This is a genomic window from Imperialibacter sp. (genome assembly GCF_040222815.1).
Classification (GTDB): Bacteria; Bacteroidota; Bacteroidia; order Cytophagales; family Cyclobacteriaceae; genus Imperialibacter.
Genome location: NZ_JAVKCH010000053.1, coordinates 1 through 115,343 on the forward strand (window position 1 = coordinate 1; position 115,343 = coordinate 115,343).

Here is a 115,343-nt window from a genome sequence, read left to right on the forward strand (position 1 = left end):
TGATGTATCCGGTACTTACAAGATAGAGCTAACTGCCTACAGTGCAACTGGCAACAAGTCTGTGGTAGTAGAGGATGTTGTCGTTGGTGCGCAACAGTCGCCTGACATCACTTTCAGTTATGCTGATATCTGCCTTTCCTCCCCCACCACCTTCACCTCCACCAATAGCAGTGGCGACATCACCACCTACTCCTGGGACTTTGATGGCGATGGGATAGAAGACTCCACCGATCCCGATCCTACCTTTCAATACTCTTCAGCCGGAGAATATGAGGTGACACTGACAGTCCAAAACGACGGCGGCTGTTCTAACTCCGCTAGGCAAACCATCGGCATTTACGACATCAGCGAGCCTGATTTTAGCTTTACCTACAAAGGGGGCCTTTGCAGCAATAACACACTTTCTTTCAAAGACCTAACCCCTAATCTCCCTCCCGACAGCCTCGTCACCTTGACGTGGGATTTTAATGGTGAGGCCACCATCCTGGGAAAGGACACCACCTATGCATTTGCCACCGCTGGAGAAAAAATCATTACACTAACCGTTGGCATACCGGGCTGCGAAGCATCGGTGAGTAAAACAATAAACCTATTAGAGGGGCCGGTAGTGGGATTTACCGTAGGCAGCAATTGCATTAACCCTACAACACAATTCAACAACACTTCTATTGGCGAAGGTATCACCGGATACTTGTGGAATTTTGGCAACGGCTACACTAGCTCAGTGGAAAACCCTGAAACATTCTTTGAAACCATCGGCGACTATCAGGTGAGCCTCACTGTGAACAATGACTTAGGCTGCGAAACCACACTTACAGAGAAAGTGGCAATAAGTGCGATACCTGTGCCTGATTTCAAACATGATCTTGCTTGCAGCGGCGCAGCGGTGCAGTTCACTGACCAAAGCACTGCGGAAAATGCCAATATCACAGAATGGAGCTGGGATTTTGCTGGGCTTGGCACGTCCAATGAACGAAATCCGATATTTGAATTCCCAACTGCAGGAAAATATACTGTTACGCTGTCTGTTAGTTCGAACTACGGGTGTTCCGAAATACTTACCAGAGAAATTGATGTGCTGCCATCACCAACTGTCGCATTTTTAGTCAACACTGGTTGCGAGGGACAGGCCACAACATTTGTTGACCAGTCCACCAGCGACGCCGACAATCCAATTGTTGACCGCTTGTGGAGTATCAATAATCAGTTCTATAGCGCCCCAACCGTCAATGAGGTTTTCAAAAATCCTGGAAGCTACGACGTTACGCTACAGATAACAACGAAAAACCTTTGCACCATTTCATTGACAAAAACCTTGCAGGTCAATGAATTACCATCAATTGACTTTGGATTCACTTCAGCTTGTGTCAACGAACTAACGGAGTTCAACGACTTAAGCACCAGTCCTGATGACCCCATTATTAGTAGGAAATGGGATTTCGCTGGCCAGGCCTCTGCAAACGGCCCCAAGGCCTACTACCAGTTCAAACAAGCAGGGAACTATAACGTGAGCTTGTTCCTAAAGACTGAGAAAGGGTGTGAAATATCCATCAGCAAGAATGTGACAATTAATAACTCACCTGTGGCAGCCTTCAGTCATTCATTGTCTGTAGGTCAACTGCCGGTGACAGTTAATTTCACGAATGAATCAAATGGAGCGACGGCTTATTCCTGGTTCGTCGGTGACGGTGTCGCCTCTGTTAGCAACGAGCAGGACATCAGTAGGGTGTTTGATAAAGAGGGCGACTATTTGGTAAGCCTCGTCGCATTTAACGAGTTTGGATGCTCAGATACTACAACTAGCGTGGTCACTGTTGCTCTCCCAAAAATAGACCTTCAACTTCGGTCGGTTAACTACACCGACACAGAAGGGAAGCTTAGATTTATTTTGAATATCGCCAATCGAGGCAGTATAGCGCAGACGAACTTTCCCATCGAAATAGTAGTTGATGACCGGGTCACCATTTCAGAAAAATACAGTGGAACCGTGGCGCCGGGCAAGTCAGTTTCTCATTCTTTACAATTTGAGTTGGTGATTGCCAACAACCCTGTGGAAAAGGTATGCATTAAGCTTGTGCCCATTCTAAAGGATGGAGAGTTTGAATTTTCACCGCAGGACAATTCAAATTGCCTTTCATTTACTGAAGGGTTTCTTGTGAACAACCCATACCCTAACCCCGTGGATGACCGCCTTACATTTGGGCTGATTCTCCCGGAAACGGGTGATGCCGAAGTTACCGTGTTAAGCATGACGGGTCAGCCGATGTTTTCCGAAAAGTATTATGCTCTTAAGGCCGGCCTAACGTCGTTGTCACTTCAAATGGCTCACTTTAACAAGGGAATCTACCTACTTAGAGTGCAAAGCAAGGGAAACGAAGCAGTCAGGAGAGTTGTGAAAAGGTAAAGCACGGATTCTTTTTCCCTCCATAGTGGTATTCACCCTTTCAGTAGTTTAAGAAATATTATTTGGAATAGGTCAAATTGACAGAAGTTCCTTTTGGTGACAATTTATTGCAAAATTTTATACGCAATGCCAAATTCCTTTAATAAATTACTGGGAAATGACAGATATCAAGAAAATTTTAGAATAAAGTATATTATACTTAGCTTTGTAGCAAATTTTATTTGGCGACCCATATGATGAATAACCTGAACGTTAAACTGGATAAGACTGATCGAAAGATTTTGGAAATTCTTCAGTCTAATGCCAAAATTACCAACGCCCAACTCTCCAAAGAAATTGGACTTTCTCCGGCCCCCACACTCGAAAGAGTAAAAAAGCTGGAGACTTCCGGGCTTATCAAAAGCTATCACGCAAAGCTTGACACAGAAAAAATTGGTTTAGGTGTTAGCACGTTTGTGCAAGTAACTTTAAAGGGCCACAACAAGAGAAACATAGATAAGTTTCTCGATGAAATTAATCGAATCGAAGATGTGATTGAGTGCCATCACATTACTGGTAGTGGTGACTTTATTTTGAAAGTAATTGCCAAAGACATCGCCTCCTATCAAAAGCTTATGCTTGAGAAGGTAAGCGAAATTGAAGTAGTCGACAGCCTCCAGTCTATGGTAATTCTTGCTACCTTTAAGGACAGTAAAGTTCTACCAATTCCTCAGTAAAAATGCCTAAGGTTCAGCAGACGGCCACCCGCCGTAACATGATATTGGACAAGCCTCAAGTGCTCCAAAAGCTTCGAAGAATGGCTTTTGAGATTGTTGAGTTTAATCTCGACGAAAAAGAAATAGTGCTGGTCGGCATCTATGACAAAGGCTTTGAGATCGCCAAAGAATTGCTTGTGGAAATGGAGGGCATCGCAAAAATGAAGCTAAGCCTGGTCAGGCTTGATATTAATAAGGATGATCCTTCCGCAGACGAGATAAAACTCACCTGCCCGCCTGAGAGCCTCAGAAATAAATGCGTTGTCCTGGTGGACGATGTGCTCAACAGTGGACGTACCATGGCTTACGGTATGAGCGTTTTACTTAGTGCGGATATCAAAAGGCTTGAGACTGCCACGTTGGTTGATCGTAGTCACAAGCGATTTCCCATTAGTGCCAACTACAAAGGCTTCGAGCTCTCCACTACCATCGACGAGCATGTAGAGGTGGTGTTAGGCAAGGGCATGGGTGTCTACCTTTATTGAACCCTGTTTTGCTTGTCGGAATCGATTATGGAAGTAAGCTTGCTGGTACTACCAGCATTTGCTTCCAATTAGGTGGGGAGATTCACTTTTTATCCAGCCGAAAAGGACAGGACGCCGATCAAATGATTCTGAAGTTCGGCCAGCACCACAATCCACAGCTTATTTTCCTTGATGCTCCATTGTCACTTCCTGGCGTCTATCGTGATCATAGTGCTGAACATAAGGACTACTTTTACCGGGCTTGTGACAGGCAATTGAGTGCTATGTCTCCTATGTTTCTGGGTGGGCTTACCGCCAGAGCAATGAGACTGACACGGATGCTTCTTACAAACCAAACTCAGGTGTTGGAAACTTATCCAAAATGGCATGCACATCGTCTAGGGCTACCTGATTTCGGTTACAAAAGTGGAGTTGAGCACATTCAAAAATGTACTGAGGTAATTTTGTCTGAAACAGCAATAACCTTGCACCGGGAGCCTGAGTCATGGCACGAGCTAGATGCCCTTCTTGCACTGGTCACAGCACAGCGGTTCAATAAGGGAGAGCATTCGGTGGTTGGTGAGCACGAAGAGGGGTTAATTTACCTGTAGAGAAATTTTAATTCAGTAGCTCCTTCAAAATCAGTTCTTCGCAACGGTCTGTCCATTCTCTGAACTCGGTTACTATCGGCCTATGACTTGGTAGATAGTCAATGACCTTCGTGAGGTTAAACGACTCCGAACTGACACCAGCTCCCGCCTGAACCGCATCCAGGGCATTGCAAGCCTGTTCATAATGGCCCTGCACAGGCACCATCATCACGGGCTTACCAAGGTACATAGCTTCACAAATAGACTCGAAACCCGCTGTGCTCACGTATGCTTTGCACTGGCTCATGAGCTGGAGAAACATGGTGTCGCTCAATTGATGGAAAGTGAGTGTGTCGTCGACACGATGAGGATTTGGCATTCCTTTTTTGTCCCAAAACGACTGAACCTTTACCGATGGGTTGTCACTGTGCCATGACTCTATTTCTTTGCTATAGCCGTCATTTACCATATAGGTCAGAATGAAATCGCCTTCCGTTGGTTCAAGCTTCATTACCTCTTTCCTCAGCAAAGGCGGAACTACTACCACGCCACTACTCTTGTCTTCCGGATAGGTGGCAAATGACAAAGCCAGCAGCTTTTTAGCTCCCCAGGCGGTCAGCTTGTTGTTATTAAGCAACAAGTTTTTGTTGAAGCCTTGTTTATTTGGAAACGGAAAGTGATTGTGGTAGGCGAGATACTGATGGCCAATACATATATATTCGGCTTTTGGCTTATAAAGTCCATTATATAGGCCACCAAGGAAATCGTAAAAGTTAATAATTACGTCTGGCTTTGTCTCTTTAACTATGTTGTTGAGCAATTTGAGGCTTTGAACATAGTTGGAAAAATGAACCAGGTTATGAGTGATGGTCGGACCTATTTTTACCGATTTATTATTTTTGTCCGCTACAAAATTTGGGCTGGAGATGCCGGTGAGTGGGCAGGTAATTCTGTTTTGAAAGAAAGAGGGCATTTCTCGCCGAGAGCTCCTTCCAACCACAACATGCGCCACTTCCTGCCCTGCCGCCGTCAGCATTTCAAACAGTGAAATTGCCTGCGTCATATGACCACGCCCTTCACCCTGGACAATAAAAAGAAACCTTTTTGGACTGGTTGGCATTCAGGAAACGACCTAAAATTACAGATTTAGAAATCCACCCCTCAAAGAAGGATAAATGTTTAAGTATTTCAAGCCTTTTTCTTCATTTTCCAGTTCTTCATACAAAGCTCTTTGAGATTCAGTGTAGAACACATGTTTCCATTCACCGTTGGGATATTCAACCAGAGCCGATCCCGAAGAGAGCCAATCACCTGAATTCATGTAAACCACCCCATCTATGGTCTTAATAGCGGGGATGTGTAAATGTCCACAAATAATACCATCGTAGCCGCCGTTTTTGGCGAACTGACAAAGCGATTGCTCGTAAATTTCAATAAATCGATTTGCTATTGGCAATCTGCTATTCACCTTTTCGGAGAAAGGGGTGTTCCTTACACCAATTACGGCTCTTAAGTTATGTACCTGATGATGAAACCAAAAGAGCAGGCCATGAGCTTTTTTGCCAAGGCTGGCAAGCCACCTGAATTGCCCCTTATAGGTGTCGAAAATATCACCATGAATTACAAGAAATTTCTTGCCATTTGACTCATACTCCACTCTGTCAACCAGTTTCAAAGCTCCCATTTCGAGTGGGAGCAAGTTGTTCGGCAACTCGTCGCTATTGCCTTTAACAAATGTGATGGCGGTGTTATTCTCGGCTACTTTTTGAGAAAGTGCCTTTATGAACCTCCAGTGCCTTTTCTTCCAAAGCTCTGGTTTGTTATAGCTAAACCGGTCAACGATGTCGCCGTTTAAAATCAGGTTCTCACAGATGCTGTGTTTCAGAAAACTGATCACATCTTTGTGTCTGGAACCTCTGCGCCCCAGGTGAATATCAGAAAGAACAATGGTTTTATAATAATCCTTCACATTCCCACCTTTCCCCAAAGGTAGGCTTGGGCAATTACTGCACCTTTATGTGCGCTTTATCAAATCAATAATTTGAAAGCCCTTTGCAGGACTTGATCCGGCGGTTGATATAGTCAATTACCTGGCTAACGGTGGTAATTCTTGAGGCTTCTGAACTGGGAATGGTAATATCAAACTCTCTTTCCAGCTCCATTACCAGCTCCGCATAGTCCAGTGAGTCTATCCCAAGGTCTTTATAGAAAGACGCATCAGGCGTCACTTTCGACAACGGGCAGGCCAGCTTGTCAGCTAAAATAGAACGTACAGTCTCCAGTGTGCTTCCCATTTCAGTTAGGGTGATTAGTAAATCTATCCATTATGGAGCAAAAACGAAACTGAAAATGAGATTTTTGGATTAGCTAAACCTCAGCACAAACTCAGTGCCCTGGTTGATGACAGACTTCACTGAGATCGACCCCTTGTGCTGCCTCATGATCTGTTTCGACAAGCTTAACCCAATACCAGACCCACTTTTCTTCGTTGTAAAGAAGGGGATAAAAATCTTCTTCAACGCATCTTCTTCAATGCCAGGGCCATTGTCAGTGATCGAAATTGACACGCTATTATTCTCCAGGCCATTTGCTGAAATGATCAAAAGCTTTTCCTTGTCCATTTCATCATTTTCCTCCAGCGCTTGAATAGCATTTTTCACCAGGTTGATTAATACTTGCTCAATTTGCTCTTTGTCGACCAGCACCTCAAGGTTCTTGGGCTCGACTTTATAAGTGAGCTTAATTTCTCCCCGCTCTATTTCATACTTCAAAAGCATGAGTACATGGTCAAGCAGGTCACGCACCTTGGTTTGGGCTAGCTTCGGCATGGTAAGCCTTGTCAGGTTCCTAAAGTCAGAAACAAATTTTATCAAGCTGTCGCTCCTCCGGTGAATTGTTTGTACTGCCAGGTACAAGTCCTGAATTTCTTCATTGGTAATTTTATTGACCTCGGCACCATTTTTTAACTGTAGGCCAAGCTCCGACTCGACAGTGCCTGCCAGTGAGGAAATAGGTGTCACGCTGTTCATTATTTCGTGAGTCAGCACCCTTATCAGGTTCTGCCACGCCTCCATTTCCTTTTCTTCCAACTCACTTTTGATGTTCTGAAGAGAAATAAGCTTGAACTCCTCTCCCCGCATGGTCAGCTCTATGGCATAAATTGCCAACTGTACTTCCTCCCCATTGCGCTCGATTTTTATCAGGTCTCTGCCACCTGTTTTTAACATAAAAAACCCGTCAACAAGTACCTGGCTAATACTTTTCAGGTTCGAAATGTTTTTTATTTGCCCGATCTGTAGCAGGTTTTTGGCGGCGGTATTGAGCATTTGAATTTCGCCATGTTTGTCAAACGTGATGATGCCAATGCCCACGTGCTGAACGATGGTTTTGTAATAAGTGTACTGCGCTTCCTTTTCGGCTCTGATGTCCCTGAACTTCTTCATAACATTATTGAATTGCTCATAAAGCAAGTCAATGGACCCACCGGTATTTCTGTATGTATAGGTGTTGGAGAAGTCGTCGTATTGTATGGAACTGAGAAAGTTGGCAATCTCCCTGTTTGACTTGTCCAGGTAGTGGAAAAGGGCATATACCTGATAGCCAATCATTCCGATCACCAACGCTTTGGTCAGGTCATAGGAATCGTTGTAATACAAGTGTGTAAGCAGGAAGATTGAGCCAATCAGCAGCACAACCCTAATAATCAAAGCAGCTTTGAAGCTTTTAAAGGCCATGCTTCTCCATTCTTCTGTAAAGGGAAGCCCTCGTTAATCCAAGTTCTTTGGCCGCCTTGGAAATATTACCCCCGTGCCGGTTAATGGCCTTTTGAATCACCGACTTTTCTACATCGTCCAAATTGAACGTTTCAGGCTCTGCTTCTGCTTTGCTCTCGGCTTTCTGATTCAAAAAGAAAAAATCGTCGGGCGACAGCATATTGGAATCGCTCATGATAATGGCTCTTTCCAGAGCATGTTGCAGCTCCCTGATATTACCGGGCCACTGATATTTCTGTAGCTTCTTGAGTGCGATGGGCGACATTTTTTTGATTGGCTTCCTGTACTTGCCGCAGTACATCTTGATAAAATGGTCGCAAAGCAGCGGGATATCGTCCATTCTGTCCCTCAGCGAAGGAAGGTGTATTTCCACGGTATTAATCCTATAGAGCAAATCCTGACGAAAAGTACTCTCTTCTACCATTTCGTAAATAGGCATATTCGTGGCACTGATCAGGCGGATGTCAACAGGGACAGATTTGTTGGTGCCAAGCCTTACCACTTCTCTTTTTTGCAACACAGTGAGCAGCTTGCTCTGAAGTTGCATGCTGAGGTTTCCAATTTCATCCAGGAACAGAGAGCCCCCATTGGCAGCCTCAAACCTCCCGGCTCTGTCGTCTTTGGCATCGGTGAAAGCACCTTTTTTGTGGCCAAAAAGCTCACTCTCAAACAGCGTTTCCGTAATGGCGCCCATGTCAACCCCGATAAACACCTTGTCTTTTCTCAGCGACTTTTGGTGGAGTGCCCGGGCGATAAGTTCTTTGCCTGTGCCGTTTTCTCCTAAAATCAACACGTTGGCATCCGTTTGGGCTACTTTGTCAATGATATTGAATACCTGCTTGATGGCATCGCTTTCGCCGATAATGTCCTTGAAAGGCTGATTTATTCCTTCTTCGAGCGCCTGCTTGGCCTGCTTTAGCTGGGTAACTTCATTTCTTGATTTTTTCAGTTTGGCTGCTGAAGAAAGTGTAGCAATTAGTTTCTCATTTTGCCATGGCTTCAATACAAAATCAGTTGCCCCTTCCTTGAGCGCCTTCACGGCCATTTCTACGTCTCCGAAAGCAGTTATGAGTATGACCACAGCTGTTGGCTCTCGTTCAAGTATTTGTTCCAGCCAATAAAAGCCTTCTTTTCCACTGGTTATGTCCTTGCTGAAATTCATGTCCAGAAGGATTACGTCGTAGGTGTCGTTGTTGAGTAGAAAAGGTATTTTCTTTGGGTTTTTTTCTATGATAACGTTTTCTGCATGCTTCCTAAGTAGCATTTTAGCTGCAAGCAGCACATCTTCGTCGTCATCAATGATTAATATCTTTCCAAGTTCTTTATCTGATTCCATAAGTTGTAGTTATCCGCTCTGTTAAATACATCACCAGTACTGTGCCAAAGGTAAAGGCGCTGATTATTAAAATGTTATGAAGGTTTATTGAGATTTTTATGTACGAATATGAACATTTTCTGTCCATAATCATAACATTACCCGGCATAGATTTTCATCAAAACCATATTTCCATACCTTTGAATTAAATCATAAAGAATTAGCAAACAGAAAAAAGGAAGACATGTCAGTAGCAAAAAATGGACATCCGGTAAAAGTACATTATACAGGAAAGTTGGATGATGGGTCGGTGTTCGACTCTTCGGAAGGTCGTGATCCTCTTGCCTTCACTTTAGGACAGGGGCAAATGATACCAGGTTTTGAACAAGCCGTACTGGGAATGGCTTTGGGCGAAGTAAGAGAAGCAAACATCCCAAGCAAAGAAGCCTATGGTGAAAGGAGCGACGAGCTTTTGGTGGAAGTTCCAATAGCCCAGGTGCCCGCCGACATAAACCCGGAAATTGGAATGCAACTCGCCATCAACGATGGAGACAAATCACGGCCTGTGGTTGTTACTGCTGTTGAGCCAGACAAGATAGTGTTGGATGCTAACCACCCTTTGGCTGGAAAAGACCTTACTTTTCAAATAGAATTGGTCGAGATAGGCTGAGTGGCCTGTTTAACTTGAATTGTTAATATGAATGAAAGCCCTGTAGAAATGCGGGGCTTGTTTTTTATATAGTAGTCACCTTCTTGGTAAGGTTGTGCTTCTGGTTGCCCACCTCGACAACAAATAGCCTCATTTTCTCGTCAGAAAAGTTGTACTTCTTGGTAAACGAAGCGCCTGGTTTTGCTTCTTCTTCAGCTATTAGATTGCCTATGATATTATAAATCTTGATCTTAACCGGGTATTTATAGGGGTTTTCGAAGGCCAATTCGAATTCACTTCTGCCGGTAGGGGTTAGCGAAAAGTCAAGCCTTGAATCTGTAATCAGCCCCTTATGGTTGATGGCCTGCTCCACAATTTGCGAACGAACTTTATTAGAAACCCGACCAGAGTCTAAACTAGCGGCACCATTTTGATCCTGCATTGGTTGGGCCGTCACCAGGCCACCTGAATAAATAGCCAGTAGTGCCAGGACAAATCCCAGTAGTAAAATGAATCGTTTTGATATCCGTAGTTTCATATAAAGTAGTGTGCTTTCGCAATACAGTGGCAAAAATACTGCCAGTATCCTCAACAACCCTCAGTTTTTGCACCTTTTTTTAACGTAAGAGCCTCTGAGCGATTATTTGGAAGCTTTTTTGAAGAAATGTTTGCACTTGCACACCTTGTCTAGAGACCTCTTGTCAATGCCTCGCCAGCCCCTACCGTTATTTGTGGGGCAAAGGCTGTATGGGAAATGACCAAAGCCACACGACTAAAAATTCAAAATTTAGAGGGAAGGAATTTTATTTTAGAGCCGATTGTTTTATATTCGTGTGTTGTTGTGGATTAAGATTTGATTAGTCCTTTTTATTTTGAGTTTTTGACCTTGAGATTCAGGCGAATGCCTGAATCTTTTTTTTTGCCTGTTCTTCAGGTCTTTCCTTTTGCTCAATAGCGAACACCAACCGCTCCTAAGTGTACATAATCGAACTATTTCGCAAAACCAATCAAACCGTAATTGATTAATAATCAGCGGTTTGTAATTTGTGGCATTTTTGTTGGAGATACTGGCACGGACTTGAAATATCTTAGCAAATGGATCGTGTAATTAAAAAGAAAACGTTTACTCTCAAGAAAGTCGCCATTTATGGGCTTAGTGGCGCATTTGTACTTTTTGTTATATACAGTTTTGTTTTTGCAGACCGAAGCTCCAAGCTCAATGTGTCTGTTGATAAAATCAATGTAGCTGAAGTACAAAATGGTGAATTCAGGGAGTTTATCCCTGTCGATGGACAGGTCATGCCTATCAAGACTATCCGATTGGATGCGATAGAAGGCGGTATTATTGAGAAGAAATTCTACGAGGGTGGTATTCAGGTAGAAAAAGGGGACACTATTTTAAAGCTCACCAACAATAATTTGTTGCAAAGCTTCATAAGGGAGGAAACCCAGGCGTTCATCTTGATGAACCAGCTTCAAAACACGAGGTTGCAGATGCAGCAGAGTTTGTTCCAGCTACAGCGCACGCTGATTACGCTCGACTACCAGATTGCTCAGGCGAAGGATCTTTATGAAAGAAGCGAGCAGCTTTTCAAGGAGAAGGTAATTTCTGAACAAGAGTTTTTGAGAGCTAAGCTTGACTATGAAAGGCTGATTAAAACAAGGGTTGTTGAAGTAAAGTCTCAAAAGGTAGACTCTTTGAATGCTGAAAACACTATCAACAACTCTCAGGCATTGCTACAGAGAACAAACAACAACCTTAACATGATTCGCCAGAACCTGGAGAATTTGTACATAAGGGCTCCTATTTCGGGGCGTTTATCGACTGTGAACGGCGAAGTGGGTGAGTCGATTTCTCCTGGTCAAAACATTGGCCAGATTGATGACACGAATGGGTTTAAGGTAAGGGCGCAAATTGATGAGCACTACCTGGCCAGAATATACGAAGGGTTGAAGGGTACATTCGACTTTGCGGGAGGGACTTATGAGCTCACAATCATGAAGAACTACGGAGAAGTAAGAAATGGCCTGTTTGAGGTGGACATGTATTTTGAGGGAGACGTTCCGGATGGAATCAGAAGAGGTCAAACGCTTCAGATACGTCTGCAGTTGAGCGAGAATATTCAGGCGATACAGATTCCAAGGGGAAGCTTTTATCAGACTACAGGTGGCAATTGGATATTTGTAGTGGATGCGAGCGGCGATTTTGCGACACGCAGGAACATTAGATTGGGACGTCAGAACCCACGGTTTTATGAGGTGTTAGAAGGGTTGCAACCAGGAGAGAAAGTTGTTGTCTCTTCCTACGAGGGTTATCAGGATAAGGATCGATTAGTTTTTAAATAAATAAACCAATATCTAACCATATACATATGGAAAATGCTAAAACTGTCATTAAAACAGTAGGACTGAAGAAGTTCTACTACACAGATGAGATTGAAACAACTGCCTTAGCTGGAGTTAATCTTGAAGTACGTGAGAGCGAATTTGTAGCTATCATGGGGCCGTCTGGTTGCGGCAAGTCAACTTTGCTTAACATCATAGGCCTGCTTGATAACCCATCTGAGGGTGATTTCCACTTCATGGGCCAGGAGATTTCCAAGCACTCGGAACGCCAGAGAGCGGATTTGAGAAAAGCTAATATTGGATTTGTATTCCAGAGCTTTAACCTGATTGACGAACTCACAGTGTATGAAAACATTGAACTTCCACTTATCTACTTGAAGTATTCTGCGGCTGAGCGCAAGAAGAGGGTAGAGGAAGTAATGGAGTCGATGAAGATCATGCACAGAAAGAACCACTTCCCACAGCAGCTTTCGGGTGGTCAGCAGCAGCGTGTGGCGATTTCGAGAGCGGTGGTGGCCAAGCCTAAGCTGATTCTTGCGGATGAGCCTACTGGTAACCTTGACTCTGCCAATGGCCAGGAAGTTATGAACTTGCTGAGCGACTTGAACGAGGGAGGAACTACAGTGATTATGGTGACTCACTCTCCTATCGACGCTGAATATGCACACAGAATCATCCACTTGTTCGATGGCCAGATCGTTTCTGAAAACATCAATGCCAAGGACAAAGCAATGGTATAAATCAAAGTTAAAGGACTAATACGAACTAGGCAGGATGGTTTTTACCTTCCTGCCTTTTTATTTTAGTGGGGCAAGCACCACGAAGATGGTGCCTATCTTTGTCGGAGGAACTATATTACTCATATGTTGCAGCTAGTTTTGGGCTTTGCCCTTTTTGTGTCGCCGCCTCAGAGTCCAAGCCTCTGGAAAGTCTTCGAAGGGGTAAGATTTGAAAGTAAGTATATAGATGAAGAGAAAGCGTCGTTCTATATCCCCCAATTTGATGATGAGCTGCTTCAAATGGACGGGAAGAAATATATTATCAAAGGCTATTACCTTCCCATTGATCTTTCACCTAAGGGAATTGTACTGTCAAGATACCCTATGGCAACCTGTTTTTTTTGTGGCGAAGCAGGGCCTGAGTCGGTGATGATGATATTCCCAACAAAGAAGTTGGAGGGACTAAAAATGGATGATGAGCTGACCTTTGAAGGCACGCTCAAGCTAAACGATGATGATGTGTATCAGCTTAGCTTCATCCTAACAGACGCTAAACGGCTGTAAATGAACAAAGGGGCATTCACCCCTTTGTCTACGATTGATCGATAGTAGTAAAACCCTCTTACAGGTTATCTTAAATGCTTTAGAACTCTAATTTAACCTTCTTGGTGTAAAGTAGAGCAATATCTGATTCTTCTTTTAGTTCTCGAAGCTTGTCTTCGAAAGCAGCAGTTTCCTGATATCTGATAAACAGTGCAATATCAAGTGCCTTCACAAATTCTTCTCTTGCGGCTTCCTCTGTTACATTACCCTTCTTAATCGCCTTTTTGTAGTACTTATCCAGCTTTTTAAGAGAGTAATATATCGCTGGTTTTTCAACAACCGTTTTTGTGGTTGGGCTATTTGGTGTGCCTTCTTCTTTCCATGTATATGAATCTTTCAGAAGCTCTAACTTAACTGCGATGTCAGATCCCATATAGTGGCTGCCAACTGCTGCCATATTTACACTGCTGTCGTCAAGCTTGTCCTCCACAAAATTAAAGGAAAATACATCCGATTCCTGTGAATACCCGGAAAAAGACATTCCGATGAACATCGTGGCGAGAAGTAGTCCTCTTTTCATAAAGTTTTTAGTTTACGGTTTAACATCAATAACAACCGGCTAAATATGATTTTCGCCTGAAGTCTTTTACAAATATCGTTAACCAAATCTTAAATAAAAAATATTGGCGGCAAATTGCATATAAGAAAAGTATTATTTCAGTCATTTTTGAATACTTCAAAACGAAAACGTTTGTTGTGAAGCGTGTTTTATGTATTGTCTAATAATCGTGACGTTCTATTGATTTTTTGATACTAATCCAGATAATTAATTAAAACTGGCAACAATGAGTGCTCTGGTTTGTTGACTATGAGAGCAAATTTCTATCTTCTGTTTGGTGAACGATATAATATGAAAAATACAATTTTTTAGACAGTAACCATTCCTGCTTGTTGTAGAGGGCTTCTTCCTCACTCTGACCTGATTCAGAATATGTTTCTGCATTTTGTTGGCATTACCTTGCCAGGATAGTAGAATTCAGGCATTCTTAACAACGCCACAAAATTATATTCTTCGTGATTACGCAATTTCCGGAGCACTGGCTTTGAGGTTCTTTCTTCGAATGTTTAAATTTTCAATAAGCGCTCCCCGCTGTAAGTGACTGGCGAACAGAAAAATACAGTGTGCGGCGGTAGGACGCCCGACTCACCACTCGTATAAATACTTTTTTTATAGGCAGGGGATTGGTATTTACTTGGCCGCATATCAACTAACTCAATTAATATTATGCGGTATGGAATTTTATATAAGTTAAGTCTGATTTTACTCTTTTTGCCAGGGTTAATCAGTGCTCAGGTCATTAACAGTGAAATGTTCCAGGGTTTATCGGCACGAAGCATCGGCCCTTCTGGAATGAGTGGGAGGGTGACGTCTTTCGATGTGGACTTATCCAACCCAGACATTATATATGTTGGGTCAGCCTCTGGCGGCTTATGGAAGTCAGAAAACGGGGGCTATAAATGGGCACCAATCTTTGATGATCAGCCGGTAACCAGCATTGGTGCAATTAGTATCTACCAGCGAAATCCAAATATTATTTGGGTTGGCACAGGCGAGGGCAATCCCAGAAATAGCCACAATTCTGGAAATGGAGTTTATATGTCAAACGATGGGGGTACCACCTGGAAACACATGGGATTGGAAAACACCCGTAACATCCACCGGATTTTTGTTGACCCCTTCAATCCCGACGTGGTAATCGTCGGTGTGCAGGGGTCAGCCTGGCAAGATACGCCTGACAGAGGTGTGTACAAGACGATAGATGGAGGAAAGACCTGGAGTAAAATTTTGTATGTAAACGAAAGAGTAGGAATCGGCGAGATGGTGCGGGATCCAACCAACCCCAATAAATTCATTGCCAATATGTGGGAATTTCGCAGGTGGCCCTGGTTCTTTAAGTCTGGTGGTGCGGGCTCAGGGATGTATGTGACCATGGATGCAGGAACAACCTGGAAAAAGATTACGAGTGAGGATGGACTACCTGAAGGCGAACTGGGTAAAATGGGACTGGCAATAGCACCGGGAAAGCCGCAGGTTGTTTACGCTATTGTTGAGGCAAAAAAGAACGGGTTCTACAAGTCGGAAGACGGCGGTTTTACCTGGACGTTGGTGACTACTAAAAATATCGGGGACAGGCCGTTTTATTATGCGGAGATTTATGTAGACCCATCGAATGAGAACAGAATCTACAATATTTTTAGCGGCACGACTGTAAGCGAGGATGGCGGAAAGACTTTCAAAACATTCACAAATGTGGGTCGGCTCCATGGCGATAATCACGCCTTTTGGATTCACCCCGACGACCCAAGCTTCATGCTCATCGGAAATGACGGTGGAATGGGTGTAACGAGAGACAAAGGCGTAACCTGGTATTATCCTGAGAATCTGCCTTTAGGGCAGTTTTATCACATCAGCGTGGATAACGATATTCCGTTCAATATATATGGTGGTTTGCAGGACAATGGATCTTGGACGGGGCCGAGCAGTGTATATGTCAGAGGACGGGGCGATAATAATAACCTCATATATAACTCCGAGTGGACTCGCATAGGCGGAGGCGATGGTTTTGATGTGATTCCTGATCTGGAAAACTCACGTTACGGATTTGCTCAATCACAAAAAGGAAATATTCAGCTATATGATAAGGTAACAGGCGACTCTGAGTTTAGGCAGCCTGTGCATCCTGAAGGCACCTTTCTCAGATTTAACTGGAATGCCGGTGTAGCAAGGGATCCACACAACGCCAACGGCGTTTATATGGGAAGTCAGTTTCTGCATTATTCGGCAGATAAGGGGAAGACCTGGGAGATTATCTCGCCCGACCTCACCACCAACGATCCGGCAAAGCAAAAGCAACTCGAAAGTGGGGGCATCACCTATGACGTAACAGGCGCAGAAAACCACACAACGATTTTGGCGGTGTCGCCAAGTAGCCTCAGCAAGGACATAATATGGGTGGGAACCGACGACGGCAATGTTCAGATGACGAGAGACAAGGGAAAAACCTGGACTAACGTTGCGACGAACATTAAAGGAGTTCCTGCGGGCTCCTGGGTTAATCAGGTGCACGCATCCAGCTACAATGAAGGGGAAGCTTTCGTAGTGATTAACAACTACCGGAGAAACGATTGGACGCCATGGGTGTTTCAAACGAAAGACTTTGGAAAGACCTGGAAGCGCCTGGTAAATGAAAACTCAGTAAGAGGGTTTGTTCATTCCTTTGTGCAGGATCCGATTGAGCCCAGGCTTATGTTCGTCGGAACTGAATTTGGGCTGTATATGACGGTTGATGGCGCCGCCAACTGGGTGAAGTGGGAAAATGGCTACCCAACGGCATCGACAATGGATTTGGTCATTCATCCGAGGGATCATGACCTGGTGATTGGCACGTACGGTCGTTCAGTATATGTGCTCGACGATATTCGCCCGATGAGAGCACTGGCTGCCCAGGGAAAGCAATTGCTCGACAAGCCGTTGGCGTTATTTGATGTGCCCGATGCCTATGCAGCAAGCACCACAAGAGGGGCTAAGGGATACAGCGCCACTGGTGACGGGCTTTTTGCTGGTGAGAACAGACCTTATGGAGCCCTGATTTCCTTTTACGTGAGAGAGGCGGCCGGAAAAAAAGATAGTGTTAGGATAGAAATACTTCAGGAGGGGCAGGTTGTTCGTACGTTGTATGCCAATGCCAAAAAAGGATTCAACCGAACCTCGTGGGATCTTCGGTACAAAGAGGTAAGAGAACCAGACACATCAAAGCCAAAGCCGGGAACTGCCGATGGTGGTGGCTTTACAGCCGTGCCCGGCACTTATACTGTGAAAGTGGTTCATGGTGAAGACATAGCGACAACAGAGGTAGCAGTCCTTGGCGACCCAAGAGTAACACCGATAACCCCACTGGAAAGAGAGAGAAAGCTGGCTATGATCAAGCGGTGGGAGGCTTCCGTGAACCAGCTAACTGCTGCCGTGGATAACCTCAGGGAAGCGTTGGCTGCTGTTGAGAGAGTTGATAAGCTGCTGGCGGATAGAGAAGACGATGCTTCTAAAGTGCTTGAAAGTGCCGGGAAAGACATCAAAGCAAAGGTGAAAGCACTAAGGGAGCCTATTTTTGGCAAGGAGGACATGCAGGGAATCTATAGAGACCCCACAACGGTGGAGGCGATCATCAACCTGGCAGCCAATCACCTTGGAGATACCTATATGATTGCCACCCCGACGCAGGAGACGATTTTGAGCCAGGCCGAAGAGGCCGTGAAATCGCCGATAGCCAACATTGGTAAGTTTGTGCAGACCGACTGGGAAGCATATAAAGAAAAAGTAAAAGAGGCACAGATTCAGCTAATAGAATGAGGATACAGCCTCCTGATTGAGTAATAACTCAAGAGGAAAACGAGTTGGGTTGTTTCGGATATTCAATAATTTACTTAAATTGAATAGGTATTTAACCAACCTAATCTAAATGAGAGCCACCGAAAGGTGGCTTTTTTTGTGAAAAAGAAAGGGCGCTGAAGAATTCAGCGCCCTGACAAATATTTTACAATGGTATCTTATTAGTGGCTGTCATCGCCCTCAGCGGCGCCATGACCGTGGTATGAGTGCTGGATTTTCTCAGTGTAGGCTAAAAGCAAAGCGGAAATGATGAAAGTTAGGTGGATGGCAATTTCGACTATGATACCTTCATTGCCTTCCATGTCTCTCGCACCTCTAACATCAATAAATGTTTTGAGCAGGTGAACACCTGAAATCGATGCCAACGAAGAAGCCAGCTTAATTTTCAACTTGCCAGCATCAAGGTCTTCAAGCCATTGAGGCTTATCTTCGTGGTGATCAACGTCAATTTTACTCGTAAAAATGGAGTAGCCACCGACAATGACCATCACAATTAGGTTCATTACCATGCTTATGTCTACTAAACCTAAAATGCCAAGCATCACCTGAGCCTCTGTATAGCTAACCACCCCGTCGTAGAGGTGATAGAGTTCTTCGAAGAACTTATATAGGTACATGAAAGAACCGAAGATAAGCCCCAGATACATAGGAGCTTGCACCCAGCGCCCCCAGAAAATGATCTTTTCAAAAAACTCTTCAAATTGCTTAACGCCTGATCTCGCCATGGTGAATAGATTTATTCCTTATATTAGGTGGGTCGTTTAAACCACAACGAAACTACGTTGTTTTATTAAATTTATCCAACTAATTATTTTACTTTTTGATTTAGCTGTTTGGGCGGTTATTCGGAACTCGACACCACTTTGCTTTTGGAGACGATGTCGTGAAATGACCTGGCATCACGCCGTAGGTAGATCATAAAAAAGCCAGCTGAAATGGGCAACAGCGAAACCCATTTGCACAAATTTCTCACAACAGCATTCTTAAAACTAACAGGTCTTCCGTTGTCCATTCGTACGCTCAATCCCGCCATTTTTTTGCCTACAGTGGCTTTGAGTGCCGATGCCTCCATTCCCACAGCATAGCCATGGTACAATAAAATGCAAACTGCCCAAAACCAGTTAGAGTCCGTTTCCCATAGCCCGTCGAGTATGAATAGAAACGGCAACAGGAAGGTGATATCGATGGACTGAGCAAGTAGCCTTTGGTCAAATGTGGCGGGGACAATAGACATAGTGAGAGGTACCCACGCCTAGTTACTGGTGGTGCCTGAAGGGGGCTTATCAAATTTACGTCCTATGAAATAGGAGACAGGCCCAATCAAAGCGTAGATAACCCCGGCAAAAAGTCCGGAGAACTCCCAGTCGATCAGGAAGCCAAGTAAGGCAATGAACAATGAAATGAGGCCGATAGCAACTATGCCGGTGTAGTGAGCCACAATGGATTTGGTAGCATGGAGCTCCGGTTCACTCAAGTTTAGTGATTCACTGTTTTTGATAGCGTGCCGATACATTAGAACGAACGTTATATATATCGACAGAAAGCCGCAGTCATAGATGATCATCAGCTCTGGCATATCGTTCCAGGGGATCATCTGCGTGCCCATTTGGTTCAACTCCCTGAAGTATTCATTGCTTATCAGCAACGCCTTGGCGAGAAGGGTGAAGTAGGATACCAGCCAGGTGCTGAGGAATTTGAGCGGATATATAAAGAACAGAACAATGAGCATCATAAAGGTATTCAGCACAATGATTCTCATGTCTCTTAGCCCATAACGCATAAAGAACTGGTAATGGCCATGCCAAATCCACATAACCGCTACCATACTCAATGTAAACGGAACTACGTCTGAAATAAACAGTGTCAATTCGTCGAAGTTTCGGGGCGCCTGGGTAGACAAAAGAGACATAGTGATAGCCAGGGCAAACACGCAGTCGCTTAGCTGCTCCAGCCGGGAGGCATCTCGACCCCTTGCCGTGAAAATACCGTACATCGGTTCTCCTTTTTTCTTGACTAACTGCCTCATCTAACTATTGGGTTGGTTATTACTCAAAATACAACGCCCCGTTTACTTTGGGCCGAAAGCTATCGAGCAAGCGCTTCGGCAACTATTAAAAAAGTGATGTCAGTTTCATAGCAATGGTCATATCGCCTTCAATTTTCATCATACCTCCCATAAATGCACTCATCGGATCCAGGTCTCCGTCAAGTAGCTTCACAAAGTCCTTAAGTTCCATTTTAATGGTACACAGCGCAGCCGTGTCGTCATTTGAAACCTTTGTTGGGGTTATGGTATCGTCCAAAAGAATAACCCCCTCCTGAAAAACAAATTTCACTGAGCTACCAATGGTTCCCCCGTTTTCTTTTGCCATTTCCACTACCCTGCCAGTTGCTATGTCCAGACTCATAATTTAATTGATTTAGGATTGAATTTTAAATAGTTCTATTTGATACAATTTGGGCCACCATTTGCCGGTAACAAAGAGTCTTTTCTCTTTTTCATCCCAGGCAATTCCGTTCAGCACGTCGAGTCTTCTACTGTACCCTTGCTTGTTGAAGATTCCTTCGAGGGAAACGTCGCCTATCACCGCTCCGCTAGCCGGGTCGATCATCACTATCACATCTGTCTGGTACACATTGGCGTAAATCAGGTCACCTACTACTTCAAGCTCATTCAGGTACAATATCTTTTCCTGGTGATTGTACACCTGAATCCTCCTTGTTTCTGTCAGTGTTGCCGGATCAAGAAAGTAGAGGTACTCCGTGCCATCGCTCATTACGAGCTCCGTGTCGGTTGATGCGAGCCCCCAGCCTTCTGTAGAATAATTGAAGGTTCTCTTTTGTTCAAACGATTCCAAATCGTACACAAAACCAATGTTTGATGTCCAGGTCAGCTGGATCAGGCTGTTGTCCCAAAAAGCAAGGCCTTCGCCAAAGTACCTGCTGTCCAGCGGTGTTTGCTGTAGCACTTTGCCTGTTGAAATGTCGACTTTTCGAAGCGTGCTTTCGCCCCTTGTTCCTGTGCTTTCATACAGGAAGCCGCCATGATAAAGGAGACCTTGAGTATAAGCATCGGGGTCGTGTGTGTATGTTTCCAGCTTTCTGAAATCAAATTTTTGCGGAGGCGTTTCTGCAAGCAAGACCAGGGGCAGGGCGTGCTGTTCTGTTCCGCCATTGTTCAGAAACAGCTTCGCCGTTAGTGTTTGTTTACCCAAAGGAAGCGGTGCCAACGATGCAGACAGGCTCGTAGCTTGCGAAGAGGCAAGACGGACGGATTCAAAGAAAATGACCATAGAGTCAACTCGAACAGAGTCACCCTCAATTGACACGGAAATTTCAAGGGTGCTTTGGGGTGTTAATGGCCCCTGCGAAGTAGAGATAGAAGTGAGTGGGGTTGGCTTAGTGGCGGCTGGTTGACTCGCTGATTTCTTGCTGGAATTCTCAGAGCCACATGATCCCAAAATTGTTACCAGTGCGAGAATCAGCGTGGTGGTTAAAAAGAGCTTCAGCATAGGCTAATAACTAAGCACGGCGTAGCCTTTTAGCTGATAAGTTGTCACCAAAGTAACCGCCGACAGGCTGATGGCAATGCCGGGGGTTAGCTCTCTGGTATCAATTTTTCTTGCCTTCAGCGACTGCCCGCATACGTATAGCTTTATTCCTCCTTCTAAAAGAGATCGGATAAGATCGGTGTTCGGATTGGGCGTTCCGTATCTGTTTTCGTGTGAAATATCGGACAGAATGGAGATGGTTGCTTCCCCGTGGATCACGGCTACTATATCAATGTTCTCTTTCGGCACTCCCCCCATGCCATGCAGGTTGGCAATTCTGGCCAGATTGTTTAACGATGCGTTGATCGATTTATGGCCTCCGGCTCCCTCTTTGATATCCACAACAATTTTGTATTGCAGAGTGGGGTCGGGAAACTCTGTTGCTTCCTGAATGTCAAAGATTCCGCCGTGACCTTTTACAATAGGGTAGTGCGCTTCTTGAGCATAGGCGGCAATAGACAGTAGATTGGCAATTAAAAAGCAAACAAAAGATTCCAGGTAATAGCTTTTTACATAATTCTTCATTTGCCAAAAATAACTATCTTAAGATATTTTCAACCCCGATTAAATGATAAAGTTCAGAAGGTCAGCCGGGTGAATGTCATAAATGCGAAATATTACGTTATTTAGCTTTATGCTTTGCAATAATTGACACTATCATGAAAAAGATACTCGTCCCAACTGATTTTTCTAAAGAAGCAACCTTTGCCTTAGAGTCGGCCTATCCCTTGGCACAAAAAAAAGGTGCTGAGATAGTCTTGGTCAATGTGATAGAAGATCCGCATGACTATAGTTTTAACACAATGGGTATTGCGGGGTACTCCCCTGAGGAGAACATCTATATTGTTCAGCTGATAAGAAAAACCGAAGAACGTATGAAGGCACTGGTGGCCGACCCTGCCCATGCCGGGGTTTCTATGAGCTTCGAGGTTAAAATTGGGAAGACTTTTGACAAGATATTTGAGGTGATCGAGCGCCTGAATCCTGATTTGGTAGTAATGGGTTCCTCAGGTGCCTCCGGCCTCGACGAGGTTTTTGTCGGTTCAAATGCGGAGAAATTGAGCCGGTTTTCGAGCGTGCCCGTGATAACCGTGAAGGCCAGACGGGACTTGGTAAATATCAAGAACATTGTTTATGCGTCAGATTTGCGGGAAGAGCAGGGCATCATCATGAATGACCTGAAAGCGTTGCAGAAGCTGTACGGAGCAAAACTTCATATATTAAAGGTGTTTGAGCCTGTTTGGGTCAACGACCAGGAAGTGAAGGAGCGAATTCAGAAGTTTGCGGATTATTATAAACTTGAGAATTACACAGTTAACACTTTTCATGATCCGGATGAAGCGGAAGGTATTCTGCTATTTGCCGGTCAAAACAATGCTGATTTGATTGCCATGGCAACCCACCCCAGAAAAGGACTTGGGGTGCTACTTGGAGGAATGATCTCCAAAAATGTGATTAACCACACCCAGATTCCGGTCTGGACCAAGGCCATAAAGAAAAAATAGGTGACGCAGGGTAAAATTAAGAAAGCCGGTCTTTCCAACGATCAGCTTTCTTACTTATAAGATTTACGAAAAAGGGCTCTACTTCAAAACACCCAATTCTTTTCCAACTTCAGTGAAGGCAGCAATAGCTTTATCGAGGTGATGTTTATCGTGTATCGCCGAAATTTGCACCCGAATTCTTGCCTTCCCTTTGGGCACCACGGGAAAATAGAAACCAATAACATAAACGCCCTTTTCGAGCAGCTTTTGTGCAAATTGTTGTGAAAGCACAGCGTCATAAAGCATAATGGGCACAATGGGGTGCTCGCCAGGCTTGATGTCAAAACCGACAGTGGTCATTTTCTCACGGAAGTATTTGGTGTTGGCCTCCAGCTTGTCTCTTAGCTGGGTGGTTTCAGAAAGCAAGTCGATAACAGCAATGGAGGCACCAGTGATGCTTGGTGCCAACGTGTTAGAGAAAAGGTAGGGCCTGGAGCGTTGCCTCAAAAGCTCGATTATCTCTTTTTTTCCACTGGTGAAGCCGCCTGATGCTCCGCCAAGTGCTTTTCCCAAAGTGCCGGTGATAATTTCAATGCGGCCCATTACGCCTCTGAATTCATGTGTGCCACGCCCTGTTTTTCCCATGAAGCCGGTTGAGTGGCATTCGTCGATCATGGTAGTTGCTCCATATTTATCGGCCAGGTCACATATTTCATCCAATTTGGCAATAGTGCCGTCCATTGAGAAAACACCATCAGTCACGATGATTTTGTTTTTACAGCCAGCAGCGGCTTTCAATTGCTCTTCAAGATCGGCCATGTCACTGTTCTTATAGCGAAACCTTTGTGCTTTGCACAGCCTTACGCCGTCAATAATAGAGGCATGGTTCAACTCGTCAGATATAATGGCATCTTCCGGCCCAAACAGGGGCTCGAAAACGCCACCATTGGCATCGAAAGCTGCGGCATATAGGATCGTGTCTTCAGTGCCCAGGAATTCCGATATTTTTTTCTCCAGCGTTTTGTGGATGTCTTGTGTGCCGCAGATAAATCTGACTGAAGACATGCCAAAGCCATGCGAGTCAATGCTTTTTTTGGCCGCTTCCAGTACTTTTGGGTGTGCTGATAGCCCCAGGTAGTTGTTAGCGCAAAAGTTGATCACCTCCCGGCCGTCTTGCGTTTTGATGTCGGCTCCCTGAGGAGTGGTGATGATTCTTTCTGTTTTGTAAAGACCAGCCTTTTTGATCTCTTCAAGTTCGGCGGTCAGTTTTTCTTTCAATGAATCGTACATAGTTTCTTATTCCTTATTTTTTGGGGTAATGCTAAGTTTGGGTCTCATCATTTTTGCCTTGGGCACTTCTTTCTTTGCTTCCTCAGCCGTTTCCACAATGGGGTATTTTCTTCTTATTCCATTGATCAGGAATATTTTTTGTGCAGTAAAGCTATCGGGGTGAACCTGATCAAAAACATTCTTGAGTTCCATGAAACGCTCCTGTTCGCCAAGGGCGAATCCTTTAGCATCTATTTTTTTTGACGTCAGGTACTCTTTGAAAGTCATGGCTTGTCCTTTGGGCAAATATAAGTTGTTTCACCCGCTGGGGAAAACTTTTGCGGAAACGGATGGAGATTTCAAAATAGCCAGCATGTGTTTGTTGAAAGCACTTTTGCTTGTACTCATTATTACTAATTTTGCCGACACAACATTAACGCCTCAATATTTACGAATGAGTACGATCCTTATTATAGGTGCCTGCGGCCAGCTGGGCACGGAGCTGACCGAATCGCTGAGAGCCCGTCATGGAAACGACAAGGTAATTGCAACAGACGTTTCGGCACCAAAGGAAAGCCTGCTATCGGGGCCTTTTGAACGCCTGGATGCCATGGACGGCAAAAGGCTTGCGGAACTGATAGCGAAATACAGGGTTGACCAGATTTATCACCTGGCGGCAGTGTTGTCAGCAAAAGGTGAAGCCGATCCCATGTTTGCCTGGAACCTCAATATGACCAGCCTGCTCACGGTGTTGGAAATAGCGAAAGAACGAAAGCTGGAGCGGATATATTGGCCAAGCTCAATTGCCGTTTTTGGCCCCAATTCTCCCATCAACCATACACCCCAGAACACCATCATGAACCCCAACACGGTTTATGGTATCAGCAAGCTGGCGGGCGAAAGGTGGTGCGAGTACTACTTTTTAAAATACGGGGTCGACGTTAGAAGTATCCGTTATCCTGGTCTTATTGGCTACAAGGCCAAGCCGGGAGGTGGCACTACCGACTATGCAGTTGACATTTACTACAAAGCAAAAGAAGGAAAAGACTTCAACTGCTTTTTGCGGGAGGACACCCTGCTGCCAATGATGTACATGACGGATGCTGTGGATGGCACCATTCAGCTAATGGAGGAGGAGTCTTCAAAGATCAAAATCAGATCCAGCTACAACCTGCACGCCATGAGCTTCGCTCCAAAAGACATCTACGAAGCTATAAAATCAGAAGTGCCTGGATTCAGCATTTCGTACGAACCGGATTTCAGGCAGAAAATTGCTGACTCGTGGCCCAACAGCATCGATGATAGTCATGCTAGGGCCGACTGGGGATGGGAGCCGAAATATGATCTGAAGAGGATGACGACTGAAATTTTGGCTAATCTTATCCTTGATTAACCATTAGCCTGTAGGTAGAAGAATACTTTCCGGCCTGGATGGTTACCAAATAAATTCCTGTTGCCAAGGTTTGGTCGAAGGTGGTAGATACATGGGCGGAAGTGATTTCACTTGTTGTTACTACCCTGCCCTGCAGATCTGATACGGTCATTGTCACGTCATAAGCCGTGTAAAGAAGCTCTTCGGGGATGTTAAGTTGCAATTCGGTTCCGTTGTTAGGGTTTGGGTACATGGCTACTGTGCTGAAGTCAGGAGCAACCTCTACTGCGATTGTTTCAAATATTTCTGAAGAACCGTCAAAATCAATGGCATTCAAGCGGTAGTAGTTGATGCCCATTTCAGGATTTGTATCAGTAAATGAATATTGGTGTTTTTCAGAGGTAAACCCGTTTCCTTTTTCAGTAGCAATCACGTCAAAGTCTTTTCCGTCAAATGATCTTTGTATTTCGAAGTGGTCAAAATTTTCTTCTGACACAGTTTCCCAAGATAGTTTTACGGCATTTTTCAAGTTTACACCTTTGAAATAGCTAAGTACGATGGGTAGGGGAGTGGCCCCGTTGTTGTTAACGAAATCTTGAATTGACTGAGGCTTGGAGCTTAGCGAAGAATTATCTGCTGAAGCTGCCGCAGTGTCTCCATTTCCGCTGATTGTTCCCGTTACTACCAGATTACCAACGCCTCCATTATTATCAGTATATTCTTGGTTACCGCCTGTTAAAGACATGTTGCCGTCGATGATAATCAAGCCACCGTTATCAACGGTTACTTTGTTGGCGGCTGAAAAATCGCCAAAAACAACCAGCACGCTACCTGTCATCATTCTTAAGCTGTAGCTGTTGGTTGCAAAACTCATATTGCCGTAAACAACCAAAGTATCCTTGATAACTATTTCCTTGCTGTTGTTTCCGATGTTACGGAAAGAGAGGGCTCCGTTTCTTGTGATGTATTTCTCAATTCTGATTTGTACATCTCCACTTGCGTTATATGTGTCGCCAATATCCGTTACGGGAACTGCCGCATTATCTGTCCAGTTTGCATTGGTTGTCCAAAGGTAGAAGCCGCTAGTTTTTGTTTGCGCTCTCGTCACCTTTTGAGCGGTAGCCAATGAACCACTTGTGGTGATGATGATCAGAGACAAAACGATTTTTAATGTATTTTTCATAGCTATTAAAATTGCGTCCTTTCGAACAATACAAAGGTCAATCATTGCTTTTGAACCGCAAAATTTCTTATGTGCGGTAAAACACCTATTTGTCGACTTTTTTGAGGGGTTGGTAGAAAGCCTTGTTTTTCGACACTCGATTTAACATACGTAAGGAGGTATCTCATCGGATTTAGGCGCTTTCAGATTGATGTAATATTTCCATGAAAAATGAACAAAAATAAGCTTTTTGGTTAAACGGATACTGTCTTTGGTACACGGTGTTTTTACCGTCTGCCATACGCCTGGATAAGTGTCGAACAGGGGGCGGATTTTGAACTTTGGCAAAAAAGTAAATTATTTGATGTCCAATACAGCCGGAAACGCTTCGGAATTTGAAGCTTAAAATGGAATCCTATGAGTAGTTATAAGAACATACTAGTTGAGCAGAATGGATCAGTAAAGACCATTACGATTAACAGGCCCGACAAATTGAATGCCCTTAATCAACAAACTATGGAGGAGTTGAGGAAGGCGTTTCAGGAAATAAACGATGCCAAGGATGTAAGAGGGGTTATTGTTACAGGGGCTGGAGAGAAGGCATTTGTAGCAGGTGCCGACATCAAGGAGTTTTCGGAAATCAACGAACTCAACGGGCGAAAGTTCGCTGAGAGTGGGCAGGAAATTTTTAACCTTATCCAAAACTGCCATGCCCCCGTTATCGCAGCGGTGAATGGCTTTGCTCTGGGGGGAGGTTGTGAGCTGGCCATGGCGTGTCATATACGGATAGCATCAGAGAATGCCAGGTTTGGGCAGCCAGAGATTAATCTTGGCATCATACCGGGCTACGGTGGCACTCAACGGCTGACTCACCTAATAGGTAAAGCAAAGGCAGCGGAGCTGATGCTAACTGGTGAAATGATCTCTGCGGCAGATGCGCTTACTTTGGGCCTTGTAAATTATGTCGTTCCTGCCGACAAGCTGATGGAAAAGACCAACAGCCTGATGGCAAAAATCCTTGAAAAGGCGCCTCTGGCGGTTGGAATGGTGATAGACTGCGTCAACGCAGTTTATAATGCCGACGAAGATGGATATCAGACAGAGGCGAATTCTTTTGCCAGGTGCTGCGGCACAGAAGACTTCGTTGAAGGAACAACTGCCTTTCTTGAAAAGCGCAAGCCTGTTTTTAAGGGCGAATAAGGTAACTTCGGGCTTTATATGGGCCAACTAAAAAAACTTGCAGGCCAAACTGCGATATACGGAGTCAGTAGCATTGTGGGCCGCCTGCTTAACTGGCTGCTGACGCCATTTTACACAGGTATTTTTGAGCCAGGCGAGTATGGCCAAATGACCATACTCTACGGTTATTCGGCATTCCTGCTCATTATTTATACATATGGCCTGGAAACAACCTTCTTTAGGTTTTCCACCAAAGACATTGCTAAAGGACAGCATACATATGGTCAGGTAATGACCATGATAGTGCTGACTACCTTGGTTTTCACAATTGTGCTTTGGGCCTTTGCTCAGCCATTAGCTTCATTTATTGAATACCCGGATCATTCGTCATGGATAAGATGGTTTGCGGCGATACTGGCAGTAGAGGCTGTTATGTCGATTCCCTTTGCCAAGCTTCGGCTGGAGAACCGGCCAATCAAATTCGCCAGTATTAAGATTCTCGTCATTCTGGTCACGATCCTGCTAAACATCTTTTTGCTCGTGATCGCTCCAGCGGTCATTTCTGGTGAGTACCTCGTTTTCTTGAAACCGCTGATAGCACCATGGTACGACCCCTCTCTTGGCATTGAGTACATTTTTATCGCCAACTTCCTGGGCACTTTCTTGCTGGTGCCCCTATTGGCGAAGGAGCTTATGGCTGCCAGGTTCAACTGGAATGGTAAATTGATCAAACAGATACTGGTTTACAGCCTGCCGGTGGGAGTAATGGGCTTGGCGGGCACAGTCAATGAAACCTTCGGCCGGCTGATGATCAAGTACCTTTTACCGGAGGGTTTCTACGGCCATGTCGGCCCTGACTACGCAACAGGCGTGTATGGTGCCTGCTTTAAGCTGAGTGTGTTTATGAACCTGGGTATCCAGGCCTTTCGGTACGCCGCTGAGCCCTTCTTCTTTTCAAGTGCCGCCGATAAAAACTCTCCCGAGCTGTTCAGTAAAGTGATGAAGTGGTTTGTTATTTTCGGGGCACTGGTGTTTTTGGGTATTTCTGTCAATTTAAATTGGCTGGGGCTTCTTCTTCGCCAGTCGGAATACCGTGAAGCGCTATTTATTGTGCCCTTTTTGCTCATGGGCTATTTGTTTCTAGGCATTTATTACAACCTTTCGGTGTGGTATAAACTCACAGATCAGACATACTACGGCGCATACATAGCGTTGCTTGGTGCATTAATTACTGTAGTAGGTAATGTGTTACTAATCCCTCTCATTGGGTATTTGGGCAGTGCATTGGTAACCGCCCTCACTTTTCTAGTAATGGCGGTCGTTAGTTATTACCTGGGGGAGAAGCATTACCCGGTTCCTTACAAGGTGCCCAATGCTATTTTCTATCTAATTCTTTCTTCAACACTTGTTTTCGGTGCAAGCCAACTGCACTTCAGCTCATTTTTGCTGGAACTGCTTGTGAACAATCTGGCCGTTGTGTGCTTTATTGTTATTGTGCTGGTCAAGGAAAGAGCGGATTTGCCTCGACCTAAGCGTTTTATTTCTTAATTTTGCAGCCTTGTTTTACTTATGAAGGTAAAAATAGTTAACAAATCGCCGTTTTCACTTCCTGAATATCAGACCAAGTTATCGGCAGGGCTTGACTTGAGGGCTGTTTTAGAAGAGGGCATCAGCCTTGCTCCTTTGGAACGAAAATTGGTGGCCACTGGCCTTTATATAGAGTTGCCACCTGGGTTTGAGGCGCAAATTCGTCCCCGAAGTGGCATGGCATTTAAGCAGGGAATTACCGTTCTCAACTCGCCTGGCACCATCGATGCAGATTACAGGGGGGAGTTAAAGGTGCTTTTGGTAAATTTGTCCAACCAGGAAGTCACGATTGAGCATGGCGACCGTGTGGCTCAAATGGTTATAGCAAAGCACGAAAAAATAGAGTGGGTAGAAGGCGAAGCCTTAACTGAGACAAAAAGGGGCCAGGGCGGATACGGAAGTACGGGTAAAAACTAATAGATGCCTGCGAAAAATATAAAGATCGAGATACCCAAAGGTCAAGTTTAGACGTATTACAAATTCCCGGCGTCCGTTTTGAAAGAAAGAATATGGTAAATGCAGATCACATCGTTAAAAGAGTTATAGCCACAGGAGCCTTTGCGCTTCTTTTGGCAGCGCTTTCCTTTGATTTGCAGGCCCAGGGAAAAAAGAAAAAGTCCAGAGATGGAGTGCCCAACGAAATATCTGAAAACGACAGGTTTCAGGCTGAGTATTACTTCGTAGAGGGGGAGAAGTTTTTTATGCTGGAGGACTATGCCAAAGCGTATGAGCTGTTCAGTCTCTCCAACGACATTGACCCGAAAAGCTCGGGTGTTCACTACAAGATGGCGCAAATTCTGGCTGAGTCTGGTGACTTCGAAAAAGCACTTACCCATGCCAATGAAGCGATAAAGCTCGACAGTGATAACAAATACTACTTCCTGCTAACTGCCGAGATTTACACCAACATGTCCAACTTTCAGGAGGCAGCCAGCCTCTACGAAAGAATGATAAGCACGCTACCAAACAACGAGTCGTATCTTTTCGATTTGGCGGCGTTGTATATCTATCAGGACAAGCTTGATAAGGCCCTCGATGTGTATAACAGGGCGGAAGATTTCTTCGGCGTATTAGAAGAGATCACTTATCAAAAGCAGCAAATTTTTATTCAACAGGGAAAGATAGATTTGGCCATCGCAGAAGGTCAAAAGCTGATTGATACCTACCCCGACGAGTCGGACTACAAGCTCACACTCGCTGAGGTGCTTATTTCAAATCAAAAGGAGAAAGAGGCAATTCCCTACCTGGAAGCAGTGCTGAGAGACAACCCGTCCAATGCGCAGGCCAGTGTTCGGTTATCTGAAATTTATAGAAAGAACGGGCAAACTGAGAAGGCCATGGAGTCGCTTCACAATGCTTTTTCTAATCCGTCGCTTAATGTAAATGCAAAGGTGCAGCTACTGGCCGGTTACATCGCTCAGCTTCCCAACCCCGAACTTGAAACTGCCGCTAAGGAGCTCGCTGTAGATTTGATTGAGGCTCACCCCGACAATGTGGATGCTCAGGCCATTTCCGGTGACCTGGAGTTCAGGCTGGGCAATAAGGAGATAGCCAGAGGTTTTTACCTGAGAGCACTCGAACTCGACAATACCAATTACAACCTTTGGCAAAATGTGATTTCCATTGAAATGGAGCTGGAGGACTATCAGGGTGCCGCCCAGCATGCTGAGCAGGCTATCGAAATTTTCCCCAATCAGGCACTACTTTATTATTTTGGGGGCACAGCTTATCTTGTAAAAAAGGATTATAGAAAGGCTGCTAATAACCTTGAAGCAGGAAAAAAGTTGGCAACATCCGATCCTGACCTTTCAGGCTTTATCATCGGGCAGCTTGGTGATGCTTACAATGGTTTGGAAGACTATCCCAAGTCTGACGCAGCCTATGAAGAAGCATTGAAAATCAATTCTGACAACGACTATGTCCTCAATAACTACAGCTACTATCTCTCTTTGAGAAAGGAAAAATTGGACAGGGCTCTTGAGCTGTCGAAGCGTTTGGTAGAGAAGAATCCCGACAATGGGACTTATCTTGACACTCATGCCTGGGTACTGTATGTGAGAGGTGACTACAAGGAATCGAAATTTTACCTTGAAAAGGCCTTGGCTGACGCTGAAAATGTTAGTGGTACAATCGTTGAACACTATGGTGATGTACTTTTTCGATTGGGTAAGATTGATGACGCAGTGGAGCAATGGAAAAAAGCAAAATCAATGAAGGACACGACGAAACTAATTGATAAGAAAATTGCCGACAGGAAACTATATGAAGAATAGACTGCTGCCCCAAGCAGGTTTAATTGCCCTGATCCTTTTCGTTTCCTGCAATAAAAAGCTGGCCTACTTCGATTTTTTGGAGAGGAACAAGCTGGATGTTCAAGAAATAAACTTTGACTACTTCTCCACGAAAACTAAGATCAACTACACGGAGGGTGACAATAAAATTAACGCCAGCGCTAATATCAGGATAAGAAAGGACAGCATTATTTGGTTTTCACTTACTCCGGCACTGGGGATAGAAGCTGCCCGGGGCATTATCACCAAAGATTCACTTGTGGTCGTCGATCGGCTTAACAAAGTTTATTTTGTTTATACTTATGCTTCGCTGAGCGAGAAATATAATTTTAATATCGACTACCAACTTCTTGAAGCAATTTTTTTGGGTAACCCACCTAGGAATATCAAAGAAAATGAAAGGGTGGTAAGAGAAACCGACTATGCGATGGTAGAGCAAAAGGAAGGAGAGGTTACGTTTAATAACTACATTTCCACCAAAACCTCCAAGCTGGAGAAGCTGTCAATTGTGGATCTACCAACCACCAACACGCTGAATATTACTTACTCTGATTTTCAAGTAGTTGATGAATTTCATATTTTTCCGTTCCAATCGTTGATTTCACTGGTGTATAATAAGCCAGGTACAGCCGAGGCTTTCAATACGCAAATAGAAATTGAGCACAACAAAGCTGAGGTTGAAGACGGCAAAAAAATGAAGTTTCCGTTTAATATTCCCCAAAAGTATGAGCGGAAGTAGTCGCTTATCAATCCTGTTGCTCCTGGCGCTGATTTTCTCAGTGCAGGTCTCTTTTTCCCAAAAATCGAAGAGCCAGTTAGAAAAGGAGAAGCAGGAAAACCTTCGGCGAATTGAAGAAGCTCACTCCATTCTACAGGAAACAGAAACCCAGAAAAAGAGCACTTTAGGCCAATTGAGCGCTATTTCAAGGCAAATTGAAGCCAGGGAAATGCTGATCAAATCCATCAGTGAGGAGGTCGACTTGCTGGGCACCGACATAGATGAACTGAGTCAGGTTGTGAAATCGTTGGATGGTGACCTGAAGGCACTCAAGCAAGAATATGCCTCCATGATTTACGCCGCCTCGAAGTCGAGGCATGGTTTCGACCGCCTAACGTTCCTCTTTTCAGCGCAGACTTTCAGCCAGTTTTTGCGTAGGCTAAGCTATCTCTCTCAATACGCTGAGGCTCGAAAAACGCAAGCGGTTCAGATCAAAAAGGTAACAGAGGCCTTGAATGGGCAGAAGAACGAGTTTGAAGCCAAACGCACCGAACAACAGAAGCTGCTTGCAAGTCAGGTTGCAGAAAACAAAAACTTGTTGTCTTTGAAGACCAAGCAAAGTTCGGTTATCAAAGATTTGAGCAGCCGGGAAAAGCAGCTAAAAAACGAGTTGGCGCAGAGGAAACAGGCTATCGACAAACTGGATAACCTTATTGCGGAACTCATCAAAGCGGAGCTGGAAAAGGAGCGGGTAGCCAAAAGTCCGGTTACCTCGCCGCTAATTTCCTCAAACTTTGAGGGTAGCAAGACAAAATTACCTTGGCCGGTGTCTTCTGGTTTTGTTTCTTCCAGATTTGGGAGACATCCACACCCGGTACTTAAAGGTGTAGAGGTTGATAACCAGGGTATTGACATCCAAACCGGCCAGGACGAAATCGTAAAATCGGTTTTTGATGGAACTGTAGCTACCGTGGCTTTTGTTCCTGGAATGAACAGTGTGGTGATCATCAAGCACGGAGATTACTATACCTTGTATGCCCGGCTGAAAAAAGTAAACGTCAAAAAAGGACAAGAAGTAAAAATTGGCGACATAGTGGGGGAGGTGTTCACCGATACTGACGGGATCTCTGAGATACAATTTCAGGTTTGGAAGAACAACCAGAAGCTAGACCCCGAAAAATGGCTCATGACCAAGAAATGAGGGATGGGGTTCTTTAAATATTTCCAGTATGAACCCTTGATCCCAAATTATTCTCTTTAACTTTACGTTATTACAATACACTAAAAAATAATATTATGAACACAATTTTTGCCTTTGGGATGCCTGGTGGCTGGGAGTTGATAGTTATAGTGTTCATCGTCCTGATTTTCTTCGGAGCTAAGAAGATTCCTGAACTTGCGAGAGGCCTTGGAAAGGGAATTCGTGAATTTAAAGATGCGACAAAGGAGATCAAAGATGAGATTCAAGAAGGAGTAAAGGAAGTAAAGGAAGATAAGCCTAAGTCTTGAAAACATATAGATCGCTAGCCGAGATTCAGAAGGCGATAGCATCTGGAAACATCACCTGCAAGCAGCTGGTAGAGCAGTACTTGCAGGTAATCAACGAAAAAAGTCACCTCAACGTCTTTCTTGAAGTTTTTGCTGAAGAAGCAATAGCCAAAGCAGATGTCGTCGATGAAAAAATCCGTGCCGGAAGGCAGGGGCGCCTGGCAGGTATGGTTATCAGCCTCAAGGACGTGCTGTGTTATAAGGGGCATAGGCTCCAGGCAGGTAGCCGTATCCTTGAAGGGTTTGTTTCGCAGTTTACCGGCACGGCTGTGCAGCGGTTGCTCGATGAAGATGCCATTGTCATCGGCAGAACCAACTGTGACGAGTTTGCTATGGGTTCTTCCTCGGAAAACTCCGCATATGGCCCGGTTGTGAATGCTGCCGGCGAAAAGCGGGTGCCTGGAGGTTCTTCAGGAGGTTCGGCTGTTTCTGTGCAGTCCGACATGTGCCTGCTTTCCCTTGGCACCGATACAGGGGGCTCGGTTAGGCAGCCTGCGTCGTTTTGTGGCATTGTCGGCTACAAGCCCACCTATTCCAGAATTTCCAGATACGGACTTTTGGCGTACGCCAGTTCTTTTGATACCATCGGTACTTTTGCCCATACCATTGAAGATACAGCACTTACGCTGGAAATAATGGCTGGCCACGATGACTATGACAGCACAGTCTCGCATGAACCGGTGCTGCCCTATTCCACGCTGCTTTCCAACAACAAAAAATACAAAATAGCCTATTTAAAAGAGCCACTGGCCTCGCCGGAAATAAGTGCACCTGTAAAAGGTGCTGTGGAGGACGCTATCACCTGGCTGAAGAAGGATGGTCACACAGTTGAGCCTGTCGAATTCAATTATCTCGACTATGTGTTACCTACTTATTACATCCTTACCACGGCCGAAGCAAGCTCCAACCTTTCCAGGTACGACGGCGTAAAATATGGCTATCGGAGCAAATCGCATGTGAACCTCGAGACGATGTATAAGAAATCGAGGTCAGAGGCTTTTGGCAAAGAAGTACAGCGAAGAATTTTATTAGGTACCTTTGTACTAAGCGCCAGTTATTACGATGCCTTTTATACCAAAGCGTTGAAGGCACGAAAATTGATTCAACAAGCAACTAGAGATATACTTAAGGAGTACGATTTTATTATTTTACCTACATCCCCGACTGTTGCATTCAAATTGGGTGAGCATACCAAAAATCCATTGGAAATGTACCTCGCCGACCTCTTCACTGTGCAGGCATCGGTAGCTGGAGTGCCGGCTATTTCAATTCCGTATGGTGAAGACAATGAGGGAATGCCCATTGGCTTGCAACTGATAGCTGACGCTTTTCAAGAGGAAAAGCTTTTGGCGTTTTCCCGGCACATTCTTAATGCAAGGAACCAGGGATAAAAAAATTTGTATGAAAAAGCTATTGACCATTGTTTGTGGACTTTCTATCAGTCTGTCGGGTCACGCCCGACAGGGGGATGTCGAATTTGGAGTAGTTGAGGCAGATACACTGTCTCTGGATGTGGTCGACACAAGAACTATTCTTCCCTACGACTATTCTCCTGACTTCACCTACGAAATGGTGGAAGAAAGACTTGCTGGTCTAAATTCAGGAGTGCCAATTCAGTTGAATGAAAGAGTCTTTTCGTTCATCGATTATTTCACTGTTCGCAACCGTGACTACATCAGATCGGTGCAGCAAAGGGCGGAAGTATATTTCCCCATTTTTGAGAAATACCTGAAGGAATACGACCTGCCAGAAGAGCTTAAATACCTTTCTATAGTAGAATCTGGACTGCGAACCAACGCCATTTCCAGGGTGGGTGCTGGTGGCTTGTGGCAATTTATGCCAGCTACGGGGCGTTTTTACAAACTGCACCAGGACTGGTACATCGACGAACGAATGGATCCAGAGAAAGCCACAGAGGCGGCTTGCAAGTATTTGAAGCAGTTGTACGGGATGTTTGGAGATTGGGATTTGGCACTTGCTGCATACAACTCCGGCCCAGGAAACGTAAGAAAGGCCATTAGAAGGTCGGGCTATAAGAAGACCTTTTGGGAGGTGTACCGCTATCTGCCAAGAGAAACACGTTCGTATGTGCCTCAGTTCGTCGCCATCCTCTACACAATGAACTTCAATGAGTTTCATAACCTGTATCCGGATGAAAAGGAATATATGATGGCTTATGACACTGTCATGATCGATCAGTATTTGCACATTGAAACTTTTGCCAACCTCACAGGTTTGTGCGCCGATGATATTCTTAAACTGAATCCACATTTGATCAGGGGAGTTATTCCAGAGACGGTCAGCAACTATCCGTTGAGAGTCCCATCCGATAAAATGGATTTTGTCTATGAAAACATGGACTTCTTGCTTGATTCGGCCGGTAAAGTTGGAAAAGAGCACTTGGAAAAACTGGCGCAGAATATGCCTGGCAGCACTTATGGAAGAGAAAATGTCAGGTACCGTGTGCAATCTGGTGACGTGTTGGGCACTATTGCACAGCGTTACCACGTTAGAGTTTCTGACTTGAGGGAGTGGAACAGGATTTCAGGGAATATGATCAGGGTAGGACAAACCCTCAATATTTGGGTGCTGCCCAATTATCAGTCGAAGCCCAACCTGTATACGCCATCTTCTACAATCGCCAAAGTGCCTACGCAATCGACAGTTATATCGGCATCGGTCGGTGCTGACGGGTCAAAGTACCACATGGTGCAATCGGGCGATACCTTGTGGGATATCTCAAAGAAGTATGGTAACGTGTCTATTGAAAAAATTAAACAGCTCAATAATTTGAGTTCTAGTAAAATACATGTTGGGCAAAAACTACTGATTGAGTAGCCCAGGGTAGCGACGAAAAGTTTATAATTGTTAATTTAGAGGGCCGCAAGGCCCTTACGAATTTTAATAGAATATCTCATGACTCGAATAGTTCAATTTATATTCGCTTGTTTCATGTTTTCTGTGCTGCTGTCTTCCTGTGGCTCAAAGGACAAATCAGATAACGGCAACTCTCTTCTACAGGTAGCTCGTGGCGATGCTGCGGAAATCATTCTGGTGATGGATAGTGCCCAGTGGAACGGGCCTCTGGGAAAGGAGATGAGGCGAACCTTTGAGTTGATTATTCCGGGGTTGAATAGAGCGGAACCGCTTTTTGATCTAAAGCAGGTGGCGCCAAAATCGCTAAATGGGGTGCTAAAGAGCGCTAAGAACATGATTTTTGTTACCACTCTCAACAATAACACAAGGGCGGGAAAGATCATGAAAGGTTATTACACAGCGGAGTCGCTTTCGAAAATAAATGAAGACCCAAACCTCTTCTATTTTACGAGGAAAGACAATTATGCCCGGGGCCAGGAAATACTCTACCTGTTCGGGAAAGACGATGAATCGTTGATCAGTAAGCTTAGAGAAAATGGCGACATTTTGAGGCAGTTCTTTGAAGACGTGGAAAACAAAAGGCTGCAAGCTAATCTCTTCAAGATTCAGGAGAAGGATTTGGCGGATGTGCTTTATGATCGCCATAATTTTAAACTTAAAATACCCTATGGTTACGAGCTGGCACAAGACAAAGGAAACTTCGTTTGGCTGAGGGCACTGGATTTGGAAGTGGACAAGACGATCTTCATTTACTACGAGCCTTACACTAACCAGGAAGTGTTCAAAGATATCACGGCCTTGAGGTCTAGAATCACTGAAAAGTATTTGCGTGACATTGAGAAAGACGATATCTACATTACCTATCAGGATGTACTCCCCTTTATTACCAAAGACATCAATTTTAAAGGGAGCTACGCCGTGGAGACCAGGGGTCTCTGGAAGACAAGCGATTCAACCAATGGAGGGCCTTTTATCAGCTATACTTTCGTCGACGAGGCACTGAATAGGCTCTATTATATCGAAGGGTATGTGTATGCACCTTCAAAGGATAGAAAAAGGGACTTTATCAATGAATTTCAGGCGATATTGCAGTCTTTTCAACCTGCCCAATCAGAGGCACCTGCTGCTGGTCGTTAATTGTTTATGTAGACAGCCCCTATTAGCTTTGCTTTTTACCCATTAACCTGACACCTAACTTTTATGGCAATTAAAATTCGCAAGGAAGACGCCCTTGAATACCATTCTTCCAGCCCTGCCGGAAAAATTGAAATACGTCCAACAAAGATGATGAGCAGCCAGGTTGACCTGGCTTTGGCCTACTCTCCAGGAGTGGCGGAACCCTGCAAAGAGATAGCGAAAAACAAAGAGGATGTGTATAAGTACACCGCCAAAGGCAACCTCGTAGGGGTTATCTCCAACGGAACGGCTGTGCTTGGACTCGGCAATATTGGCCCGGAGGCTTCAAAGCCAGTGATGGAGGGCAAAGGGGTGTTGTTCAAGAAATTTGCGGGCATTGATGTGTTTGATATTGAAGTGGACGAAGAGGATCCTGACAAGTTTATTCAAATTGTGAAGGCGCTGGAGCCGACTTTTGGCGGCATCAACCTGGAAGACATAAAGGCCCCTGAAAGCTTCAAAATTGAGAGGGTACTGCGGGAACAAATGAAAATTCCTGTGATGCACGATGATCAGCATGGCACAGCCATTATCTCAAGTGCAGCCTTGCTGAATGCGCTGCTTGTGGTGGGTAAAAAGATTGAGGAATTAAAAATAGTTGTCAACGGAGCTGGTGGAGCCGCTATGGCCTGCACAGATTTATATGTTGGGCTGGGGGCTAGTAAGAAAAATATAGTGATGCTCGACAGTAAGGGCGTGCTCAGGAAAGACAAAATCGACCCTGAGTCAATGAAAGCCAGGTACGCTACTGACAAGAAAATAGACACCTTGGATGAAGCGATTGTTGGGGCTGACATGTTTTTGGGGCTTTCCACAGCCGATGTATTTACGCCAGACATGTTGAGGAAAATGGCCGATAAGCCTATTGTTTTCGCTTTGGCTAATCCCGATCCGGAGATTCCTTACCAACTGGCCATGGACACCAGGGATGATGTTGTGATGGCCACGGGCCGTTCCGACCATCCGAACCAGGTCAACAATGTGTTGGGCTTTCCCTATATTTTTAGGGGAGCACTTGATGTAAGGGCAACAGCCATTAATGAAGAAATGAAACTGGCCGCCGTGAAGGCGCTGGCGGAGCTGACCAAAGAAGCCGTGCCTGAAATGGTCATCAAAGCTTATGGCAATAAGCCAATCACCTTTGGAAGTGACTATCTGATTCCGAAGCCGTTGGATCCAAGGCTCATCACTACGATTTCTCCAGCTGTAGCAAAGGCTGCTATCGACTCAGGCGTTGCGAGAAAAAAGATTGACGACTGGGAAGCTTACAAGGTAGAGCTCCAAAGCCGCATAGGTATTGACAATCGTTTGATGGCGAGAGTGATCGCCAGGGCGAGGAGAGCGCCCAAGCGGGTTGTGTTTGCAGAGGCCGATCATCCCAAGATATTGAAAGCCGCCCAAATGGTGATTGATGAGGGAATAGGCTACCCTATTTTGTTGGGTAACAAAGCGAGAATAGAAGCTTTGGTGCTCGAGAACAAACTAGATCTTCGTGACACGCCAATCATTGATCCTTATCATGAAGCCGATACAAGGCACGAGTATGCGGCCATGCTTTTTGAAAAAAGAAAGCGCAAGGGTATCACCATGGTCAATGCAAGGCAGCTGATGTACGACCGCAATTACTACGGTGCTATGATGGTTGAAACCGGGGCTGCGGACGCACTCATTTCAGGCCTTACGAACGATTACCCAAAGACCATCCTTCCGGCACTTCACATCCTTGGTGTGGAGGAAGGGATTAACCGGGTGGCTGGCATGTACATAATCAGCAACGCCAAAGGCACCTACTTCTTTGCTGACACCACGGTGAATCTTAACCCTACCGCTGAGGAGCTGGTTGAAATTGTTGGTCTGGCAGCGAGGGCCGTGAAGTATTTTGACTACGAGCCCAAAGTGGCCGTTCTTTCATATTCTAATTTTGGATCGTCGAGAGGTGGTGTGCCTGAAAAAACCAGGAAGGCAGTTGAGTTGGCGAAGAAAAAATACCCGGACCTTATCATCGATGGGGAGCTTCAGGCCAATGTGGCGTTGAATGCAGAGCTACTCAGCGAGGTGTATCCTTTCTCTTCATTGAATGGGCACTCGGCAAACACACTTATTTTCCCCGACCTGGCATCAGGTAATATTGCCTATAAACTGTTGATGGAGTTGGGTGGAGCAGAGGCAATAGGACCGATTCTGGTAGGTATGAACAAAGCCGTTCATGTATTGCAGGTGGGCAGCTCTATCAGGGAGATATTTAATATGGTGGCTATTGCGGTCATAGATGCACAGTCGCAAAGCGCAAAAGCCCAACAATAGGATGATTACATACCTTAAAGGCAAGTACATTGAAAAGGAGCCAAACCACACGGTGGTGGAGGTGAACGGCATTGGCTATGAAGTAAGAATCTCATTGAACACCTTCAGCCACATCAAGAACCTGGAGAGCGGTATTTTGCAAACCCACCTCCAGGTGAAGGAAGATGCACACATTCTCTTCGGGTTCGCTGAAATGCAGGAAAAACAACGATTTCTTGACCTGATCTCAATTAACGGAGTGGGGCCCGGCACAGCTTTAATGATTCTGTCCTCCCTTACGCCGTCCGAAATTCACGAGGCGATTGTGAGTGAGGATGTGAATTTGATCCAGAGAGTGAAGGGGGTTGGGGCCAAAACTGCACAACGTATAATCCTGGAACTGAAAGATAAACTCAAGAAGGAGGACGTCTTTGAAAAATCTCCATCCGGCACGGGTGTACGAAGCAATAGTTTGCGAAATGAAGCGTTATCAGCTTTGCTGGTTTTAGGATTTCCTAAAGCGCAGGCGGAGAAAAATATCGATCTGATCATCAAAGAAAAGGGAGGAGGAGTTACTTTAGAGGAGTTGATCAGATTGGCCTTAAAAAATTCCAGATAGGTTTTACCATTTTACCGTTTGAGGAGGAGATTTTTAAATACTACTCTAGTACTCTTGTGTATTTCGCTTGTGCTCAGCGCTTTACTTGCTAATGCTGAGCGCTCTTTTTTTATATTGGAGGATGCCGATAAGTATTTTCTCTTCAAGCAGGATACCATACCAGACTCACTCAAAGGCCCCTACCAACCCTCAAAGGCTCCTACGTTCGAACCTGTTGACAGGTTTGGAGATCCTTTTTCCAACAGAATAAGTCCTTCCCCTCTCCAGCTAAAAAATCCTGCAAGCCTCACACTCGATGCGGAAATTGATACGTCGATGAATTACACCATCTATGAAAGGATAGGTGATGTGAATTATCGACCAACCACCACCATGACCTTCGAGGAGTTCAGCAAATGGAAGGAAGAAGAAATGCTGCGGGAGTATTGGAGGAGCCGATCAAGGGGCCTCGATGGCGAAAGTGCTGTGAGCGGCAGGAGGCTTATACCTAAGCTGTATACCAGCCCTCTGATTGACCGGATTTTTGGTGGCAGCTATGTCGACATTCAGCCTAATGGGTTCGTAACGTTGGATTTTGGGGGCAGGTGGCAGAGGATAGATAATCCGCAAATACCAATCAGACAGCAAAGAAACGGTGGCTTTGAATTTAATCAGCAGATAAGCCTTAACCTGGTCGGCAAAGTTGGCGACAAGCTCGCTATCACAGCCAACTTTGACAACAACAACTCTTTTGATTTCCAGAACAACCTGAAGATGGAGTATACGGGTTATGAAGAGGATATCATCAAAAAGATTGAAGTGGGAAACGTAAGCATGCCCATCAGCAACAGCCTTATTTCCGGCGGGCAAAGCTTATTCGGTGTGAAGACGCAGTTGCAGTTTGGGAAGCTGTTTGTAACAAGTGTTGTTTCCCGCCAGCAAGGTCGTAATGACGTCATCACCCTTGAGAGTGGATTTCAAGGACGGGAATTTGAAGTGCGAGGCTCCGACTATGATGACAACCGACATTTCTTTCTCGGCCATTTTTTTAGAGACAACTATGAAAAATGGCTTGGCAGCTTGCCTCAGGTAATATCGGGAGTGAATGTGACCAGGGTTGAAATTTATGTACTGAAAAGAAACGGAGATACCCAAACGCTGAGGAGTTTGCTGGCCTTTCAGGATCTTGGTGAGAGTGATAAGGTCTACAGGAAAGACAACCCATTGATTGGTACTCCACGTGCAGGTTACCCAGCAAGTAACGACGCCAATGGACTATTTGAATCTCTAAAAAAAGACCCCTCAATAAGGGATGCCAATCAAGTAGACGGTATTCTGGAGTCAGGATACAACTTCCAGAACTCTGTTGACTATGTGAAAATTACCTCGGCCAGAAGACTTGATGAGAAAGAATTTGTACTGAACAAACAGCTTGGTTACATCTCCCTCCTAAGAAAGCTGACAAATGACGAAGTGCTGGCAGTAGCCTATGAATATACCTACAACGGCCGAACCTTTAAGGTGGGTGAATTGATGGAAGACTATCAGAACTTGTCGGAAAGTGAGCTGTTGTTATTGAAAATGCTCCGCCCGAATAAGATCAACACATCGACTCCAACCTGGGACTTGATGATGAAAAACATCTATAACCTGAACGCCAGCCAGGTCGATAGGGAGGGATTTACGCTGAGAATACATTATCGTGACGACTTGACGGGTATCGACAATCCGAGCTTGCATGAGGGGGCCCTTACGAAAGACCAGCCGCTTATCCACCTTCTCAAGCTTGACCAGCTCAACCCCAACAACGATCCGCAACGGGACGGCAACTTCGACTACATCGATGGAGTGACTATTGACTCCAGAAATGGAAACATTATCTTTCCTGTGCTTGAGCCATTTGGAAAAACACTCAAGTCATACTTTGACAAGGACAACGAGCAAAATCTCATCCAGAAGTATGCTTACGACACCCTTTACCGAACAACGAAAGCTGATGCTGAGCAGGTGTCCTCCAAGAATAAGTTTTTCATTTTGGGCAAGTTTCAGGCGGGAGCATCCAATGAAATCGTGTTACCGGGCATCAGCATTTCACCCAATTCTGTTGTTGTCACTGCTGGCAACACGCTGTTGACCGAAGGCCTGGACTACACGGTTGACTATAACCTGGGAAGGGTGAGAATCATTAACGAAGGGATCCTTAACTCCGGGAAGCAGATCAATATTTCATATGAGAAAGCCGATGTTTTCAACTTTCAAACCCGGTGGCTTACAGGAACACGCTTTGATTATAAGCTCACTGAGAATCTAAACCTTGGCGCTACGTGGCTCCACCTGAACGAACGTCCAGGCGGCATTACAAGATATAGCGTTGGCAACGAGCCAACAAAAAACTCGCTGTACGGCTTCGATTTGAACTGGAGCAAGGAGTCGAGGTTCCTGACAAAAATGGTCGATGCACTCCCTTTCGTAGATACAAAGGAACCCTCCCGAATTACCTTCACTGGCGAGGTCGCTCAAATCAATCCAGGCACATCGAATGAGGTAGGAGGCGAGGGCACATCTTACATCGACGACTTTGAATCAGCGGTAACACCCTACAACATGGGCAATTTTCAAGCCTGGAAGCTTGGGGCCACTCCGCAAACACCCGGGAACCGGTTTGACTTAAGCAACCAAACAGCTGACAAGCTTGGCTCCGCTTTCAAAAGAGCAAAAATTGCGTGGTACGTTATAGACAACGTTTTTTATCGAAACGGAGGGCCGAACTCTCCCCCTAACATTACAGAGAAAGACAAGGACAACCACTACGTTGCCGGCATTATCCCTCAGGAAATCTACTCTCAAAGAAGCCGGAATATAGTTAACACCAATGAACCTATATTTGACATCGCCTATTTCCCTTCGGAAAGAGGACAATACAATTACAACCCCGATCTGGATACCGATGGCTTGCTTAAAAACCCGGAATCAAACTGGGGAGGCATTACCAGGGCGATTACGTCGGACGTTGACTTTGATAAGACTAACGTCGAATATATTGAATTCTGGATGCTGGATCCATTTATCGACGACAATGACGGACGAGGTAAGGTGCTCGACGGCTTGTTCAACCAGGCTAACACTACCGGCGGCGAATTGATCTTCAACTTAGGTAGTGTCTCAGAAGATATAATCAAAGATGGTTTGCATGGGTTTGAGAATGGGCTGCCTGCCGATGGCGGAGTCAACAAGGTGACGACTACAGAATGGGGAAAAGTAACACAGCAACAGTATCTCACTGACTATTTCGACAACGAGGCATACGCAAGACCTAACCAGGATGTTGGTCTTGATGGCCTTAAAAATAGCGAAGAAGCCAGTTTTTTTAACGACCGCTTTTTAAGCCAACTACAAGTTTCGGGTACTGCAAGAAATAAGATTCTTGAAGACCCTTCAGGTGATAATTTTCAGTACTACTTAGGTGCCGAGCAGGATGCCCGTGACGCAAAGATTCTGGAACGTTACAAAAACTACAATGGCATGGATGGTAACACGCCTATTCAGACTGCCAGTGGTGAGAACTTTACCCCTTTGGGTAGCAACCTTCCAGAGAATGAGGACTTGAACAAGGACAACACTATCAATGAGTTGGAGGAGTATTACGAATACAAAATCCCACTTAAAAAGGGACAGCTCGAAGTAGGCAAAGGATATATTGTTGATAGGGTAGTGGGGGGTGAAGGTGGCGAACGCACCTGGTATCTCTTCAGGATTCCTGTTCGGAACCCTAGTAGAATCCAGGGCGATATCTCAGGGTTTAAAAGTATCAAATACATGAGGATGTATTTGACGGGCTGGCGGCAGCCTGTCGTACTGAGAATGTCCAAATTTCAGCTGGTAGGAAGCCAGTGGCGGAAGTTCACCGAGAGCCTTTATGACAGAAGCTATAATGAGGTTCCCGAGCAGTACTCTTCAGATTTTACGATTTCGGTAGTGAGCATTGAGGAAAATAGCAAAGCCAGCGAGGGAAAGTCGCCCTACACTTTGCCTCCAGGAATCAATCGTGACAGAGACAACACCACCGTTATTCAGCGTGAGAACAATGAACAATCGATTCAGGTTTGTGTCGATAACCTGGAAGACAGAGACGCCAGGGCTATATTTAAGAACGTCAATTTTGACCTGATCAATTATGGTAAAATCAAAATGTTCCTGCACGCCGAGGGGGACGGGCTTAACGATGATGACGTTTCCGGCTTCATTAGGTTTGGGACGGATTTTGACCAGAATTACTATGAGATTGAGGTGCCTTTGAAGGTAACACCTTCCAATGTTGAAGGCTCGTCAGGCGAAGCACTACAGCGACTTGTTTGGCCTGCCGAAAATGAGATCGATATTGAATTCAACCAGCTCTATGCAGTCAAATCAGCCAGAAACCGGGCGAAATTCAATGTAGAACTGCCCTATACGGAGCAGGTTGGGAACTACAAAGTAACAATTGTTGGGAGGCCGGATATGAGTTCCGTGCTTACCATGATGATCGGTGTGAAAAACCCGGAGTCACCCGACCAGCAACCTAAATCAGTCTGTATTTGGGCCAACGAGTTGCGGGTAACCGACTTTGACAACACCAAAGGGTGGGCAGCCAACACCAGGTTGAATGCGCAACTGGCTGATTTTGCCACCGTTTCCGGTTCAGCCAGGATCACCACTGTAGGCTTTGGAGGAATCCAGCAGCGTATTTCGGAAAGAACAAGGGAAGAGACCATTAGCTATGATGTTTCAGCCAATGTGAACGTGGATAAGTTGCTACCAGGCAACACGGGCATCAAAATCCCTATGTTTGCCAGTTACGAAAATACCGTGGCTACACCCAAATGGGATCCGCTCGATCCGGACATACCTTTGGAAGCCTCACTTCTCAGCATTGACACCCAGGAAGGGCAGGACAATTACAGGCAAATAGTGGTGGAGCAAGCGACACGACGAAGCTTGAATTTCACAAATGTGAGAAAGGAAAGGGTAAACCCGGACGCCAGACAGGATTTTTATGATGTTGAAAATTTCTCGGTTAATTACTCCTATAGCGATGTGATGAGCAGCAACGTGAATACCGAGAGTTATTTATTGAAGAACTATAGAGGAGGAGTTGGGTACAACTATTCGACGCAGGGGCTGGTGCTGGAGCCGTTCAAAAACTCGGAGGCTTTAAAAAGTCCCTACCTGAAATTCATAAAGGACATTAACGTATCACCATTGCCTAACAATATTTCCATCAGGGGAGATTTAGACAGAAGGTTTGCCAGAACCCAGCTTAGAAATGCCAACTTAACCACTGTAGGCCTCGATCCATTTTATGAGAAGTATTTTACTTTCAGCAGAATGTACAGCGTTCGGTGGAGCGTCTTTAAAAGCCTGACCCTTGATTATAATGCCAAGGCAAGAGCTATCATTGATGAGCCCGAAGGTGATATAAGCACGCAGGCTGCGAAAGATTCCATCTGGACCAATTTGAAAAACCTTGGCCGGATGAAGAACTTTGACCAAAATGCCAGCGCCAACTACAGGCTGCCCTTCGATAAGTTTCCTGTCACCGACTGGGTAAGTGCCGATTTGCGTTATGCCGTTGGCTATACATGGACGGCGGGGTCTGTCACCCAGGCCGATACGCTGGGTAACCTGATCCAAAATACAAGGGAAAGGGCTCTGAATGGAAAGGTTGACCTGGTAGGTCTTTATAATAAAGTCCCTTATTTCAAGACGATAAATGCCCCACCTAGACGCCGGCCGACAGGGCCTGCCCCCAAAGGGCCCCGGACAAAAGTTGATACAACTGAAGCAAAAAAGTCCGAGAATAAAGCTTTTAAAGGGCTTTTGAGACTGTTGATGTCGGTCAGGTCAATCAACGGCACCTACAGCATAAGGGAGGGTACCATGCTGCCAGGCTTCAGGCCAAGGGCTTATTTATTTGGCCTGGACAGCGGCTTTAATGCACCAGGTACTGACTTCATTTTCGGCAGCCAGGATCCCTCCATCAGATACAGGGCGGCGGAAAACGGCTGGATCGCCAAGAGCACATCGCTTTCGGCACCTTTTACTCAGAACAATACGACAGATTTGCAGCTAAGAGCTAATATTGAGCCATTCACAGATCTCAAAATTCAGCTTGACGCAAAGAAGACCGTGACGGGTAATTTTCAGGAAATATACCGATACGACGATGAATTGGAGACTTTCCGCTCTCTAACACCATCCCGATCGGGCAGTTACAATATTTCTATTTTAACTATTAACACAGCCTTTATAAAAGATGACACTGCCAATATTTCGTCTGTTTTCAAGCAGTTCGAGAACAATAGGGCCATTATAAAAAGCAGACTCGACGCTTCAAATAGTGCCGGAGAGTATGCGCTCAATTCTCAGGATGTGTTGATCCCTGCGTTTTTAGCTGCATATACAGGTCATTCTGCCAACGACGCTTCGTTGTCACCGTTCCCGAGGATTCCAATACCTAACTGGCGGGTGGATTATGCCGGTCTGTCACGCATACCCAAGCTTGCGCAGGTTTTTTCATCCATCAATCTTACCCATGCCTACACCTCAAGTTTGAGTATCAACAACTTTAGTAATACACTCGCTTATACTGACTCCCTATCACCACTCAATGCCGATAATTTTGACCTTACCAACCAGATAGAGAATTACCCAATGGCTTCTCTGAATGGTGAAAACGGTTTGATTCCTATTTATGTGCTTGGCCAGGTGTTGGTATCCGAGCGGTTTGCTCCTTTTCTTGGTATCAATATCAGAACCAAGTCGAGAGTAACGGCCAGGATAGAATACAAGAAAGAGCGGAACCTTGCACTCAACCTCTCCAACAGCCAGGTGACAGAGCTCAAAAGCAACGACGTAACGCTGGATTATGGCGTCACCAAGTCGGATTATGAACTGCCATTTAAGGTACAGGGGAGGACTGTGACACTTAAAAACGACATTACTTTCAGAGTGGCAGTTACTGTTAGAGATACGAAGACATTGCAAAGAAAAATTGATGATGAGCCGACGATAACGGCGGGAAATATTAATTATCAGGTACGACCAACCGTAAGCTATATGCTTAATGATCAGCTCAATCTTCAGTTCTACTTTGAAAGAAACCTTAACCAGCCAAGAATTTCGAGCTCCTTTAAGAGAGTGACAACTGCCTTTGGCGTGCAGCTCAGATTTAGTTTGGCACAATAACTTTTCACTTAAAACAGAAGAGTGTACTTTTGCTCACTTTAAAATAAAAGAGATATCCATGAACATTCCCGAGAATTTGCTTTATACCAAAGACCACGAGTGGGTTAAAGTTGACGGAGATATAGCCACAGTTGGCGTCACTGATTTCGCTCAAAGCGAACTTGGCGATATAGTGTACGTCGAAATAGAAAAAGAAGGAGAAGAGGTAGCCATTGCCGAAGTATTTGGCACTGTTGAGGCTGTAAAAACGGTTTCAGACCTTTTTATGCCATTGAGCGGAGAAGTGACAGAGGTAAATGCTGCCTTGGAAGCGCAGCCGGAGCTTGTAAACAGCGATCCGTATGGCGAGGGCTGGATGATCAAAGTAAAAGTTTCGAATACTTCGGAGAAAGAAGAGCTTTTGTCAGCGGCTGCTTATAAAGAGCTTATCGGGCAGTAAGGTGTTAAGACTCTTTCAAAGCCTTAAGTATGTATGGGTGGCTTTGATCCTCTACCTGACCTTAAGCCAGGGCGGCGGCAGTGGGTGGTTTGAGTTTCTTAAATACCCAGGGGTTGATAAGATTGGCCATTTTGGTTTGTTCTTTGTTTGGTCCCTGCTTTATTTTCCGGAACTTGTTGTGCCGGAGACGTTGTTAATAAATGAAAAGCCCCTGAGCTTTTGGATTGTTGCAACTAATTCCTTAGTTTTAGGGATACTGATTGAGATTGCTCAAAGCTTTATTCCATACAGGAGTTCAGAATGGCTTGACTTGCTTGCGGATGTTTTGGGCTCGGTGACTGCTTTGCTGGCAGTAAATTTTGTGCGGCGAAAGAAATCTAATTTGAATTAAATTTCTTAATCGTTACATTTGAAATTACTACGAATAGATTAACTAACTACTAAATTGATTTTCAATGGAGGCCAAAAAGAGCGAGAAAGCAGATCTTGAGAGAAAGACCGGACTGTTTTTCAACATAGGCCTGGCTGTGAGTTTACTTCTTGTCATTACCGCTTTCGAGTGGAAGTTTTATGACGATGGTAACTTGGTTGACCTTGGTCAGGTGGATGATAACTTTGAAGACTTAATGGAGATACCTCCAACCGAGCAGCCACCACCACCACCACCGGTGATTCAGCAGCCTGAAATTATCGAGGTGCCTGATGAGGAGGAAATCGAAGAAGAAATAGAGGTAAACCTTGACGTTGAAATCACTGAAAACACAGTGATAGAAGACGTGGTGTTCGAAGAAGCACCTGAAGAGGAGGTTGCCGACGAAATATTCACGATTGTGGAAGACCAGCCTGAGCCCAATGGCGGTATGGCAGCATTCTACGCCTACGTGGGTAAGAACATGAAATACCCCAACCAGGCACGTAGAATGGGTGTGGAAGGAAAAGTGTTTGTTCAGTTTGTTGTGGACAAAGACGGAACTATCACTGAAGTTCAAGCCATTAAAGGTATTGGTGCTGGTTGTGATGAAGAAGCCGTAAGGGTGATTCAGGAAGCAGCCAAGTGGAAGCCTGGTAAGCAGCGTGGACGCCCAGTGAAAGTAAGGATGATTCTTCCTATCACGTTCAAGCTTGGATAATTGAAGACATAAATTATAGAAGGAAAGCCCCGATATTGGGGCTTTTTTTATGACTAAAATCAGAGGACAGGGCTCTTGTAGATCATATCTATTTAGCTGAAAATGGAGGATTTTGGTATTGAAGTTTGGCGGATGGCCAATCAATTTAATACTCAAAGCCATGAAAATTTCACAACCCATACCCGCAAAAAACCGTGATTCAAGCAGGGACATTCGAGGCGCAGTAGATACCCCGGAAAACTATTTCCTTAAGTCGCCCAAGGCAGACGCCCTTGTCAGGAAGCACCAGCAGGCAAACCTGATAGGTGAGCTACTGGATCACAAAAGGAATAAGGCGCTAAGAGATCACGATTTGAACACTCTCTTTTTTGTGCTGGGGCTCGCTATTTCACTATCGCTTGTTATAGTGGCATTTGAATGGAAATTCTACAACACAGGTGATCAAATTGAGTTGTCTGGTCTTTCGGGAGATGAATTTGAAGATTTGATAGAAATTCCACCAACTGACCAACCTCCTCCACCTCCTCCGCTACAAAACCAGCCTGTAATTATCACCGAAATCAGCGATGAAATTGAGCTTGAGGATATTGATCTCGACCTTGATGTGGAGATCACACAAGATATGCGGATAAGCGACCCTCTGCCGGCGGTTATGGACGAGTTGCCCGAAGAGGAGGCTGAGGAAATATTTGTCATTGTGGAAAATAAGCCTGAGCCAAAGGGTGGAATGCAGGTGTTTTACAAGTACTTGGGCGAAAACTTGGTTTATCCCCAGAATGCCAGAAAAATGAACATTTCGGGTCGGGTTTACCTCCAGTTTATTGTGGAGAAAGACGGCTCCATCAGCAATATCGAAGTAGCCAAAGGTATTGGAGGCGGTTGCGATGAAGAGGCTGTAAGGGTGCTTTCCGGGGCGCCGCCATGGAACCCTGGAAAACAACGGGGCTTGCCAGTGAAAGTTCGGATGACTATACCAATCTTTTTTAGTCTCGGCCAGGGGTAAACCCAAGAGAGCTAGAGAATATTAAGAAGCTGTTCTTTGATTTTCTCCAGCTCTTCTTTCATTTCAATTACAAGGCGTTGCACGACGGCGTCATTTGCCTTGGATCCGATAGTATTTATCTCTCTACCGATCTCCTGTGAAATGAACGCCAGCTTTTTGCCGTTCGACTCAGGGCTACCGAGTGCTTCGATAAAAAAGTTGAGGTGGCTTTCCAGCCTGACTTTTTCCTCAGCTATATCGAGCTTTTCTATATAGTAGATCAATTCCTGCTCGAAACGATTTTGATCCACCTTTTCCTTGCCCACCACGTCAGTGAGGTTCTTTTCAATTCTTTCCTTGATCCCCTTGATTCGTTCAGGGTCTCTTTTAGCTACTTCGCCAAGGTTGTGACGGATGACACCTATGTAGGATACAAAGTTGCCATACAGTACTTCGCCCTCTTTGTCTCTAAATTTATCGCAGGCCTCAAGTGCCTTTCTCATTGTTTGAAGAACTTCTTCTAAAGAGATTCTTGCGTCTTCTGTGTCTTCCCTTTGCTGCAACACCTCTGGCATTTGCATAGTTTGCCTGAAAAGTGACTCATCAGAAACAGCTAAGCCGGTAGAGATGCTTTTTAATTGCTGATAGTATTGTTCGAAGAAGACGCTGTTGACGGAGTACCGAACCTCTTCTTTTTTGTTTTCTTCGTAATCAAAGTTGATGTTCACTTTCCCTCTGATGAGGATTTCCGAAATCAAGGTTTTCACCTCCATCTCGTATTCTTGAATGGTCTTTGGAAGCTTTAGTGATAAATCCAGGAATTTGGAGTTAAGGGTTTTTACTTCGATGGATAACTTGCACTCACTGTTTTCAAAAGAGGCACTTCCGTACCCTGTCATGGATTTTATCATCCCGAAATTTATGACAATTATCTAAAATGATAAGCTTTTAACTTTTTAAAAGTCGAATCCGAGTGTCAGGTAAAATCTTCTCTTCTGAACCTCGTAGTCTTCAATTGGGTAAGCCATATCAAGCTTGATATAGTACCCCAGCAGGTAGGTTCTCACACCGAAGCCATAGCTGGCCAGCCATGCTGATTTCGAATTGCGTATTACGGCCTGGAACGGAGACCCGGGAACCTTATAGGTGATGGTGTTTACGTTATTGTTTTCGTTAAATGGCGAGGCACCTGTCCAGGCAGATCCAAGGTCGTAGAAAGAAGTGAATTGAAGGTTTCTGAGAAAGTTAGATGAAATGGGGCCTCTGTGGAAAAACCTTACAACAGGGAATCTAAGCTCTGCGTTGAACAGCAATACATTGTTTCCATTCAGCTTGTTGTAGTTAAAGCCTCGTAAGTTGGTAACGTACCGCAGGAACAGGATATCGCTATTGTCCACCCCGTACATTGGCAGAATCGGGTCACGCTGACCGGTAGTGTCGGTTCTGTTGAACAGCCAGTTGTCCATGCCTCCCAAGACGTATGTTTTGGCATCGTTGCCAAAAAACCTTCCATACATGAAGCGGGTAGCAAAAATCAGCTCCCTGTAAATCTTCTGGTAGTGCCTTACATCTACCTCAATATTGTTGAAGCTTTGCGCTGTGGAACCCAGGTTTTGTGAGAGGTTAAATGCAACTTTTGCTCTTGTTCCCTCAATGATATTTGTGCCATGCGAAATTGTGTTGTCAAACACTATTTCTGACTTGAAGCCTGCATAGGATGTGCTTATGTCGGTGGGGAAGCTTGGTGGAGAGGTGCTCAGCGTCCGGTAGTCTAGCTCCAAAAATCTTGTTGTGGAGAAAAAGGGCTGAAACGCTATCCGTGTGTATACACTCAGCGGCAGACTTGCACCTACGGTGTAGGTATTCATTACATATTTTTGGTTGGCGGCTTCCAGCTGGTTATTTCCATTGGATTCTCTGCGAATAACCTTTCTGTCGTAGCGCATTTTAAAATCGACCCTGTATTTCAGGAATTGGTACTCACCAAAAATATCGCCTTGCCTCAGATTGGCAATGGCCAGCGCCCCGCCATAAAAATGATGATCTTCGGTCATGTCATTCATGCGGGTTTCGAGCAGCATGCCAAACTTTCGCAATGGGTCGATGACAAAGGAGGTAGTTACATTGTTGGCGCTGAAGCGTGGCTCGTAAGGAACCGGCCCCAGAATCTTACTTTTTCTTTCCACCCCTCTGAAGTTGGAAAGGAAGGAGCTCGACTCGCTTCGTTGTTTGATCACATCATTGTCAAACTGATAATTTTCTGTATCGATGAGATCAGGTATGCCAGCAAGGGCCGGATCATTTAATACGCTTTTTTTCTCAGCCTCCTTTTGGATTTGTTCCGCTTTTTCAGTCTTGACGCTGTCCACTATTTGTTGCTGAGCCGCCTTTCGTTCTCCTAGTCGCTGTGTTAAAAAGCGAGCCTGTTGCACGTCTTGCCTTAGCGTTTGCCGGGTAAAGGTCGGGCTGCGGTAGTCGAAGCCCTCAGATTTGTAAATTTTGTCTACGCCATCATTCAGCATAATGGCAGTCAAAGTTTTGCTCGCCGGATCAACATCGTACGACTTGATGCTTGTATTGAAATTCGATACCTGGCTGTAAATACTGTCTTCCCTGTTATATCTGTAAAGGTTAATGATGCCCTTTTGATCGCTTAGGTACAGAATATTATAGGTATCGAGCGGCTTGGGGAGGTAGTTGCTGCTTATGTTGTTTGTTAGCCTCACTACCACATTTTTGGTAGTGTCAAGGTCATACAGAAAAAGGTTGTAGTGGCTTGGGAGGTCTTTTAAAGTTTTAGACGCCGATTTGAGAGAATCTGTTGGCCTGTTGCTGCTGAACACAATGGCATCAGTGCCAGGTAAAAAGCTCGGTGTAATGTCGTCCCACACGTCGTTGGTAAGGCGGCGTAAAGCGTTTCTGGTAAGCGAAACCAGGTAGAGGTCGTTTTGGCCATTGATGTCGCCGCTAATAACCGCCAGCTTGCCATTGCCATTGAAGGCGATATTGTGAACCTGTGAAAACCTCTCCAGCGGCCGTCTGATCAATGACTTGCCCAGGATGTCGTACTGTACGTACTCATAAAGGCCATACTTGACATCCACTATACCGAGCGTGACATTGTCCACCCAGTTGAGCATTGGGACTTTCAAATCTACGTCCTGATTGATCATTCTGTAGCCACCGGTCATCACTCTTGTGGATTTTCCGGTTTCCAGGTTCTTTACAAAAACCCGGTACTTACCATTGTCATTGATTACATAAGACAGGTGCTTGCCGTCGGGACTAATCGAAACAGTGGTAAAGTCTTTGTCTTTTTTGCGGTGAGTGATAAAACTGTCTTCCTCGGGCGACCGATACTCACCTTCAATAGTTGTGTTGGCATTCAGGTAGTAATTTTGCCAGTCCGAAAGAAAGGTTTTGAATGGCACACCCAGCGTGCTGGCAATACTGTTTTCCTCATTTCGAATGATCCTGGTAAGGTTCAGGATGTTAGAGATATTGCTTCGCCCGTATTTTACTACTATGTAGTTCCAGATCGATTGTCCTATAAGCCCTGCCTGGTCGTAAGAGTATTTATTCAGCTTTTTGAACCGGCCATTTTTTTGCTGGAAGTCACGCATGAAGTCATCCATTTCGATCGACCAGCCGTTGGTTACGTACATGGCGGCACCTTCGATAAACCATTCTGGCAGGCTAAGCAGGTAGGTGTTCTGAAACATGTCTGTGAGGCTTCCGCCAAACATCATGTCTTTGATGAGCATGCGGGAAATCTGGTGCAGGAGCTCTTCTTTGAAGCCCAGCATGGTGCCGGGGTAGGCAACCTCTACCTGCAATTTTATGAAGTTGGTTTTGCCGCCTACTGCGAACGTCTCATCGTTGACGCCAATATTGCTTTGCTGAAGGTCGGCTACTGAATTGTAGAGGAAAATTTTTGTTTTAGCGTACGGGGCATAGCCCAGAATATCGGTAAGCTTATCGAACTCAACTTCGAGAAACTCCGCAGCAGCTTTGGCGTAGTCTTCACCACCTTGGTAGAAATAAATATCAAAATTCTCGGCGCTGTAAAAAAACCACTCGAAGTTTTTGTACTGAACCCTGTTTTTTCCAAATCCACCCGAAATATTCTGGGCAGACAGGTCAGAACAAAAAAGAATAAAGCTAATTAATAAGCCAATTTTCCAATAGCGCTCCAGTTGCCTGTTCATCATCCTACATTTCTCTCAAAATATAAAGAAAAATATCTTTCAATACTGACTTCCTTGCTCAATGGTTTTTGACCGACAAGGTAGTCTGCCATTTCCCTGGCAAAAAAGGGACTTAAAGATACGCCTTTTGTTCCTAACCCATTGAAAATATGAATGTTTTCATGAGCAGGATGTTTTCCTAAAAAAGGACGCCTGTCTTTGGTAGAGGGTCTTATCCCCACCATGTGATTGGTTAATTCAACGCTCCCTTTGTATAAGTGGTTCAACTTTTCCAATATCTCCTTTTTTCCTTGTTCTGTTGGCAAATAATCGGGTTGCCGCCAATTGTAAGTTGACCCCACTCTCCAACGTCCATTGCCTGCCGGTAGCATAAAACACCCCCTGTTAAAAATGGTGTTGCCCTCAAAGGAGGTGTTTACCTCCAGAATTTCGCCTTTTAGCTCATGCAGTGGAAGCCATGAGAACAAATTTCCACGTTGCGCCCCAACTCCCTGTGCCAAAATCAAATTGCTCGCCTTCAGGCCTTTATAACTTATACTAGTATTTGTAATGGAAAGGTTGTCTTCATGAAACATTTCTTCAGTAAAACACCCTTTAGCTTGCAGGTATTTTTTTGAAGCGTCCAAAAATGTTGTCGTATCGATAAATCCAGCCTTCCTGAGATGAACCCCGCCGTATGGATCGTGAAACAGTTGAGAATTGTGAGGTTGGCTGGTCACTTCGGCTACGTAAGCTGCCAACTGTGGATCGGCTGACTTGGCCATCCAGTCATTTTGCTCATCGATGGAGGTAAAAGGCCTGTAGATACCGATTGGGTGAACAAACTTTGCATCGAGCATCGACTCCAGGCGTTGATAATAGGGCTCTACGATTTCAAAAAGTGAATCTGCCTTCCATGTTTTTACCAGTCTGTTACCTGTTATGGGGTTGTAAAGTCCCGCTGCTACTTTGGAAGCACATGGCTGCTTTGAGTCTGCCATCACCATTGCTTTCTTACCTTTTGCCAGCAGTTCAAACGCCAGCGTAGTGCCCGCCAGCCCCTGGCCAATAATAAGAAAATCAACTTCCATCAATTTTGTATTTTGAGCCTCAAACCTACAAATTTGCCTCCTAAAGCAAACCTCGCATGCTCAAAATAAAAGCCTTTGCCTTCAACCCGCTTCAGGAAAACACTTATGTGTTACACGACGAGACAAAGGAATGTGTAATCATCGATCCGGGTTGCTTCGATACCTCTGAAAAACTTGAACTGACCGATTTTATTGCTGTCAATGGACTGAAGCCGGTTAAGCTACTTAACACCCATTGCCATATTGACCACGTGTTGGGCAATGCTTATTGTAAAAGGAATTTTGGCATTGAGCTGTATGCCCATAAAAAGGACGAGCCTGTGCTCAGGGCCGTAAAGGCATATGCTTCCAATTATGGGTTTGCTGGCTACGAGGAAAGTGAAATCGACCACTATATTGATGAAGACGATGTTGTGGAATTTGGCTTGACTAACCTGGAAGTTCTTTTTGTGCCTGGTCATGCACCCGGCCATGTGGCATTTTACCACGCCGACACAAAGCAACTCATTGGAGGGGATGTACTTTTTCGTCAGAGCGTAGGAAGAACCGATCTTCCCGGAGGCGACCACAATACACTCATCAAAAGCATTCACGAAAAGTTATTTACCTTGAACGACGATGTGGAGGTTTTCCCCGGCCACGGAGAAACGACCACTATCGGATATGAAAAAGTTTATAACCCTTTTTGTGGCTTAAAAAGATGAAGATAAAAGCCCAAGTCCCTAATATTCTCACCGCCGGCAACCTGGTTTGCGGCTGTATAGGCATTGTGATGGTGCTGTCAGGCAAAGTGGAAATGGCACCCGTGGCCGTGGTGCTGGCGGCGGTATTTGATTTTTTCGACGGCTTTGCTGCAAGATTGCTGAAGGTATCTAGCGCTATTGGCAAGGAGCTGGACTCTCTGGCAGACATGGTAAGTTTTGGTGTGTTGCCCGCCGTCACTGTTTACCAACTGCTCAAAACAAGCCAGTCCAATGAGTTTCTCCCATACATCGCATTCTTAATCGCCGTTTTTTCGGCCTTTAGGCTGGCTCAATTCAATATTGACACTCGGCAGTCCGATAAGTTTATTGGCGTGCCCACGCCGGCAAATGCGCTTTTTTTTACTTGCCTGGTTTGGACGGCTGGTGCTTTCCCAATCGTTGTTAACACATATGTGCTTGTTGGCTTAACTGTGCTTTTTTCCTGGTTGCTCGTTTCGCCCTTCGAGATGATTGCCCTCAAGTTCAAAAGCTTTGGCTGGGCCGGGAATCAACCGAAATACCTCGTTATACTAATGGCCATGCTGGTGATTGTTGTTGGTGGATACACGCTACTTCCTCTCGTAATTTTGCTGTACGTTTTTACTTCTATCCTCAGCCATTTATTCCAAACTAAGTCGCCTGCAAGCTAATTTCTTAGCTGAATGCTCTTATTTTTGGAGAATAATTTCGCTGAGCCAACGTTTCTCTATGGCCTGAATACCCAATGAAAAAACCGATCATTCTTATTGCTTCACTTATTACCCTTCTAGCCTGTGAGGTTAGCTTGGCGCAAAGTGTGTTGAGCGAAGGGCAGTGGCTAAAAATTGGAGTGACGGATAAAGGGGTGTATAAAATCGACCGTGACTTCCTGCAAAAAGCAGGTGTTGATGCGTCTGCGATTGACCCCAGGAAACTAGCCATATACGGCAATGGCGGCGGCATGCTGCCGCAAAAAAATGCTACGCCAAGACCTTTTGATTTGATCGAGAACAGCATTCAGGTGATAGGCGAGGGAGATGGACGTTTCGATGCATCTGACTACCTGCTGTTTTATGGCAACTCCCCCCATGAATATTCTTTCGAGGTTGGATGCGCCTGCTTTCGATATGAAAGAAACCTATATTCGGACACCACCTACTACTTTCTCAGGATTGATGGCAGCGAAGGAAAAAGAATGCCTACTCGGGAGTCGCTCGCATCCCCAGGAGTGAAAGTAGATGCCTACGACGACCTGTTTGCACACGAGGTTGACATCAATAAACTTGGGAAGTCGGGCAGGCATTGGCAGGGTGAAATTTTTAGCTCATCGGGCAACGCCACTTTAACCTTCGAGGGAGGAAAAGGCGCTTACCTGCCAGGCACTGAGGTAACAATGATCTCCTCAGTTGTCACGCAAAGTTTTGGGGCCAGCTCTTTCGACATCAGGGTAAACGGAAACGCCATTTTTAACCAGCCCGTTGGCGCCAGGGGCGAAGGCGACTATGACCCACTGGGGGTTCAGAGGGTTGATACAATCCGGCTGCCTGTTTCTGCTATTGGTACTGCGGAGAACACCTCAGTTGAATATACATACAACCGCTTTTTTGGAAAGACTTCGCTTGGCTACCTCGACTACTTTTTTTTGCAGGGGAAAAAGATGCTCAATTACCGCCCGGGTGGGTTGGTGTTCAGAAATAAAGACATTCATGGCGCTGCTTCTTACAGCCTTGCCAACGCCACGGCAGTGGATAGGATTTGGGATGTGACTGACCCTACACAGCCAATTGATCAACTTTTCACCAGGGAGAACGGCGTGGCCAGCTTTGTGGTTGACCAAACCAGCTTGCTTGAGTTCATGGCGGTTGATCCAGCCTCATTGAAAACACCGGCTTCTGCTAAAAAAGCATTGAACCAAGAACTGAAAAATGGGCAGGTTCCCGATTTGGTAATTGTCGCACACAAAAACTTTTTGTCGGAGGCGAACAGGCTGGCCAACTTCCGGCGGTCGAATGATGGGTTGGATGTGAGGGTTGTCACAGTCCAGCAAGTGTACAATGAGTTTTCATCAGGCATGCAGGATATTTCAGCCATCAGGGACTATATGAAGTATTTGTATGATGCGGTGCCCGGAAAGCTGAAGTACTTGCTGCTTTTTGGCGACGCTTCTTTTGACTACAAAGCAAGAACCGAAAACCACAACTTTGTGCCTGTGTATGAATCCAGGGAATCACTTGATCAGATTCTGAGCTTTTCTTCTGACGACTACTTTGCATTTCTGGACGACCATGAGGGTGAGTGGGTTGAGCAAACCAGCGGAGACCATATAGCCGATATAGGCGTGGGGAGGTTGCCCGTGTGGACGGTGAAGCAGGCTGTGGAAGTGGTTGACAAAATTATTGGCTATAGTACTGACCCTTCCGGGATAGGCAGCTGGCGGAATGACCTCTACTTTGTGGCCGACGATGGCGACTTCAATATACATCTTCGGGATGCAGACCGGCTGGCGGACTATGTGGACACTGCCTATGTTCAGTTCAACATTAAAAAGATTTACCTCGATGCTTTTAAACAGGTGTTGATAGAAAGTAAGCCTCGTTCGCCAGAAGCCTACGAAGCCATCAAGCAGGCCGTGGACAACGGGGCCTTTATCATCAACTACAGTGGCCATGGCAATGCCACGGTGCTAACCGATGAAAGGATCGTTGTCTATGACTCGCTGGTCAAATGGAAGAATGGTTCAAGGTTGGCGCTGTTCGTGACCGCCACCTGTGAGTTTGGTAGGTACGACGACCCAACAGTTGCCAGTGGGGCTGAGGAGCTGCTGCTGAATCCCCAGGGTGGAGCGATTGCTTTGCTAACGACTACCCGGCCTGTGTACGCTCACACCAACTATGTGCTGAATCAGGCTTTTTACCTTTCCATATTCTCAAAAATGAATGGAGAATATCCACGCCTGGGTGACGTCATCAAAGAGACTAAGAACAACAGTCTCCGGGGGCCGGTGAATCGCAACTTTGCACTTTTGGGCGACCCGTCCATGAGGCTCAACTATCCAGCCTACAACCTTAAAATAACCGAACTGAACGGTGTGCCAATAGACGGTGTGCCCGATACCGTGTCGGCAATGAACAAGGTAGTTGTGAAAGGAATTGTAGTGGATGGGTTTGATCAGAAGGTAGTCGATTATAAAGGGAAGCTGACGGTCAATATGTACGACAAGCCGACCACGTTTGCCACGCTGGGCGATGAAAGCCAGCCAACGAACTATGAGCTGTGGAACAATGTGGTTTACCGAGGCAAAGTGTCAATAACGAACGGTGATTTTTCATATGAATTTGTAGTCCCTAAAAATATTTCCTACCAGCAGACAAGAGGAAAAATCACCATGTATGCCCAACCCGAAAGCGGCCTTTTGGATGCGAACGGCGCTACAATTGACTTTTACCTTGGAGGGTCGAAGCCGCCCGCCTTCGCCGACACTAAAAGTCCGGTGATACAGGCTTTTATCAATGATGATTCATTTCGGTCGGGCAACAGGGTAAATGCTAATCCACTGCTGATGGTAAAATTGGCAGATGAGAGCGGAATTAATATTTCAGGGAAGGGTATAGGGCAGAACATCACCTATCAAATAGATGAACAGGAGCCAATTATCCTGAACGACTATTATGTTTCAAATTTGGACGATTTCACCAGTGGAACAGTCCTTTACCCTCTTGGGACACTAACCAAAGGCAAGCATCGCTTGAAAGTGAGGGCATTCGATACTTTTTCCAATGCTGCTGAAAATATCATAGATTTTGTAGTTTCGGAGGACACTAAAGTGAGGATAAAGAACGTTCTGAGTTTTCCTAATCCCGCCACAGAATCCATTACCTTTAGGCTGGAACATGACCGGGGCGATCATTTGTTGAGCATAAGCATGGAGTTGGTGGATCAACGTGGTGCGGTAGTCGACAAAATGGAGTGGCAGGCCAACAATTCAGGGGGTTTTGTCGAAAGCCCTGAGTGGAACAGGAACTATAATGGCCGAAGAATCGAAAATGGTATTTATATTTACCGACTGATTGTAGTTGATGAAGAAGATTTAAATCAAAATATTGCTTTTGGCAAACTAATACTCACCAATTGATTTTTATACATTGAAGATACATACAATAGAAAAGCCTTCCCTGAATTCTTCCAGGCACGTGAATGCAGGTGTATTTGTTGCTTTTGGCTTAATGTTTTTGAGTTTTTATAGCTATGCACAGCCTGGTGCAGTCATTTCTGGGCAGGATACTAGCCGTCGTGTAATTTCCACGGCCGTGCCTTTTCTTGGGTTTGCGCCTGATGCCAGAGGAGCCGCCATGGGTGATGTTGGGGTAGCTACTTCCGCCGACGCCAACTCGGTACACTGGAACAACGGCAAGCTTGCCTTCATTGAGCAGGACATGGGTTTTGCCATTTCTTACACTCCCTGGTTGGCCAAAATTGTGAACGACATGTCGTTGTCGTATCTGTCGGGTTATAAAAAAATAGACCGTGTGCAGACTGTGGCAGTAAGCATGCGGTACTTTGACCTCGGTGAGATACAGTTGACGGACATTACAGGTGCGCCTCTCAATACCTTCAATCCAAGAGAGTTTGCTGTAGATGCGACCTATTCAAGGAAGCTAAGTGAAGAGCTGGGGCTGGGTGTCACCGGTAGGTTTATCCACTCTAATTTGTCGGGAAGCTTTTCTTCATCGCCAGATGCCAAAGCAGGTACCAGTGTGGCCGTAGACGTAGGTTCATATTATACAAAGGATCTGGTGCTCAGCGGGCGCAACTCCAACATATCAGCAGGCGCTCACATCTCAAATATCGGACAGAAGCTGACCTACAGCAGTGTTGACAACGAAGATTTCATTCCCATCAATTTCCGGTTGGGTGCGGCTTTTAAGACCGATTTGGATGCCTTTAACACCATCACTATTGCTTTGGATTTCAATAAGCTGATGGTTCCTTCTCCACCGATTTACGAAACTGATGGTGATGGCAACTTCATTCCCGATCCTAACGACCCAAATAAGTTCAAGATCAAAAGTGGTAAAGACCCCTATCGCCCGCTACTGAGCGGCATGTTCGGGTCCTTCGGCGATGCACCTGACGGCTTTCCCGAGGAGCTGAATGAGATCATCTCTTCGATAGGCGTGGAATATTGGTACAAGGACGTGTTTGCTGCAAGAGTTGGCTACCACTATGAAACGCCACAAAAGGGCGACAGGAAGTATTTCACCATGGGTATTGGCTTCCGTTATCAGGTATTCGGAATCGACTTTGCCTATCTGGTACCTCAGGTACAAAATCACCCATTGGCTGAAACTCTTAGGTTTAGCTTGCTGTTTAATTTCGACAAAGCAGAACCTACTTCCACCACTCCTGACTCCTGATCCTCCAAGTTTTTGATGTTAGACAGAACCGCAGCGCCCGAATTTCATATTCCCACCCGCACCGATTTAAAACATGTTACAAGCAGTAAGCTCCGTAACGGTATTCAATTCCATGAGCTGATACTGGGAGACCAGGAAGTCTGCAGGATAGAGATAGTGCTACGGTCGGGCAACTGGTTTGAGGAAAAGGAGGGTGTCTCCTATTTCACAACCAAAATGCTACTCGAAGGAACGGAGAAGCTTTCAGGCAGGCAAATTGCTGACAAGCTTGACTACTACGGAGCGTATTGGGAAGCGACATCGGGAATGGACTTTGTTACCCTTACAATTTATTCCCTGACCAAGTACTTGGAGGAGGTTGTTCCGTTTTTTCTGAGCGTCGTTGTAGATGCCTCGTTTCCGGAAAAGGAACTTGAGACAATTAAGAAGGTACGGATACAACAAATAAGGGTAAACAAGCAGAAGACATCTGCGCTTGCGTCGTCAGGGTTAAGACACCTTCTTTTCGGACAGGCCCATCCATACGGCAAGGAACTTTCAGAGGAAGAGGTGGGAAAAGTGAGCTCTGCTGATTTGAAGGAATACCACAAGAACAGGTTGTTGAGCCAGGCAGAAGTATTTGTATCTGGCAAACTTTCCGGCGAGGAGCTTTCGAAGCTAAATGGCTTTTTTGGTGACTTTCCTTCAAGAGCTGTTTCGTTGCCAAACTATCCGGTGGTTACTGCCCCTGCGGTGAGGGAGATACTGCCAGTGGATGAGTCGGTGCAGGCTTCGCTTCGGCTGGGGAAAATGGCCCATGACAAGCATCACCCAGACCACTACTATTTGATGCTGCTCAATGAGGTTTTTGGTGGGTATTTTGGCTCAAGGTTGATGAAAAATATCAGAGAGGACAAAGGATATACCTACGGCATCTATTCTTCGCTTTCTTACCTGCAAAATAGCGCTTTTTGGGTAATAGGAACGGACGTAAAAAGAGAGGTGGCTATTGCTTCGATCGATGAAATTCTAAAGGAAATGAGGCTGCTCAGGACTGAGCCCATACCTTTTGAGGAACTCGAAACAGTGAAAAACTACATGATAGGCAGCTTTCTTTCAAGTATCAGCACCTCTTTCAGCCTGATGGACAAATTCAGGTCCATTCACTTCGCCGGATTAGATTATGAGCACTACAACAGGTTGCTCACCTCCATTCGAACTGCCACTTCAGAAGACCTGCTGAGAGTAGCCAATGATTCTTTTAAGGAAGAAGATTGGCTTCAGGTGGTTGCGGGAGGTATATAGCCTTCAGGGACTTTACCGCCTCCATTGCAAAACTTAACCATATCTTAATCCCCAGCTTACTTTGAAACGGGTGTTCGGTTGTAAAATTGACGCTTGAATCAATGCAGAAGATGGGATCAATTCAGCTAGTAGTTTTTGACCTGGCGGGCACCACCGTTCAGGACAATCAGGATGTACAAAAGGTGCTCAGAAAGACACTGCAGCGCCAGGGTGTTTCAATTACCATGAAAGAAGCTGCCATGGTAATGGGTATTCCAAAGCCTGTCGCATTGAGGCAACTTCTCGAGTACCACCTTCCAGAGAGCATCAGGGTGACCGATGAAATGATTGATGAGCTCCACGATGCCTTCGTGTCAGACATGGTTAGTTTTTATGAAGAAGATCCATCAGTACAAGAAATGCCGGGGGCGTCTGATATTTTTAAAGCGCTGAAGGAATCAGGTATCAGTGTATACGTTGACACTGGCTTTGACAGGAAAACGACCGATGCGCTTATCGAACGGCTTGGCTGGTTAAAAAGCGAACTGCTCGATGGTAGCATTACCAGCGACGAGGTTGAGAGGGGCCGACCAGACCCCGATATGATTTTCAAAGCTATGAAGTTGAGTAAGGTGACCGAAGCGTCCTTCGTGGCAAAGGTGGGTGATACCGCATCCGACCTTGGGGAAGGCACTGCGGCAGGTTGTGGTTTGGTGATTGGGGTCACAACCGGAGCCTACAGCAGGGAGGAGCTGGAGATAGAGCCACACACGCACATCGCTGACAGCTTACCCGAGGTGCTACAGATAATATTGGAAAAATGAAGACGGAAGAGATTGTAAAGGAGGTGTTCGATTTGTACCGCACATATGGTGATGCCGACTACATCGGAGAACCCGTTTCGCAGATTGAGCACATGGTGCAGGCGGCGCAGCTAGCAGAGGCCGCCGGCTATGATGATGAAGTGATACTGGCCGCTTTTTTTCATGATATCGGGCACATTTGCGAAATGGACGGACAGGTCGAGAAAATGGGGCTCTACGGTGTTAAAAGCCACGAAGAGATCGGGTCGAAGTTCCTCAGAGAAAAGGGCTTTTCTCGCAAAATATGTCAGCTAGTGGAAAATCACGTGGCGGCCAAGCGCTACCTCACTTTCTCTGACGAGTCTTATTATAACAAACTTTCCGAGGCCAGTAAAAAAACACTTGAGTACCAGGGCGGTCGAATGACCTCCGATGAGGCTGCTGCCTTTAAGCGTGATCCACTATTCGAGCCAAGCATTGCGCTCCGCCACTGGGACGAAGAAGCTAAACTCGAAGACCATCCTATCCCTCCGTTAAGCCATTTCGAAGAAATGGCCGTTCGGCATCTCCTGAAAACTTAACATTGGAAATGACAATGGTGTGTTAAATTAATGTTAACTTAGTTAACGCTTATTTAACACCCAATGAAAATACTGGCAACGGTATTTATTGTAGTATTTTCCTGTTTACATTCTTTTGCAGACCAGAAATGGTCTCAGGGGGTTGTTGTATTAACGTCAGGAGAAGTTAAGGTGGGACTGCTCCAGTACCACCCGAGGTGGGATGCTGTGTCATTCAAGGGAGAAGAGAAAGCTAGTGCAGTTGAGACTTTCCCCGCTAACAAGCTATCTCAGTTCAGTTTTTTTGATGACCATATTGAGGTATGGAGAAAGTTCTACACTTATATAGCCAATAAAAGGGGGTTTAATCAGCCTGTTTTCTACGAAGTGGTCATCAAGGGGGACTTTAGCTTACTGAGGAAGGAAAAATCCATTGAGCCTGTATACGATAATGTAGCATCATCCGCTAATTCTATCAATGATCGAATGCTAAGGGAGCAAGTAGCAGGTTTTGACTTCTTTTTCTGCCACAACAATAACATAGTGCCTCTCAGTAATTTCAAAAAATACATGAAAGAGAAAGGCCTGTTTGAAGAGTTGGACAATTTTGCAGACACACACCGGCTAAGCTGGAGGGAGAGCTACGACATAGTAATGATGATTAACTACCTAAATTGCTCTTCAGGCAGCGGCGGATGTCAGGAAGACCTTGAACTGAACCGATTGGTCTCATCTAACTGAAAGAACAGCAAGACCGTCGCTGCTCTCATATTTCCTTCTGAAATAGATCATGCAAATTCCCATCAGGAGGGTTCCGGAAACGGAGACTACATAAATCGACTGTGTGAAAAACTCAAGCCAGCTCAAATTGGCAAAGCCGAAGTTCTTGTAGAACAGAATAACCACACTGCCAAGGTAGCCAAACGAATCGGCCAGGTAAATAAGAAATCCAACGTTTCCAGTCACTTTAAAAGCTGCAATGAGCCTGTCAAAAAGGATGCTGTTAAAAGGGACATAGCCGAGGTAGAGACCGAACCCCACCAAAATCATCCAAAGAGGAGGTGAAATCAGATGGTTTTGGAAAAGCAGTGTGCTGATGCCACTAACCGCAAAACCACCGATGATGATCAGGTAGTTCGCATTTAAGGCCTTGTAGTTTTGTTTGATCCCCATCATAAGACCGAGTAGCACAAGCACTGCTATCGAGACTGGAATTTCTGTCAGCGTAAAAATTTCCGCATTGTCGCCGTAGCCAAGCACCTGCCATATTTCAGCAGAGAAGTTATCTCGGAAATCTCGGAAAGCTGTGAGCAGGATGTAAACCAGCGTGAGTAGAAACATACCGCCGCCAAAGTCCACTAAAAACTGGCGTCGCTGTGCCTTACTCATCGGTTCCCGCTTGGTTCTCATGGCAACATCTTCAGGACTCGGCTCTGGAATGCGATCAAGCAGCCAAACAAAACCAAGAAGCGGAAGCAGAAAGAGGCTGCCTGTGACAAAAGGCATCCAGTCTTCGCTCACACCCCAATTAAGCATCACCACTTTACCGATGGTTTTTACAAAACCAGAGGAGAAGATAAAGCTTACCGAAAGACCCGCACCGAGCACCTCAGTAGTTTGCCTGCCTTCGAGAAAGCTGAAGACCAGGCCCCACACCATGCCGAGGGGCAGGCCATTTAGAAAGAGGAACAAAATGCCCCACGGAGCAGGAGCCAGGGCAAAGCCAAGGAGAGCCAGTGCAGCGGAAACGATTAAAAGAAGGATAAAAACGGATCTTCGGTTATTTTTCATCTCCGAGATTACCCGTATGCCTATGAACTTTGATAGCGTGTACCCAAGCACTTGTGCGGTAATCAGTAGTATTTTATAGTCAATCCCCCAGAAGGCTTCATCTTCGAAGGTGGCTACCGCAAAGGGCTTACGGAAAGCGTACATACAGGAGTAGGTGCAAAAGGCAGCCAGGATACAGAATGCGGAAAAGGCAATCTTGTTGGTCGATTGCAGCCAGGTTGTCACTTTCGATTCCAGATGGTTGTTGGTGGAGGTGCTCATTGGCTACAGTGCGTTTGTAAGCTCCTCAGCCAGACCAAACGACAATGTCATGCCGGCTCCACTCAGCCCATTAACGATGGTAGTGTGGTCGCTCACCCGGGCAACGAATTCAGTTTTGCCCTCCATTTTTGGGTAAATGCTATGCCACCTTTCCTTGATAGCGATGTCGGGCGCTTCGAAAAAGGTGCTCAGGTAGGACATGATAAGCTCGTTGATTTCTTCCCTGTCGAAAGGAGAAAGGGATAAGCCGTATTCGTGGGAGTCGCCCAGCACCAGCTCCCCGTTTCCGTTTTGAGACACCAGCACATGGATGCCCCACTTGATCAGGTCAGGCATATCCGTTTGAGCTCTGGCCCGTAATGCAGGCAGGCTTTTGCAATCCTTGAAAGCACCGTAATGCAGAAGAGTGAGCCCGGCGCAAAGTGAAGGCCCCACTTTCCAGGCATGAGGCTGAGCCCCCGTGCGCATCATTTGCAGTTTGCATTTGGTAATGCCGCTTTGCTGGAAGTTTTCAGGAAAAAGCGTTTCAAAGTCGGCGCCGCTGCATACAAATATTTGCTCAGCCCGCCAGGTAATTTCAGCCGTCGTTACCCGGTTTTTTTCTATCTGCGTCACGGCTGTGCCGAACACCATTTCAACTCCGTATTTTTTCTCAAGGTAGCCGGGCAATTTGCTGATGGCCTCTCTTGGGTCAACTGTGCATTCAGTTGAGCTGAGCAACCCGCCTTTCAAACCCTTAGTTTTAATCCCAGGGCTTAGCTGCTTTGCTTTGTCAGCAGCAACTATTTCGATCTGGAAACCCTCGTTTGAATTTGCCTGGTAAAATTCGTTGATGATATCCCATTCATCCTGACGATGGGCCAACTGGAGGGAGCCATTTTGATTCAGCCATATCCCTGCCTCAGGGGCTACTTCCAGCCAGGTGCTTCTGCTTCGCATAGCCCGGTCGAGTAGTGGGCCGCCGGGCTGACCAATTGGCCAGATCAGACCAAAATTTCTGATGCTGGCTCCCTGGGCCTGCTGCGACCGTTCAATAACGACAACTTTCTTTCCTTTTTTGGCTGAGTGAAAGGCCATCGCCAGGCCTACAATGCCAGCGCCCACCACAATTACGTCCGCACTTTTCTCCTTCATTCTCTGAGTTCGTTAGAACTTCTAAAATGAAGGACAACAGTGAAGGCATGATGAAGCTGCCTTTATCTGTTTATTACGAAGTGCCCTATGATATTAGCTCATCATTAAAGAAGAAGTAGACCACCAGCATGGTGCATGGCAATGCTGAGGGATTGGACGGGGCGTGCGGCGTTTTTCCATTGAAGTACAAGCTGTTGCCCTCTTCCAGTAGAACAGCATCACTACCAATATGATAAAGGGCCGACCCGCTGATCATGTACTTGAACTCAAAAGCATCCGTCGTGACCATTTCTCTTTCGGCCCCAGGCTCCAGGGTGAGTAGGACTGTCTCAACTGTGATAGTGGAAATAGTGCGTGTTAGAATGTGGTGGTACTTGAACCCTTTGGTGCCTTCTTTTTCAAATTCATTATATTCATCTTTTTTGAGCAGCAGGTAAGGCTTTTCTTGCATTCTGTAGATATCGTGAAAGAATGTACCTACTTCTTCCTGAAGGGCATGAACTATTGAGATGAGGACAGGCAGCGATGGGATGGTGCGTCCATTTTCAATCCTCGATAGCAAACCCTTGCTCACATGAGCTTCGGCGGCCACTTCGTAAAGCTTCAGTGCTTTTGATAGGCGGGTCTGTTTCAGCTTGCGTCCGAGCTGCCCTATGATGTTATCTGTCATGATCCAAGCGGTTGAGGGTTCAAAAAAACATGCTCCATTTTTAAAAGCAATAAATCGGTGGGGGATGAAGGAAAGATAACGATGAGGTTAACATTTGATAACCAGCAAGAATTGCACTTTGTGCTGCATTTCTGAAATTTAGTCCAGCAATTCCACTCCCCGACCTATTCAGCCACTAATTTTGCTATTTGTTTACTATATGTAAACTACTTGGTAATAGAAGCTAATATTTAACAATGAATTAAATATTAGTTTAATATAGGTAAATATCGCCCACCTACCTTTGATGCATCGAAAAAGGCAATTCGATTGCCTGAGGCCGATAAAAAAAGTAAGCCGGAAATGCGCTAACATTCCCGGCCAATACCTCTTCCTGATCCGCAAAGACGTCCTTCTACAAGGATGGGTGGAGGCTTTGTGCTAAAACGAAAATCGTCTTAACCATTTAAAACTATGAAAAAACCATTACCAGAAAAAAGACCTAATCAAAAAGCTTTAGGGAGCGCTTTTCTTTCCCTGCTTTTGTTGATGGCTTTTTCTTTCAACGCACTGGCACAGTCACGTACTGTAAGCGGTGTTGTGAAAGATGAAGCTGGAGAGCCGCTTATTGGGCTCACCGTATTAGAAAAGGGTACCTCGAACGGAACCATTACAGGGGTGAACGGCGACTACCGCCTCGACCTGATTACTCAGGAGCCAACGTTAGTTTTTTCATTTGTAGGTTACACCTCACAAGAAGTTGCCATTGGCAGCCGGTCGGTGATTGATGTAGCCATGCAACTCGACGTAAAAAGCTTGTCAGAGGTGGTTGTAACCGCACTTGGCGTCGAAAGAGAAACGAAGGCGCTTGGCTACTCGGTGCAGCAGGTGAATGGCGAGGACATTACCGAAGCACGTGAGACTAACGTAGTTAATTCTCTTTCAGGTAAAGTAGCTGGCGTGCAGGTTTCCAATGCAGCAGCAGGTGTGGGTGGTTCTGCCAGAATCACTATCCGTGGCGAATCTTCTTTAAATATCAACGCCAATCAGCCGCTGTTTGTGGTGGATGGAATTCCAATAAGCAACAATGTGAATGGTGCTTCAGGGTCAGGTAACCTCGAAGTGGATTATGGCAACGCAGCTGGTGAAATCAACCCCGATGATATTGCTTCCATGACTGTGTTGAAAGGGCCAGCTGCAGCAGCACTTTATGGCTCAAGAGCGGCCAATGGAGCTATCCTGATCACCACTAAATCAGGAAAAAACCAAAAAGGAATCGGTATAGCTGTTAATAGCAATTTAACGTTTGAAAATCCACTTGTAATGCCCGATTGGCAGGACAAGTATGGTCAGGGTAACAACGGGCAGTTTTCGTTTGTGGATGGCTCCGGGGCAGGTATTGCCGACGGAGTGGACGAAAGCTGGGGCCCAGAATTAAACGGACAATTGATACCTCAGTTCGACTCTCCAAGAAGCGTTGGAGGATTTCGTGGTGGTGATCTTAACGCTCCTGCTGGTAGCACGATTACGTCAACACCATGGGTGGCTCAGCCTGATAACATCAACGACTTTTTTGAAACAGGTGTCACGAGAACCAACAACATTGAGTTCAGCACCTCCAACGACTGGGGCAATGTCCGTTTGTCGTATACCAACCTCGACCAAACAGGTATGGTACCTAACACTGACTTGAGAAGAAACTCGGTATCGTTGAAAGGTGGACTGAACCTGACGGAGAAGCTCAGCATCAACTCTACGATCAACTATGTGAAAAGCCAGAGCGACAACAGACCAGCGATTAGCTACGGTACAGAAAGCTTGATGTACTTGTGGATTTGGTACGGAAGACAAATCAATACCCAAAACCTGAGCAGCTACTGGATGCCGGGTTTGGAAGGCGTGCAACAGTACAACTACAACTACAATTACCACGACAATCCCTATTTCACGACTTACGAGAACACCAACGGGCAGGACAAAGACAGAATCTTCGGAAACCTCTCTGCTACCTACAAATTTACCAAGGAGCTTAGCCTGATGGTACGTACTGGTAACGACTTGTACAACGACTTGAGAGATCGCCGCAGGGCATTTTCTACACAAAGGTTCCCGCTTGGTATGTATAGAGAAGATGCTGTATACTTTCAGGAAAGAAATACCGACTTCCTTTTGTCTTACAATAAGAATGTGAATGACGACTGGGCTTTTGGTCTTTCAATCGGGGGCAACCAAATGAGCCAAAACAACAGGTTCCAGTCGACAGTAGCACCGCAGCTATTGATCCCGGGCATCTATAATTTCTCAAACTCTGCTGTTCAGCTTCAAGTGTCTCAAAGCAGATCAGAGAAGCGCATCAACAGCTTGTATGGCTATGGTCAGGTGGCTTTCAAAAATATGATCTTCCTGGATATAACCGGCCGTAACGACTGGTCCAGTACATTGCCTGTAGACAACAACAGCTACTTCTACCCTTCAGTAACATTGAGCGGCGTAGTGAGTGATATGTTTACCATGCCCGACTTCCTGTCGTTTGCTAAGTTGAGAGTGGCCTATGCCGAGGTTGGTAATGACACCGATCCATATAGCCTTTCGAATGTGTACGGCTCCGGCACCGCCTGGGGATCGATCCAATCTAAATCAGAATCTTCTGTTCTTCGTAACGCAGAGCTGAAGCCAGAGAGGACATCTTCTTACGAGGTAGGAGTTGATTTAAGATTTTTTGAAGGTCGTCTTGGAGTAGATTTCACTCACTATGACAACAAAACCAGAGACCAGATCATCCCTATCACGCTTGACATCGCCACCGGGTACTCCAGCAGAATCATTAATGCTGGCGAAATTCAAAACTATGGACAGGAATTGATGTTGATGGGAACCCCAATTAAGAAGGACAATGGCTTCAAATGGGATGTGAATGTAAACTTTACCAGCAACCGCAGCAAAGTGATAAAGCTGGCAGAAGGTATCGAAGCATATACGCTAACTGAAAGAAATGGTGCCTACATTCAGGCTCGTGAAGGTGAAAGAATGGGCAACATCTATGGTGTTGGTTTTGCGAGGGTAGAAGACAAGAGCAGTCCTTTCTACGGTCAAATCATCCACTCGGCTGAGGGCACTCCTTTGAGAGATCCCGAATTGAAGCTGCAGGGTAACTATAACCCCGATTTCATGGTAGGTATCAACAACAACTTCTCTTACAAGGGCATCTATGCAGGCTTCCTGTTCGACATTCGCCAGGGAGGAATTGTGGTGTCAAGAACCAAAACAATTGGTAGCACTTCAGGTCAGCTGGAAGAAACATTGTACGGACGTGCCAATGGTTATGACCTTTCTCTGGAAGGCAACGGCATTGTTAGCCCGGGTGTGATTGATACTGGAGATGGAAACTACATCCCCAACGAGATCAAAATACCAAGCCGTGACTGGCATAACCGTTACTACGAGCGGAATAACGTAGAGGCTGCCAAATACGATGCCTCTTTTGTGAAGCTTCGTGAAGTGAGAGTGGGATACAGCTTCCCTAACACTATGATGGGTCGTCTTCCTTTCAGAGATGTTCGCTTCTCTGTAGTAGGCAGAAACCTGATGCTTTGGACTGAAAACCCTCACTTCGACCCGGAAACACTTTCTATGTCAGGTGGCACACTTCAGCCAGGTGTTGAAAACATGGCTTATCCTTCAGCCAGAAGCTTTGGCTTTAACCTAAGCTTCAAACTTTAAGATGGTTCATCTTTTAAAACTTCAAAGGAAAAAAGAAATGAAAATCAAAAGCAATTCTATAAAATCAATAGCGCTGCTGGCTGGTCTTTTTGTGGCTACATCATGCGATAAAGACTTCCAGGAGGTTAACACAAACCCTAACAGTCCTGAATCTGTACCAGCTTCATTGTTGCTTCCCACTATCATCAGAAACCCTGTGAACGAAGTGGCGGGACTGGCGTGGGGCTACGGCAACGTGGTGATGCAGTATTCTGCAAAAATCCAGTTCACCAGTGAAGACAGGTACCTCTGGGGCCCGGAAGGAGACCCATACAATAATTTCTACAATGCCATGCGTGATGTAAATAACATCATCATACTGTCTGAGGAAGCCGGGCAGCCGCAATACATTGGTATTGCCAAAATCATGAGGTCATGGATGTATTCCTTCATGACAGATGCTTACGGCGATATTCCTTATTCTGAAGCAACAAGTGCAAAAGAAGGCACCAACCTTCCAGCGTTTGATACGCAGGAGTCAATTTATCAGGGCGTGCTGGCCGAGCTGGCAGAAGCCAATACCATCCTGGCGAGTGCTACTGGTTCGGTTAGTGGCGACATTCTTTTTGATGGTGACCTGATGAAGTGGAGAAAATTTGCCAATTCATTACGCCTGAGAATTTACATGCGTTTGTCGGACCGAAATGACCCATCTTCAGGGATGCAGGCGATCCTTGGTAACCTTGAGGCAAATCCAATTTTTGAAAGCAACGACGACAACGTAGCGTTGGAGTACTTGTCAGATGCGCCTAATCAGCAGCCGCAGTATACCAATCGTTCGGGCTCTTTTGATGAGTACAGACTGAGCGTCAACATGGAGACTATTCTGAAAGACCTGAATGATCCAAGATTATTTGTGTATGCGCAGCCTACCAACGACTCGGGCGCCGGTGTTGTGGGCAGCCATGCTGACTATGCAGGCGTGCCTAATGGCCTGGCTGATGCTCAGGCTTTGGCTTATTCGCCAAGCGGTGACCCTGAAAAAGTTGGCTCCAATTTCATTTCAAGAATTGGCTTAATGTTCGCATGTCGTGCTTGTAACCCCGACAGAGCTTCACCAACAGCCGCTGAGGCCATGTTGATGAGCTATGCTGAACTTCAATTTATTTTGGCGGAAGCAAGGGAGCGTGGATTTATCTCAACGGGTACCGCCGAAACCTACTACCTCAATGGTATCAATGCCTCTTTTGACTACTATCTCGAGAGACTAGCGGTAGGTAGCTATCCTGAAATTATTGATGTGGCTTCACCTGATGCGGCTTATTTCGCTCAGGCTGATGTTGCTTACACTGGCACAACAGCCGAGAAGTTGCAGAAGATTGGCACCCAGAAGTGGGTCGCTCTTTTCTTCAATGGCATGGAGGCCTGGTTCGATTGGAGAAGAACCGGCATACCAGCAATTACACCTGGCCCTGGTGCGGTGATTCCTACCGTACCGGTTCGCTTTATGTATCCAGGCGACGCCCAGGCACTAAATGCTGACAATTATAAGGCGGCTGTTGCCCGCCAGGGTACCGATGCAATTACCACCCGTGTTTGGTGGGATGTAAACTAAATAAGAAGTAATTTTTGCCTCAAACCTATCTGGAAGTAAGGGGGATGTTTGTCCCCCTCAACTTTTGGAGCAACCCGATTGACAATGAAAAACACCTTACTTCTTATTGCCGGTTTAGCGTTTTCTCTGGGCACTTTTGCTCAAAAGAAAGACCTGAAAACAGAGAATGTCTTCATTATTACTTTTGACGGCCTTCGCTGGCAGGAACTTTATGGAGGAGCCGACGCAGCGCTGATCGGCGACAAAGATTATGTGGAGAATGTAGAAGGTCTGAAGAAAGAATTTTGGGCAGAAGATGCGAAGACAAGGCGAGAAAAGTTGTTCCCTTTTTTCTGGTCTGAGATTGCAACAAAGGGGCAGATGTATGGCAACCGCAACGAGGGAAACAAAGTAAACTGCGCTAATGGCATGTGGTTCTCTTATCCCGGCTATAACGAAATTTTATCCGGATTTGCTGATGACAAAAGGATTACCAGCAACGACAAGATTCCAAACCCTAATAAAACTGTGCTTGAGTTCGTCAACAACCAGCCTCAATACAAAAGCAAAGTTGCTGGCTTCGGATCATGGGATGTTTTTCCCTACATCATCAACGCTGAAAGAAGCGGCATTCCGGTAAATGCCGGATTTATGAAAGCGACCGGAAGCAGCCTGACAGACAGAGAAAAGTTTTTGAACCAGCTGCAGGACGAAATCCCCGGCCCATGGGGAGGAGTGAGGCTTGACGCCTTTACCCATCATTTTATGATGGAATATGTAAAAAAGAACAATCCAAGGCTTGTGTACATCAGCTATGGCGAGACTGACGACTGGGCCCATGATGGCGAATATGATGAATATCTGCACTCAGCCCGCCGCACCGACCAGTTTATAAAAGAGCTTTGGCAGTACATCCAATCCAGCCCCAAATACAAAGACAAAACCACCCTGCTGATCACAACCGATCACGGAAGAGGTACAGTTCCGAAAGACACCTGGAGAAGTCATGGTAGCCAGGTCGAAGGTGGCGGAGAAATTTGGATGATGGCGATTGGCCCGGATACGCCAGCATTAGGAGAGGTGAAGCAGGATGGTCAGCTCTACCAGAATCAGGTAGCAGCCACTGCAGCTACCTTACTGGGGCTTAAATATGTTAATACTCCTGAGCCAGGAGCAGTTGTTGGCTCAATGATCACTAAGTGATGGATTTCAAAAGGGTAATTGTGCTCCTGTTGCTGGCGGCCTTTGGTTGTCGGCAGCAGGACTCAATTATTTCACCTACCTATACCATATTTCCGCCGCAGGATTCGGCAAGACTTACACTGGCAGAAAAATGGAAAGCGGTCAAGACACCAACACCTGCTATTATTCAACCCATCGATCAAGGTTGGCGATACGTAGCTGGAATAAATGAAAGTCTGACAGACTTTGAATTCCCGGAATGGGAACAGACCGAAGTGCTCGACTTACCTCACCGTGTTACTCTTCCAAACACCGCCATGTGGTACCAACGGCTGGTGGTTGACCCCATCGACTCTTCACTTTTGGAGGTCAATGCGGACGATGGCGCCCAGGTATTCCTCAATGGTAAAAAGCTGGAAAGGCTAATGGACGACAGGTTTTATCTCACGGCCACGGCTGGAGATACGCTGACGATTAGGGTACTTAACAATGCCATGGCTGGTGGCTTGCGCACAGTGAAACTGCTTCCTCTCGCCAACTATCGGGACTACAAGAACCAGCTGGCACTCTATCGAAAAGCAGGTGCCGCCGTCAATCAGGTATTGCGATTGAGCAAGCCGTCGGCAAAGGCCGTGGAAGCTGCAAGCCTTCTTGTGGAGCACCCGACCATAGAGAATATTACGAGGGTTGAAGCACTTTTGAGTGCATATCCCGTGCCAAGCGACCCTGTTTTGCTGAATAACAAAGGCCGCTTCGAGCTCAATTGGTTGAGTTCGGGCAATGGACAGGCAACTATTTTCGCAGGCAATGACCCGACTAACCTTACGACTGAGTTTATAGTGACAGCCAAGCAGCAGCTGTTCAGATTTCCGCTGGAGCAGCTAAGCAACGCCAGTTTTTACAGGATTCGGCAGCTCGATACCTGGACAGAAGTATACGAAGTACCAAAAATGGAGCAAACCGCCGGTCCTTTTTCATTTACACTCTGGGCCGATAGCCAGGGCGGTTGGAACACTTTCAGTAAACTCATGTCTTACACCAATGAATATGACGACAAGTTTAGCCTTGGGGCAGGTGATTTGGTGGCCAACGGCTCAGATTCGGTGCAGTGGAAAAGCTTGCTGACCAGTCTGGGGTTAGCCAATGGCCGTTTTCCATTTTATCTCGTCCCGGGCAACCACGACTATGACGGCTATTACGACGATCTCAAGCCAAAGAATTTCAACCGATACATCACGACTCCATCTGGCAAAAACTATTTCTCGTGGCAGTATTCCAACTGCGCTTTCATCGCTCTCGACCCGAACGAAGCTTTCCCAATTGGTTTTGATGCCAGCGACCAAAAGCAATGGCTTTTGAGTGAGATAGAAAGTCCGGAGTGGAAATCAGCCACCTGGCATTTTGTGGTTTTGCATCAGCCACCGCTGTCTCAGGGCTGGCCTGGCTACCATGGCGATGAGGTAGTTAGAGAGTTGCTCGACTCCGTTTATGAGTCTGCTAACATCGACTTTGTTGTCGCTGGCCATACACATGATTATGAACGCTTAACAAGAAATTACGGAAACCAGCAAGTCAACTTTCTAGTTGTTGGAGGTGCTGGAGGAGGTCTTGAGCCTGAAGACGACAAGTCGGAGTACCCAGTGATGGACAGGCTGATCAGGAAGCATCACCTCGCCCGCATGTTTGTGCATGGAGACTCCATCCATTTGGAAGTGAAAGACCCCGATCAGGATATCATCGACCAATTTGATTTTATAAAACAATGAAATGCTGTCTCATCCTTCTCATGTTTACTTTGCAGGCCGCTGTTGGCCTGGCTCAGGATATCAAAACCGGCCTGCTGGGCGACTGGTGGCTTTGGCCTGAGTATACATTGCCAGCCAGAGCTAATAATACTCCCGGCAATCAGCCCAAGGCTCCGGCATCTGTTTTTACTGATATAGACAGCCGAAGTATTCCCCTCGTGCTGAAGGGGGAGGAACCCACACAAAGGCTGACTGGTATTTTGCCTCAAAACCAGCTTCCTGTTGCCAGCTTTACCGTGGAGTGTTGGTTGGTGAACCATGTGAACCAGGCGGTAGGGATGCTGGCCGCTGTGAAGCCTAAGTACACCGGAGCGGAGCCGCAATGGTTGCTGGGACTGTACGAAAGAAAGATTATATTTTCTCTGAAGCCAGAAAAAGAACCGTTTGCCGCCGTCGTTAGCCACCAAATCAAAGGGAGAGGCTGGAAAAACTACTGGAGTCACCTGGTGGGCGTGTACGATGGCAGCTCGATGAAGCTCTACCTCAACGGCGAATTGCTTGGTGAGCAAAAGGTGGGAGCCATGGCAGCTCTAACTCAGGACAAAGAGCTGGAGGTGGCAGCCTACATGCACAACGAACCCTATATGCAGCTGGGCAATATGCTGAAAAACTTCAGGCTCTACAACCGCCCACTCAACGCCTCCGAAATCAAGCAACGTTACGCTTACCTTCAAAAGCATGTCGAAGAAGGCAAGCTTTGGCCCGATACCTTTCATTTTAATGCAGGGCCTTACCTCAATTACGCCACCACGAGCAGCATCAACCTTCTTTGGGAAACAGATCGGCCTGCCAAGGCAATAGTGGAATATGGGGAATCGTTGCCATTGAAGCAGAAAAAGGAACTTCCAGTGGCCAGCTTGAAAAAAGAAGGCCCTGGCGCTGAAGAGAAATACATTCAGGAGTTGACACTGGACAACTTGCAGCCCGGCACCACCTACTTCTACAATGTGAAAGTGGTGTCGGAAGATGGACAGGAAATGGAGTCGGGCGTGCTGACTTTTGCTACGGCCATCGAACCTGATGCTCCATTTGCGTTTGGAATCATTGGCGACACCGAAGCCCGGCCCCATGTGAACGACAGGGTGGCCAAAATGCTTTGGGATGAGCGCCCCAACTTCCTCATGATTGTGGGAGACCTGACAGATGGTGGCCAGGAGCACCACAAGTTCGAGTGGAACTACGAATATTTTGCCGCCATGACGCAGCTCACCAGCCGGGTGCCGGTATTTCCAGTAGCGGGCAATGGCGAGTCGGATTTGTATTGGTACAATCAATACCATACCCTGCCCGAGCCTGAAGGATACTACTCCTTCACTTATGGCAACGCCGAGTTTTTCATGCTCAACAGCAATAAGAGAGATGAGTTTGCGCCGGGAGCGAAGCAGTACGTGTGGCTGGAGGAAAAGCTGAAGACTTCCACTGCCAGGTGGAAGTTTGTGGCACATCATCATGCTCCTTACTCGGCGGATGAAGACGACTACGGCAACAGCTGGGAAGGCCCTACCGACCTGGGCGACAAAAAGGTGAGAGAGATAGTGCCACTGTATGAAAAATATGGTGTGGACATGGTCTTCTTTGGCCACTTGCACACCTACCAACGCACCATGCCTATCGAAGCAAACAAGGTAAGCGAGCAAAATGGCGTGGTCTATATTCAGGCGGGTGGTGCCGGCGGCAATCTTGAGGACTTTGCACCCACCCGTGCCTGGTTCAGTGCCAAGACCTACCGTGGCCATCACTACTGCATTGTAGGAGTGAATGGAGGAAGTCTTTCATTCAAAATGTATGATACCGAGGGGAGACTGAAGGATTTTTTGGAGTTGAGGAAGTAGAGAGACGTGCTAGGTCAGAAATATAGGGGTTACGGGATTGGGGCAACGATACAAATTTAATCTCTTCAGGTCATTTGTCCAATCGTTTATTACCCCGTAATCTCCTTCGCACCCGCATGAGCCTGCTGGCAGCTTTAAAAATGCGGTACACGGCAGGCGGTTATCTCTATGCTGGGGTCTGTAAATATACCTGTTAATAAGTATTGCTTTTTTAGTTAGTTATGCTCAATTTTCGATAATTCCAGTCAAACCGTTTCGTCAACTGCTCATTTTTTATTTCGTCCATTTTTTTGAGAGCAGAACGGGACAGGAGGATCATTCGACTTTCTTTTCGATAAAATGTATGGCCAGAGTATTTCGCAGGTTTGTGGGATTCGTCATGCTACAGTGCTCTCTTCTCCACTACCTGAGCGCACAGGAGGTAGTAATTACCAAAATTCAGCTAAAAGATAACGAGGCGATCATCAACTACGACCTCAAGGATGATATCCTTGAGAGGAAGTACGCTCTTTTCCTTTATTCATCTCAGGACAACTTTATTCAACCCCTGGAAAAGGTGTCTGGCGATGTTGGAGTCAACCTTTCGGTGGGAGGAAATAAGAAAATCGTCTGGAAACCAAAGGAGGAATTCGGTGAGAACTTTGTTGGGCAGCTGGCGTTTGAGCTGAAGGGCAGTGTCTACGTTCCTTTTATTTTTCTCGACGGATTTGACGATTACAAGGAACTGAAGAGAGGCAAGCCGTATGATCTGGTGTGGTCCGGTGGGCGGGGCGACAACGTGCTCAACTTCGAGCTGTATAAAGGGGAAAGCAAGGTGGCGGTGCTGGAGGAGCGTCCCAACGTTGGGAATACCAAGCTGATCTTACCAGTCAAGGTGAAGCCCGGCAAAGACTACCGGCTGAAGATAAGTGATAAGCGAAACCGGGATGAGGTGGTTTTTACTGAAGAATTCACCATAAGACGCAAAGTTCCGCTGGCGCTGAAGCTTGGAGTTTTTTTCACGGTTGGCGTGGCTACCGGCCTGCTGATTGACCAGCTTACTCAGGAAGATCCGATTATTCCCGCCCCAGGGGTTCCAACCCGCTAACGGCCATGAAAAAGACATTTCCAATTCTTATCTCCTTGCTTTTGAGTCAGGTAGTGCTGGCTCAAACCCCGCTGTACAAATGGGCCGGAGGAAACGCCGAACCATCAAAGGCTTCAGTCATTCAAACAACAGGCATAGGCGCCAGAGAAAATAGCGCTTCATGGACCGACGAAGAGGGTAACTTCTGGCTTTTTGGTGGTGCGGGCTATGACAAAAACGGAATAGAGGGGTATTTCAACGACATGTGGAGGTATTCTCCCAGAGAAAAAGAATGGACCTGGATGCATGGCGCCAACTACAGCGGAGCCGTCGCTGACTACGAGGCCGACCTGTCGCTGCGGTTCGACGGCATCGACGATGTTGTCGAAATGACTGGCTTCAACGACTATAACACAGATTTTACCTGGGAGGTGTGGATAAAAACCGAGTCAGAGGAGGGCACCGTGCTGGAGTACGCTGAATCCACAAAAGCTGAATGCTGCTCCGGAGTCGGTAATATTTCTCTAATCATCAATAACGGTTACGCCAGGGCATTTACGGAAAACTTTGGCGACAACTATGCTCAATCTTTCACCAGAATTGATGACGGGCAATGGCACCACCTGGCGCTAACCTTCAAGGCAAACCAGTCTGGTAACCAGGAACTTGTTACGCTGTTCGTCGACGGTATCGAGGAGGCTTCCTTCTTAAAGAATTTCGATCAGCTGGTGCCTAATGGGCCCACCAGCACCTATGTGACCAAGCTTGGCAACGGCTTTAATGGTGCCCTGGATGCGGTCTTTGATAATTTTCGGGTATGGGAAGTGGTGAGGACGGCGTCTGAAATTCAAAGCAATCTGGTGGAAAGGCTGACGGGAAGTGAAGATGATCTCGTGGTTTATTATGCATTTGATCAGGGAATACCCAACGACGACAATCAGACGGAGGTGGAAGTTTATGACGCCACCTCAAATGGCAGCGACGGCACACTGTATGAGTTTATCAAATACCCCAACCTGAGCGGTGAAGTCACCTTCTCCAAAATTTGGAGCGTGGCCAAGTCGGCTGCTGATATAGAGGCCGAGATGACCACGGCAGATCCTGGATATCCCGGACTCCTGGTATACTACGACTTCAGGCAGGGAAGCGCCGGCGGAGACAATACCTTCCACGGTTCCGTTAATGATCATTCGATCAACGCTAACCATGGCACATTAAATAATTTTACTCTGATAGGTGACGCCTCCAACTATCTGGAAGACGCAATTTCTCCCTTCTTTACAAATAACCTTGTCGGCGTTTACTCGGACGATTTTGAGCTCGGTGGGGGAGACTGGTCGGCCTCCGGTCCTTCCGATGGATTCGAATGGGGAGTGCCGACCTATGGCATTCCGCCTGAGTTTGACAACTCCTGGGTGACAGACCTCGATGGAGACGCTACCAACCTCGACGGCACTTTCTATCTGACCTCTCAGCTGTTCGACTTTAGCACCACTCCTTACGCTTATATTTCATTTGATCTCTATACCGAGCTGTATGGCCACGACGACGTGTTGTGGCTGGAGGGGAGCCTGGATGGGGTCAGCTGGGAGAGGATAGGCAGCTCCTCTACAGGTGTCAACTGGTACGATGGCGTGAGCGGGTTGTTTGATGAAGAGGGCTGGCATTACAGTGACGGGTGGCGTACCGTATACCATGACCTGAACAAGTATAACTACGAGCCCGAGGTTTATTTTCGGTTCGTTTTCTTAACCGACGGATGTTGTGCTGAAGAGCTCGCAGGGATAGCTATTGACAATATCTCTATTTTCACCAACAGCGAGTATGTATTATCCTTCGATGGCGTCGACGACTATGTGTCAGTTCCGAACGTCAATCAGTACCAATCGGATTTTACATGGGAAACGTGGCTCAAAACTGACAAGGATGCCACCATTTTTTCTTACTCGAACCCTACCTATTCAGAACCAGCTGAAACGGGGGCTATCGCCCTGTATGTGCTGGACGGCCAGCTGATTTTCGAACAACATTTAAATGCAGCCGTAGGAGCCTACTCCCTGCGGCTCGATGATGACCTCTGGCATCATGTGGCTGTGACGGTAGCGCACGATGCAGACGGAACCCTCGATCAAATTACCCTGTATGTTGACGGTGAGCAGGCCGGGGGAGACCTGGTCGAGCTGCAGCCGATACCTGCCTCTGGGATGGTTACCCAAATCGGACAAAGTAACTTCGACTTCCCGCTGGTTTCCGGCGGGCTGGGGGCTGGCGACTACTCCAACTGGGTCGATGATGCCGTTCTGCCCAAATCGAGCGTTGGAGGTCGTACACAAGCGGCTGCCCTTATCGACTCCAATGGCGACTTTCTGATGTTTGGAGGGTATGGATACGACGCTTTTGCAACGGCAGGCCAGCTCAATGCCCTCCATAAGTATGACAGGGAGAACAACGAATGGGTACTGGTGGCAGGTCTTGAAAGCATAGACGAATCCGGCGCTTACGGGGCACCCGGCGAGGCAGGGGTTGGTTATTACCCGGGTGGCAGGTCTTACCCCAGCGGCTGGATAGACGCTGACGACAACGTATGGATTTTTGGGGGACATGGCTACGATGCATATGGTACCCTTGGTCATCTGAATGACCTGTGGAAATACAATTCAGCAACAGGCGAGTGGGCCTGGATGGGTGGAGAAGACTATAGCGGAGCCGGTGGCAACTACGGTACCCGGGGAGAGGGCAGCACCGACAATATACCTGGCTCCAGGGCCAACGCCGTTACCTGGACTGATGATAATGGCGACTTCTGGCTTTTTGGGGGGTATTCTGAAGACTATGACCAGTACTTCAATGACCTGTGGAAGTACAATACTGCCTCGGGCGAGTGGACCTGGGTAGCGGGCAATGACACGGCGGATGAAGATCCGGTCTATGGTACTTTGGGCGAACCTTCCGATGCAAACCTTCCCGGGGGCCGCAGTGGGGCGGCAGGCTGGTATGGTTCCGATGGCAGGCTCTGGCTTTTTGGTGGGCATGGAAAAGACAATTATAATTTCCGTTGGTGGATGAACGACCTTTGGAGCTTTGATCCGGGCACTGGCCAGTGGACCTGGATGGCGGGCCCCACCTATGGAGGCAATTCGGGCATTTACGGCTCTCTCGGAGAGGCAAATATTGACAATAACCCCGGCTCAAGAAGGGACGCCTCTGCCTTTACTGCGACTGATGGAAGCTTCTGGCTCTTCGGGGGCTCTGAGCTGGGGTATTATAATGACCTGTTCCAACTCAACCCTTCGTCGCTGGAGTGGACCTGGTGGGGAGGTACTGATAAGCCGATCAAGGAAAATGGCGGCGAATATGGAGTACCCGGTAACGGCAACGTGCCCACGCCCGGCGGTAGAATGGGCGCCGTGCAATGGGTCGACGACGAAGGCAGTCTTTGGCTGCTTGGTGGTACGAACGATGTAAATGAGCGCCTTGGAGGAACCGACGACCCGTTCAAGAAAATAAATGGGTTCTTCAACGACCTTTGGAAATACGATCAATCCACCCAAAGCTGGAAATACCTTGGCGGGAGCCTGCTGCTGGATCAAACCGCCGGAAATTTCGGAGCCAAGGGAATAAGCAGCTCGTCCAATATTCCTCCGCCACGTCTCAATGCTGCCTCCTGGTATGGGACTGACGGACAGCTGTGGTTTTTTGGGGGCAAATCACCCTCCTCGGCACGGAATGACCTTTGGAAATATGACCCTGACGAAAACACCTATACGTGGATCAATGGAAGCAATCTGGAGGGGCAGCGTGGCGTTTATGGTACCAAAGGCGTGGAAGGCGCCTCTTCCCCCGGAGCCAGGTACGGCGCCGCATCCTGGGTGGATGCCCAGGGGATGCTATGGTTATTTGGTGGTGCCGAACGTGGCAACTGGTGGGACAAAACGTTCAACGACCTTTGGCGGTACAATCCGGCCACCAACAAGTGGACCTGGTTTTCCGGATTCAAAAGCTCTGAGCTACCCGGCATCTTTGGAGAAAAAGGTGTACCTGCCAGCTCCAACGCCATAGGCTCCAAAGCCTATGCAAAGGCCTGGACCGACCCCGAGGGGAATATTTGGGTCTTCGGAGGATTTGGCTGGGACATCGCAGGCAATATCGGCGCCATGAATGATTTGTGGAAATACGACATTCAAACCGGTGTTTGGACCTGGATGAGCGGCAGCGAAGGGGTGTATGACTACGGATATTACGGCACCCAGGGAGTGGCCGACCCGCTTCATGTGCCGCCTGCCAGATATAATTTCGATGCCTGGACAGATGATGCCGGTGACTTCTGGCTTTTTGGGGGTACAGATGGGTTCAACCAGTACAGCGATTTGTGGAAATACGACCTGCAAGTGGGTGGCTGGGCCTGGATGGGCGGTGCCGACTTTAACGAGGCGCCTGACGAATACGGAACCAGGGGAGAGGCGAGCGCAAATAATGTGATTGGGGCCAGGCATGGGCACAACGCATTTAAGGGGGTCGATAAAAATTTGTGGGTCTATGGCGGCAAGACATTGAATGGATTCAAGAATGACCTTTGGGAGATAAGCTTTGTGCCCGGCACGCCCAAAGTAAATGAAGCCACTGCTGTTAATCAAACCACATTTGAGCTCGCTTATGAAGAAGCCTGGGCTCTTCTTTTTACTGTCGAAATATCAGAAAGCCCCGACTTTTTGCAACTGAAAGCATCGTATAGCGAATCGATCAAAACACTTGATGTTTCCGGGCTGGAAGCGGGTACTCGCTACTACTTCAGGGTGAAAGCTTATAATAACAACGGAGAGTCTGACTATTCCGAGGCAAAACAGGTACTGACCTTGCCGGAAACACCTGCCTTTCCGGCATCAGCAGAAGACAGAGTGAGTGAGATATCACAAACCTCTTTCACCATTCACTGGGAAGCGCCGCCGGGAATTTTTGAGGGGTACTACCTTGACGTAGCCACCGAAAACACCTTCACCGACACGGAATCTTTCGTCGCAGGGTATAACGCTAAAGTGATTGATGCCAGCGAAACGGCGCTCGTGATCGATGGGCTGTCGTCTGGCTCCGAGTATTTTGTTCGCCTGAGATCGTACAATGCATCAGGGCAATCACCTTCGTCGGAAGCGGTTAGAATAGTGACGACGCCCGATACTCCGGCTTTATCAGCCAACACGGGTATCGCCGAACTGTTGCAGACGGCAGTCACTATCGAATGGGAAACGATCCCGGGAATTTTTGATGGGTTCATTTTCGAAGCTTCTACCGATGAGACTTTTGCCTCAGCCGACGCCTTCCTGGAAGGATATAAGGACCGGATGATTGCCAAATCCACTTTGTCGGAGTCTCTCACCGGGCTACAACCAGGCTCTCGGTATTACGTGAGAATTTTCGCCTACAATGAATCCGGATATTCAGACGCCACCGAAACCGTCACAGTGCTCACACTTCCGGCCACTCCAATTTTTACCGGGAGCGGTTTTTTAACCGACATTTCACAAACATCGGCCAAACTCAAGTGGTCGGTTGTGCCGGAAATACTCAGCGGTTATCAGCTTGAAGTTTCCACCGACTTCAACTTTACCAACGCCGCCTTTGCACTTTCGGGTTATGGCTCGGGAGGTAACTTGAAAAATATTCATAAGGACACCGTTTTTCATCAGCTGACGATACTTGAAGCCGGTAAGACTTACTTTGCCAGGGTGAGGGCATACAATTCTTCAGGCCATTCGCCGTATTCGAACGTGATCACCATTCGGTCGATACCCAAAGCGCCAGTGCTCAATGCTGCCAACAACATCACGCAGGTATCGGCTATTTTGAGCTGGTCGGTGCCGGAGGAGGCTTCCTCCTACCTGGTTGACCTCAACACCAGCGTTCATTTTGAAAGCCCGACTGCGGTTTTGGCGGATTTCCCTTCAGCAGTGCCCTTTTACTCACTCGATAAGCTGCTTCCAGGGCAAACCTACCATGTCAGGGTGCAATCGGTGAATGCAAGTGGCAAAAGTGGGCAGGGGACAACGCCTGACTATGGCGTCACGTCTTTTATTACCATTCCTCATGCACCGGTACTAAGGTCGCCGGCCAATATCACCCAGGCAGGTGCCACCATGTCATGGCCAGCGGTGAAAGGAGCGCTGGGGTATGAAGTTGACGTGTCCGGCAATGGCTTCCAAACGCTGGTGTCGGAATTTAACGCACTCCCGGTGACCGACACGGTCGTGGTCGTTTCCGGGCTGGAGGCGGGTAAGGTATTTCAGGTAAGGGTGCGCTCGACCAATGAATCTGGCAAATCGCCGGTTTCGAACATTCAACCCGTACTGATGGTGCCACCCACCCCGATCGCCAGAGACGCTTCAACAGTAACGCCGACTTCTTTCCGGGCCAACTGGGATCCCGTGTCGGGTGCCACCGCCTACCTGCTCGAGGTATCAGGCGACGACTTTGCCACCCTTGTTTTTCAGGACACGGTGCTAACCGCCAGCCCCGTCAATATCACAGATCTCGCTGAGGCGGATGTGTTTGGCTACCGGGTGAGGTCTGCCAATGAATCCGGCGTATCTCCCTATTCCAACGTGGTCACGGTATCGCTCAGCCCTCCGCCGCTGCCACTTGCCATCAATAATCTTTCCTTCAGCGCTACCTACAAAAAAGGCCAGCAACAGTCGTTGGTGAAAGTAACGGCCACCGGAGGCAGTGGAGAACTGGCCTCCAGGCTGACCTACCGTGGAATTGCCGGAACCGAATGGTCGCAGCCGCAAAGTATGGTGCGTGATATCAATGACGACTTCATATTTACGGTTACGCCCGATTTGCTCGATGCGCTCGGCCTGGAATTTGAAATAGAAGTATCTGATGGGGTCACAAGTATTTTCAGGCGGGAGAACTTTATTTTCTGGGAGTTCGACGACGCCCAAAGCGACACCATTCCTCTGACCGCTTTTGGGGGTAAAAAATCGGACTGGCAAATGTTCTCGATCCCCTATGTGCTAAAAGATAATTTAATTGAGACCATCTTTAATGAGGCGGGCGCCCTGAGATACAAAGTAGACTGGCGAATCCTGCATTTTCAGAGTGATGGGGCAGGTGGCGGCAAGTACGTTGATAAGGGAGAGGGCATCAACAGAATTGAAACCGGCAAAGGCTATTGGTTCAATGCTGTAAAACCCATAAAGATAAATATTGGCCCGGGGCAGGTGAATGGGGAGATTCCCTTTCAGATTAGCCTGGTGAAAGGATGGAACCAGATTGGCAACCCATTCAACGTTCCCATTTCCTGGGAGGAGACTATTGAGTCAAACAATTTATCGGGCCTCGTGGAATCGCTGAAAACATTTGACAATGCAAGCCAGGCCTTTGTCAGCGGCGATATCGTTGAGCCTTTTTCGGGAGGGTTTGTGTGGGCCGAAGAAAACACTTCTGCTCAAATTTACCCATTTAACGGTGCCGCTGGCGGCAGGCTGACCGGGACACAACGAAGTGAAATAGCCGAATCGAATATCGATGGCCCCAGCTGGATGGTGGCCTTGAGTGTGAACGATGGTTCGACGGCACGCTCTGTCGGTGGGTTCGGCATGCATCAGGAGGCACTGCTTGGCAAAGACATCTTCGACAAAATGCTGCTGCCCAGGTTTGTCTTTTATGACGAGCTGTACACCCAGCATGGTGATTACTTTTACCCCTGGTTTGCCACCGACATCGTTGCAACTTCCGAATCGCATGTGTGGGAGTTCAACTTCAGGTCAAACTCCGGGGCCAAACAGGTGGAGCTTTTGTGGGACAACGAAAGTTTCAAACATCAAACTGCCGCCCTCTACCTGCTCGACAAGACTTCCGGGAACCTGCTCGATATGAAGAAGCATAACAAATTCCGGGCTACTTTGGCGGAGGGAGCCGCTGGTTTCGAGGTCTATTACCAGGCTGATGGCAGACTTCCGGCTTTTAACCACCTGATTCTGGGCACGGCATACCCCAATCCCGCTACCCGATATACTACCATTCCCGTGCTGCTTCCTGTCGGCCCACAAAGGGATATTCACCTCGATATTTTCGACCTGAACGGCAGCCGGGTAAAGAGGGTGGCAGAAGGCACTTTCTCGCCCGGTTTTTACGAGTTTGAATGGGAATTTGACCAGCAGGACGTTCCAGGCGGGTTGTACATCTATCAACTTGTGATAGAGAATAGTGATATGGCACCACTTCAAAAGAAATTATTACTCCGATGAAATTATCTCGACGATATATTTTGCTATCGCTGCTTACGCTCGTAAGCCCTGCGATTTTTGGTCAGGTGGTAGCCACCCGTACCAACCAGGTTCATATAGACGTCACAAAGCCGTCAAACGCCACCACCCTGCCCAGAATTGTGTGGGAGCTGCCACGACTTGAATATACCAACAGCCAGGAAAACAGGGTGGACGTGAAGGCCACCGTGGTAAGTACGGAGCCGTTGAAGTCGGTGAGGCTGGCTCTGAAAACGTCCAACGATGGAGAGCCCTCGGCAGTTAAAAATGTTGAGCTCGAAAGCCCGCTGGTGACCAGTATTCGACAAAACCTGTACCTGCCCGACGGTCAAAACTACATCGAGATTGTTGCCGAAACAGAGATGGGAGGAATCGTTTCTGATTTCAGATCGGTGGTGGTCGGGATGAATGCTTTGAAAGATGCCGTGGCCATTGACAGAAAGGACTATGGGCTTTTTTTTGCCACCGACCAGTACGACAATTGGGGCGACCTGGTCAACCCTATTTACGATTCGAAAGCCATCGGCAAAGAGCTAGAGGAGCGCTATGGTTTTGAGGTAAAAATTGTGGAGAATATTGATCAAAATGACGTGTTCACGATCCTGAGGGAGTATGCGCTGCGAAACTATAAGCCGCAGGATCAGCTATTCATTTTTTTTGCAGGGCATGGCCAGTATGATGAAACGTTTGGGGAAGGGTATGTGGTCGCCCGCAACTCCATTGCCAACGATCCAGGAAAAAACACCTACATCTCGCACAATCGGCTGCGCAACAATATTGACAATATTAAATGTGACCACATCTTCCTGGTCATGGACGTCTGCTTCGGAGGCACGTTCGACCCTGTACTGGCCAGTTCAAGAAGTGTTTACTCGGAGGTGGATAACGTGGAGTTTATGGTGAAAAAACTGGCAGTAAAAACCAGAAAATATCTTACCAGCGGCGGTAAGGAATATGTTTCTGATGGCATTGCGGGCAAGCACTCGCCCTTTGCTTCCCGCTTTCTAGAAGCGCTCAAAACAAATGGTGGCGAAGACAGACTCCTGACACTCACCGAGCTAAATTCGTTTATGGAACGCCTGCAAACCACCCCTCGTTTTGGTGCTTTTGGTTCCGACCAGGACGCCAGCGATTTCTTGTTTATTGCAAAATAGATTGATGGGCTGTAGGGCAGGAGTCATCTTGAACTTGCTAAGCAACCCTTCCGGAGAAGTTGCAGCTGACTCTATTTCTCCTCCACCAAGCACCTAAAACCCACGGTAGCACTCCTTTCAAAACCCGGTGACACCCGCAGCAGCATCTGCCGCCAGGGCAGGGGCTGAGGGCCTCCTTTCACATACCACCAGCTGGAAGTCGGGTTAAAGTAGCTGCCGCCTTTCAGGATCACAAATTCGCTCGTGCCATTGAAGTACACATCGTTGGTCATTTGCCATACATTGCCGACCAGGTCTTCGAGCCCCAGCGGGTTTTTTCCCTCCGGGAATTGCCCCACGGCATAAGGTTTTCCATCACCAAGACTGGTTTTAGTGCTGTCAATTTCAGCGCCCCAGGGCCAGGTATTCTTTGCGTCGCCAGCTTGTGCTGCATACTGCCATTCCAGCTCGGTCGGCAGGCGGTAGCCTTTCCATTCTGCATAGGCCCTGGCGTCCTCAATATCAATGTAGACTACCGGAAAATCTTCTTCTCCCTTTTTGGGCTTACCGCCAGGCCAGTGTTTAAGAAAATTCGTGTCGTCGTTGGGGCGATAGCAAGTAGCTGCCAGAAAGTCGTAGTACTGGGCATTCGTTACAGGATATCGATCCATCCAGAAGGTGGGCATAAGTGTGTCCTTTTCCGCCTGTTTTGGATAAGGAATGAACTCCCCTTCCCGGCCATCCACTTTGTAGTGATACATGCCGCCGGGCACCCGCACCGAGGAAGGGTCGACGTTGTTACCCGCTGTGCTGCTGGAGCTGGAGATCAGCCAGGGATCAGAAGCTTTTAGTTCGAACACCGCTTCATCCAGCAACTCGCCATCGGTGAGGTACTGGATGACCACACTTCCTTCTTGCCAACCAAACGTCTTTCTGATCGAGAGGCTGTGCTTTCCGCCTTCAAGTTCATAGGGCTTTTTGTCATAGCCAGGGCCATTGATCGATAAGGTGATCTTTCCCGGCGGGCTTTCTATAGACAGTTCGTCGCCTCGTCGGCTGATCTGCAACACTTTGGGAAATACCGCTACCACGCTCACAGTGCCCTCGTTGTTGGTGCCCAAATCTCCCGGGGCAAAGCCTCCAATAGAAACGACCACTTTGCCGTCTTGCATAGTCACCGGTTCATGCGTCCAGAGGTTAACCGCATGATGGGTGTCGGGTACATCCAGATCAAATAGCGGCCCGGTGTGGCCTTCCGGGTTGGCATTGTAGATGGTATAAAGAGTTTTGGCGTCACTCTTCCACTCGTTAACATACACACTGTCCCGAAGCGTTGGAACTAGTGGGGTGAGGGTGCTGTAATTGAAAACATCGCTGTTGCTGCGGAGCACCATCAGTATCCTGCCCAGGTGTTTGTACTGTTCATCTACCCATTCTGGCCTGCCCGGTTGAAACTGGTTGATTTCTACGCCGTGGCCATTGAACAGGCTTAGGTTGTACTCTCGCAAAATAGGCTCATAGGCCAATTCCGCCACCCGGAAAATGGCAAAATCGGGCTTAATGAATTTGTTGAGGTTGAGCAGGGGAGGGTATTCCAGCGCATTGTGCACACGGCCGGAAATAATGCCGGGCATGTCTTTCGGAATGGCCATGCCTTCGCTGTACATGATCACGCCTTCCTTGGCGGCATCTCCCGCCGTTTGTATCTCGGCGCTGCTGCTGCCTCTGGTATCGAGCACCACGCCGTCGGTGTCGGTGGCTTTTAGCATGTCGGTCATGTCGGCCATCTGCTCTGCGAACGAAGTAGCAGTGGTACTTTCATCCCATGGATTGTAGCAGAGGAAAATCTTCGTACCAGCTTTGTGGGCATCCGAGGTGATGCGCTTCAGCTCTTTCAGGCCTCCGGGTAGGTTGCGAAACATGTCCCACTGGTTACGCTGGTCGAGACCGAGTGCAGGCCAGGTCGGCCAAAAGCCGATGACGTCCCAGCCACCAATCAGTGGCTTTGTCTTTTCGATGGTTTTGGGCAGGTAGTAGATGCCGTAGCGGGGATTGTAAAAATCTTTGTCCCACGCCATCATCAGGTTGATGGCATATGCCTTCCGAATCCACGCAAGGTCAGGGCGTTCGAACAGGCTGTTGTCGAACTGCTCCAGGTCAAACAGGAAATGCTTTTGGAACATGAGGCGCAGGCCTTCCTGCCAGTTGCCAGTGAAAGGCTCGTACCAAAGCTCGTAAGTGACCTCACCACCTGGGTAAATAACTGTTTCGAAGCGTTTGCGTTGTGCCTTCTCCCAGCTTTTGCGGCGGGTCAAACCGGCTACAGCGTTGCCATCGGGCAGGGGCAGAATACCAAAACCCAGCTCCCAGGCGTTGTCGGGCAGAATGACACCAATGGGGCCAAAGCCTGGCCAGTAAATAACGCTGCGGGACAGCCTGTGCTCACCCAGACCGGTGATGTACACGTGGTCGGGATTTTCACCAAACGGCACCACATTTTCGATGGTGAGGGTGTCTGTGGCCGAGGTATTTTTGAAGGTGAAAGTGATTTTGTAAGGCAGGGAAGATTTGGACGATGGATGCGTGTAAAGAGTTTCAAATCTCTTGTCAGCACCTTCCTGCGCAGGGCTGCCAATTACCTCATCATTGACCCGGAAAGAGATAAAGGGAGCTTGATTCACCTTGTACTTGACTCCAGAAGGCAAAGACACTTGCTGAACGCCGGCTTTACTGTATTCAAAAAGTTGGGCTCTAACAAAAAAGGGAGCCAGTGACAAAAAAAGGATGAGCAGTTTTCGCATGCCCTAATATCGTGAAGATTTGGGGAAATTGGGAGGGGAGTTTGATACTGTTCTCGGAGCTGGTGTTGCGGATGTCTGACACAGGTAACCCTCTCTTATTCTAACTGCTAACTCCTCCCATCAGCCCACTTAGCAGCAAATCCTTCGGCCTTGGTTCGTGTCTCACGAACCAACCCACAACGCAACATAAAATTATCTATTCACATGTAAATTGAATGGGGTTTCGTAATTTATTGCTAACAATGAATCACTATGAGTGACATTTTTACAGACAGGCGTAAATCATACATGGATATCGGTGAAATATTCTTTTTCACTGCGACTATCAACAGTTGGATGCACCTTTTGGCGGCCAACAATTACAAGCAGGTAGTGGTTGATAGTTTGGAAAACCTCAAAAGCCGTAGCCTGGCTGATATATTTGCCTTTGTGATTATGCCAAATCACATTCATCTGATTTGGAGAACCTTGTCGTTAAATGGGAAGGAAACAGTACAGGGCTCATTTTTGAAATATACGGCCCATTGTTTTAGAAGAATGCTGATGAACGACGACCCTGCGGAGCTTAGAAAGTACTCGGTGGTTGCCAAAAACAAACAATTCGAATTTTGGCAAAGAGATTCCCTTGCTATTCATCTTTACTCAAAAGAGGTGGCGTTGCAAAAGCTCAATTACCTTCATCGCAATCCGCTTGCAGAACACTGGCAGCTAGCTAAGGAGCCAAGTGATTACTATTGGTCCTCTGCTTCGTTTTATGATCAGGGTGTCAGCCCATTTGGTTTTTTGAGTGATTTGAGAAATGAGTTTTAGTGGTAATGAATTGGTTCGTGGGACACAAACCAAGGAAATTAGATAGCTGCTTATTCAGCCCACTCATTCTTCTTCCCCGGCCCTATACTTTATCTGCATGCCACTCAAAAAGTACCTCAGGTATTGATCATTACAAGGCCGGTACTGGCTTTGTTTGGGGTTGCGGAAGAAGGCGCTTAGCTCATGGGGGCCAATGCTTTTGCCTTTCAGTTTGAAAATAGCCTGAATATCTTCTGAGCTAAGGTCAAAGGCAATCTTGAGCTTTCTGAGGATGATATTATTATTTAGCTGCTGCTCTGGAGCTGGTTGATCGCCCTCTCTTGTGCCTCGTTTTTCGTTGATGAGCCCGTTGAGAAAAATCGCCAGCTTGATATCAGGCATTTGCTGATAAGTTTCCTCATCTTCTCTTTTCATGTAGTCGCTCACTTCGGCCCTGGTTACATGATGCCCGGCCTGTGCAAACAGCTCAATCATCTGTGAGTCACCGGCATCAAGCAGGTAGCGCAATCGGCGGAAGATGTCGTTGTTGGTCATATTGAGTGCAAATTTAGAGAAAACTGTTGGCAATATGACTGCGGAAGGAAAACCTCAGCCCCTCTTTGACCTCATGGCCTTCACCTTCTTGATCGAATCATCGGCCAGGAATTTCTTGTATTCTTCTGTTTCTGTCCCATAAATGGCAATTTTCCCTTCAGCATTGGCATGAACGCCCCAGCCGTATTGTTTGGTGAGTGGTGAAGCTCTAAAACATGGCTGGCCTTTTGAGAAGTAATGCTCACGCTGCTCTTCGATTTCACTCTGTTCGAACTCCCGCCTCACAGCAAATACAGCAAATAATACCTCATCAGAGGTGTATTTGTAGGGGTTTTCGTAGACCATATCGAACTGCATATTGACTACTGACTTTTTTTCTCCTTTTAGTGGAGGCACGGCAGCTTGCTCGTTGGGGCTGTCTTCGGCGATTTCTATGAATGTGTTGTAATAATTGGTGGTGTGTTCCATTATCCCTGGAGGTAATTGTGGTTATGAACATAAAGGTATCGGGTGTGCCTGTCAACCTTATGTCAGTAGGTGGAAAAAAGATTTGGTAGCTTTTGCTGACATCACAGAACTTTTTACGGCAGTGCAGCAACCATCTTCAGCAAACCTTGAATTGGGAATTCATTCTTAAAGTGAGATAAGGTCAATATATTTAGTGATGACCTACCTATTCGCACCTTCTGTCGATCTATGCCTGGGTGTTTCTGTGGTCTTTCTTACTTACCAGATGAAAACGTTTCTTGGATAAGATGTTATGGGAACATTAGAGGCTGGAGCAAATTCGCAACTTTGAATAACAAAAAGACATATTTTCGCCGACCCACCCACTTACCGCTCCTAAAGTATCCAAAACATCGATGTGCCCGCAGGCGTTGTTTTATTAAACAACCCTAAACGTTATTAATGTATTTTAAGACTGTATTACTGCTTGCCTTACTTTGCTTTGCCCATTATTTACCATCAATTTCTCAAACTGTAAAAGCCGAAAAAATCAAGTTGTTTTTGGATTGTAGCTCCACCAGATGTGATCGTACGTACATACGAACCGAAATCAATCTGGTCGACTTTGTCAATAACAGAACCCAGGCAGACGTCCATCTGCTTCTAACGGATCAGCGGAGCGGAAACGGAGGCAGAACCTATCAGCTTATTTTCTTTGGACAAAACGATTTTTCTGGCAAAAGGGATACCCTCGCTTTTTCAATGCCGCCGTCGGCCACTGACGTAGAATATCGGGAAAAACTATTGAATTTGATCAAGATAGGGCTAGTGCCATACGTTGCTCAAACGTCCTGGGTCAACGAAATGATGGTAGCCATGAAAGCTGATGGGATGGATGCTGATGAATACGAGGCATCCAGGGTGGAAGACAAATGGGACTATTGGGTATTTCGTGTCGGCGGACGAGGCAACCTCAGCGAGGACCAAAACTACAAGGAGACGGAATTGAATAGCTATATTTCGGTCAACAGGACGGTGCCGGAAAATCGAACTGAATTAAGAGTTGGGTATGGTAGAGAACGATCAGATTTTGAGTATGTGAACGATGATGGGACGTTAGAGTCCTACTCTGTACGAAACTCCAACTGGTACCTCAATCACTTGTTCGTCAATAGCTTCAGCGATCACTGGTCCTACGGTTACTACTTGTTTATAAGAAATAGTACATTTTCCAATTACCAGCATAGCATAAGGGCTAGGCCAGCCATTGAGTATAATTTTTTCCCCTATTCGGAGGTTAATACGAAGTATTTCGCTCTTTCGTATATGGCTGATGTCAGAAACAACAGCTATTATGAGGAAACCATTTATGATAAAAATAACGAATGGCTTTATGGCCACAGGGCTCAGGCTGTAGTGAGCTTCAAGCAAAGGTGGGGCAACCTTAGCTCAACAGCCTCCTACTTCAACTATTTCCATGATTGGAGTCAAAATAGTATTCGAATTGATTTAAATGCCGACGTAAGGGTAAAAGGTAACTTAAGTTTCTTTGTCAACTTCTATGGAAGTTTGTCGAGGAACCAGGTGTTCATCGCCAAAGGAGAATCGAGCGTTGAAGACGTGCTTGCCCGCCGTAAACAGCTAGCGTCAGGCTATGAATACGGCACATGGTTTGGGATTAACTACCGTTTTGGCTCCATCAACAATAGCTTTATCAATCCACGGTTTTCAGACGAAGTGGATTGAGTAAGTTAGGGAATGACACTTCCCCTCCTCGAGGAGTTTGGCCATGATGACACTGCTGGAAACTCCCTTCTATATAAGTACTAAGACACAATCAGGTGAGGTTTAAATATTTAGACTGATAATAAATAATATCGTTTCAAAAATTATTTCCGCCGCATATTTTGTAGAGAAAAAATTTATTCAGATCATTGCAGACCAAAATTAAAAACTAGTGACTAAACGCATATCACATATCTCAATGCCAAGCCAAAATGGTTGGTTTTGCCTCTATGAGGATGTTATGCTATGGCCTGAAAAAGACAATTGACTGGATAATCCCCAGCAGTGTTTTGACCCAGGCCCTAAAGTCTGGGTTTTTTGTTGTTAAAAAATGTAGAAGACGCATATGATAAAGTACTTGAATATGCATATGGTGCCGACAGGACAGGAGCGGGATAGCTATCTCTGCTTCGTGGGAAAATTATGTCGTTGTCGAAGGATCGGGAGGTTAATTTTGTGACTATTCATTTTTGAATATGCCATGAGAAACCCGGTTCCACAAGGCCGGGTTTTTTTGTGTCAAAAAAAGGGGAGTACACCGGAGTTTGGAGATCCGGGCCGGTCTGTAACACCGGTGCAGCCAGCTTTGAAAGTTCGAATCTTTCTGCTCCCACAAAATGCTGAGGGAGGGGCAAAATGGGTGCCTCCGGAACAGAAGAGTGGTTAAAGACCACAAGCAGGGTTCCATTTGTCCTGTGATGTGTGAAAAAGCTTCTGTTCAATTGGCGATGGCTGTTCGCTGGAAGGATTTTCAGGCCTGATGTCTCAAGGCGAGCAGCCAATTTTAAATTGTGTTTGTAGCTTAACTGGTAAAGCTCCGCACTCTTAATGCGGACAATGGGAGTTCAAGTCTCTCCGGGCACACAAGGCCAACCGTGTTGGCTAAAAATCTACAGGATTGGGATGACCCAACCTGGAGCGGGGAAAGAAAGTGAACATAGGACCTGACGTGAGTTTCTGTATGGCTCCGTAGTGGTATGCCAGTAGGACATGCCATGCTGCCTGGTTCATCGAAGTTTCCCACAATCTGTGGGTAGGGGGTTCGATTCCCTCTTCGCCGGTTGGCGGACAGCTCAATGGCAGAGCAACAGAAAGGATGCGCAGGTTCGAATCCTGCTCCGCCTGTTGGCGGATAGCTCAGTGGTTAGAGTACTACGCTTAGGACGTAGAGTATGGACTGAAAATCCATGATCCGGAGATGCCAACTCCCAAAATGGCGCCTGTGAAAGCAGTGATGGGCTGAGCCCCACATATCACCCCTCGGGGAATATGTGGTAGCGCCGGCGCATGGCTGCGAAAGAGAAAGGATACCGCTGGATACGTTCAGCTACTTTGCTGAAAGCACTCACTCGGAATAAAGGCAGACATTGGGCTGCTGGCTGCCGGGTAAGCTCTTTTGGTGAACTGGCCGGGCATTTTTCCGCTCAACGTCTCTTCCGCCTTGGGTTGAAGGTGACGCCCTCACCGCTTTCTTTTTATGTGAAATTATTGGGCCGATAATGATAAATGATGGTTGAACAAACAAATTTTTAAACCAATGCTAACAGCTAGAATTAATACTGGCAAAGTGGGTTTGGTCTTTCGGAAAGGTGACTTCAAGGACGTCATCAGCGAGGGTAACTACTGGTTGATGCCTTACGAGGCAGTGATGCAGTATGACCTGGCCAAGCCGTTTTTTCCTCCTGTCGAGCTCAATATTCTCCTGCGAAACGAAAAACTGGCGAATATGCTGAGTGTGGTGGAGGTGAAAGACAATGAGATTGTGTTGCAGTACGAAAACGGTAACCTGAAAAATGTACTGACTCCCGGAAGGTATGTCTACTGGAAAGGTCTGGTAGCGTACAGTTTCGTTTCGGCAGATCTCGGCAAGTACGAGATCACCGAATCGATTGATAAAACCACGCTACAAAGGCGAGACGTATTACCCTATGTGCGGGTGTATGTGGTGGAGTCGTACGAAAAAGGTATTCTTTTCGTCGACGGTGAATTCACCAAGGTGCTTGGCACAGGCGTGTACTACTTCTGGAAGACGCCGACGGCTATCTCGGTAGCCAAGGTCGATACCAGGCTACTGCAGTTGGAAGTATCAGGCCAGGAAATGCTGACAAAAGACAAAGCAGCACTCCGGGTCAACTTCTATGCGCAGTACAAAGTGGTGGACATCATCAAGGCATTGATTGAAAGCAAAGACTATGAAAAACAACTCTATGTATTGCTACAGCTTGCTTTGAGGGAGTACATCGGAACGCTCACTCTGGATGAATTGCTTGAAAAAAAGGAATCGATTGCCAACTATGTGATGGCAACTGTTTCCAGCAAGGCAGCCGAGTTGGGTGTTGCCATCAAAGACAGCGGTGTAAAGGACATCATCCTTCCTGGTGATGTGAAGGAAATCATGAGCCAGGTGCTAGTGGCGCAGAAGAAAGCGCAGGCCAACATCATCACCAGACGGGAAGAAACAGCTTCCACAAGGAGCTTGCTGAACACTGCCAAATTGATGGAAGACAACGAGATGTTGTTTAAGCTGAAAGAGATGGAGTATGTCGAAAAAATTGCTGAGAAGATCAACAGTATTACGCTTTCGGGTGGTAGCCTGGTGGTTGATCAGCTGCGAGACATTTTCTCTCCAAGGAAGTAAACTGGGGCTGTCGGGAGTGGCAGCCTCTTAAAAACTACGGACATGAAAATGATTGATATTTATCTGGAGAAGGTAATTACGCAAGCTGAAAATATGATTTGGGATGGGGACCACTTTGAAGGCAAGGACCTGCTGGAAAACGTGCTCACCTACGAGCCTGGTTATGCCAAAGTGCATAACCTATTGGGCTGGTTGCACCTTTATTATATCGAAGACGACGAGCTGGCGGAGAAGCATCTGAAGTTGGCGGTCAAGTTTGAACCCAATTGGAAAGTGCCTTACATCCACCTGACGACGCTATATATGCGTAATGAAAATTTCGACAAGCTCGGTGAAGTGATGATGAAAGCCAGAGAGATTGAAGGGATCAGCAAGGCGCTGGTCTTTGAAAGGCTGGCCATGGTGGAAGAAGCGAAAGGAAGATACTCAGCGGCCATCAGGCTTTACAAAACTGCGATCTTCCACTCAATGGACAATGATGCCATTGAAGAGATGCGCAGTAATATCAAAAGATGCAGATTTAAAAGATTAAGATTTGTAAGACAAAAATGGCAACGACAAAAATAACAGGAAAAGAGCTAAGAGCATTGGGATACCCAGAGGGCCGTGCGATTGGTTCGGCCGTAGATGTAATGGAAACCCACTACAAAGGGAAATCCAAAAAGCAGAAGCTTGAGCTATTAACCAGGGTGTTACAAACTCCCGGGCTGTACGCAAAGCACGAGACGCTTGGGCCGGTAGCAACCAGTCTAATCATTAAAACGGAGCACAATCAAACCATTGAGCTGAATACCAGGCGACTGGAGTACAGCATTTATGGTGCTGAGGCTATTGAGCAAGGTGCGATTCACCAGATGGAGATCGCCATGAAGCTGCCTGTGACGGTGGCGGGTGCTTTGATGCCAGATGCGCATCAGGGTTATGGTTTGCCCATCGGCGGCGTGCTGGCTACCAAAAATGCAGTGATTCCTTATGGAGTAGGCGTAGATATTGGGTGCCGTATGTGTATGACGCTTTATGATATCCCCGCCTCTTATGCGAGCCAGCAAAGCGATCAACTCAAAGGCTTATTACTGGAGCATACCAGATTTGGACAGGCCAGCTTCAAACGCCCGCTGGATGATGAAGTGCTTACCCGAAAAGAGTTTGGCGAGATCAATATCCTGAAAACAATGAAGGATCGTGCTCACAAACAACTGGGTACTTCCGGCGGAGGCAACCATTTCGTGGAGTTTGGAGTGGCGGAATTACTGGACGAGAACAATGAGTTTGGTCTACCCATCGGTAAGTATCTCTCAGTGCTCTCACATTCGGGATCGAGAGGGTTGGGAGCCAATATCGCTCGCCACTATACTAAACTGGCGATGGATAAGTGCAAGCTTCCCGGCGAAGCCAAACACCTTGCCTGGCTCGATCTGGACACTGAAGACGGACAGGAGTACTGGTTGGCAATGAATTTGGCGGGTGACTATGCTTCGGCTTGCCATCACCAGATTCATCAAAGACTGGCTAAAGCGTTGGGTGAGCAACCTCTGACTATGATAGAAAACCACCACAACTTCGCCTGGAAGGAGAAGGATGCTGCCGGAAATGATCTCATTGTTCACAGGAAGGGAGCAACACCAGCCGGAAAAGGCGTTCTGGGAATTATTCCCGGTTCGATGACCTCTCCGGGCTTTATCGTGAGAGGAAAAGGAGAGTCGGCTGCGATCAACTCAGCTTCTCACGGAGCAGGCCGGGTGATGTCCCGGACGAAGGCCAAACAGACGCTGTCGAAGCAGGAGGTACGAAAACACTTGAGAAAAGCGGGTATTGAGTTGATTGGCTCAGGGCTGGACGAAGCACCGATGGTGTACAAAGACATTCATCAGGTGATGGCGTTTCAGCAAGAGCTGGTCGAAGTCGTCGGCTCCTTCATACCCAAAGTGGTGCGTATGTGCGGCGATGAAAGGTTCGCCGAAGTAGATTAAAAAGCCTCCCAATTTGGAGGCTTTGTTTTTATAAGCAACCGAAAACTGAGCCATCACTTGTCCTTGTGATTGCCTCCACCCACAAATCTCATTTAAACCCCAAAAGGCTCCTCAATACTAATGCTCTGGGGAGTGAAGAGTTGGCCTCCGTCTTCCGTGACATAGAAGCAGTCTTCCAGGCGCACGCCAATTTCTCCGTAGATGTAAATGCCGGGCTCGTCGCTAAAGCACATGCCTGGCTGTAGCGGAAGGTCGTTGCCTTTCACGAGGTAAGGCCATTCGTGGCCATCCATACCAATGCCATGGCCTAATCTATGGAAGAAGTTTTTGTAACCTGGGCCAAAGCCGGCATCCTCAATTACTTTGCGGCCTACGTCGTCAATGGAACCACAAGTAGCGCCAGGCTTCACAGCTGCCATAGCGGCTGTTTGTGATTCTTTTACTTTGTTCCAGATGTCAGTTTGACGTTGTGTAGGCTTTCCGTAAATAGTAGTCCTGGTAATATCTGAGGCGTAATCGTGCAGGTTGCAGCCCCCATCCATTAATACGATGTCGCCTTCTTTCATACTTTGAGCCGTTTGGCTGCCATGCGGGTAGGCCGCCCACTCTCCAAACATCACGCTGGCACCACCGGACACTCCCAGCTTTTTGAATGCCGCAGAGATGTTTCCACTGAACTCATATTGCGACATGCCCTCCGTCATCACGGCTATGGCAGCCCGATAGGCTTCAATAGTAATTTCATTGGCTCGTTTCATCAACGCCAACTCAGTCGGAGATTTAATCATGCGGCAGCCAGCAGCTACGGGAAAGGCATTTACAAACTGTATTTGTGGAAGCTCTTTTCTTAGTCCATCAAAAAGGAAAAAACGGACATTCTCTTCAACCCCGATTTTGCCAGTGCTAATGCCATTGTCTTTGAGAATGCTGCCAACAAGTTTGTAAGGGCTTTCGTGCTCCTGCCATACCCGGAGATCATTGCCAAACAGAATTCTTTCCTTCAATCTCTCTTCTTCGAACGCCGGACACACATAAGCCAGCTCTCCCTTGGCAGGGATAATGGCTGCCATCATACGCTCGCTGCGGCCCCAGTTGATACCGGTAAAATACACCATGGTAGAGCCTGATTCTAAATAAAGGGCATCGATTTTATTCTCTACCATCAGCCGCTGCGCTTTTTCTATTCGCTGCTTCCTTTCTTCATTGCTGATCGGCTTCATGTCGTCTACCATCGACTTGAGGTGGTCGAATGGCCCTGCTTCTGCTGCTGTTTCTTTGGGTTTGTCTTCAGGGGCACATGCAGTTAGGCCAACGGCAGCTACAGCACCAGTTGCTTTAAGAGATTGGTCGAAGAATTTCCTTCTGTTCATGGTTGGATAGGTTAATGAAGGCTTAAGATACTGTGAAAAAAATTCAGGGCAGAAAAAATTATTTGAGAGGCTGAAGGGGTGGTTGTCAGTTGTCACGTGAGAAGGTCGGAGGACAGCATCTGTTGCTTCCAATCCAAAGACATGTGGAGGCGAGGCAGTCTTAGCCTACAGTGGAAGCGAGCGAGACTTCGCTGAAATGTTTGCAGCCACTTTTCTTTTGCCCCACGATGTGGATGACAGTTCAAACTCTGGGCCATTCTCTCTAATTCATCTGCTAATTGCTCGGCTCGTTCCAGTGAGTAGTGTTCGTATAAGTATTCCAGAACTTCGTAAAAATGAGACTTTGATGATAGCGTAAACTCTACTTGGTACTCAGACGTTTCTCTTTCTTCCACTGTTGAAAGTCTGTATTAAATTGTTCGGCACTAATCGTTTTTCCCTCGGTGATTTCTTTCTCAGATTGCTCTGCCCTTCTGATCATTTCCAGCTTCTGTAAATTCTCCGATTGGCTTCTGTTTTTTTTCTCTGCCTGAACCATGCTGTGCACTAAAGCCAAAAACCTTTCGTCTGCACGATCTACATACTCGTGGATTTCCCTGCGTACTGTCGAAGATTTCATACTGAAGACATTTTCATCAAACAACAAAGTAACGAATTTTGAGCATTGTTCTGTTCATTAAGGCATGATTTAACTTGCTTGAGTATATTGATTCGTCACTTCTTTGGTGCTTTGCAGGCCGCCTGGGAAAAATGAAACCGCTGTGCCCAATACCAGGCCGAGGCAGTATAAGAGGGGAAGAACGTCTATGATTATCTGCTCGAAATTGATACGGCCCGCCCAGGATGGACAAAAGCTCTGAGCGTTCACTGCTATTGTCGAGTTTGCTTGCTTGGACAAGAGGGGAAGGAAAAAAAATCATGCAGGGGGCTGAAGAAATGGTTTGAGCGACGAACCACCAAAATGAACGTCACCTCGATCCGACGTAGGAGGGATAGTTCTCCCAAAAATAGACTGAGTCCAGTTCGGGAGACCTCTCACTTCGCTTACGCTACGTATCGAGGTAACGTTTTAGCCACTACATCTCCCTGATCCAGATATTCCTGAAGCTTACCGGGTTGCCATGATCCTGCAGCATGATAGGGCCTTTGCCATGTGCTTTGTACGTGGGCGAGCCAATGTAAGCGGTGTTGCCCCAGATGCGGGTATGATTTTGCGTAACCACGCCGTTGTGCAGTACCGTTACAGTTGCTTCGTGCACCACTTCCCCTTTGTCGTTGAAAACAGGGGCGGTGTAAATGATGTCATACGTTTGCCATTCCCCAGGGCCTCTTGTTGCGTTTACCAGGGGAGGCGATTGCTTATAAATACTGCTCGCCTGACCGTTGGAGTACGTACGGCTTTCGTAGCTGTCGAGCACCTGCACTTCGTAAATGCCCTGCATGAACACGCCACTGTTGCCACGTCCCTGGCCTTCCCCTTTTACTTCGGAGGGAGCACGCCATTCAATATGAAGCTGGTAGTTGTCAAACTTCTGCTTGGTTTGGATCACCCCCTTGCCAGCAGCCACGGTTACAGCGCCATCTGCTACAGTCCATTCTGCTGGGCCTCCTTTCCCCGACTCCCATTTGTCGAGGCTTTTGCCGTCGAAAAGCACAATGGCGTCTGACGGAGGAGCACCGTATTGTGCACCTGGATTTATTTTTTTAACTGCTGGTTCCCAGACTTCCGTCGTTTTAGGGTCTTCACCTTCTTTAACTTGTGCGCAAGCCCCAAAGACTACCAGAAAGGCTAAAGCGCTGAATAGGATGTTTTTCATGGTTGAAATATTTTTTGTGATACTTAAAATTTAGCAGGATGATGTCTTTCGAAACTTAGTGGTGCCCCCCAGCTACGACTGTGGTCAACTTCAAACTTTCGTCTACGGTCTTCTGTCTTCTCTACAACTCTCTTATCCAGATGTTTCTGAAACTGATAGGCTTGCTTGGGTCTCCATGCGCCTGAAGTTTGATGGGCGAAGCGCCGTGTTTTTTGTAAGAAGGCTGTCCGATGTAAACAGTACCACCTTTTAGCTCAAAATTATTTTGCACTAACACGCCGTTGTGAAAAGCAGTCACTCTTGCAGGGCTTTTCAGCGAACCATCGCTATTAAAGCGGGGAGCCGTCCACACCACGTCATAAACCTGCCATTCCCCAGGCTTCTTACACGCATTGGCAAGCGGCACGCCTTGTTTGTAGATACTGGCCGTTTGACCATTTACGTAAGTCGAATTATTGTAGCAGTCAAGAATTTGTATCTCGTAGCCATCGTCGCCAGGGCCGGTGCTGGCAAGGAACAGACCACTATTGCCTCTGGCCTGTCCCGTTTCAATGATGCCCACCGGCTGGTACCATTCCAGGTGCAATTGGTAATCCATAAAGCTTCTCTTGGTCTGGATATTGCCCTGGCTTTTGTCCACAGTGATCACACCACCCAGGCTTGTCCAGCCCGCAGGCTTCGAAGGGTCGTTGGTGCTCACCCATTCGCTCAGGTCGCTGCCGTTGTAAAGAACTACGGCGTCAGACGGAGCATCGGATGGAGCATCGCCAGGAGTGACTACCGGAGGCACTGGCTCATAGAATTCGGTAAGCTTTGGGTCGCCTTTTTGTTGGGCGAAAGCCGACATGGCAACGAAGGCAGCAAGGGCGCTGAAAAGTATCTTTTTCATGTGTCTATCTTTTAAAATCGATGTTTAAGTAGTTTTTGGGGAATATAAGGAATTCTGAAATAAACCGTTAGCTGAAAGTGATGAACAAAGTTCGCAAGTCAATCACCTTTCCCAGAGTTTTTTGGACTCCTGACTGGTTGGTGAATAAACATCCCACATCATCCTATTTACAATACCTGCCCAGATATAGGTACGGTGATAGCCGGCCCAGGGCTCGTCGGGGCTGTAAAATTCCCAAAGATTGTGGTTCTCCTTTAACTGATAGATCATACTGGCCGAAACCCGATCCACTAATTCCTTTGCCTCAGCATCGTATCCGTAGTTCTGTAGCCCACGCTGGATTAGGTAGTCCCATTCTACCCACACTGGCCCGTTCCAGTAGCCTTTGTCGTTGTAAAAAGGGTCATCAGCTACAAGGCTTGGCACGCCATAAGGCCGCCAGAATTTGTCTGGGTTGGTTAAGTGTTCCACCAGCCTGTCTGCCTGTTCTTTTGAAGCAATACCAGCCCACATTGGCAAAAAGCCGATAATTTCCATGCGCTTCAGGTCATCTGTTTTCTCAAAAGTAAAGTCGTTGTCTGCTTTGTCGGCATTGTAGTAAAAACCAGTCGTTTCATCCCAGAAAGTGCCATTGATGAGCACGGCTCTTTGCTCGTGGTCAGCCTTCCATCGGGCTGCCTCGTCCGTTTTGCCCAGAGCGGCTGCCATTTGTTCCAACGATTTTGCTTCCATCACCAGCATGGAGTTGAGGTCAACGGCTTCAAAGTTGGCCGGCCAGCCTACCTCGTCCCACACGGCCACATCAGCGTCTCTCACCGACTCCAATATGGCGTGCCCGCCCCACTCGCAAAGACCGTCACCGTCTTTGTCCCGGTTGGAAACATAGAACTCGTAAAACCTTTTGCTCGACTCATACATTTCCGCCAAAAATGCTTTGTCCTGCGTGATTTTGTACACCTCCCAGTTGATCCATGCATACCAGGGTGCGGAGGAGGTGAGCTCGCCTTCGTGCTCGATTATTTCGTCCAGATAGCCGCCTGTCCGGTAGTTGATATAGCCGTTTTCGTACTGTCGCTCTTTGAACACTCTTTGGGAATTCATCGCCAGTTCCGGATCCTGTAGCACCAGTGCCAGCATGGTCAGGCTTTCGTGAAACACCTGCCCGCCATGGCCCCAACCCCACACGGGTTCACGGCTGAAAACATAGTATGGGTAGCTGCTTTTTCCCTCAGCCGGGTAAAACACCTGCTGCATCATGTTCCAGCCCGACAGGTATAGCAACTGTTGGTCGGCTGAAAGACCGGGCAACTCGGGCATGCTTTCCAGGTAGGCCAGCCTGCCTCCCATTTCCAGGGTGAAGTCTTTATCCAGGAGCTTTTCCGCCTCTTTCCAGGCCGTTTTTTCCTTCATAGGTGCCACCGACCTTGCTACCCGAATGCTGGTCGATTGGCCGGGAGGGAGTGTAATGCTTTTGCTATAAGCCGCTATTTTGAAGTACTTCAGGCTGTCATTTTTCCAGTCATTCAAAGCAATTGCCTGTTTGAGGGAGGAGCCAGGCAGGGTGGTGCGCTCCCGGGTGTGCATCCCAATTTCTCCACCCGCACCAGCACCCACTGCGATGAAACAGTAGAGGTCATCTGTGGGCAGCTGCACCATCAGGTTGGTGGTGGATAGCGGCCTGGTAAATTGCGTGTAGTAGCTGTCGTTTTCCTTTTTCCTATAAATGATAACCTGGCTGCCATCCGATGGTTTGCTCCAGCTGAGCGCCGCTCTTTTTTTTTCCTGCATGATCACTTCAAATCTTTGCGGTGCAGCTGGCAATTTAATGTCAGAAGGTCGCAGGCTACCTGAAAACTGAGAGCGTGCCGACGGAATGGAGTCGGTTCGCTGCGCAACGATGCCCAATGTTTCATCGACTGCGGTAAGTGTGTATTGAGCAGCCCTGCCAGTGCCCGGTAGCTGACTGAGCTCCATGCGAAAATAGCCGTCTGAATTCAATGCGCCCTGGAGGCTCCCAAAGACGGGACTGCTTTCCGTCAAAAGATGTTTTGTATCATTGTCGACATAGGCTTGCAGCCTTACTTTAGGAAGCTGAGTCATCACTCGTTGGCCATCCTCGTTGTAAAGTCTGCCGTTTACTTCTTTGACAGGCTTTTTATCTGGAAATACTTTCCATGGCAAATAGCTTCCTTCCTCTGAAAAAGAGCTGAAAGCCCCGAATCGATCTGGCTCTGCCGACATTTTGAAAAGGTTTTGCAGCGAATCGGTAAATGGCACTTTATGTCCAACCGTCCAGGTGTCTGGGAATTCCTCGTGGTTGAAGTGTAGTACTCCGTCCTCGACCCAATAGCCATTGAAAAGCCTGCTATTTCCCTGAACAAAAGGGATGTAGTCAATGGAAACGGTAGAATCGGTATTGTTGGTAAATGTGCTTTCCAGCACAGCAGACACAGAGCTGTACACTAAAAACTTACTCTTTACTTCAATTCCATCAACAGGCGAAAATGAAAAATTCACTTCGTCAGGAAACGACGAATAGATGACTGGTTTTTGTGCATAGTCACCCGTTTTATAAATCCAACTGTCCTTTGTTGCGAAAGAAAACCCAATTTCTCCACCTGTGTCTGAAGTAAAAACAGGGGATGTTTCGTCATCATTAAAAACGAACTCATAGCCTTCATCGAGGACAAAGGCTGAGCGATCTCTGGCAGCAGCGTAGGTGGTATAGATCGGTGACGAGGCATCTGCATTAATGCCGGGTATGTTTTCGCTGACTGGCTGTGGCGTTTCGCAGCTATGGAGGAAACAGACGGAAAATATAAGAAATGGAACTAAAGAATCTCTTTTTAGCATTTTGGTGATATCTTTTGTGAAAGATACCAAATTGAAAGAAGCCTCAAACCTTCTTCAATGCCAAAGGTGTCTTTCGAACCATCATTTATCAATATGGATTTATTAAAAGCACTACAGGAGAACCCTGGCCTCCAGGGGGTTTCGGATGACCAGCTACAGTGGCTGATCGACAATTCCGAATGCCGGGACTTCAAGGAGGGGGAGTTCTTATTTAAAAAAGGAGATGCTACAGATCATATGATGATTGTCCTTTCAGGAAAGGCAAGGGCATATTCCACACAAAATAACCAGAAGCGTGAGCTTTTTGAGCTTGAACCGCCCGACATAAGTGGGCTTTTGCCTTTTTCCAGATTAAAAACGGCGGTAGGTTCGGCAGAGGTGGTGCAGCCAACCACTGTGTTGCTTACTTCCCGGGAAAAACTGAAAGAGCTTGTGTGCACCCACTATGATTTGACCGAGAAGCTCGTGCAGCAAATGACGTCCAGGGTGCGGGAGTTTACTTCTATGCAGCGGCAAAATGAAAAGATGATGGCCCTGGGCAAGCTCTCTGCTGGCCTTGCCCACGAGCTTAACAACCCTGCCGCAGCAATTGTCAGAAGCTCCGATGAACTGAAAAAGCACCTGGCCTACACCCCTGAAAGGTTCAAGCAGGTGATATCGATGAAGCTTGAAGAGGAGCAAGTAGATGCTGTGAATGCTATTCTTTATGAAAAAGCCAAAGCGGGGCGTCAAAACCTGGGGTTGAGAGAGAGAAATAAACATGAAGAAGACATTCTGGACTGGTTCGACGACAATGACCTGGAAGGGGGAGACGACCTTGCGGAAAACTTTATCGAATATGGAATAGGGCCCAAGGAACTGGATATGGTTCGAGAATATATTCCAGAAAAAGAGCTTCTGCCAGTGCTGTTCTGGCTCGACAATGTACTGACTACCGAACGCATGGTTGGCGATATCAACGAGGCCTCCACTCGCATTTCCAAGCTGGTACAGTCGGTGAAATCGTACTCTCACATGGACAGGGGGCACGACAAAGCCCCGACCAATATCCACATTGGCATTAAGGATACGCTGACGATGCTTGACCACAAAATCCGGAAAGCCAATATTTCGTTGGCCATCGACGTGGCTTCAGGTATTCCTCCAATTAATCTACTGGCTGGAGAAATGAACCAGGTATGGACAAATATTATCGACAACGCTATTGATGCGCTGGAAGGAGTGCCTTCACCGATGCTAACAGTGAAGTCGGCAAAGGATGGTGAGTTTGTGAGGGTGCATATCATCGATAACGGCCCTGGCATTCCTCCAGACCTGCTAGGCAAGATTTTCGATCCCTTTTTCACGACTAAAGAAGTGGGAAAGGGTTCGGGGCTCGGGCTTGAAATAGCCAAAAATATTGTAGAACAACACAATGGCACACTAAAGGCCACCTCCCGTCCGGGTGAAACTATTTTTACCGTATGTATCCCATTGAAAGACAAGTAACCAATGAAGAAACCAGTTATTTTTTCGGTTGATGACGACCCTCAGGTACTAAAAGCGATACGCAGAGATTTGCGTAACGAGTTTCGTGACGATTACAGGATTATGAATACCGAGTCGGCCAATGAAGGGCTGGAGGTACTGCTGGATATCAAAAAGGCGGGAGAGGAGGTGGCTCTGTTTATTTCCGACCAACGCATGCCCGAAATGGAGGGGGTGGCTTTTCTGGAAAAGGCCAGGGTAATCTTTCCTGAAGCAAAGCGGGTGTTGTTAACCGCCTATTCCGACACCGACGCAGCCATCAAGGCCATCAATGATGTGCAGCTCGACTACTACCTGATGAAACCCTGGGATCCGCCTGAAGAAAAGCTTTTTCCGATCCTCAACGACCTTCTGGACGAGTGGCAAGCGGGCTATATTCCGGATTTTGACGGATTGAGGATCCTTGGGTACCAATTCAGTCCTAAAACCCACTCACTGAAGGATTTTCTTTCCGGTAACCTGTTTCCCTTCCAATGGCTGGATGTGGAAACCAACGAGAAAGCCAAAGAGCTTATTACGCTGCATGCTTTGATTGCGCAGGATTTTCCTGCGGTGGTTTTGGACAATGGCACGGTGTTGAAGGGAGTAACTGCCGAAACTTTGGCTGAAAGTATTGGCCTGAACCCCCGGGCTAAGGAAGAGCTGTACGATGTGGTGATCATAGGTGCCGGACCGGCTGGCCTGGCCGCCGGGGTTTATGGTGGCTCGGAGGGCTTGAAAACCCTGCTGGTTGAGCGACGTGCTCCCGGTGGGCAGGCGGGTACCAGCTCAAGAATTGAGAACTATCTCGGCTTCCCAAGCGGGCTGAGCGGAGCTGACCTGTCAAGGAGAGCAATCACGCAGGCCACCAGGTTTGGGGTTGAATTTTTATCTCCACAAGCAGTAAACAAAGTGGAGGTAAAGGATCCTTACAAAATTATCACATTGGCAAATGGAAGTGTCATCCATACGAAGAGTGTGGTGATTACCACCGGTGTGGACTATCGCAAGCTGGACACCAAAGGGTTGGAGCAATTCACGGGAGCGGGGGTGTATTACGGAGCTGCCACCACCGAAGCTGCGGCCTGCAAAGACGGCGACGTGTTTGTGGTCGGGGGAGGCAACTCTGCCGGGCAGGGCGCCATGTATCTTTCAAGGTTCGCCAGAAAAGTATTTATTGTTGTTCGCAAGGAAGACCTTACTTCTACCATGTCATCCTACCTCATCGATCAGATCAACGCAACACCAAACATTGAACTCGTGCCTTGGACCGAGGTTACAGAAGCTTTTGGTGAGAATGAGCGGCTTACCCACCTTGAGCTATCCAATATTTCGAACGGCCAGAAAAACAAAGTCGAAGCAAGGGCGATCTTTATCTTCATTGGTGCCAAGCCTTACGCAGAATGGTTGGGCGATCTTATCATCAAAAATGAAAAGGGATTTATTGCCACAGGTCGTGATTTGGTGCAGTTTCCTGATTTTAAAAAGAAGTGGAAACAATCAAGAGAGCCGTTTGCGCTGGAGACTTGCCAACCGGGCATTTTTGCTGCCGGCGATGTGCGAATGAATGCGATGAACAGGGTGGCGTCAGCTGTGGGAGAGGGCGCTATGGCCATCAGCTTTGTGCACAGGTACCTGGAGGAGATCTAGTTTGCGATGGGGAGTGCTATTCTTTTTCGAGCTCAGCAATATGTGACTCCAGCTCATTCAGGTATTTGCCGAATGACACCTTGTTCATCCACCGGGCCAGCAGGTGGCTGAGTGGGGTGAGCACGATCCAGCAAGCGATAAGCAAAATAATGGCCGTGCGACTTTCAAAAAACTCATCGAGAGTCGCCTGAGTGGTAAAGCCCAATAGAAAGCCTGCCGTAAGAGCCACAGGATAGATGAAGAGTGCGATCCTTTCTTCCTGTCGCAACACCTTACTTACAAACGCATGATAGTTTTTCAGATTAGTCAGCAGGCCCTCGTCCATGGGAATGCCCGCCTTGATTCTCTTATTCTGGCTTAAGAATAGAAAGAAAGCGGTGAAATAAACGCCTGCCATAAAAAACTGCAAGCCACTCACCAGAGGCTCTTTTATTTTGATGCCGATGTAAAGGAAAATAAATGTAAATACGACAATAAAGGCCAGTTTGATAGTAAATCCGGTTTGTATTTTCTGGACAGGGCCGTGCGATTTTTTGTGCATGGCTTCCAGAATATCCTTGTCGTCCAGTATCCCCATGGAGAACTGATCCATTTGCATTTTATCCCATGTTTTTTTCAAGTCCATACCCTTAGCCGTTTAATTTTTTGGTCAATTGCTGCTTGATCCTGTGGAGTTTGACGGCCACATGATTCTTAGTCAAACCGGTGATCTCGGCTATTTCCTCATTTTCGTAACCATCCAAATGGAGAGAAACGATTGCCCTGTCCGTTTCTCCAAGCGATTTGATGGCCATCATGAGCATTTCTGTATCATCATTTTTGTCACCAGGCAATGCGTAGCCTGATGCCTTTTCTAAATCATCAGTAGGTATTCTGCTGTTTTTTCTCCTGAACGTGAGCACAGTATTGAGGCTCACTTTGTACAGCCAGGTAGAAAATTTGGAACGCCCGTCAAACCTCGTAAAGGAATGCCATGCCTGGAGAACGATCTCCTGGTACAGGTCCTTTTGGTCTTCAGTATTATCGATATAAAGCCGTATGACCTTATAGATAATGCCGGCATTCTCTTTTACCAGCGACATATATTGCGCCTGAAGATCCGACTGAAGGTGGGGCATTAGGTTGATTTGGTTTGGGTAATAGGTATTGGCTCTTGAGCTATAATTACAGGCGTTTGTAATTTTTACGCAGAAGGTAAGCTTATTTATCCTGCGAGAGAATAAAGGAGGAAATTGTTTTCATACGCCAGGAGATCTGGTGGCAATTATTCCTCCACCATCAGTTCGGTCAATGGAATTTTAAAAGTTTTATTGCTGGCGGTCCGGCCCTCGTCCCACGTACCTCCGAAAATGTACAAATATTCGCCTATGATAGCGGAGCCTGGGGATACGATTGTCATCCAGGTTTCAAACTCTCTGAATGAGCCGTCTCTGATGTCTATCCTGCCGATAATGTTGTTTTCCTGCCCTACATTGGAAAGGAATATGTAGGGATACCTGGCAGCAACGGAGAAATGGCTGGCGGCGTAAGGCAAGTATCCCACGGTTTCCCAAAAATCTCCTTCAAAATCGTAGCGCCATATGTCTGCGTAGGTGTGTTCGTTGTCCAACCCACCAAAAGTATACAGGCTATTGCCAACCACTGCTCCGTAAGTAACACGGGCGGAAGGCATCGGTGCCAGGTCTTCCCATTCACCGGAGGCAGGATTGTAACTAAGCATCCTGTTTGAAAAATGTGTGGATCCGTCTTCCTCGAAGGCTATCCCCCCAAAAACATAGGCTTTACTATTCCAGTGAACTACCTGGCTTCCCTGAGCCCAGTGAGGATTGCTTCGCAGGTAGTCGATATGGTAGTCTCTAAGGTCAAGGATTTCAAGGGGGAAAGTGTAAAAGTCACCTTTCTGAATGTCGGCGAAGCCAGTGGATACTATTATGTTGAAATTTGGTAGATATACGCTATTGGTGCGCCCCTTTACAAGTGGTTTGTCATTGAAATGGGCCTTTTCCCATCCTCCGGCAAAAGGCGAAAACAAATAGACTTCTCCAACAGATTGCCTTGCTCGGCCTAGAAACGTGGTTCCCCCAATAGAAAAGATAATTTTTCCATCGGTAGCGTAGCCCATCTCAAATATGCCGGTTGGCATGCTAGGGCCTCTAAGGATTTTAACCGAAGATGGTAAGCGGAGGCTTTTGCAACCGCTGCTAAATATGAGAAGAAAGATAAGTAGGCTTTTGGGCAATTGACTCAACATAGCAAGACTGGGAAATCAATATGCTTATTTAGCCAATTTAGGTGGATTCCCCATGAGAAATGCGATTAGTTATTGCCTTTGGCCTACAAATCAAGCGCTTTGTGCATAAAAACAGCAGAGGAGGGGCATAAGTTGGAAAATTCGGAAGTATTTTTTATCGCATCAGGTGCAGTATTCCTGTCGGCCGCCAGGTAGCCTATCCGTTCAAAAAATTTGCTGGCTGTGGTAGTAAGCAAATAGAAATCTGTAATTCCATTGGCAGTTGCATCATTTTCAATGGATCGAACGAGATGGCTGCCATATCCTTTTCCTTTTTTCTGAGGGGGCACGCAAACCGAGCGAAGCAGGGCCTTGTCCTGATACGCCTCCAGGCCTCCCAGGGCCAGTAGAGTTTGGCCGTCGAACAGGCCGAACAACGTCACCTTTTCCGAAATATCGGAAACCACCAGTGACGCTTCACCCAATAATGCTGTCGCCACTGCTAATTCACTTGTTGTGATTGAACGGAACTGGATTGAAGATAACGTAGTATTCATAGTAAAGCCATTTAGTACACAATGTAATGGCATTTGGCGTATGAATCCAGCCTTTGGTGGGGCTTTTAACCGACTGAGAGGTCAGTCATTTTTGGTTTTTCTTCTTAAGCTCTTCTATGAAGTCCAGCCACCTCACGGGGTCGAGGAAATGATTTGGAGGAATTTGGCCTGTCAGCTGATAGATTTGCCGGTTCTTTAGCTGTTCATCGTAGTATTTTTCCGATTCATAAGAGCGTCTCATAGTTGCTTCTAGCTCTTTCTGCATGTTATTGGTTTTGTCTTGCTCAGTTGGTGGAAGGGAGACACCAAGGAAGGCTGAGTGAAATTGTGATGCGGAGGGCCAGGGATAGACTTTGAGCTCTTTGAGCACTACAGTCGACTTTTCCATTAACTCCAGCATGGCATAGCGGCTTTCGGTCATGCTTGCAGGAATGACAAGCTCTGAAGTCTTATAACCCACCATTGAAAACTGTACTGTGTCGGTGGGGTGGACGAGCAAGGTGAAAAGCCCCTGAGAGCTCGTGATAGTGCCGTGGAAGGAGCCTTTCACCAGCACGGTGGCAAATGGAAGCGGCTCCAGGCTTTCTTTGTCGAGCAGGCTACCGGTAATTTGCACGGTGGCAGGCTGCTGAGCAAAGCAGCCCAAAATAACGCTGCTTACTAAAAACAGTAAAAGAAATAGTCTTTTCATAGTTAGTGGCTCCAGTTATACTGGTCTAACTCTGATAACGCAGAAGAGAGCAAATTAATGCACGATTGTACGTCTTCTTTGTGGGCCATTTCAATTACCTGATGCAAATGGCGGGTAGGGATGGATATAGCGCCCGAAATAGCGCCGTTTTTACCCATTCTCTGCACATAGGCCGTATCGGTACCGCCTGCGGTAAGAATTTCAGGCTGCCATTTTATTTTATTTTTATCGGCGGTCTTTTTCAGGTAGTCCACCATTCGGTAGTCGCAGATAGCTGATGAATCCATGATTTTGATAGCGGCACCTTTCGAAAGTTCCGTCACCTTTTCATGGGCTTGCGCTCCTGGAACGTCAAAAGCAATGGTGGTGTCGAGAGCAAGGCCAAAATCGGGATTAATGGAGTGTGCTGCTATTTGGGCACCTCTGAGGCCAACTTCCTCCTGAACCGTAAATACTCCATAAATGTCGTGAGGAAAATTTTTGATGTTTCTGAGCGTCTCAATCAAAATGAAGACGGAAATTCTGTTGTCAATCGACTTGCAGTTAACACAATTTCCCATTTCAATCAATTCTCTCTCCCGGGTAACGGAGTCGCCAATGCCGATATATTTTACCACTTCGTCCTTATCCATTCCCATGTCGATGAAGAAATCGGTGGTCTCCGGGAGCTTCTTTTTTTCTTCGGCGCTCATTACGTGCACCGGCTTGGTTCCCATCACGCCAACAAGGTCTTTTTTCCCGTGAACGATGACTCTTTGGGCAGTTAGTGTCTTAGGATCGAAGCCGCCGAGGGTATGAAAGCGGAGGAAGCCGGCGTCGTCAATATGCTTCACAATAAAGCCTATTTCGTCCATGTGTGCGGCAACCATTACCTTTTTATTGTCCTTGTTATTTTTGGCCTTTTTTACACAGATGATGTTACCAATGTTGTCAATCTCCACCGTATCAACTAATGGCGTCACCTCTTTGACAACTAAGTCCCTGATCTTTTTTTCGTACCCAGGAGCGCCGGGAGTTTCACATATTTTTTTTAGAAGGGGAATATCTAGGCTCATTTCACTAAGAATCAGTGTGTTATTTATCACACAAATATGAGTGATTTTAGTAGAAATAAAAAAGTTTTGGGAAGATAGAAAAGAAGTGCGCAAAGGGGGATTCGAACCCCCACGGGCTAACGCCCACTACCCCCTCAAAGTAGCGTGTATACCAATTTCACCACTTGCGCATTAAAACCTCAATTGGGAGTGCAAAGATAGACCAGTGTTGATTAATCACAAAGAATTTTCTCTGGTAAACTATCAGGTGGCCACCCAGAGCGAATCAGTGAAATATTCATCTTTGTCCCGGAGGTTTTTTACGACATCAAACCCACTGCTGGCAGCTAGTTCGTTGATCGTTTCAAAATCAAACTTCCTGGAAATCTCTACATGTATAGGCTCCCATTTTTTGAAGTGGTAGGCAGCTTGTGAGGCT

88 protein-coding genes and 4 tRNA genes (1 of these 92 running past the window's edge) are annotated in these 115,343 nt (G+C 46.7%); 54 read left to right on the plus strand and 38 right to left on the minus strand.

From position 1 onward, the window contains the following. From RIF36_RS25060 to RIF36_RS25075, 4 genes are all read left to right on the plus strand, one after another. A partial coding sequence (locus RIF36_RS25060; RefSeq protein ID WP_350125626.1) for a PKD domain-containing protein occupies positions 1–2,404 on the plus strand: 2,404 nt, incomplete at its 5' end. 233 nt (positions 2,405–2,637) lie between these two features. Then, the gene (locus RIF36_RS25065) at positions 2,638–3,120 is read left to right on the plus strand and encodes an Lrp/AsnC family transcriptional regulator (RefSeq protein ID WP_152001046.1); all 483 of its coding nucleotides are present in this window, start codon (positions 2,638–2,640) and stop codon (positions 3,118–3,120) included. A 2-nt stretch (positions 3,121–3,122) separates the two neighbouring features. Beyond that, entirely contained in the window at positions 3,123–3,644 is a 522-nt protein-coding gene (locus RIF36_RS25070) for a phosphoribosyltransferase family protein (protein WP_350117961.1), read from the plus strand. Positions 3,645–3,652: 8 nt separating this feature from the next. Continuing rightward, the gene (locus RIF36_RS25075) at positions 3,653–4,234 is read left to right on the plus strand and encodes a DUF429 domain-containing protein (RefSeq protein WP_193217995.1); all 582 of its coding nucleotides are present in this window, start codon (positions 3,653–3,655) and stop codon (positions 4,232–4,234) included. A 7-nt stretch (positions 4,235–4,241) separates the two neighbouring features. On the opposite strand, the gene RIF36_RS25080 is transcribed toward RIF36_RS25075, so the two are convergent. The 5 genes from RIF36_RS25080 to RIF36_RS25100 all read right to left on the minus strand — a co-directional run bounded on the left by RIF36_RS25080 (position 4,242) and on the right by RIF36_RS25100 (position 9,322). Next, the gene (locus RIF36_RS25080; RefSeq protein ID WP_350125629.1) at positions 4,242–5,333 is read right to left on the minus strand and encodes a glycosyltransferase family protein; all 1,092 of its coding nucleotides are present in this window, start codon (positions 5,331–5,333) and stop codon (positions 4,242–4,244) included. Positions 5,334–5,351: 18 nt separating this feature from the next. After that, complete coding sequence (locus tag RIF36_RS25085) at positions 5,352–6,182, minus strand: UDP-2,3-diacylglucosamine diphosphatase (protein WP_350125632.1); 831 nt, start codon at positions 6,180–6,182, stop codon at positions 5,352–5,354. 64 nt (positions 6,183–6,246) lie between these two features. Beyond that, positions 6,247–6,507: an acyl carrier protein gene (gene acpP, locus RIF36_RS25090; protein WP_350079003.1), complete on the minus strand. Its 261-nt coding sequence runs from the start codon at positions 6,505–6,507 to the stop codon at positions 6,247–6,249. A 69-nt stretch (positions 6,508–6,576) separates the two neighbouring features. Further along, positions 6,577–7,947, minus strand: a complete 1,371-nt coding sequence (locus tag RIF36_RS25095) for a sensor histidine kinase (protein WP_152001040.1) — start codon at positions 7,945–7,947, stop codon at positions 6,577–6,579. Next, positions 7,937–9,322, minus strand: a complete 1,386-nt coding sequence (locus RIF36_RS25100) for a sigma-54-dependent transcriptional regulator (RefSeq protein WP_350079005.1) — start codon at positions 9,320–9,322, stop codon at positions 7,937–7,939. Before RIF36_RS25100 ends, RIF36_RS25095 begins: the two co-directional genes overlap by 11 nt. 223 nt (positions 9,323–9,545) lie before the next feature. Between RIF36_RS25100 and RIF36_RS25105 the strand changes: the two genes are divergently transcribed. Continuing rightward, complete coding sequence (locus RIF36_RS25105) at positions 9,546–9,971, plus strand: FKBP-type peptidyl-prolyl cis-trans isomerase (RefSeq protein WP_152001038.1); 426 nt, start codon at positions 9,546–9,548, stop codon at positions 9,969–9,971. 64 nt (positions 9,972–10,035) lie between these two features. Here the strand turns inward: RIF36_RS25105 and RIF36_RS25110 are convergent, their stop codons facing one another. After that, positions 10,036–10,488: a T9SS type A sorting domain-containing protein gene (locus tag RIF36_RS25110; RefSeq protein ID WP_152001037.1), complete on the minus strand. Its 453-nt coding sequence runs from the start codon at positions 10,486–10,488 to the stop codon at positions 10,036–10,038. A gap of 557 nt (positions 10,489–11,045) precedes the next feature. Between RIF36_RS25110 and RIF36_RS25115 the strand changes: the two genes are divergently transcribed. From RIF36_RS25115 to RIF36_RS25125, 3 genes are all read left to right on the plus strand, one after another. Next, positions 11,046–12,296: an efflux RND transporter periplasmic adaptor subunit gene (locus RIF36_RS25115; protein WP_152001036.1), complete on the plus strand. Its 1,251-nt coding sequence runs from the start codon at positions 11,046–11,048 to the stop codon at positions 12,294–12,296. Between the two features lie 26 nt (positions 12,297–12,322). After that, on the plus strand, positions 12,323–13,036 hold the full coding sequence (locus RIF36_RS25120; protein WP_152001035.1) for an ABC transporter ATP-binding protein: 714 nt from the start codon (positions 12,323–12,325) through the stop codon (positions 13,034–13,036). A gap of 123 nt (positions 13,037–13,159) precedes the next feature. Beyond that, positions 13,160–13,579, plus strand: coding sequence for a DUF3299 domain-containing protein (locus RIF36_RS25125; protein WP_350125635.1), 420 nt, complete (start codon positions 13,160–13,162; stop codon positions 13,577–13,579). A 79-nt stretch (positions 13,580–13,658) separates the two neighbouring features. Here the strand turns inward: RIF36_RS25125 and RIF36_RS25130 are convergent, their stop codons facing one another. After that, positions 13,659–14,138, minus strand: a complete 480-nt coding sequence (locus RIF36_RS25130) for a hypothetical protein (protein WP_350079012.1) — start codon at positions 14,136–14,138, stop codon at positions 13,659–13,661. Between the two features lie 789 nt (positions 14,139–14,927). Here RIF36_RS25130 and RIF36_RS25135 point away from each other — a divergent pair. Next, positions 14,928–17,966, plus strand: coding sequence for a WD40/YVTN/BNR-like repeat-containing protein (locus RIF36_RS25135; RefSeq protein ID WP_350125638.1), 3,039 nt, complete (start codon positions 14,928–14,930; stop codon positions 17,964–17,966). Between the two features lie 200 nt (positions 17,967–18,166). Here the strand turns inward: RIF36_RS25135 and RIF36_RS25140 are convergent, their stop codons facing one another. The 6 genes from RIF36_RS25140 to RIF36_RS25165 form a co-directional block, all read right to left on the minus strand. Next, positions 18,167–18,730, minus strand: a complete 564-nt coding sequence (locus RIF36_RS25140) for a TIGR00645 family protein (protein ID WP_152001031.1) — start codon at positions 18,728–18,730, stop codon at positions 18,167–18,169. A gap of 116 nt (positions 18,731–18,846) precedes the next feature. Continuing rightward, positions 18,847–19,239: an RDD family protein gene (locus RIF36_RS25145; protein WP_350079016.1), complete on the minus strand. Its 393-nt coding sequence runs from the start codon at positions 19,237–19,239 to the stop codon at positions 18,847–18,849. Positions 19,240–19,257: 18 nt separating this feature from the next. Further along, positions 19,258–20,031, minus strand: coding sequence for a TMEM175 family protein (locus RIF36_RS25150; RefSeq protein WP_350095623.1), 774 nt, complete (start codon positions 20,029–20,031; stop codon positions 19,258–19,260). Between the two features lie 85 nt (positions 20,032–20,116). Continuing rightward, positions 20,117–20,413, minus strand: coding sequence for an SCP2 sterol-binding domain-containing protein (locus tag RIF36_RS25155; RefSeq protein ID WP_350095621.1), 297 nt, complete (start codon positions 20,411–20,413; stop codon positions 20,117–20,119). 12 nt (positions 20,414–20,425) lie between these two features. Continuing rightward, positions 20,426–21,517, minus strand: coding sequence for a glutaminyl-peptide cyclotransferase (locus tag RIF36_RS25160; RefSeq protein WP_350125644.1), 1,092 nt, complete (start codon positions 21,515–21,517; stop codon positions 20,426–20,428). Positions 21,518–21,520: 3 nt separating this feature from the next. Beyond that, a complete protein-coding gene (locus tag RIF36_RS25165; protein WP_350125647.1) occupies positions 21,521–22,081 on the minus strand; it encodes a DsrE family protein in 561 nt (186 codons plus the stop codon). A 134-nt stretch (positions 22,082–22,215) separates the two neighbouring features. Between RIF36_RS25165 and RIF36_RS25170 the strand changes: the two genes are divergently transcribed. Continuing rightward, a complete protein-coding gene (locus RIF36_RS25170) occupies positions 22,216–23,061 on the plus strand; it encodes a universal stress protein (RefSeq protein ID WP_350125650.1) in 846 nt (281 codons plus the stop codon). Between the two features lie 78 nt (positions 23,062–23,139). Here the strand turns inward: RIF36_RS25170 and kbl are convergent, their stop codons facing one another. After that, positions 23,140–24,330: a glycine C-acetyltransferase gene (gene kbl / locus RIF36_RS25175; RefSeq protein WP_350125653.1), complete on the minus strand. Its 1,191-nt coding sequence runs from the start codon at positions 24,328–24,330 to the stop codon at positions 23,140–23,142. Between the two features lie 6 nt (positions 24,331–24,336). Then, the gene (locus RIF36_RS25180) at positions 24,337–24,597 is read right to left on the minus strand and encodes a hypothetical protein (protein ID WP_350125656.1); all 261 of its coding nucleotides are present in this window, start codon (positions 24,595–24,597) and stop codon (positions 24,337–24,339) included. Between the two features lie 166 nt (positions 24,598–24,763). Here RIF36_RS25180 and RIF36_RS25185 point away from each other — a divergent pair, with 166 nt between their 5' ends. Further along, a complete protein-coding gene (locus tag RIF36_RS25185; RefSeq protein ID WP_350125659.1) occupies positions 24,764–25,702 on the plus strand; it encodes an NAD-dependent epimerase/dehydratase family protein in 939 nt (312 codons plus the stop codon). On the opposite strand, the gene RIF36_RS25190 is transcribed toward RIF36_RS25185, so the two are convergent. Then, positions 25,689–26,864 carry a T9SS type A sorting domain-containing protein gene (locus tag RIF36_RS25190; RefSeq protein ID WP_350125662.1) on the minus strand — a complete coding sequence of 392 codons (1,176 nt, stop codon included), beginning with the start codon at positions 26,862–26,864 and terminating at the stop codon, positions 25,689–25,691. The genes RIF36_RS25185 and RIF36_RS25190 overlap by 14 nt on opposite strands. A gap of 396 nt (positions 26,865–27,260) precedes the next feature. Here RIF36_RS25190 and RIF36_RS25195 point away from each other — a divergent pair, with 396 nt between their 5' ends. The 17 genes from RIF36_RS25195 to RIF36_RS25275 all read left to right on the plus strand — a co-directional run bounded on the left by RIF36_RS25195 (position 27,261) and on the right by RIF36_RS25275 (position 50,896). Continuing rightward, the gene (locus RIF36_RS25195) at positions 27,261–28,043 is read left to right on the plus strand and encodes an enoyl-CoA hydratase/isomerase family protein (RefSeq protein WP_350079036.1); all 783 of its coding nucleotides are present in this window, start codon (positions 27,261–27,263) and stop codon (positions 28,041–28,043) included. 18 nt (positions 28,044–28,061) lie between these two features. Next, positions 28,062–29,570 carry a lipopolysaccharide biosynthesis protein gene (locus RIF36_RS25200; protein WP_350125664.1) on the plus strand — a complete coding sequence of 503 codons (1,509 nt, stop codon included), beginning with the start codon at positions 28,062–28,064 and terminating at the stop codon, positions 29,568–29,570. A gap of 21 nt (positions 29,571–29,591) precedes the next feature. Next, the gene (gene dut / locus RIF36_RS25205) at positions 29,592–30,026 is read left to right on the plus strand and encodes a dUTP diphosphatase (RefSeq protein ID WP_350125667.1); all 435 of its coding nucleotides are present in this window, start codon (positions 29,592–29,594) and stop codon (positions 30,024–30,026) included. 92 nt (positions 30,027–30,118) lie between these two features. After that, the gene (locus RIF36_RS25210) at positions 30,119–31,882 is read left to right on the plus strand and encodes a tetratricopeptide repeat protein (RefSeq protein WP_350125670.1); all 1,764 of its coding nucleotides are present in this window, start codon (positions 30,119–30,121) and stop codon (positions 31,880–31,882) included. Then, on the plus strand, positions 31,872–32,639 hold the full coding sequence (gene lolB1, locus RIF36_RS25215; protein ID WP_152001016.1) for a lipoprotein insertase outer membrane protein LolB1: 768 nt from the start codon (positions 31,872–31,874) through the stop codon (positions 32,637–32,639). Before RIF36_RS25210 ends, lolB1 begins: the two co-directional genes overlap by 11 nt. After that, positions 32,626–33,819: a murein hydrolase activator EnvC family protein gene (locus RIF36_RS25220; RefSeq protein ID WP_152001015.1), complete on the plus strand. Its 1,194-nt coding sequence runs from the start codon at positions 32,626–32,628 to the stop codon at positions 33,817–33,819. The genes lolB1 and RIF36_RS25220 overlap by 14 nt, the downstream gene beginning before the upstream one ends. A gap of 95 nt (positions 33,820–33,914) precedes the next feature. Next, positions 33,915–34,127 (plus strand): Sec-independent protein translocase subunit TatA/TatB, encoded by a 213-nt coding sequence (locus RIF36_RS25225; RefSeq protein WP_152001014.1) that lies wholly within the window; start codon positions 33,915–33,917, stop codon positions 34,125–34,127. Then, a complete protein-coding gene (gene gatA, locus RIF36_RS25230; protein WP_350095593.1) occupies positions 34,124–35,557 on the plus strand; it encodes an Asp-tRNA(Asn)/Glu-tRNA(Gln) amidotransferase subunit GatA in 1,434 nt (477 codons plus the stop codon). The genes RIF36_RS25225 and gatA overlap by 4 nt, the downstream gene beginning before the upstream one ends. A gap of 10 nt (positions 35,558–35,567) precedes the next feature. Next, positions 35,568–37,004 (plus strand): lytic transglycosylase domain-containing protein, encoded by a 1,437-nt coding sequence (locus RIF36_RS25235; RefSeq protein WP_350125673.1) that lies wholly within the window; start codon positions 35,568–35,570, stop codon positions 37,002–37,004. A gap of 78 nt (positions 37,005–37,082) precedes the next feature. Then, positions 37,083–38,180 carry a DUF4837 family protein gene (locus tag RIF36_RS25240; protein ID WP_350125676.1) on the plus strand — a complete coding sequence of 366 codons (1,098 nt, stop codon included), beginning with the start codon at positions 37,083–37,085 and terminating at the stop codon, positions 38,178–38,180. Positions 38,181–38,243: 63 nt separating this feature from the next. Then, positions 38,244–40,523: an NADP-dependent malic enzyme gene (locus tag RIF36_RS25245; protein ID WP_350095587.1), complete on the plus strand. Its 2,280-nt coding sequence runs from the start codon at positions 38,244–38,246 to the stop codon at positions 40,521–40,523. 1 nt (position 40,524) lies between these two features. Continuing rightward, positions 40,525–41,121, plus strand: coding sequence for a Holliday junction branch migration protein RuvA (gene ruvA / locus RIF36_RS25250; RefSeq protein ID WP_350079053.1), 597 nt, complete (start codon positions 40,525–40,527; stop codon positions 41,119–41,121). 54 nt (positions 41,122–41,175) lie between these two features. Then, positions 41,176–48,324, plus strand: coding sequence for a T9SS outer membrane translocon Sov/SprA (gene sov / locus RIF36_RS25255; protein ID WP_350125679.1), 7,149 nt, complete (start codon positions 41,176–41,178; stop codon positions 48,322–48,324). A gap of 58 nt (positions 48,325–48,382) precedes the next feature. Beyond that, positions 48,383–48,763 (plus strand): glycine cleavage system protein GcvH, encoded by a 381-nt coding sequence (gene gcvH, locus RIF36_RS25260; RefSeq protein ID WP_350125682.1) that lies wholly within the window; start codon positions 48,383–48,385, stop codon positions 48,761–48,763. A 1-nt stretch (position 48,764) separates the two neighbouring features. After that, positions 48,765–49,154 carry a VanZ family protein gene (locus RIF36_RS25265; RefSeq protein ID WP_350079056.1) on the plus strand — a complete coding sequence of 130 codons (390 nt, stop codon included), beginning with the start codon at positions 48,765–48,767 and terminating at the stop codon, positions 49,152–49,154. Between the two features lie 64 nt (positions 49,155–49,218). Then, positions 49,219–49,893, plus strand: coding sequence for an energy transducer TonB (locus tag RIF36_RS25270; protein WP_152000106.1), 675 nt, complete (start codon positions 49,219–49,221; stop codon positions 49,891–49,893). Between the two features lie 160 nt (positions 49,894–50,053). Next, entirely contained in the window at positions 50,054–50,896 is an 843-nt protein-coding gene (locus RIF36_RS25275; protein WP_350125685.1) for an energy transducer TonB, read from the plus strand. Positions 50,897–50,907: 11 nt separating this feature from the next. On the opposite strand, the gene RIF36_RS25280 is transcribed toward RIF36_RS25275, so the two are convergent. From RIF36_RS25280 to RIF36_RS25290, 3 genes are read right to left on the minus strand one after another with little or no spacing between them, the layout of a single operon-like run. Beyond that, complete coding sequence (locus tag RIF36_RS25280; RefSeq protein WP_350095572.1) at positions 50,908–51,786, minus strand: YicC/YloC family endoribonuclease; 879 nt, start codon at positions 51,784–51,786, stop codon at positions 50,908–50,910. Between the two features lie 45 nt (positions 51,787–51,831). Further along, positions 51,832–55,086: a translocation protein TolB gene (locus RIF36_RS25285; protein WP_350125687.1), complete on the minus strand. Its 3,255-nt coding sequence runs from the start codon at positions 55,084–55,086 to the stop codon at positions 51,832–51,834. Continuing rightward, positions 55,083–56,153 (minus strand): NAD(P)/FAD-dependent oxidoreductase, encoded by a 1,071-nt coding sequence (locus tag RIF36_RS25290; RefSeq protein ID WP_350125690.1) that lies wholly within the window; start codon positions 56,151–56,153, stop codon positions 55,083–55,085. Before RIF36_RS25290 ends, RIF36_RS25285 begins: the two co-directional genes overlap by 4 nt. 56 nt (positions 56,154–56,209) lie before the next feature. On the opposite strand from RIF36_RS25290, the gene RIF36_RS25295 reads away from it, so the two are divergent. From RIF36_RS25295 to RIF36_RS25330, 8 genes are all read left to right on the plus strand, one after another. After that, positions 56,210–56,857 (plus strand): MBL fold metallo-hydrolase, encoded by a 648-nt coding sequence (locus RIF36_RS25295; protein WP_350125693.1) that lies wholly within the window; start codon positions 56,210–56,212, stop codon positions 56,855–56,857. Next, positions 56,854–57,546, plus strand: coding sequence for a CDP-diacylglycerol--serine O-phosphatidyltransferase (pssA, locus tag RIF36_RS25300; protein WP_350125696.1), 693 nt, complete (start codon positions 56,854–56,856; stop codon positions 57,544–57,546). The genes RIF36_RS25295 and pssA overlap by 4 nt, the downstream gene beginning before the upstream one ends. 74 nt (positions 57,547–57,620) lie before the next feature. Next, the gene (gene porU / locus RIF36_RS25305) at positions 57,621–61,007 is read left to right on the plus strand and encodes a type IX secretion system sortase PorU (protein ID WP_350125699.1); all 3,387 of its coding nucleotides are present in this window, start codon (positions 57,621–57,623) and stop codon (positions 61,005–61,007) included. Positions 61,008–61,017: 10 nt separating this feature from the next. Continuing rightward, positions 61,018–62,289, plus strand: a complete 1,272-nt coding sequence (gene porV, locus RIF36_RS25310) for a type IX secretion system outer membrane channel protein PorV (RefSeq protein WP_350125702.1) — start codon at positions 61,018–61,020, stop codon at positions 62,287–62,289. A gap of 15 nt (positions 62,290–62,304) precedes the next feature. Then, positions 62,305–63,573 carry a M16 family metallopeptidase gene (locus RIF36_RS25315; RefSeq protein ID WP_350125705.1) on the plus strand — a complete coding sequence of 423 codons (1,269 nt, stop codon included), beginning with the start codon at positions 62,305–62,307 and terminating at the stop codon, positions 63,571–63,573. A gap of 101 nt (positions 63,574–63,674) precedes the next feature. Beyond that, positions 63,675–64,376, plus strand: coding sequence for an HAD hydrolase-like protein (locus RIF36_RS25320; protein WP_350125708.1), 702 nt, complete (start codon positions 63,675–63,677; stop codon positions 64,374–64,376). Next, a complete protein-coding gene (locus RIF36_RS25325) occupies positions 64,373–64,936 on the plus strand; it encodes a phosphonate degradation HD-domain oxygenase (protein WP_350125711.1) in 564 nt (187 codons plus the stop codon). Before RIF36_RS25320 ends, RIF36_RS25325 begins: the two co-directional genes overlap by 4 nt. Positions 64,937–64,999: 63 nt before the next feature. Next, the gene (locus tag RIF36_RS25330; protein WP_350125714.1) at positions 65,000–65,656 is read left to right on the plus strand and encodes a hypothetical protein; all 657 of its coding nucleotides are present in this window, start codon (positions 65,000–65,002) and stop codon (positions 65,654–65,656) included. Here the strand turns inward: RIF36_RS25330 and RIF36_RS25335 are convergent. The 3 genes from RIF36_RS25335 to RIF36_RS25345 all read right to left on the minus strand — a co-directional run bounded on the left by RIF36_RS25335 (position 65,645) and on the right by RIF36_RS25345 (position 68,771). Further along, entirely contained in the window at positions 65,645–66,967 is a 1,323-nt protein-coding gene (locus tag RIF36_RS25335) for a DUF5690 family protein (protein ID WP_350125717.1), read from the minus strand. The genes RIF36_RS25330 and RIF36_RS25335 overlap by 12 nt on opposite strands. Positions 66,968–66,970: 3 nt before the next feature. Further along, positions 66,971–68,101: a TIGR03364 family FAD-dependent oxidoreductase gene (locus tag RIF36_RS25340; RefSeq protein ID WP_350125719.1), complete on the minus strand. Its 1,131-nt coding sequence runs from the start codon at positions 68,099–68,101 to the stop codon at positions 66,971–66,973. A gap of 85 nt (positions 68,102–68,186) precedes the next feature. Next, the gene (locus RIF36_RS25345) at positions 68,187–68,771 is read right to left on the minus strand and encodes a helix-turn-helix domain-containing protein (RefSeq protein WP_350125722.1); all 585 of its coding nucleotides are present in this window, start codon (positions 68,769–68,771) and stop codon (positions 68,187–68,189) included. 453 nt (positions 68,772–69,224) lie between these two features. Between RIF36_RS25345 and RIF36_RS25350 the strand changes: the two genes are divergently transcribed. The 8 genes from RIF36_RS25350 (at position 69,225) to RIF36_RS25385 (ending at position 89,343) form a co-directional block, all read left to right on the plus strand. Next, positions 69,225–72,470 carry a SusC/RagA family TonB-linked outer membrane protein gene (locus tag RIF36_RS25350; RefSeq protein WP_350125725.1) on the plus strand — a complete coding sequence of 1,082 codons (3,246 nt, stop codon included), beginning with the start codon at positions 69,225–69,227 and terminating at the stop codon, positions 72,468–72,470. Between the two features lie 37 nt (positions 72,471–72,507). Then, positions 72,508–74,064, plus strand: a complete 1,557-nt coding sequence (locus RIF36_RS25355; RefSeq protein WP_350125728.1) for a SusD/RagB family nutrient-binding outer membrane lipoprotein — start codon at positions 72,508–72,510, stop codon at positions 74,062–74,064. Positions 74,065–74,148: 84 nt separating this feature from the next. Further along, positions 74,149–75,246, plus strand: a complete 1,098-nt coding sequence (locus tag RIF36_RS25360) for an alkaline phosphatase family protein (RefSeq protein ID WP_350125731.1) — start codon at positions 74,149–74,151, stop codon at positions 75,244–75,246. Beyond that, positions 75,246–76,991, plus strand: coding sequence for a metallophosphoesterase family protein (locus RIF36_RS25365; protein ID WP_350125734.1), 1,746 nt, complete (start codon positions 75,246–75,248; stop codon positions 76,989–76,991). Before RIF36_RS25360 ends, RIF36_RS25365 begins: the two co-directional genes overlap by 1 nt. Then, positions 76,988–78,862, plus strand: coding sequence for a metallophosphoesterase (locus RIF36_RS25370; protein ID WP_350125737.1), 1,875 nt, complete (start codon positions 76,988–76,990; stop codon positions 78,860–78,862). The genes RIF36_RS25365 and RIF36_RS25370 overlap by 4 nt, the downstream gene beginning before the upstream one ends. A 343-nt stretch (positions 78,863–79,205) precedes the next feature. Continuing rightward, complete coding sequence (locus tag RIF36_RS25375) at positions 79,206–79,949, plus strand: hypothetical protein (RefSeq protein ID WP_350125740.1); 744 nt, start codon at positions 79,206–79,208, stop codon at positions 79,947–79,949. A gap of 5 nt (positions 79,950–79,954) precedes the next feature. Then, positions 79,955–88,171: a Kelch repeat-containing protein gene (locus RIF36_RS25380; RefSeq protein WP_350125743.1), complete on the plus strand. Its 8,217-nt coding sequence runs from the start codon at positions 79,955–79,957 to the stop codon at positions 88,169–88,171. Continuing rightward, positions 88,168–89,343, plus strand: coding sequence for a caspase family protein (locus tag RIF36_RS25385; RefSeq protein WP_350125746.1), 1,176 nt, complete (start codon positions 88,168–88,170; stop codon positions 89,341–89,343). Before RIF36_RS25380 ends, RIF36_RS25385 begins: the two co-directional genes overlap by 4 nt. A gap of 71 nt (positions 89,344–89,414) precedes the next feature. On the opposite strand, the gene RIF36_RS25390 is transcribed toward RIF36_RS25385, so the two are convergent. Beyond that, complete coding sequence (locus RIF36_RS25390) at positions 89,415–92,123, minus strand: formylglycine-generating enzyme family protein (RefSeq protein WP_350125749.1); 2,709 nt, start codon at positions 92,121–92,123, stop codon at positions 89,415–89,417. Positions 92,124–92,375: 252 nt separating this feature from the next. Here RIF36_RS25390 and RIF36_RS25395 point away from each other — a divergent pair, with 252 nt between their 5' ends. After that, a complete protein-coding gene (locus RIF36_RS25395) occupies positions 92,376–92,933 on the plus strand; it encodes a transposase (protein ID WP_350125752.1) in 558 nt (185 codons plus the stop codon). A gap of 63 nt (positions 92,934–92,996) precedes the next feature. Here RIF36_RS25395 and RIF36_RS25400 read toward each other — a convergent pair whose 3' ends face one another. Both RIF36_RS25400 and RIF36_RS25405 read right to left on the minus strand, forming a co-directional pair. After that, complete coding sequence (locus tag RIF36_RS25400) at positions 92,997–93,467, minus strand: YehS family protein (RefSeq protein ID WP_350125755.1); 471 nt, start codon at positions 93,465–93,467, stop codon at positions 92,997–92,999. A gap of 54 nt (positions 93,468–93,521) precedes the next feature. Then, complete coding sequence (locus RIF36_RS25405; protein ID WP_350125758.1) at positions 93,522–93,935, minus strand: DUF6157 family protein; 414 nt, start codon at positions 93,933–93,935, stop codon at positions 93,522–93,524. 540 nt (positions 93,936–94,475) lie between these two features. On the opposite strand from RIF36_RS25405, the gene RIF36_RS25410 reads away from it, so the two are divergent. The 7 genes from RIF36_RS25410 to RIF36_RS25440 all read left to right on the plus strand — a co-directional run bounded on the left by RIF36_RS25410 (position 94,476) and on the right by RIF36_RS25440 (position 100,307). After that, entirely contained in the window at positions 94,476–95,660 is a 1,185-nt protein-coding gene (locus RIF36_RS25410) for a hypothetical protein (protein ID WP_350125761.1), read from the plus strand. A gap of 568 nt (positions 95,661–96,228) precedes the next feature. Continuing rightward, positions 96,229–96,312, plus strand: a tRNA-Tyr gene (locus tag RIF36_RS25415). A 178-nt stretch (positions 96,313–96,490) separates the two neighbouring features. Then, positions 96,491–96,563 (plus strand) — tRNA-Lys (locus RIF36_RS25420). A gap of 199 nt (positions 96,564–96,762) precedes the next feature. Beyond that, positions 96,763–96,823 (plus strand) — tRNA-OTHER (locus RIF36_RS25425). A gap of 413 nt (positions 96,824–97,236) precedes the next feature. Then, positions 97,237–98,337 carry a slipin family protein gene (locus RIF36_RS25430; protein ID WP_350125764.1) on the plus strand — a complete coding sequence of 367 codons (1,101 nt, stop codon included), beginning with the start codon at positions 97,237–97,239 and terminating at the stop codon, positions 98,335–98,337. A 42-nt stretch (positions 98,338–98,379) separates the two neighbouring features. Then, the gene (locus RIF36_RS25435) at positions 98,380–98,904 is read left to right on the plus strand and encodes a tetratricopeptide repeat protein (protein WP_350125767.1); all 525 of its coding nucleotides are present in this window, start codon (positions 98,380–98,382) and stop codon (positions 98,902–98,904) included. Continuing rightward, positions 98,886–100,307, plus strand: coding sequence for an RtcB family protein (locus tag RIF36_RS25440; protein ID WP_350125770.1), 1,422 nt, complete (start codon positions 98,886–98,888; stop codon positions 100,305–100,307). Before RIF36_RS25435 ends, RIF36_RS25440 begins: the two co-directional genes overlap by 19 nt. 92 nt (positions 100,308–100,399) lie before the next feature. On the opposite strand, the gene RIF36_RS25445 is transcribed toward RIF36_RS25440, so the two are convergent. The 5 genes from RIF36_RS25445 to RIF36_RS25465 all read right to left on the minus strand — a co-directional run bounded on the left by RIF36_RS25445 (position 100,400) and on the right by RIF36_RS25465 (position 107,236). Further along, a complete protein-coding gene (locus RIF36_RS25445; protein ID WP_350125773.1) occupies positions 100,400–101,677 on the minus strand; it encodes a M24 family metallopeptidase in 1,278 nt (425 codons plus the stop codon). Positions 101,678–102,038: 361 nt separating this feature from the next. Then, positions 102,039–102,296 carry a hypothetical protein gene (locus RIF36_RS25450; protein WP_350125776.1) on the minus strand — a complete coding sequence of 86 codons (258 nt, stop codon included), beginning with the start codon at positions 102,294–102,296 and terminating at the stop codon, positions 102,039–102,041. A gap of 457 nt (positions 102,297–102,753) precedes the next feature. Then, positions 102,754–103,494: a 3-keto-disaccharide hydrolase gene (locus RIF36_RS25455; protein ID WP_350125779.1), complete on the minus strand. Its 741-nt coding sequence runs from the start codon at positions 103,492–103,494 to the stop codon at positions 102,754–102,756. A 121-nt stretch (positions 103,495–103,615) separates the two neighbouring features. After that, the gene (locus RIF36_RS25460) at positions 103,616–104,383 is read right to left on the minus strand and encodes a 3-keto-disaccharide hydrolase (protein ID WP_350125782.1); all 768 of its coding nucleotides are present in this window, start codon (positions 104,381–104,383) and stop codon (positions 103,616–103,618) included. A gap of 102 nt (positions 104,384–104,485) precedes the next feature. Continuing rightward, positions 104,486–107,236, minus strand: coding sequence for an amylo-alpha-1,6-glucosidase (locus RIF36_RS25465; RefSeq protein ID WP_350125785.1), 2,751 nt, complete (start codon positions 107,234–107,236; stop codon positions 104,486–104,488). A gap of 57 nt (positions 107,237–107,293) precedes the next feature. On the opposite strand from RIF36_RS25465, the gene RIF36_RS25470 reads away from it, so the two are divergent. Then, positions 107,294–108,724: an ATP-binding protein gene (locus RIF36_RS25470; protein ID WP_350125788.1), complete on the plus strand. Its 1,431-nt coding sequence runs from the start codon at positions 107,294–107,296 to the stop codon at positions 108,722–108,724. A 3-nt stretch (positions 108,725–108,727) separates the two neighbouring features. Continuing rightward, positions 108,728–110,392, plus strand: a complete 1,665-nt coding sequence (locus RIF36_RS25475; protein ID WP_350125790.1) for an NAD(P)/FAD-dependent oxidoreductase — start codon at positions 108,728–108,730, stop codon at positions 110,390–110,392. Positions 110,393–110,408: 16 nt separating this feature from the next. Here the strand turns inward: RIF36_RS25475 and RIF36_RS25480 are convergent, their stop codons facing one another. The 8 genes from RIF36_RS25480 to RIF36_RS25515 all read right to left on the minus strand — a co-directional run. Further along, positions 110,409–111,017 (minus strand): hypothetical protein, encoded by a 609-nt coding sequence (locus RIF36_RS25480; RefSeq protein ID WP_152000068.1) that lies wholly within the window; start codon positions 111,015–111,017, stop codon positions 110,409–110,411. Positions 111,018–111,021: 4 nt separating this feature from the next. After that, on the minus strand, positions 111,022–111,510 hold the full coding sequence (locus RIF36_RS25485) for an RNA polymerase sigma factor (protein ID WP_152000067.1): 489 nt from the start codon (positions 111,508–111,510) through the stop codon (positions 111,022–111,024). 146 nt (positions 111,511–111,656) lie between these two features. Further along, on the minus strand, positions 111,657–112,535 hold the full coding sequence (locus RIF36_RS25490) for a Kelch repeat-containing protein (protein ID WP_350125793.1): 879 nt from the start codon (positions 112,533–112,535) through the stop codon (positions 111,657–111,659). A 191-nt stretch (positions 112,536–112,726) separates the two neighbouring features. Next, positions 112,727–113,179, minus strand: coding sequence for an arsenic resistance N-acetyltransferase ArsN2 (gene arsN2 / locus RIF36_RS25495; RefSeq protein WP_350125796.1), 453 nt, complete (start codon positions 113,177–113,179; stop codon positions 112,727–112,729). Positions 113,180–113,264: 85 nt separating this feature from the next. Further along, complete coding sequence (locus tag RIF36_RS25500) at positions 113,265–113,870, minus strand: carboxypeptidase-like regulatory domain-containing protein (protein WP_350070664.1); 606 nt, start codon at positions 113,868–113,870, stop codon at positions 113,265–113,267. Between the two features lie 2 nt (positions 113,871–113,872). After that, positions 113,873–114,925 carry a M42 family metallopeptidase gene (locus RIF36_RS25505; RefSeq protein ID WP_350125798.1) on the minus strand — a complete coding sequence of 351 codons (1,053 nt, stop codon included), beginning with the start codon at positions 114,923–114,925 and terminating at the stop codon, positions 113,873–113,875. A gap of 86 nt (positions 114,926–115,011) precedes the next feature. Continuing rightward, a tRNA-Leu gene (locus tag RIF36_RS25510) sits at positions 115,012–115,095 on the minus strand. A 73-nt stretch (positions 115,096–115,168) separates the two neighbouring features. Then, on the minus strand, positions 115,169–115,343 hold the 3' portion of the coding sequence (locus tag RIF36_RS25515) for an L-histidine N(alpha)-methyltransferase (protein ID WP_350125800.1). 806 nt of this gene lie beyond the right edge of the window; the window shows 175 of its 981 coding nt (coding positions 807–981); the start codon falls outside the window, past its right edge; its stop codon occupies positions 115,169–115,171.

Coding starts and splice junctions, on each gene's coding strand:
- RIF36_RS25065 (WP_152001046.1), top strand. CDS start 2,638: ATGATGAATAACCTGAACGTTAAACTGGATAAGACTGATCGAAAGATT.
- RIF36_RS25070 (WP_350117961.1), top strand. CDS start 3,123: ATGCCTAAGGTTCAGCAGACGGCCACCCGCCGTAACATGATATTGGAC.
- RIF36_RS25080 (WP_350125629.1), bottom strand. CDS start 5,333: ATGCCAACCAGTCCAAAAAGGTTTCTTTTTATTGTCCAGGGTGAAGGG.
- acpP (WP_350079003.1), bottom strand. CDS start 6,507: ATGGGAAGCACACTGGAGACTGTACGTTCTATTTTAGCTGACAAGCTG.
- RIF36_RS25095 (WP_152001040.1), bottom strand. CDS start 7,947: ATGGCCTTTAAAAGCTTCAAAGCTGCTTTGATTATTAGGGTTGTGCTG.
- RIF36_RS25100 (WP_350079005.1), bottom strand. CDS start 9,322: ATGGAATCAGATAAAGAACTTGGAAAGATATTAATCATTGATGACGAC.
- RIF36_RS25105 (WP_152001038.1), top strand. CDS start 9,546: ATGTCAGTAGCAAAAAATGGACATCCGGTAAAAGTACATTATACAGGA.
- RIF36_RS25110 (WP_152001037.1), bottom strand. CDS start 10,488: ATGAAACTACGGATATCAAAACGATTCATTTTACTACTGGGATTTGTC.
- RIF36_RS25115 (WP_152001036.1), top strand. CDS start 11,046: ATGGATCGTGTAATTAAAAAGAAAACGTTTACTCTCAAGAAAGTCGCC.
- RIF36_RS25120 (WP_152001035.1), top strand. CDS start 12,323: ATGGAAAATGCTAAAACTGTCATTAAAACAGTAGGACTGAAGAAGTTC.
- RIF36_RS25125 (WP_350125635.1), top strand. CDS start 13,160: ATGTTGCAGCTAGTTTTGGGCTTTGCCCTTTTTGTGTCGCCGCCTCAG.
- RIF36_RS25130 (WP_350079012.1), bottom strand. CDS start 14,138: ATGAAAAGAGGACTACTTCTCGCCACGATGTTCATCGGAATGTCTTTT.
- RIF36_RS25135 (WP_350125638.1), top strand. CDS start 14,928: ATGTTCCAGGGTTTATCGGCACGAAGCATCGGCCCTTCTGGAATGAGT.
- RIF36_RS25140 (WP_152001031.1), bottom strand. CDS start 18,730: ATGGCGAGATCAGGCGTTAAGCAATTTGAAGAGTTTTTTGAAAAGATC.
- RIF36_RS25145 (WP_350079016.1), bottom strand. CDS start 19,239: ATGTCTATTGTCCCCGCCACATTTGACCAAAGGCTACTTGCTCAGTCC.
- RIF36_RS25150 (WP_350095623.1), bottom strand. CDS start 20,031: ATGAGGCAGTTAGTCAAGAAAAAAGGAGAACCGATGTACGGTATTTTC.
- RIF36_RS25155 (WP_350095621.1), bottom strand. CDS start 20,413: ATGAGTCTGGACATAGCAACTGGCAGGGTAGTGGAAATGGCAAAAGAA.
- RIF36_RS25160 (WP_350125644.1), bottom strand. CDS start 21,517: ATGCTGAAGCTCTTTTTAACCACCACGCTGATTCTCGCACTGGTAACA.
- RIF36_RS25165 (WP_350125647.1), bottom strand. CDS start 22,081: ATGAAGAATTATGTAAAAAGCTATTACCTGGAATCTTTTGTTTGCTTT.
- RIF36_RS25170 (WP_350125650.1), top strand. CDS start 22,216: ATGAAAAAGATACTCGTCCCAACTGATTTTTCTAAAGAAGCAACCTTT.
- kbl (WP_350125653.1), bottom strand. CDS start 24,330: ATGTACGATTCATTGAAAGAAAAACTGACCGCCGAACTTGAAGAGATC.
- RIF36_RS25180 (WP_350125656.1), bottom strand. CDS start 24,597: ATGACTTTCAAAGAGTACCTGACGTCAAAAAAAATAGATGCTAAAGGA.
- RIF36_RS25185 (WP_350125659.1), top strand. CDS start 24,764: ATGAGTACGATCCTTATTATAGGTGCCTGCGGCCAGCTGGGCACGGAG.
- RIF36_RS25190 (WP_350125662.1), bottom strand. CDS start 26,864: ATGAAAAATACATTAAAAATCGTTTTGTCTCTGATCATCATCACCACA.
- RIF36_RS25195 (WP_350079036.1), top strand. CDS start 27,261: ATGAGTAGTTATAAGAACATACTAGTTGAGCAGAATGGATCAGTAAAG.
- RIF36_RS25200 (WP_350125664.1), top strand. CDS start 28,062: ATGGGCCAACTAAAAAAACTTGCAGGCCAAACTGCGATATACGGAGTC.
- dut (WP_350125667.1), top strand. CDS start 29,592: ATGAAGGTAAAAATAGTTAACAAATCGCCGTTTTCACTTCCTGAATAT.
- RIF36_RS25210 (WP_350125670.1), top strand. CDS start 30,119: ATGGTAAATGCAGATCACATCGTTAAAAGAGTTATAGCCACAGGAGCC.
- lolB1 (WP_152001016.1), top strand. CDS start 31,872: ATGAAGAATAGACTGCTGCCCCAAGCAGGTTTAATTGCCCTGATCCTT.
- RIF36_RS25220 (WP_152001015.1), top strand. CDS start 32,626: ATGAGCGGAAGTAGTCGCTTATCAATCCTGTTGCTCCTGGCGCTGATT.
- RIF36_RS25225 (WP_152001014.1), top strand. CDS start 33,915: ATGAACACAATTTTTGCCTTTGGGATGCCTGGTGGCTGGGAGTTGATA.
- RIF36_RS25235 (WP_350125673.1), top strand. CDS start 35,568: ATGAAAAAGCTATTGACCATTGTTTGTGGACTTTCTATCAGTCTGTCG.
- RIF36_RS25240 (WP_350125676.1), top strand. CDS start 37,083: ATGACTCGAATAGTTCAATTTATATTCGCTTGTTTCATGTTTTCTGTG.
- RIF36_RS25245 (WP_350095587.1), top strand. CDS start 38,244: ATGGCAATTAAAATTCGCAAGGAAGACGCCCTTGAATACCATTCTTCC.
- ruvA (WP_350079053.1), top strand. CDS start 40,525: ATGATTACATACCTTAAAGGCAAGTACATTGAAAAGGAGCCAAACCAC.
- gcvH (WP_350125682.1), top strand. CDS start 48,383: ATGAACATTCCCGAGAATTTGCTTTATACCAAAGACCACGAGTGGGTT.
- RIF36_RS25270 (WP_152000106.1), top strand. CDS start 49,219: ATGGAGGCCAAAAAGAGCGAGAAAGCAGATCTTGAGAGAAAGACCGGA.
- RIF36_RS25275 (WP_350125685.1), top strand. CDS start 50,054: ATGAAAATTTCACAACCCATACCCGCAAAAAACCGTGATTCAAGCAGG.
- RIF36_RS25280 (WP_350095572.1), bottom strand. CDS start 51,786: ATGATAAAATCCATGACAGGGTACGGAAGTGCCTCTTTTGAAAACAGT.
- RIF36_RS25285 (WP_350125687.1), bottom strand. CDS start 55,086: ATGATGAACAGGCAACTGGAGCGCTATTGGAAAATTGGCTTATTAATT.
- RIF36_RS25290 (WP_350125690.1), bottom strand. CDS start 56,153: ATGGAAGTTGATTTTCTTATTATTGGCCAGGGGCTGGCGGGCACTACG.
- RIF36_RS25295 (WP_350125693.1), top strand. CDS start 56,210: ATGCTCAAAATAAAAGCCTTTGCCTTCAACCCGCTTCAGGAAAACACT.
- pssA (WP_350125696.1), top strand. CDS start 56,854: ATGAAGATAAAAGCCCAAGTCCCTAATATTCTCACCGCCGGCAACCTG.
- porU (WP_350125699.1), top strand. CDS start 57,621: ATGAAAAAACCGATCATTCTTATTGCTTCACTTATTACCCTTCTAGCC.
- RIF36_RS25315 (WP_350125705.1), top strand. CDS start 62,305: ATGTTAGACAGAACCGCAGCGCCCGAATTTCATATTCCCACCCGCACC.
- RIF36_RS25320 (WP_350125708.1), top strand. CDS start 63,675: ATGCAGAAGATGGGATCAATTCAGCTAGTAGTTTTTGACCTGGCGGGC.
- RIF36_RS25325 (WP_350125711.1), top strand. CDS start 64,373: ATGAAGACGGAAGAGATTGTAAAGGAGGTGTTCGATTTGTACCGCACA.
- RIF36_RS25330 (WP_350125714.1), top strand. CDS start 65,000: ATGAAAATACTGGCAACGGTATTTATTGTAGTATTTTCCTGTTTACAT.
- RIF36_RS25335 (WP_350125717.1), bottom strand. CDS start 66,967: ATGAGCACCTCCACCAACAACCATCTGGAATCGAAAGTGACAACCTGG.
- RIF36_RS25340 (WP_350125719.1), bottom strand. CDS start 68,101: ATGAAGGAGAAAAGTGCGGACGTAATTGTGGTGGGCGCTGGCATTGTA.
- RIF36_RS25345 (WP_350125722.1), bottom strand. CDS start 68,771: ATGACAGATAACATCATAGGGCAGCTCGGACGCAAGCTGAAACAGACC.
- RIF36_RS25350 (WP_350125725.1), top strand. CDS start 69,225: ATGAAAAAACCATTACCAGAAAAAAGACCTAATCAAAAAGCTTTAGGG.
- RIF36_RS25355 (WP_350125728.1), top strand. CDS start 72,508: ATGAAAATCAAAAGCAATTCTATAAAATCAATAGCGCTGCTGGCTGGT.
- RIF36_RS25360 (WP_350125731.1), top strand. CDS start 74,149: ATGAAAAACACCTTACTTCTTATTGCCGGTTTAGCGTTTTCTCTGGGC.
- RIF36_RS25365 (WP_350125734.1), top strand. CDS start 75,246: ATGGATTTCAAAAGGGTAATTGTGCTCCTGTTGCTGGCGGCCTTTGGT.
- RIF36_RS25370 (WP_350125737.1), top strand. CDS start 76,988: ATGAAATGCTGTCTCATCCTTCTCATGTTTACTTTGCAGGCCGCTGTT.
- RIF36_RS25375 (WP_350125740.1), top strand. CDS start 79,206: ATGGCCAGAGTATTTCGCAGGTTTGTGGGATTCGTCATGCTACAGTGC.
- RIF36_RS25380 (WP_350125743.1), top strand. CDS start 79,955: ATGAAAAAGACATTTCCAATTCTTATCTCCTTGCTTTTGAGTCAGGTA.
- RIF36_RS25385 (WP_350125746.1), top strand. CDS start 88,168: ATGAAATTATCTCGACGATATATTTTGCTATCGCTGCTTACGCTCGTA.
- RIF36_RS25390 (WP_350125749.1), bottom strand. CDS start 92,123: ATGCGAAAACTGCTCATCCTTTTTTTGTCACTGGCTCCCTTTTTTGTT.
- RIF36_RS25395 (WP_350125752.1), top strand. CDS start 92,376: ATGAGTGACATTTTTACAGACAGGCGTAAATCATACATGGATATCGGT.
- RIF36_RS25400 (WP_350125755.1), bottom strand. CDS start 93,467: ATGACCAACAACGACATCTTCCGCCGATTGCGCTACCTGCTTGATGCC.
- RIF36_RS25405 (WP_350125758.1), bottom strand. CDS start 93,935: ATGGAACACACCACCAATTATTACAACACATTCATAGAAATCGCCGAA.
- RIF36_RS25430 (WP_350125764.1), top strand. CDS start 97,237: ATGCTAACAGCTAGAATTAATACTGGCAAAGTGGGTTTGGTCTTTCGG.
- RIF36_RS25435 (WP_350125767.1), top strand. CDS start 98,380: ATGAAAATGATTGATATTTATCTGGAGAAGGTAATTACGCAAGCTGAA.
- RIF36_RS25440 (WP_350125770.1), top strand. CDS start 98,886: ATGGCAACGACAAAAATAACAGGAAAAGAGCTAAGAGCATTGGGATAC.
- RIF36_RS25445 (WP_350125773.1), bottom strand. CDS start 101,677: ATGAACAGAAGGAAATTCTTCGACCAATCTCTTAAAGCAACTGGTGCT.
- RIF36_RS25450 (WP_350125776.1), bottom strand. CDS start 102,296: ATGAAATCTTCGACAGTACGCAGGGAAATCCACGAGTATGTAGATCGT.
- RIF36_RS25455 (WP_350125779.1), bottom strand. CDS start 103,494: ATGAAAAACATCCTATTCAGCGCTTTAGCCTTTCTGGTAGTCTTTGGG.
- RIF36_RS25460 (WP_350125782.1), bottom strand. CDS start 104,383: ATGAAAAAGATACTTTTCAGCGCCCTTGCTGCCTTCGTTGCCATGTCG.
- RIF36_RS25465 (WP_350125785.1), bottom strand. CDS start 107,236: ATGCTAAAAAGAGATTCTTTAGTTCCATTTCTTATATTTTCCGTCTGT.
- RIF36_RS25470 (WP_350125788.1), top strand. CDS start 107,294: ATGCCAAAGGTGTCTTTCGAACCATCATTTATCAATATGGATTTATTA.
- RIF36_RS25475 (WP_350125790.1), top strand. CDS start 108,728: ATGAAGAAACCAGTTATTTTTTCGGTTGATGACGACCCTCAGGTACTA.
- RIF36_RS25480 (WP_152000068.1), bottom strand. CDS start 111,017: ATGGACTTGAAAAAAACATGGGATAAAATGCAAATGGATCAGTTCTCC.
- RIF36_RS25485 (WP_152000067.1), bottom strand. CDS start 111,510: ATGCCCCACCTTCAGTCGGATCTTCAGGCGCAATATATGTCGCTGGTA.
- RIF36_RS25490 (WP_350125793.1), bottom strand. CDS start 112,535: ATGCCAACCGGCATATTTGAGATGGGCTACGCTACCGATGGAAAAATT.
- arsN2 (WP_350125796.1), bottom strand. CDS start 113,179: ATGAATACTACGTTATCTTCAATCCAGTTCCGTTCAATCACAACAAGT.
- RIF36_RS25500 (WP_350070664.1), bottom strand. CDS start 113,870: ATGAAAAGACTATTTCTTTTACTGTTTTTAGTAAGCAGCGTTATTTTG.
- RIF36_RS25505 (WP_350125798.1), bottom strand. CDS start 114,925: ATGAGCCTAGATATTCCCCTTCTAAAAAAAATATGTGAAACTCCCGGC.